At 58.2% G+C, this 115,343-nt stretch carries 105 protein-coding genes, 1 tRNA gene and 2 pseudogenes (1 of these 108 running past the window's edge); 47 read left to right on the forward strand and 61 right to left on the reverse strand.

Features of this window, described 5'->3' with window-relative positions:
• The 4 genes in view from JOE33_RS13165 to JOE33_RS13180 are tightly spaced (at most 13 nt apart) and all read right to left on the reverse strand, a layout consistent with a single transcriptional unit that may run on beyond the window.
• A protein-coding gene (locus JOE33_RS13165; protein ID WP_010438621.1) for a DUF484 family protein crosses the window boundary here: on the reverse strand, positions 1-90 show its 5' portion. It extends 645 nt beyond the left edge of the window; only the first 90 of its 735 coding nucleotides appear in the window; it begins with the start codon at positions 88-90; its stop codon lies off the left edge, out of view.
• Between the two features lie 13 nt (positions 91-103).
• Positions 104-934: a diaminopimelate epimerase gene (dapF, locus tag JOE33_RS13170; protein ID WP_122529307.1), complete on the reverse strand. Its 831-nt coding sequence runs from the start codon at positions 932-934 to the stop codon at positions 104-106.
• A 5-nt stretch (positions 935-939) separates the two neighbouring features.
• Positions 940-2,187: a diaminopimelate decarboxylase gene (lysA, locus tag JOE33_RS13175; RefSeq protein WP_010438626.1), complete on the reverse strand. Its 1,248-nt coding sequence runs from the start codon at positions 2,185-2,187 to the stop codon at positions 940-942.
• Between the two features lie 9 nt (positions 2,188-2,196).
• Positions 2,197-2,343: a lipoprotein gene (locus JOE33_RS13180; protein ID WP_003377923.1), complete on the reverse strand. Its 147-nt coding sequence runs from the start codon at positions 2,341-2,343 to the stop codon at positions 2,197-2,199.
• 238 nt (positions 2,344-2,581) lie between these two features.
• On the opposite strand from JOE33_RS13180, the gene cyaY reads away from it, so the two are divergent.
• The 3 genes from cyaY to rnk all read left to right on the forward strand — a co-directional run bounded on the left by cyaY (position 2,582) and on the right by rnk (position 3,695).
• Positions 2,582-2,914: an iron donor protein CyaY gene (cyaY, locus tag JOE33_RS13185; protein WP_010438629.1), complete on the forward strand. Its 333-nt coding sequence runs from the start codon at positions 2,582-2,584 to the stop codon at positions 2,912-2,914.
• Between the two features lie 2 nt (positions 2,915-2,916).
• Positions 2,917-3,153: a DUF1289 domain-containing protein gene (locus JOE33_RS13190; RefSeq protein ID WP_003318094.1), complete on the forward strand. Its 237-nt coding sequence runs from the start codon at positions 2,917-2,919 to the stop codon at positions 3,151-3,153.
• A gap of 134 nt (positions 3,154-3,287) precedes the next feature.
• Entirely contained in the window at positions 3,288-3,695 is a 408-nt protein-coding gene (rnk, locus tag JOE33_RS13195; protein ID WP_003344485.1) for a nucleoside diphosphate kinase regulator, read from the forward strand.
• A gap of 262 nt (positions 3,696-3,957) precedes the next feature.
• On the opposite strand, the gene JOE33_RS13200 is transcribed toward rnk, so the two are convergent.
• The 3 genes from JOE33_RS13200 to JOE33_RS13210 all read right to left on the reverse strand — a co-directional run bounded on the left by JOE33_RS13200 (position 3,958) and on the right by JOE33_RS13210 (position 7,728).
• The gene (locus JOE33_RS13200; protein WP_187626092.1) at positions 3,958-6,804 is read right to left on the reverse strand and encodes a class I adenylate cyclase; all 2,847 of its coding nucleotides are present in this window, start codon (positions 6,802-6,804) and stop codon (positions 3,958-3,960) included.
• A gap of 182 nt (positions 6,805-6,986) precedes the next feature.
• Positions 6,987-7,235: a TIGR02647 family protein gene (locus JOE33_RS13205; protein ID WP_003344490.1), complete on the reverse strand. Its 249-nt coding sequence runs from the start codon at positions 7,233-7,235 to the stop codon at positions 6,987-6,989.
• Between the two features lie 217 nt (positions 7,236-7,452).
• Positions 7,453-7,728, reverse strand: a complete 276-nt coding sequence (locus JOE33_RS13210; protein WP_003344493.1) for a hypothetical protein — start codon at positions 7,726-7,728, stop codon at positions 7,453-7,455.
• Positions 7,729-7,916: 188 nt separating this feature from the next.
• Between JOE33_RS13210 and JOE33_RS13215 the strand changes: the two genes are divergently transcribed.
• Positions 7,917-8,582 carry a glutathione S-transferase gene (locus JOE33_RS13215; RefSeq protein ID WP_187626091.1) on the forward strand — a complete coding sequence of 222 codons (666 nt, stop codon included), beginning with the start codon at positions 7,917-7,919 and terminating at the stop codon, positions 8,580-8,582.
• A gap of 43 nt (positions 8,583-8,625) precedes the next feature.
• On the opposite strand, the gene gltP is transcribed toward JOE33_RS13215, so the two are convergent.
• The 4 genes from gltP to JOE33_RS13235 all read right to left on the reverse strand — a co-directional run bounded on the left by gltP (position 8,626) and on the right by JOE33_RS13235 (position 12,593).
• On the reverse strand, positions 8,626-9,957 hold the full coding sequence (gene gltP, locus JOE33_RS13220; protein ID WP_010436307.1) for a glutamate/aspartate:proton symporter GltP: 1,332 nt from the start codon (positions 9,955-9,957) through the stop codon (positions 8,626-8,628).
• Between the two features lie 458 nt (positions 9,958-10,415).
• Positions 10,416-11,321 (reverse strand): 30S ribosomal protein S6--L-glutamate ligase, encoded by a 906-nt coding sequence (gene rimK, locus JOE33_RS13225; RefSeq protein WP_003318100.1) that lies wholly within the window; start codon positions 11,319-11,321, stop codon positions 10,416-10,418.
• Positions 11,318-11,761 (reverse strand): ATP-dependent zinc protease, encoded by a 444-nt coding sequence (locus tag JOE33_RS13230; RefSeq protein WP_187626100.1) that lies wholly within the window; start codon positions 11,759-11,761, stop codon positions 11,318-11,320. Before JOE33_RS13230 ends, rimK begins: the two co-directional genes overlap by 4 nt.
• A 49-nt stretch (positions 11,762-11,810) precedes the next feature.
• Entirely contained in the window at positions 11,811-12,593 is a 783-nt protein-coding gene (locus tag JOE33_RS13235; protein WP_010436302.1) for an EAL domain-containing protein, read from the reverse strand.
• A 167-nt stretch (positions 12,594-12,760) separates the two neighbouring features.
• On the opposite strand from JOE33_RS13235, the gene JOE33_RS13240 reads away from it, so the two are divergent.
• From JOE33_RS13240 to JOE33_RS13250, 3 genes are all read left to right on the forward strand, one after another.
• Positions 12,761-13,168, forward strand: coding sequence for a S4 domain-containing protein (locus tag JOE33_RS13240; protein ID WP_096102955.1), 408 nt, complete (start codon positions 12,761-12,763; stop codon positions 13,166-13,168).
• 176 nt (positions 13,169-13,344) lie between these two features.
• The gene (hslO, locus tag JOE33_RS13245) at positions 13,345-14,247 is read left to right on the forward strand and encodes an Hsp33 family molecular chaperone HslO (protein WP_096140137.1); all 903 of its coding nucleotides are present in this window, start codon (positions 13,345-13,347) and stop codon (positions 14,245-14,247) included.
• Between the two features lie 179 nt (positions 14,248-14,426).
• Positions 14,427-15,971, forward strand: coding sequence for a phosphoenolpyruvate carboxykinase (locus JOE33_RS13250; RefSeq protein WP_187626090.1), 1,545 nt, complete (start codon positions 14,427-14,429; stop codon positions 15,969-15,971).
• A gap of 44 nt (positions 15,972-16,015) precedes the next feature.
• Here JOE33_RS13250 and JOE33_RS13255 read toward each other — a convergent pair whose 3' ends face one another.
• The 3 genes from JOE33_RS13255 to JOE33_RS25805 all read right to left on the reverse strand — a co-directional run bounded on the left by JOE33_RS13255 (position 16,016) and on the right by JOE33_RS25805 (position 18,424).
• Positions 16,016-17,383, reverse strand: a complete 1,368-nt coding sequence (locus JOE33_RS13255; protein ID WP_187626089.1) for a hypothetical protein — start codon at positions 17,381-17,383, stop codon at positions 16,016-16,018.
• Complete coding sequence (locus JOE33_RS25800) at positions 17,370-17,792, reverse strand: hypothetical protein (protein WP_240009418.1); 423 nt, start codon at positions 17,790-17,792, stop codon at positions 17,370-17,372. Before JOE33_RS25800 ends, JOE33_RS13255 begins: the two co-directional genes overlap by 14 nt.
• A gap of 131 nt (positions 17,793-17,923) precedes the next feature.
• Positions 17,924-18,424, reverse strand: coding sequence for a nucleoid-associated protein (locus JOE33_RS25805; protein ID WP_240009417.1), 501 nt, complete (start codon positions 18,422-18,424; stop codon positions 17,924-17,926).
• Between the two features lie 506 nt (positions 18,425-18,930).
• Between JOE33_RS25805 and JOE33_RS13265 the strand changes: the two genes are divergently transcribed.
• Together JOE33_RS13265 and JOE33_RS13270 are read left to right on the forward strand one after the other, a co-directional pair.
• Positions 18,931-19,182 (forward strand): hypothetical protein, encoded by a 252-nt coding sequence (locus tag JOE33_RS13265; protein ID WP_187626088.1) that lies wholly within the window; start codon positions 18,931-18,933, stop codon positions 19,180-19,182.
• Positions 19,183-19,338: 156 nt separating this feature from the next.
• A complete protein-coding gene (locus tag JOE33_RS13270) occupies positions 19,339-19,839 on the forward strand; it encodes a GNAT family N-acetyltransferase (protein WP_187626087.1) in 501 nt (166 codons plus the stop codon).
• Between the two features lie 140 nt (positions 19,840-19,979).
• Here JOE33_RS13270 and JOE33_RS13275 read toward each other — a convergent pair whose 3' ends face one another.
• Complete coding sequence (locus JOE33_RS13275) at positions 19,980-20,693, reverse strand: cupin domain-containing protein (RefSeq protein WP_187626086.1); 714 nt, start codon at positions 20,691-20,693, stop codon at positions 19,980-19,982.
• Between the two features lie 132 nt (positions 20,694-20,825).
• A complete protein-coding gene (locus tag JOE33_RS13280; RefSeq protein WP_010436279.1) occupies positions 20,826-21,683 on the reverse strand; it encodes a GNAT family N-acetyltransferase in 858 nt (285 codons plus the stop codon).
• A 534-nt stretch (positions 21,684-22,217) separates the two neighbouring features.
• Here JOE33_RS13280 and JOE33_RS13285 point away from each other — a divergent pair.
• The 11 genes from JOE33_RS13285 (at position 22,218) to JOE33_RS13335 (ending at position 35,252) form a co-directional block, all read left to right on the forward strand.
• Positions 22,218-22,886, forward strand: a complete 669-nt coding sequence (locus JOE33_RS13285) for a haloacid dehalogenase type II (protein ID WP_003344523.1) — start codon at positions 22,218-22,220, stop codon at positions 22,884-22,886.
• 66 nt (positions 22,887-22,952) lie between these two features.
• The gene (locus JOE33_RS13290) at positions 22,953-24,227 is read left to right on the forward strand and encodes an FAD-binding oxidoreductase (RefSeq protein ID WP_010436274.1); all 1,275 of its coding nucleotides are present in this window, start codon (positions 22,953-22,955) and stop codon (positions 24,225-24,227) included.
• A 93-nt stretch (positions 24,228-24,320) separates the two neighbouring features.
• Entirely contained in the window at positions 24,321-25,958 is a 1,638-nt protein-coding gene (locus tag JOE33_RS13295) for an ABC transporter substrate-binding protein (protein ID WP_032614198.1), read from the forward strand.
• Between the two features lie 31 nt (positions 25,959-25,989).
• A complete protein-coding gene (locus tag JOE33_RS13300; protein ID WP_010436270.1) occupies positions 25,990-26,946 on the forward strand; it encodes an ABC transporter permease in 957 nt (318 codons plus the stop codon).
• The gene (locus JOE33_RS13305) at positions 26,943-27,821 is read left to right on the forward strand and encodes an ABC transporter permease (RefSeq protein ID WP_010436269.1); all 879 of its coding nucleotides are present in this window, start codon (positions 26,943-26,945) and stop codon (positions 27,819-27,821) included. Before JOE33_RS13300 ends, JOE33_RS13305 begins: the two co-directional genes overlap by 4 nt.
• Position 27,822: 1 nt before the next feature.
• The gene (locus JOE33_RS13310) at positions 27,823-29,664 is read left to right on the forward strand and encodes an ABC transporter ATP-binding protein (RefSeq protein WP_010436266.1); all 1,842 of its coding nucleotides are present in this window, start codon (positions 27,823-27,825) and stop codon (positions 29,662-29,664) included.
• On the forward strand, positions 29,661-29,972 hold the full coding sequence (locus JOE33_RS13315; RefSeq protein ID WP_010436264.1) for a (2Fe-2S)-binding protein: 312 nt from the start codon (positions 29,661-29,663) through the stop codon (positions 29,970-29,972). Before JOE33_RS13310 ends, JOE33_RS13315 begins: the two co-directional genes overlap by 4 nt.
• Positions 29,951-31,360 (forward strand): FAD-dependent oxidoreductase, encoded by a 1,410-nt coding sequence (locus JOE33_RS13320; RefSeq protein ID WP_010436261.1) that lies wholly within the window; start codon positions 29,951-29,953, stop codon positions 31,358-31,360. Before JOE33_RS13315 ends, JOE33_RS13320 begins: the two co-directional genes overlap by 22 nt.
• Positions 31,357-32,526: an FAD-binding oxidoreductase gene (locus JOE33_RS13325; RefSeq protein WP_032614204.1), complete on the forward strand. Its 1,170-nt coding sequence runs from the start codon at positions 31,357-31,359 to the stop codon at positions 32,524-32,526. Before JOE33_RS13320 ends, JOE33_RS13325 begins: the two co-directional genes overlap by 4 nt.
• Positions 32,523-33,680 carry an acetylornithine deacetylase gene (argE, locus tag JOE33_RS13330; RefSeq protein WP_032614206.1) on the forward strand — a complete coding sequence of 386 codons (1,158 nt, stop codon included), beginning with the start codon at positions 32,523-32,525 and terminating at the stop codon, positions 33,678-33,680. The genes JOE33_RS13325 and argE overlap by 4 nt, the downstream gene beginning before the upstream one ends.
• A gap of 114 nt (positions 33,681-33,794) precedes the next feature.
• A complete protein-coding gene (locus JOE33_RS13335) occupies positions 33,795-35,252 on the forward strand; it encodes an NAD-dependent succinate-semialdehyde dehydrogenase (protein WP_032614208.1) in 1,458 nt (485 codons plus the stop codon).
• A gap of 186 nt (positions 35,253-35,438) precedes the next feature.
• Here the strand turns inward: JOE33_RS13335 and JOE33_RS13340 are convergent, their stop codons facing one another.
• A complete protein-coding gene (locus JOE33_RS13340; RefSeq protein ID WP_187626119.1) occupies positions 35,439-36,368 on the reverse strand; it encodes a glyoxylate/hydroxypyruvate reductase A in 930 nt (309 codons plus the stop codon).
• Between the two features lie 284 nt (positions 36,369-36,652).
• On the opposite strand from JOE33_RS13340, the gene gabT (JOE33_RS13345) reads away from it, so the two are divergent.
• From gabT (JOE33_RS13345) to JOE33_RS13360, 4 genes are all read left to right on the forward strand, one after another.
• Positions 36,653-37,957, forward strand: coding sequence for a 4-aminobutyrate--2-oxoglutarate transaminase (gabT, locus tag JOE33_RS13345; RefSeq protein ID WP_187626120.1), 1,305 nt, complete (start codon positions 36,653-36,655; stop codon positions 37,955-37,957).
• A gap of 81 nt (positions 37,958-38,038) precedes the next feature.
• On the forward strand, positions 38,039-38,695 hold the full coding sequence (locus JOE33_RS13350) for a 2-haloalkanoic acid dehalogenase (protein ID WP_032614213.1): 657 nt from the start codon (positions 38,039-38,041) through the stop codon (positions 38,693-38,695).
• Between the two features lie 47 nt (positions 38,696-38,742).
• On the forward strand, positions 38,743-39,231 hold the full coding sequence (locus JOE33_RS13355; RefSeq protein WP_002555947.1) for an Lrp/AsnC family transcriptional regulator: 489 nt from the start codon (positions 38,743-38,745) through the stop codon (positions 39,229-39,231).
• A 945-nt stretch (positions 39,232-40,176) separates the two neighbouring features.
• Entirely contained in the window at positions 40,177-41,673 is a 1,497-nt protein-coding gene (locus JOE33_RS13360; RefSeq protein WP_010427907.1) for a methyl-accepting chemotaxis protein, read from the forward strand.
• 9 nt (positions 41,674-41,682) lie between these two features.
• Here JOE33_RS13360 and JOE33_RS13365 read toward each other — a convergent pair whose 3' ends face one another.
• The 10 genes from JOE33_RS13365 to JOE33_RS13410 all read right to left on the reverse strand — a co-directional run bounded on the left by JOE33_RS13365 (position 41,683) and on the right by JOE33_RS13410 (position 55,563).
• Positions 41,683-43,266, reverse strand: coding sequence for an ABC transporter ATP-binding protein (locus tag JOE33_RS13365; protein WP_054994309.1), 1,584 nt, complete (start codon positions 43,264-43,266; stop codon positions 41,683-41,685).
• A 1-nt stretch (position 43,267) separates the two neighbouring features.
• Positions 43,268-44,290 (reverse strand): ABC transporter permease, encoded by a 1,023-nt coding sequence (locus tag JOE33_RS13370; protein WP_054994310.1) that lies wholly within the window; start codon positions 44,288-44,290, stop codon positions 43,268-43,270.
• Positions 44,290-45,357, reverse strand: coding sequence for a microcin C ABC transporter permease YejB (yejB, locus tag JOE33_RS13375; protein WP_054994311.1), 1,068 nt, complete (start codon positions 45,355-45,357; stop codon positions 44,290-44,292). The genes JOE33_RS13370 and yejB overlap by 1 nt, the downstream gene beginning before the upstream one ends.
• Position 45,358: 1 nt before the next feature.
• A complete protein-coding gene (locus JOE33_RS13380; protein WP_187626121.1) occupies positions 45,359-47,242 on the reverse strand; it encodes an extracellular solute-binding protein in 1,884 nt (627 codons plus the stop codon).
• 144 nt (positions 47,243-47,386) lie between these two features.
• Positions 47,387-50,212 (reverse strand): TonB-dependent receptor, encoded by a 2,826-nt coding sequence (locus tag JOE33_RS13385; RefSeq protein WP_032613447.1) that lies wholly within the window; start codon positions 50,210-50,212, stop codon positions 47,387-47,389.
• A 99-nt stretch (positions 50,213-50,311) separates the two neighbouring features.
• Positions 50,312-50,713, reverse strand: coding sequence for a biopolymer transporter ExbD (locus tag JOE33_RS13390; protein WP_002555939.1), 402 nt, complete (start codon positions 50,711-50,713; stop codon positions 50,312-50,314).
• Positions 50,713-51,420 carry a MotA/TolQ/ExbB proton channel family protein gene (locus JOE33_RS13395; protein ID WP_074595111.1) on the reverse strand — a complete coding sequence of 236 codons (708 nt, stop codon included), beginning with the start codon at positions 51,418-51,420 and terminating at the stop codon, positions 50,713-50,715. Before JOE33_RS13395 ends, JOE33_RS13390 begins: the two co-directional genes overlap by 1 nt.
• A gap of 53 nt (positions 51,421-51,473) precedes the next feature.
• Positions 51,474-52,280, reverse strand: a complete 807-nt coding sequence (locus JOE33_RS13400; RefSeq protein ID WP_240009421.1) for an energy transducer TonB — start codon at positions 52,278-52,280, stop codon at positions 51,474-51,476.
• A 1,233-nt stretch (positions 52,281-53,513) separates the two neighbouring features.
• Entirely contained in the window at positions 53,514-54,293 is a 780-nt protein-coding gene (locus JOE33_RS13405) for a hypothetical protein (protein WP_187626123.1), read from the reverse strand.
• Between the two features lie 115 nt (positions 54,294-54,408).
• A complete protein-coding gene (locus JOE33_RS13410) occupies positions 54,409-55,563 on the reverse strand; it encodes an aminotransferase class V-fold PLP-dependent enzyme (protein ID WP_187626124.1) in 1,155 nt (384 codons plus the stop codon).
• Between the two features lie 701 nt (positions 55,564-56,264).
• Between JOE33_RS13410 and JOE33_RS13415 the strand changes: the two genes are divergently transcribed.
• Positions 56,265-56,735 (forward strand): Lrp/AsnC family transcriptional regulator, encoded by a 471-nt coding sequence (locus tag JOE33_RS13415; RefSeq protein WP_072365229.1) that lies wholly within the window; start codon positions 56,265-56,267, stop codon positions 56,733-56,735.
• An 83-nt stretch (positions 56,736-56,818) separates the two neighbouring features.
• Positions 56,819-57,067 carry a hypothetical protein gene (locus tag JOE33_RS13420; protein WP_010428521.1) on the forward strand — a complete coding sequence of 83 codons (249 nt, stop codon included), beginning with the start codon at positions 56,819-56,821 and terminating at the stop codon, positions 57,065-57,067.
• 98 nt (positions 57,068-57,165) lie between these two features.
• Here the strand turns inward: JOE33_RS13420 and JOE33_RS13425 are convergent, their stop codons facing one another.
• Together JOE33_RS13425 and JOE33_RS13430 are read right to left on the reverse strand one after the other, a co-directional pair.
• The gene (locus JOE33_RS13425) at positions 57,166-57,840 is read right to left on the reverse strand and encodes an HAD family hydrolase (RefSeq protein WP_010428522.1); all 675 of its coding nucleotides are present in this window, start codon (positions 57,838-57,840) and stop codon (positions 57,166-57,168) included.
• A gap of 227 nt (positions 57,841-58,067) precedes the next feature.
• Positions 58,068-58,889, reverse strand: a complete 822-nt coding sequence (locus JOE33_RS13430) for a helix-turn-helix transcriptional regulator (protein WP_096139196.1) — start codon at positions 58,887-58,889, stop codon at positions 58,068-58,070.
• A gap of 97 nt (positions 58,890-58,986) precedes the next feature.
• Between JOE33_RS13430 and JOE33_RS13435 the strand changes: the two genes are divergently transcribed.
• Together JOE33_RS13435 and JOE33_RS13440 are read left to right on the forward strand one after the other, a co-directional pair.
• Positions 58,987-59,874: an SDR family oxidoreductase gene (locus JOE33_RS13435; protein WP_187626125.1), complete on the forward strand. Its 888-nt coding sequence runs from the start codon at positions 58,987-58,989 to the stop codon at positions 59,872-59,874.
• Between the two features lie 155 nt (positions 59,875-60,029).
• Complete coding sequence (locus JOE33_RS13440; protein WP_187626126.1) at positions 60,030-60,920, forward strand: hypothetical protein; 891 nt, start codon at positions 60,030-60,032, stop codon at positions 60,918-60,920.
• Positions 60,921-61,048: 128 nt separating this feature from the next.
• Here the strand turns inward: JOE33_RS13440 and JOE33_RS13445 are convergent, their stop codons facing one another.
• The 7 genes from JOE33_RS13445 to JOE33_RS13475 all read right to left on the reverse strand — a co-directional run bounded on the left by JOE33_RS13445 (position 61,049) and on the right by JOE33_RS13475 (position 66,527).
• Entirely contained in the window at positions 61,049-61,348 is a 300-nt protein-coding gene (locus tag JOE33_RS13445; RefSeq protein WP_010428528.1) for a hypothetical protein, read from the reverse strand.
• Positions 61,349-61,477: 129 nt separating this feature from the next.
• The gene (locus JOE33_RS13450) at positions 61,478-61,843 is read right to left on the reverse strand and encodes a histone-like nucleoid-structuring protein, MvaT/MvaU family (protein WP_010428530.1); all 366 of its coding nucleotides are present in this window, start codon (positions 61,841-61,843) and stop codon (positions 61,478-61,480) included.
• Between the two features lie 225 nt (positions 61,844-62,068).
• The gene (locus JOE33_RS13455) at positions 62,069-62,506 is read right to left on the reverse strand and encodes a GFA family protein (RefSeq protein ID WP_010428533.1); all 438 of its coding nucleotides are present in this window, start codon (positions 62,504-62,506) and stop codon (positions 62,069-62,071) included.
• An 85-nt stretch (positions 62,507-62,591) separates the two neighbouring features.
• Complete coding sequence (locus tag JOE33_RS13460) at positions 62,592-63,032, reverse strand: DUF805 domain-containing protein (protein WP_025990847.1); 441 nt, start codon at positions 63,030-63,032, stop codon at positions 62,592-62,594.
• A gap of 16 nt (positions 63,033-63,048) precedes the next feature.
• On the reverse strand, positions 63,049-63,405 hold the full coding sequence (locus tag JOE33_RS13465; protein WP_003318145.1) for a DUF4190 domain-containing protein: 357 nt from the start codon (positions 63,403-63,405) through the stop codon (positions 63,049-63,051).
• Between the two features lie 271 nt (positions 63,406-63,676).
• The gene (locus tag JOE33_RS13470) at positions 63,677-65,224 is read right to left on the reverse strand and encodes a M10 family metallopeptidase C-terminal domain-containing protein (protein WP_187626127.1); all 1,548 of its coding nucleotides are present in this window, start codon (positions 65,222-65,224) and stop codon (positions 63,677-63,679) included.
• A gap of 445 nt (positions 65,225-65,669) precedes the next feature.
• The gene (locus JOE33_RS13475) at positions 65,670-66,527 is read right to left on the reverse strand and encodes a sugar phosphate isomerase/epimerase family protein (protein WP_187626128.1); all 858 of its coding nucleotides are present in this window, start codon (positions 66,525-66,527) and stop codon (positions 65,670-65,672) included.
• A gap of 111 nt (positions 66,528-66,638) precedes the next feature.
• Between JOE33_RS13475 and JOE33_RS13480 the strand changes: the two genes are divergently transcribed.
• Complete coding sequence (locus JOE33_RS13480; RefSeq protein WP_187626129.1) at positions 66,639-67,553, forward strand: LysR family transcriptional regulator; 915 nt, start codon at positions 66,639-66,641, stop codon at positions 67,551-67,553.
• Positions 67,554-67,581: 28 nt separating this feature from the next.
• Here JOE33_RS13480 and JOE33_RS25810 read toward each other — a convergent pair.
• A pseudogene (locus JOE33_RS25810) lies at positions 67,582-67,713 on the reverse strand (GNAT family N-acetyltransferase); the annotation flags it as partial.
• A gap of 31 nt (positions 67,714-67,744) precedes the next feature.
• A complete protein-coding gene (locus JOE33_RS13485; RefSeq protein WP_187626130.1) occupies positions 67,745-68,515 on the reverse strand; it encodes an SDR family NAD(P)-dependent oxidoreductase in 771 nt (256 codons plus the stop codon).
• Between the two features lie 364 nt (positions 68,516-68,879).
• Between JOE33_RS13485 and JOE33_RS13490 the strand changes: the two genes are divergently transcribed.
• Together JOE33_RS13490 and JOE33_RS13495 are read left to right on the forward strand one after the other, a co-directional pair.
• Complete coding sequence (locus JOE33_RS13490) at positions 68,880-69,293, forward strand: hypothetical protein (protein ID WP_096243419.1); 414 nt, start codon at positions 68,880-68,882, stop codon at positions 69,291-69,293.
• 249 nt (positions 69,294-69,542) lie between these two features.
• Positions 69,543-70,037, forward strand: coding sequence for a hypothetical protein (locus tag JOE33_RS13495; protein ID WP_187626131.1), 495 nt, complete (start codon positions 69,543-69,545; stop codon positions 70,035-70,037).
• Positions 70,038-70,131: 94 nt separating this feature from the next.
• Here the strand turns inward: JOE33_RS13495 and JOE33_RS13500 are convergent, their stop codons facing one another.
• The 4 genes from JOE33_RS13500 to JOE33_RS13515 form a co-directional block, all read right to left on the reverse strand.
• Complete coding sequence (locus tag JOE33_RS13500) at positions 70,132-70,896, reverse strand: hypothetical protein (protein WP_032613466.1); 765 nt, start codon at positions 70,894-70,896, stop codon at positions 70,132-70,134.
• 154 nt (positions 70,897-71,050) lie between these two features.
• The gene (locus JOE33_RS13505) at positions 71,051-71,386 is read right to left on the reverse strand and encodes a hypothetical protein (protein ID WP_187626132.1); all 336 of its coding nucleotides are present in this window, start codon (positions 71,384-71,386) and stop codon (positions 71,051-71,053) included.
• A 197-nt stretch (positions 71,387-71,583) separates the two neighbouring features.
• Positions 71,584-72,738, reverse strand: coding sequence for an epoxide hydrolase (locus tag JOE33_RS13510; RefSeq protein WP_187626133.1), 1,155 nt, complete (start codon positions 72,736-72,738; stop codon positions 71,584-71,586).
• Entirely contained in the window at positions 72,735-73,604 is an 870-nt protein-coding gene (locus JOE33_RS13515) for an NmrA family NAD(P)-binding protein (RefSeq protein WP_222943779.1), read from the reverse strand. The genes JOE33_RS13510 and JOE33_RS13515 overlap by 4 nt, the downstream gene beginning before the upstream one ends.
• Before the next feature lie 164 nt (positions 73,605-73,768).
• Here JOE33_RS13515 and JOE33_RS13520 point away from each other — a divergent pair, with 164 nt between their 5' ends.
• Both JOE33_RS13520 and JOE33_RS13525 read left to right on the forward strand, forming a co-directional pair.
• Entirely contained in the window at positions 73,769-74,395 is a 627-nt protein-coding gene (locus tag JOE33_RS13520) for a TetR/AcrR family transcriptional regulator (RefSeq protein ID WP_187626137.1), read from the forward strand.
• 522 nt (positions 74,396-74,917) lie between these two features.
• Positions 74,918-75,490, forward strand: a complete 573-nt coding sequence (locus JOE33_RS13525; RefSeq protein WP_187626135.1) for a hypothetical protein — start codon at positions 74,918-74,920, stop codon at positions 75,488-75,490.
• Between the two features lie 413 nt (positions 75,491-75,903).
• Here the strand turns inward: JOE33_RS13525 and JOE33_RS13530 are convergent, their stop codons facing one another.
• The 3 genes from JOE33_RS13530 to JOE33_RS13540 form a co-directional block, all read right to left on the reverse strand.
• Positions 75,904-76,620, reverse strand: coding sequence for a tyrosine-type recombinase/integrase (locus tag JOE33_RS13530; protein WP_240009422.1), 717 nt, complete (start codon positions 76,618-76,620; stop codon positions 75,904-75,906).
• Between the two features lie 110 nt (positions 76,621-76,730).
• Complete coding sequence (locus JOE33_RS13535) at positions 76,731-78,089, reverse strand: MFS transporter (protein WP_024661156.1); 1,359 nt, start codon at positions 78,087-78,089, stop codon at positions 76,731-76,733.
• Between the two features lie 210 nt (positions 78,090-78,299).
• Positions 78,300-78,644: a hypothetical protein gene (locus JOE33_RS13540; protein ID WP_209924081.1), complete on the reverse strand. Its 345-nt coding sequence runs from the start codon at positions 78,642-78,644 to the stop codon at positions 78,300-78,302.
• A 427-nt stretch (positions 78,645-79,071) separates the two neighbouring features.
• Between JOE33_RS13540 and JOE33_RS13545 the strand changes: the two genes are divergently transcribed.
• On the forward strand, positions 79,072-79,620 hold the full coding sequence (locus tag JOE33_RS13545) for a hypothetical protein (protein ID WP_054992720.1): 549 nt from the start codon (positions 79,072-79,074) through the stop codon (positions 79,618-79,620).
• Between the two features lie 1,118 nt (positions 79,621-80,738).
• Here JOE33_RS13545 and JOE33_RS13550 read toward each other — a convergent pair.
• Positions 80,739-82,598, reverse strand: coding sequence for an ATP-binding protein (locus JOE33_RS13550; RefSeq protein ID WP_209924082.1), 1,860 nt, complete (start codon positions 82,596-82,598; stop codon positions 80,739-80,741).
• Positions 82,599-83,859: 1,261 nt separating this feature from the next.
• Between JOE33_RS13550 and JOE33_RS13555 the strand changes: the two genes are divergently transcribed.
• Complete coding sequence (locus JOE33_RS13555) at positions 83,860-84,951, forward strand: AAA family ATPase (protein ID WP_209924083.1); 1,092 nt, start codon at positions 83,860-83,862, stop codon at positions 84,949-84,951.
• Complete coding sequence (locus tag JOE33_RS13560; protein ID WP_209924084.1) at positions 84,944-87,145, forward strand: S8 family peptidase; 2,202 nt, start codon at positions 84,944-84,946, stop codon at positions 87,143-87,145. The genes JOE33_RS13555 and JOE33_RS13560 overlap by 8 nt, the downstream gene beginning before the upstream one ends.
• A 125-nt stretch (positions 87,146-87,270) precedes the next feature.
• Here the strand turns inward: JOE33_RS13560 and JOE33_RS13565 are convergent, their stop codons facing one another.
• From JOE33_RS13565 to JOE33_RS13610, 10 genes are all read right to left on the reverse strand, one after another.
• Complete coding sequence (locus tag JOE33_RS13565) at positions 87,271-88,224, reverse strand: chromosome segregation protein SMC (protein ID WP_209924085.1); 954 nt, start codon at positions 88,222-88,224, stop codon at positions 87,271-87,273.
• Between the two features lie 93 nt (positions 88,225-88,317).
• Positions 88,318-91,218 carry a DUF927 domain-containing protein gene (locus tag JOE33_RS13570; RefSeq protein WP_209924086.1) on the reverse strand — a complete coding sequence of 967 codons (2,901 nt, stop codon included), beginning with the start codon at positions 91,216-91,218 and terminating at the stop codon, positions 88,318-88,320.
• Positions 91,215-91,496, reverse strand: a complete 282-nt coding sequence (locus tag JOE33_RS13575) for a DUF3077 domain-containing protein (RefSeq protein WP_005771372.1) — start codon at positions 91,494-91,496, stop codon at positions 91,215-91,217. Before JOE33_RS13575 ends, JOE33_RS13570 begins: the two co-directional genes overlap by 4 nt.
• Positions 91,493-91,774: a hypothetical protein gene (locus JOE33_RS13580; RefSeq protein WP_122409367.1), complete on the reverse strand. Its 282-nt coding sequence runs from the start codon at positions 91,772-91,774 to the stop codon at positions 91,493-91,495. The genes JOE33_RS13575 and JOE33_RS13580 overlap by 4 nt, the downstream gene beginning before the upstream one ends.
• Positions 91,771-91,929 carry a hypothetical protein gene (locus tag JOE33_RS13585; RefSeq protein ID WP_209924087.1) on the reverse strand — a complete coding sequence of 53 codons (159 nt, stop codon included), beginning with the start codon at positions 91,927-91,929 and terminating at the stop codon, positions 91,771-91,773. The genes JOE33_RS13580 and JOE33_RS13585 overlap by 4 nt, the downstream gene beginning before the upstream one ends.
• Positions 91,930-92,384: 455 nt before the next feature.
• On the reverse strand, positions 92,385-92,993 hold the full coding sequence (locus JOE33_RS13590) for a hypothetical protein (RefSeq protein WP_209924088.1): 609 nt from the start codon (positions 92,991-92,993) through the stop codon (positions 92,385-92,387).
• Entirely contained in the window at positions 92,990-93,256 is a 267-nt protein-coding gene (locus JOE33_RS13595; protein ID WP_046463814.1) for an AlpA family phage regulatory protein, read from the reverse strand. The genes JOE33_RS13590 and JOE33_RS13595 overlap by 4 nt, the downstream gene beginning before the upstream one ends.
• 77 nt (positions 93,257-93,333) lie before the next feature.
• Positions 93,334-94,263, reverse strand: a complete 930-nt coding sequence (locus JOE33_RS13600) for a hypothetical protein (RefSeq protein WP_209924089.1) — start codon at positions 94,261-94,263, stop codon at positions 93,334-93,336.
• A gap of 243 nt (positions 94,264-94,506) precedes the next feature.
• Positions 94,507-95,742 carry a tyrosine-type recombinase/integrase gene (locus JOE33_RS13605; RefSeq protein WP_209924090.1) on the reverse strand — a complete coding sequence of 412 codons (1,236 nt, stop codon included), beginning with the start codon at positions 95,740-95,742 and terminating at the stop codon, positions 94,507-94,509.
• A gap of 167 nt (positions 95,743-95,909) precedes the next feature.
• Positions 95,910-95,986: transfer RNA gene (locus JOE33_RS13610), tRNA-Arg, on the reverse strand.
• 168 nt (positions 95,987-96,154) lie between these two features.
• Here JOE33_RS13610 and JOE33_RS13615 point away from each other — a divergent pair.
• The 5 genes and pseudogenes from JOE33_RS13615 to JOE33_RS13635 all read left to right on the forward strand — a co-directional run bounded on the left by JOE33_RS13615 (position 96,155) and on the right by JOE33_RS13635 (position 102,851).
• A pseudogene (locus JOE33_RS13615) lies at positions 96,155-97,431 on the forward strand (FAD-dependent monooxygenase).
• 44 nt (positions 97,432-97,475) lie between these two features.
• Positions 97,476-98,111 (forward strand): LysE family translocator, encoded by a 636-nt coding sequence (locus tag JOE33_RS13620; protein ID WP_187626242.1) that lies wholly within the window; start codon positions 97,476-97,478, stop codon positions 98,109-98,111.
• Positions 98,112-98,397: 286 nt separating this feature from the next.
• Positions 98,398-99,840, forward strand: coding sequence for an NADP-dependent succinate-semialdehyde dehydrogenase (gene gabD, locus JOE33_RS13625; RefSeq protein ID WP_003367662.1), 1,443 nt, complete (start codon positions 98,398-98,400; stop codon positions 99,838-99,840).
• Positions 99,841-100,019: 179 nt separating this feature from the next.
• A complete protein-coding gene (gabT, locus tag JOE33_RS13630) occupies positions 100,020-101,300 on the forward strand; it encodes a 4-aminobutyrate--2-oxoglutarate transaminase (protein WP_187626243.1) in 1,281 nt (426 codons plus the stop codon).
• 159 nt (positions 101,301-101,459) lie between these two features.
• A complete protein-coding gene (locus JOE33_RS13635; RefSeq protein ID WP_187626244.1) occupies positions 101,460-102,851 on the forward strand; it encodes an HDOD domain-containing protein in 1,392 nt (463 codons plus the stop codon).
• 467 nt (positions 102,852-103,318) lie between these two features.
• Here the strand turns inward: JOE33_RS13635 and JOE33_RS13640 are convergent, their stop codons facing one another.
• Positions 103,319-104,317, reverse strand: a complete 999-nt coding sequence (locus JOE33_RS13640) for a sensor domain-containing diguanylate cyclase (protein ID WP_032613485.1) — start codon at positions 104,315-104,317, stop codon at positions 103,319-103,321.
• Positions 104,318-104,446: 129 nt separating this feature from the next.
• Positions 104,447-105,631, reverse strand: coding sequence for a delta-9 fatty acid desaturase DesA (gene desA / locus JOE33_RS13645; RefSeq protein WP_010431143.1), 1,185 nt, complete (start codon positions 105,629-105,631; stop codon positions 104,447-104,449).
• 153 nt (positions 105,632-105,784) lie between these two features.
• Here desA and dibA point away from each other — a divergent pair, with 153 nt between their 5' ends.
• The 6 genes from dibA (at position 105,785) to JOE33_RS13675 (ending at position 112,033) form a co-directional block, all read left to right on the forward strand.
• Entirely contained in the window at positions 105,785-107,704 is a 1,920-nt protein-coding gene (dibA, locus tag JOE33_RS13650) for a phosphodiesterase DibA (RefSeq protein WP_187625332.1), read from the forward strand.
• Between the two features lie 201 nt (positions 107,705-107,905).
• Positions 107,906-108,085, forward strand: a complete 180-nt coding sequence (gene oscA, locus JOE33_RS13655) for a sulfur starvation response protein OscA (RefSeq protein WP_003367675.1) — start codon at positions 107,906-107,908, stop codon at positions 108,083-108,085.
• A 152-nt stretch (positions 108,086-108,237) separates the two neighbouring features.
• Positions 108,238-109,248, forward strand: coding sequence for a sulfate ABC transporter substrate-binding protein (locus JOE33_RS13660; protein ID WP_003413883.1), 1,011 nt, complete (start codon positions 108,238-108,240; stop codon positions 109,246-109,248).
• Positions 109,249-109,342: 94 nt separating this feature from the next.
• The gene (gene cysT, locus JOE33_RS13665) at positions 109,343-110,164 is read left to right on the forward strand and encodes a sulfate ABC transporter permease subunit CysT (protein ID WP_003401602.1); all 822 of its coding nucleotides are present in this window, start codon (positions 109,343-109,345) and stop codon (positions 110,162-110,164) included.
• 13 nt (positions 110,165-110,177) lie between these two features.
• Entirely contained in the window at positions 110,178-111,050 is an 873-nt protein-coding gene (cysW, locus tag JOE33_RS13670; protein WP_002551394.1) for a sulfate ABC transporter permease subunit CysW, read from the forward strand.
• Between the two features lie 2 nt (positions 111,051-111,052).
• Complete coding sequence (locus tag JOE33_RS13675) at positions 111,053-112,033, forward strand: sulfate ABC transporter ATP-binding protein (RefSeq protein ID WP_010431131.1); 981 nt, start codon at positions 111,053-111,055, stop codon at positions 112,031-112,033.
• A gap of 118 nt (positions 112,034-112,151) precedes the next feature.
• Here JOE33_RS13675 and JOE33_RS13680 read toward each other — a convergent pair whose 3' ends face one another.
• The 3 genes from JOE33_RS13680 to JOE33_RS13690 are packed head-to-tail and all read right to left on the reverse strand — an operon-like array spanning position 112,152 to position 115,122.
• Entirely contained in the window at positions 112,152-112,964 is an 813-nt protein-coding gene (locus tag JOE33_RS13680; RefSeq protein WP_096244053.1) for a sulfite exporter TauE/SafE family protein, read from the reverse strand.
• Positions 112,957-114,210, reverse strand: coding sequence for an FAD/NAD(P)-binding oxidoreductase (locus JOE33_RS13685; RefSeq protein WP_122694657.1), 1,254 nt, complete (start codon positions 114,208-114,210; stop codon positions 112,957-112,959). Before JOE33_RS13685 ends, JOE33_RS13680 begins: the two co-directional genes overlap by 8 nt.
• A gap of 27 nt (positions 114,211-114,237) precedes the next feature.
• Positions 114,238-115,122, reverse strand: coding sequence for an MBL fold metallo-hydrolase (locus JOE33_RS13690; RefSeq protein WP_096244055.1), 885 nt, complete (start codon positions 115,120-115,122; stop codon positions 114,238-114,240).
• Positions 115,123-115,343 lie beyond the last annotated feature (221 nt).

Here is a 115,343-nt window from a genome sequence, read left to right on the forward strand (position 1 = left end):
GATGACCGCCTCTGCTTCAAGGTCTGGCGCTGCGCTATCGACAGGCGATTCGCAGGGGGTGCCTGTTGAAGCGGGAGGTTTATCGGTCATGGTACTTACTCACTCAAAGACGAACTTGGCCTTCATAAACCCTGACTGCGGGGCCGGTCATCATGACAGAATGTCCCGGCCCAGCCCATTCGATGGACAAGCGACCGCCGGGCAGGTCGATCAGCAACGGCGAATCCATCCAGCCCTGACTGATGGCAGCCACAGCCGCCGCACAGGCACCGGTACCGCACGCCTGGGTTTCCCCGGCACCGCGTTCCCAGACACGCAACTGCGCACGCTGGCGGTCCACAACGTGGAGAAAGCCGACGTTGACCCGGGCCGGAAAGCGCGGGTGATGCTCGATCTTCCGCCCCAGTGCATGCACCGGTGCGTTATTGATGTCATCGACCCGCAGCACGGCATGCGGATTGCCCATGGACACAGCGGCCATTTCGATATTCTGCCCGTCGACGTCAACGGTGTAACAGGTGGCCTGTTCCGCTGCTTCGAAGGGTATCTCTTCGGGTACAAACCTTGGCGGCCCCATATCGACGCTGATCTGCCCGTCGCTGCGGATATCCAGTTCGATGATGCCGCTCTTGGTCTCGACGCGTATCTGCTTCTTGGCGGTCAGGCGCTTGTCGAGCACGAAACGGGCAAAGCAGCGTGCGCCGTTGCCGCATTGTTCGACTTCGGATCCGTCGGAATTGAAGATTCGATAGCGAAAGTCCACATCCGGGTTGTTCGGCGCCTCGACCAGCAAAAGCTGATCGAAACCGATACCGGTGTGGCGGTCGCCCCATTGTTTGGCGTGCTTGGGCAAGATATGCGCGTGCTGACTGACAAGGTCCAGGACCATGAAGTCGTTACCCAGCCCGTGCATCTTGGTAAAACGCAGCAGCATGGGGATTACTCCGGCAGCAGGCTTTCGCCAGCGAACAGCTCGGCCACGGTTTCGCGACGACGCACTTCAAAAGCCTGGGAACCGTCGACCAGTACCTCGGCGGCACGGCCACGGGTGTTGTAGTTCGAGCTCATGACGAAACCATAGGCACCGGCTGAATGGACGGCCAGCAGATCGCCCTCGGCCAGCGCCAGTTCGCGACCCTTGGCGAGGAAATCGCCGGTCTCGCAGATCGGCCCGACGATATCGTAAGCACGAGGTTCGCTGTCACGCGGACGCACCGCGGTGACCTCCATCCAGGCCTGATAAAGCGCAGGCCGGATCAGATCGTTCATCGCCGCATCGACGATGGCGAAATCCTTGTGCTCGGTGTGCTTGAGGTATTCGACACGGGTCAGCAGCGTGCCCGCGTTGGCGACGATGAAGCGTCCCGGTTCGAACAGCAGCCCCAGGTCGCGACCGGCCAGGCGCTCGCGCACGGCCTTGATGTAGTCGGCCGCCAGCGGAGGCTCTTCGTCGCGATAACGCACGCCAAGACCGCCACCCAGGTCGATGTGGTGCAGGTGAATGCCGCAGTCGCCCAGACGATCGACCAGGTCCAGCAGGCGATCCAGCGCATCGATGAACGGTTCGAGCGTGGTCAGTTGCGAGCCGATATGGCAGTCGACCCCGATCACTTCCAGGTTCGGCAACTGCGAGGCGCGAATGTATACGTCTTCCGCTGCGGCAATGGCGATGCCGAACTTGTTTTCCTTGAGGCCCGTGGAGATGTAGGGGTGAGTGCCTGCATCCACGTCCGGATTGACCCGCAGCGATATCGGCGCACGAACATTGAGTTCGGCAGCGACTTCCTGCAGGCGCTCCAGCTCGTCGGTGGATTCTACGTTGAAGCAGTGCACGCCGACTTCAAGGGCGCGACGCATGTCTTCGCGGGTCTTGCCGACACCGGAAAAGACGATTCTTTCGGCTTTGCCGCCCGCTGCCAGCACACGCTCCAGCTCGCCACGCGAAACGATGTCGAAACCGGCGCCAAGGCGCGCCAGGACATTGAGTACACCCAGGTTGGAGTTGGCTTTTACGGCGAAGCAGACCATGTGCGGCATGCCGCTCAGCGCATCGGCGTAGGCACGGTATTGCGCTTCGATATGAGCGCGCGAGTAGACATAGGTCGGCGTACCGAAGCGCTCGGCAATGGCAGACAATGCTACCCCTTCCGCGAACAGCTCACCGTCGCGGTAGTTGAAGGCGTCCATTGGAGTCCCTTAAAGGTGCTTGTGCGATTGCGATTTGGCTTGTTCTTCCGGAGTTTTGGTGTCATCCGGCAGATACAGCGGGCCTTTCTGGCCACAAGCTGTAACAAGACAAGCGACCGCGACAAGCGCAGCAAGCGAAGAGATCAGGCGCTTCATGGCGAAATCCTTTGTAAAAGCATTAATTGCGCCCGAGTATACCGACCACCCGGCACCTTGCCTATGCGAGCGGCGTCCCGTCTGGCGGGCCTTTGGCGCGAAAGCCGCAGCAGAGCTATGGTTGATCGGGATTAAAGTGCTCGTGCATCGCCAATGTTGGGTAAGCTTTGCATTTGCCTGCCTGCGTCCGTATCTTGCCCGTCTGCGCCATCAGCAGGCAATTATCGAGGTTTCCGTAATGAGTTTGACCGAAGCGCGCTTTCACGATCTGGTCGATGCGACTCAGCAGAATATCGAAGACGTATTCGACGAGAGTGGTCTGGATGTGGACCTGGAAAACTCGGCCGGTGTACTGACCGTCAAGTTTGAAGGCGGCACGCAGCTTATCTTCAGCCGTCAGGAGCCCCTGCGCCAGCTGTGGCTGGCCGCCAAATCAGGTGGTTTTCACTTCGACTACGACGAAGAGAATCAGTGCTGGGCCTGCGATTCCAGTGATGAGCTGCTGAGCGAGATGCTGGAGCGCTTTACCGTCGAGCAGGCTGGTGTTGAACTGGATTTCGACGAGATCTGATCGTGAGCCAGTCCCCCGTTCGACCGCCCAAGCCGCTTTTCAGCAACGTCAGCCCGGCAGTAGCCTCTCCGTGTATCAGCCTGTGTCGGCTCGATGAGCAGAAGGTTTGCCTGGGGTGCTTCCGCCATGTCGAAGACATCCGCGAATGGCGCTCGGCCGATGACGACCGGCGCCGCCAGATTCGCCATGAGGCCGATCAGCGTCGAGCCCGCGCCGAGGTTGACCAGGCCGCTGGCTGAAACCGCGTCGGGTTGTGTATTTATTGCGCTGTGTTAGTGTCAGACCTTGCCTCTGCAGACAAGAGGCTCGTCAAACCCCGCCTATTGGTGGGGTTTTGTTTTATTCATGGAGAATAAAGGAGTCTGCCCAGACCATGACCACAGCACCTTCGATCATCCTTACCCGACTCGACGTACAGCGTCTTGAGAGTTTTATCGCCAGCCAGGACGAAGACGCGCCGGGTATCCAGGCGTTGCAAGCCGAACTGGACCGCGCCGACCAGGTGGTTGGCCACGACGAAGTGCCTGCGGGCGTTGTGACCATGAATTCGCGTGTGCATTGCCGCGAAGAAGTCAGTGGCAAGGACTACCACCTCAAACTGGTTTATCCACAGGATGCGGGCGCGGACGGCACCGTCTCGGTCCTGGCGCCAATGGGTTCGGCGCTGCTGGGTCTGCAAATCGGCCAACACATCGACTGGCCTGCACCGGGCGGCAAGACCCTGAAACTGACCTTGCTGGCGGTTGAATATCAGCCGGAAGCGGCGGGCGAGTACGAGTAATCAAAGGCGCTGCATCCGTAGAACGCCTCCGGATTCAGGAGCGGACGCAGAGCGTCCAGAACTGCATTCCCACGCGGAGCGTGAGGAACGAGAGGCGCCCCGCAGAATACCTGTCGTGCCAATGCTCCGCGTTGGCATGCAGTGCGTGACGCTCCGGCGTCACAGCTCCGGAAGTGGACCCAGAGCGTCCAGAACTGCATTCCCACGCTGGAGCGTGCGGAACGGGCGCTTCGCAGAAAACCTATCGTGCCAATGCTGTACGTCAGGCCTGACCCATCGCCTCGTTCAGCAGTTTTTCCAGCTCGGCCTTGTGGCGCAGGAAGAGGATGCTTTGCCCGTGCTTGCCGTCCAGCAGCCCGGACAGGTCCAGGTCGGTGATGTAACAGCGATAGCGCTGGAGCTCCAGGCGTTTGCCGAGGATTTGTTGCGCGACGGCGGCGTACAGTCGATCGCCGTATTCCAGTTCGGAAAACTCGTTGTTGTCGCAGTACAGGGTGGCGTTCAGTTGCCCTGGCGAGGTTTCTTCGATGATTGCCTGCACGTCGTAGAACGCCTTGTCCGCCGCGGTCGGCGCCGGTCGATGCTCGACACGTCGGGCAGGCCCCGCGCCGGAGGGCAGCATCTGATAGTAGAGGGCTTCCAGCGTCACCGGCGCGGACGGATCATCCAGTGGCAATGAAGCGCCCCGGCGATAAACCAGCGCGTGAAGAAAGCGCTGCAGCGGCACCAGCAGGCTCTGTTCATCGTGATACGGCAGACGCTGGTGCCAGAGCGAATTGTGTTCGTCGAGCACGTACAGATCAGCATCCGGCTCGTTGACCCGATAGAACACCTGAATGCACTCAGGCTGGCCAAGCGGCAGGATCAGGGCCAGATCGTGGTCATCGAGTGCCTGCGGGTCCAGGTGCAGCGGGCTGTATGACGACAGCTGTTCACCCAGGTACTTGAACAGCCCGGGCAGGCTGTTGATCACCACATGACCGATCTGACCCGGCTTCATCTCCAGCACGTGATACTGCTGCTGCACCTGAATCAGGTAACGGTGATTGAGCCGCCTCTCCAGTAACAACCGCGCCGTGCCGATCAGCTCTTCGACACGCTGGGCAATAGCGGGTGCGCGGTTATGGCAGAAGCAACGCACGTGAATCTGCGGCTGTTTACCGCTCTGCGGCAGGCTGCCGAGCAGCTCGCTCATGCAGTCGAGCAGAGCGTGCGGGCCGTCGTAACGGCTGACCAGGGTTTCGTTCCAGGTATTGAGGGTGATCTGGTCCAGCGTCAGCACCAGATTTTCCCGGACACCCGCGTAACTGAGCGAGTCGGTGCGCTCGGTGGTCATCAGAATATTGAGGTCGCGGTGATGCCTGAGCGGATCGACGCCGACATTGATCAACAGCAGTATTTCACTGGGCGTGCAGGGCATCAGCAACGCCTCATCGCTGACCTCGGGCAGTGGCAGTTGAATGCTCTGCTGCAAGGCGCCCATCAGGTTGAACAGCTCGAACTCGCTCAGGTCACTGGTGCCCGGGTGCAATGCCACGCGGGTGGTGCTGTCGATCACGGTATTGCGGTGGCACCAGGTCAGCAGCTCAAGCAATTCCCGGCTGCGTTTGAGTGGCGAGTAATTCGGCCACTCGTGAATGCCCAGATTGCCGTTATACAAGGCCCACTGGTGCTTGCCTGGCTCGCGCTTGTCGGGCGAATGCACCAGCGTCAGCGTATCTTCGGCAAGGTCAGGGGCGATGCCCGGGTTGATGAACTCGACCTTGCCCGCCTTGCGTTCAAAAGCTGCATACAGACGCCGCCCCAGAATGGTCAGGTCGCGGGCATTGAGCGCATCGGCAGTGCTTTGCGTTTTGGCGAATCGGCTCTGAAAGCGATAGCTGTAATTAAGCTCGTTGACCAGTGCGCGGCGTTCGCCGGCCACCTGGCGGACTTTCCACTGGCTGCGGCTGTCGAGCAGCGCCAGTTGTCGCTCGTCCCAACCCCATTCCGTTGCCAGGCGTTCCAGCAACTGGCGCTGCCAGCCTACGTTGCGCAAACGCGTCGACCCGGTGAGCTTCTTGTTGACCTTCAGGTACAGGCTGCGCCGCACCAGCTCCAGGCGCTCCGGCTCGTTGCGTGCCTGCAGATGCTCCTCGATGCGCCGGTATACGACCACGTAAGGGTCCAGTTCATCCAGGTCCAGCTGGTTAGCGAACACCGCTTGCTTGAAACGCAGGCTCAGGCACTGAACGCGAGGATGCTCGCTGGAATAGACCTCGATCAACAACAGCTTGAGCACAGACTTGTAGGGCGACTCGATGCCTTTGAACAACTGCCACAATCCGGCACCGATGAACTCGCCCGGGGGAATGTGCGACATCGGGCCGAGATCGAGCACCTCGCTGGCGCGGATGAAGCGTTTGCTCAGCAGGGTGTGGGTGTAATCCTCGTAATTCTGCTCTTCATAGACCGGCACCAGCCACCACATCGGGGTGCGCCCGGCGAGCCAGATCGCGGTGCGGTAAAACTCGTCAAGCAACAGGTAATGCTGGGTCGTCCCGCAGTCGTCCGAGCTGAGCTGCGAATCGCGCTCGCCGCTCTTGAAACGCTGTGGGTCGATCAGAAAGAAATGCGCCTCTGCGCCCATCGTCGCAGCCCAGGCCTCGAGTGCCTGGCACTTCTTGCGCAGTTCGGCGATGGCCTCCGGCTCCAGCTCACTGTCGTGGCAGACCCAGACATCCATATCGCTTTGTTCGGCCTGGGCCAGCGTGCCGAGGCTGCCCATCAGAAACAGGCCATGAATCGGCTGGGGCGGGTTGCCGTGCCGGGTCTTGTAGGAAAAAGAGCGCGTCAGCCGCTGTGCCTCGGCCAGGGCCAGCGTGTCCGGCTCGTAGTGCGAGACACCGGCAGGCGTGCTGCCGGAAACATAACCGGGCAACAGCGGATGGTTGACGTGAAAGAACAGCGGCAGCAGGGTCAGAACGCTTTGCTGGCGGGTCGACATGCCTTCCAGCGCACGCGCGTACCGCCCGTCGTTGAGCGACAGGAAACGGTTACGCAGCTGGCTGAGAACCTTGCGGTCGATGCCCTCATCCAGGTCGGGGCGAATTTCAGGATTACGCGTCATCGCAACTCAAGGCATCTGGCCTGGGCAGGCGTGGAATTACCTAGAAAGATGGCGGAGAAGGTGTGCAGCCGAGAGAAGCGGATTCGGTCGGATGGTTATTCTGGCGCCAACGTCCTGTATCGACTGGCGCTCGGATAAGTGAAGGGCCTGCCACGCTTTTTTGTGCGCAGGCCCTGCGACATTCAGGCGGCTTGCCTGGAGACGTTGAGGATGGTCAGCAATGATTGGGCATGTTGCGCGGCCTCGAGCCCGAGGCTGGTCAGATAACCGCCATCGACCTGGGTCGTCAGCCCTTTGTCGAAGAGTCTTTGTGCTGCCGCGACGGCCGTGGGCGCCGCAACATGATGGACTTTGAGGCCTTCCTGGGTGTTTCCCAGATTGAACAGTGCAAGGATTTCCAGTTCGGCAACCAACTCAGGGGTATACGACATAGGTACTCCAGACTTTTTTGTAGTAGTACGACCTCGCCGGCTGGCGGGTGTGCTCTGGAATCGACGTGTCCGATCTGCGCTCGTCGGTTCTGGGTGACCGTTAAAGCCGGTTTGGCGTGTGGCCCCGGAGGATCAAGCGGCAGCGGGGCATTTGCAGTGTAGTCAGCGTCTGAAGTGTTTGCAGCATATATCTTGCTGTCACGCTCTGACCGCAGGGTTACTTTTCCGGTGGCAGGTCAGGCAGGGCGCGCAGTGCTGCTTCATACCATTGCGTGTCGAACGGGCGGTCCTGCTCCAGCAAAGCATCGATCTCGATGGCCAGCACATGGGCCATCATTTCAAGAATATCTTCACGCTCATAGTTCACCAGGGTCAGCATGTTGAAGACCGCTCTGGCTGCTGGCGGATTACCGGCTTCGATCTGGTTCTCGATGGCTTCGATCAGGGTCGAGGCAGCAAAGTCTTCTTCGTCATTATCGATGTCGTCGGTCATGGTCACTCCTCAGGTAAGGCAGGCAGTTTAACCGGAATCCTCAGCCCGGCCAGTCCCGCAAGCCCGAATGATCATGTGTAGGACGTTTCTCGAAACGGCCGGAAAATGATCCAGGTCACTGAAAGACAGAGTCAGCCCGGTAGCGTGCAGCCCGTCAATTACCAGGATGGAGGCTAAGGAGGCCGACGATGCTGACGCTTTATGGATTCGCCGCAAGCAACTACTTCAATATGGTCAAGCTGGCGCTGCTGGAGAAGCGACTGCCCTTTCAGGTGGTGCCGCTGTTTGGCTGTCAGAGCCCTGAGGTGCTGGCTGTCAGCGCCCGCGGCAAGGTGCCCGTCCTCGGAACGGCGGAGGGCTTCATCAGTGAGACCGACGTGATTCTGCGCTATATAGAGGAAACCTCCCCGGACCGGCCACTGCTGCCCGACAGCGCTTTCGAGCGCGCTCAGGTATGGACCATCGCCAAGGAAATCGAGTTGTACATCGAGCTGCCGGCACGCATGTGCTATGCGGAGGTGATTTTTGGTGGCAGACCGACGCCGCCCGACCTCAAGGCCAAGGCACGTCGCGATCTGATCAAGGGTTTCGCCGCCCTGACTCAGCGCGGTCTGTTTGCCCCCTATGTGGCGGGCGAGCATTTCACCGTTGCCGATATCTACTTTCTGTACAGCGTCGATCTGGCGCAACAGGTCGGCGAGCGACTGCTCGGGCTGGACCTGCTTGAGAACATGCCCGCTGCGCGAGCCCTGCAGGAGCATCTGGTCTTGAACCCGAACGTTCAGCAAGTAGCCGCTGACAGAGAGGCTGACTGGCCGGCGTTCATGGCTCGCGTGCAGCGGGCAGACCGCTGAGGCAGCTCGTTCCTCACGCCCGGGCGTGAGGAACGGATGGGCGTTACTCTGCGGCAGGCTGGCGCAGTGGCACAGGCTCTTTGCTGCGCCAGTGCGGAAGGGATTCCCAGTAGCGCTCGCCCTTTTCATCGTCGTACATGCCTTCCCAGCGCGAGATGACCAGCACTGCCAGCGCGTTGCCGATCACGTTCAAGGCGGTACGCGCCATGTCCATGATCCGGTCGACACCGGCGATGAAAGCCAGGCCTTCCAGTGGAATGCCGGCGCTGCCCAGTGTCGCCAGCAGCACGACGAAGGAAACCCCCGGTACACCCGCGATGCCTTTGGAGGTGACCATCAGGGTGAGTACCAGCATCAATTGCGCGCCAATCGACAGGTCGATGCCGTACAACTGAGCGATGAAGATTGCTGCGATGCTCTGATAGAGCGTCGAACCGTCAAGGTTGAACGAGTAGCCCGTAGGCACCACGAAGCTACAGATCGCCTTCGGTGCGCCATAGGCTTCCATCTTCTGGATCACGCGTGGCAGTACGGTTTCGGAGCTAGCGGTGGAGTAGGACAGAATCAGCTCGTCCTTGAAGATGCGCATCAGCCTGATGACCGAAAAACCGAATGCACGGGCGATCAGCCCAAGCACCACAAAGGCGAAGAAGGCGATGGCCACGTAAACCAGAATCACCAGCTTGGCGAGCGGCAGCAGAGAGGCGAAGCCGAAGTTCGCTACGGTCACCGCAATCAGGGCAAACACGCCGATCGGCGCATAGTTCATGATCATGTGAGTGACCTTGAACATGGTTTCCGAAACGCCCTGAAACAGTTTCACCAGCGGCTCACGGACCTCGGCCTGCAGACTGGAAAGCCCCAGACCGAACAGCACTGAAAAGAAGATGATCGGCAGCATCTCGCCACGCGCCATGGCAGCGAAGATGTTGGACGGGATCAGGTTGAGAATAGTCGCGATAAACGCGTGATCGTGCTGAACTTCGGCAGTCGTCTGCTGATACTTGGAGATATCGACTGTGCCCAGCGTACTCATGTCGATGCCAGTGCCCGGATGGAACACGTTGGCCAGGACCAGGCCCACCAGAATCGCGATAGTGGTCACGACTTCGAAATAGAGAATGGTCTTGAGACCGATACGCCCCAGCTTCTTGGCATCGCCCACGCCGGCGATGCCGACGATCAGAGAGGCGACAACGATAGGGATAACGATCATCTTGATAAGACGGATGAAGATATCGCCCGCTGGTTGCAGGATGTTAGTGATCCACCAGGCCTTTTCTGCGCTGAAATGATTGAGTAGCGCCCCCACAGCGATACCCAGTACCAGTCCGATCAGAATCTGCCAGGCCAGACTCAGCTTTGCCTTCTTCATATTATTACCCTTGTTCAAAGTGGCTTGGGCAAGTCCAAAACCCGCGAGCCGAACATGCTTTTTCACAGCAGTTTCGGGGCAGGAGCTCCCTTTGGAAATGTCCCGAGAAGGTCACCGCAGACGAGCATCCCGGCTCTGTAGCAGGCGAAAAAAGTCGCAACTATTCCCATGGCGCGCGTATACGTCTAATGCCGTAAACGACTACCTCATGCATGATCGGCATACAAATACGGGAAAAATGTGTTGATTTATGTAACACAGGAGGATGGCTATTCGGCGCGAAGCTGGCTATTACGTCGCCTTAGGCTGAACAGGGAGATACGGGATAGAAGACGGGATGCTGCGGCCCGGGATCGACTGCCAGACCTATTTACCTGATGTACGGTAGCTGAATGCCCAGGCCGGTCTGTCCGCAGACAGAACGCCAGCCTGAGCAATCTAAACGAGGGGCAGAACCGTCAGCCTTTTCCTTTGGTACGGGTCATGTGCGGGCCGCTGTTCTTCTCGAGGTACTCGATGATCATCCCGGCCACGTCCTTGCTGGTGGTCACTTCAATGCCTTCCAGACCAGGCGAGGAGTTGACCTCCATCACCAAAGGACCGTGATTGGAACGCAGGATATCCACACCCGCCACGCTCAGCCCCATGACCTTGGCTGCACGCAACGCAGTCATGCGCTCCTCTGGCGTGATCTTGATCAGACTGGCGCTGCCGCCGCGGTGCAGGTTGGAGCGGAACTCGCCCGGTTTGGCCTGGCGTTTCATCGAGGCGATAACCTTGTCACCGACCACGAAGCAGCGGATATCGGCGCCGCCCGCTTCCTTGATGTATTCCTGAACCATGATGTCCTGCTTGAGGCCCATGAAGGCTTCGATCACCGATTCGGCCGCCGTGGCCGTTTCGCACAGGACCACGCCGATCCCCTGAGTACCTTCGAGCACCTTGATGACCAGCGGCGCGCCATTGACCATCTGGATCAGGTCGGGAATATCGTCGGGCGAGTGAGCGAAACCGGTGACCGGCAAACCGATCCCCCGGCGTGACAGGAGTTGCAGCGAGCGCAGCTTGTCCCGCGAACGGGCAATGGCGACCGATTCATTGAGCGGAAACACGCCCATCATTTCAAACTGACGCAACACCGCACAGCCATAGAAAGTCACCGAAGCACCGATGCGCGGGATCACCGCATCGAAGCCCTCCAGAGGTTTGCCGCGATAGTGGATCTGCGGCTTGTGGCTGGCGATGTTCATATAGGCGCGCAGGGTGTCGATCACCACCATCTCATGGCCACGCTCAATGCCAGCTTCGACCAGACGACGGGTGGAATACAGACGCGGATTACGCGAAAGCACAGCGATCTTCATGCAACACCTGAGGAAGTAGAGGCCGGGAACACCGGCTTGTCTTGTACGTAAGTTATGCCCGGATTGACCACCAGCTGGCCGTCGATCAGAGCCTTGGAGCCGAGCAGCAGCCGATAACGCATCGACTTGCGGCAGGCCAGTGTGAATTCCACCGGCCAGATAAGATCACCCAGGGCCAGCGTGGTGCGAATGACATAGCGCACCTGCGCCTGACCGTTGGAACTTTTAATGGTTTTCATGGCGACCAGTTGCGCTTCGCAGCGACGATGCCGCAACTGAACCACAGTGCCCAGATGCGCGTTGAAGCGCACCCATTTCTGGCCATTGCGTTCAAAAGGTTCGATTTCCGTGGCGTGCAGACTTGACGTGCTCGCACCGGTATCGATTTTTGCCCGCAGGCCAGCCACCCCCAGATCGGGAAGCGCCACCCACTCGCGCAGGCCGATGACTGTCAGATGATCGAATGTCTTCAATGCGATTCCGTACTGTTCAAGACTTCTGCCAGGCCTCGGGTGCTACCTGAGCCAGGGCTTTGAATGCAGGTTTGGCGAACAAATAGCCTTGCATCAGGGAGATGCCGCAATCAGCCAGAAAATCCCGCTCTTCAATGTGTTCGATACCTTCGGCGATGAGCTTAATCCCCAAGTCCGTACACATTGTGACAACGCCACGAACAATCGCCTGACGTGCGCGATCACGATGAATGTCGCGAATCAGGTGCATGTCGAGTTTTATCAGATCGGGTTGGAAATCAGCCAGCAGCGTCAGGCCGGAATAGCCGGCACCGAAATCGTCGATGGCGGTCATGAAACCGAACTCCCGGTATTCGCGCAGGATGTTGCTCAAATGGCCGTTGTTGCAGACATGTTCGCTTTCGATGGTTTCGAAAATCAACCGCTCGATAGGAAAGTCATGCAGCTTGGCCGCTTCCAGCGTGCTGCGGATACATAGCTCGGGACGATACACGGCATTTGGCAAAAAGTTGATCGATAAACGTTCGGTCATGCCCAGTCTCGCAGCGCCGGCGATGGCTGTAGTCCGGCAGGTCTGATCAAAGCGGTAGCGGTTCTGGTCGGTGACCTGTTTCAGCACCGACATCGCGCCTTCACCATTCGGGCCCCGGACCAGCGCTTCATGGGCAAAGATCGACTGGTCATGCAGGTTGACGATGGGTTGATAGGCATAATCAAACGAAAAGCCCAGTTCCGGACTGCCGGTGCAGCCCTCACACCCCTTTTTGGGGGAGGTCAACGAAGTTGGAAAATCTGTCACATCGCACTCCATGTGAGGTCGGGGCCATAAAATGATGAATAGCGGATTTTGACAAGCAAGGATCGGTTACTTCATGTTCTTGATAGCTATAGATCAGCAACTGCAGGCCGTCATGTTTCCTGATCAGCCGGATAACGTTAAGACTGCCACACGCATGAGGAATTCAAATGGCACAAAAGATGGAAGAAGACGATAAGGTCCGCCTGGATAAATGGCTGTGGGCAGCGCGCTTTTTCAAAACTCGTGCGCTGGCCAAAGCGGCGATCGAAAGCGGCAAGGTGCACTGTCGCGGCGAGCGTTGCAAGCCCGGCAAGGAGCCTCGTATCGGTGACGAGTTTCAGATTCGCATGGGTTTCGACGACCGCACCGTAGTGGTCGAGGCTCTGTCCATCGTTCGGCGTGGCGCACCGGAGGCTCAGACGCTGTATCACGAGACACCCGAGAGCATCGCCAGGCGCGAGAATGCTGTCGCTCAGCGCAAGGCCGGCAACCTGGGTGTGACCACCGACGGAAAGCCGACCAAGAAGCAACGCCGGGAGCTTTTCGGCTTCCGCGCCAGCCAGAACAACGACTGAAACACAGCACCGGGCAGCTCCGGCTATCAGTCCGAAGTGCCATCCAGCTTGGAAGCGCACCGCATAGCTCCTAAAATGCGGTCAATCCGCATGGCCCACGGCGCTTTCGAGTGCCGGGCGGCGCTTCCTCAGCCGCGTGCCATCCATTGTCATTACTTCAGATACCTTCCCTACCTATGCATGATTTCCCGGACATCGATTTCACCCAGCGCTTCATCTTCGACGAAAACGACGTTCGCGGAGAACTGGTCGCCCTGGAGCGCAGCTACGCCGAAGTGCTCGCCAAGCATCCCTACCCGGAACCGGTCGCGCAGTTGCTTGGCGAACTGATGGCGGCTGCCGCGCTGCTCGTCGGCACCCTCAAATTCGACGGCCTGTTGATCCTCCAGGCGCGCTCCAGCGGCGCTGTACCGCTGCTGATGGTCGAGTGCTCCAGCGAGCGTGAACTGCGTGGCATCGCCCGTTATGACGAAGCGCTGGTTACAGCAGGCGCGGGTCTGCAGGACCTGATGCCCGATGGCTCGCTGGCATTGACCATCGACCCGAGCAAGGGCAAGCGCTATCAGGGCATCGTTGCCCTCGACGGCGTCGACCTGTCGGAAAGCCTCTCCAACTATTTCGTGATGTCCGAACAGCTCGGCACGCGTTTCTGGCTCAAGGCCGACGGCCATCGCGCCCGCGGTCTGTTGCTGCAACAGCTGCCCATCGCACAGATCACCGATCCGGAAGAGCGCGACGCCAGCTGGGAGCACGTCATCACCCTGGCCAATACCCTCACTGCCGAGGAAATGCTCGGGCTGGACAACCAGACCATCCTGCATCGCCTGTATCACGAAGACCCGGTTCGCCTGTTCGACGTGCAGCCCATCTGCTTTCGCTGCAGTTGCTCGCGTGAGCGCTCGGCCAATGCGCTGGCCAGCCTGGGGCTGGAGGACGCGCAGCAACTGGTTATCGAGCACAACGGCACTGTCGAGATCGACTGCCAGTTCTGCAACGAACGCTATCTGTTCGATGCCACTGACGTCGCGCAGCTGTTTGCTGGCGGCGGTGTCGATTCGCCATCTGCCACGCGCCATTAATCATCGCGTAAAGGGCCTCAGAATACGGTGTGGGCCCCTGTAATGCTGTTCTGACAGGAGGGTCCTACCATTTCCGGGCATTTCTGGCATAATCCGGCCCACTTTTACGCTGTAGTAGTGGTTGTTTTTTTACTACAAAACCGTTTGGAGCACTCGGCCACAGGCCGACGGGGAACCTCATGACGCAAACCAACAACGCTGTGTACACCGATCTGAGCACCGACGAACTGGTCAAGGAAGCCCTTGCCCGCAAAGAAGGCGTACTTTCCGATACTGGCGCACTGGTTGTGGAGACAGGCCATCGTACTGGCCGTTCGCCGGTCGATCGTTTCATCGTTGAAGAGCCGAGCACTCAGGACGCCATCGCCTGGGGCCCGATCAACCGCAAGTTCCCGGAGGAGAAATTCAACGCACTGTGGAACCGTGTCGGCGCGTACCTCGCCGAGCACGAGCGCTTCGTTTCCCATGTTCATGTAGGCTCCGATCCTGCGCACTACCTGCCAGTCAAGATGACCACCGAGACTGCGTGGCACAATCTGTTCGGCCGCTGCCTGTTCATCAACCCTGAACAGTACAACCCGGCTGGCAAGGACGAGTGGGAAATCCAGAACGCGCCATGGTTCGTCTGCGACCCTGATCGTGACGGCACCAACTCCGACGGCACCGTCATCATCAACTTCAAAGCCCGCAAGGTGCTGATCGCAGGCATGCGTTATGCCGGCGAAATGAAGAAAGCCATGTTCTCGGTGCAGAACTTCCTGCTCCCGGCGTCGGACGTTTTGCCGATGCACTGCGCGGCCAACATGGGCGAAGAGGGCGATGTCACCCTGTTCTTCGGTCTGTCCGGCACCGGCAAGACCACCCTGTCCGCCGACGAAAGCCGTTACCTGATCGGTGACGACGAGCACGGCTGGGGCGAAGGCGTGGTGTTCAACATCGAAGGCGGTTGCTATGCCAAGTGCATCGACCTGTCCGAGAAGAACGAGCCGGTCATCTGGAAAGCCATCCAGCACGGCGCCGTACTGGAAAACGTCGTACTCGACCCGGTCACCAAAAAAGCCGACTACGCCGACAGCAGCCTGACCCAGAACAGCCGCGCCGCCTACCCGCGCGAACTGATCGAAAAACGCGCGCCGAAAAACCTCGGTGGCGAGCCGAACGCCGTTATCTTCCTGACCTGCGACCTGACCGGCGTACTGCCGCCTGTGTCGATCCTCAGCGAAGAACAGGCCGCCTACCACTTCCTGTCGGGTTACACCGCACTGGTCGGATCGACTGAAATGGGTTCGGGTTCGGGCATCAAGTCCACCTTCTCCACCTGCTTCGGCGCACCGTTCTTCCCGCGTCCGGCCGGCGAATACGCAGAGCTGCTGATCAAGCGCATCCGCGGCTTCAAATCCAAGGTCTATCTGGTCAACACCGGCTGGACCGGCGGTGGCTACGGCGTCGGCAAGCGCTTCAACATCCCGACCACCCGTGGCGTGATCGCAGCGATCCAGAGCGGCGCACTGATCGGTGCCGAAACCGAGCACCTCGATACCATCAACCTCGACGTACCGAAGTCGGTACCCGGCGTCGATACCGGCCTGCTCAACCCACGCAACACCTGGGCTGACAAGGCTGCCTACGACGAAGCCGCCAAGGCCCTGGCTGGCCTGTTCGTGGAGAACTTCAAGAAGTTCGACGTGAGCGACGCCATCAAGGCTGCGGGTCCGAAGTTGTAATAGAAAATACCGTAAATAAAACCGCCCAATGAGGCGGTTTTATTTTATTTGAAAAAATTAGTTAAAAATTCTTTTGTAACGTGAACGACCCTTGATTGAGAAATAGCCATTAAAATCATAATAGCCATCGTCGACGTATAAATGGTAACTGCATAAGACTTCGAGCGATTATATGCCTTAACCGCATCTTTAAATGGACGCGTTGACAAATCCTTAAACTCAGAAAGTGGAATTAAAGAATTAACCTTCTTATTCCATAAAAATCTAGATCTTGTCAGGGATATTATGTAAGCGCGATTTGTACTTATCGTGATTGATAGACTCGCCGCCAGCCACAAAGCACTAAAAAATAATAAAAAGCTAGATTCGATTGACGCTTCCTTTACAGCAAGTATTTTTATACTTACAGTTCCAATGGCAATAGCTATATCCCTGAATAACGTCGACGTGAGAGCATGTGTTCGATCAATTATCTTCGAAGACTCTTCAGCAATAATTTTTCTTAAATCCGCAATAGCTTTTAGTGTCTCGGATGATTTGCTATGCAAATGAGCCTTATAATCATTTTTTGAATTTTCCAGCACCCTAGATGCCACTCGGTTAAAAAACTCAGGCCAAGTTTCAAAAGTTCTACGCCTCTCGCTGGCAATCCTGGAAGAAAAAAAATTATGGCGTATATCTACTTCTCGATCAACATCTAGTATCCAACTTGTACTTTCCACCACTTTTAAAGTATCAAACAAAATCTTGTCTGTTTTTTGATCGTATTCTATTTCTAGCTTTTGAGGACCAGAAAAAATCAAGTTCAAAGCTAGATTTTTTTTCCAAACCTCAGTGCAAAAAATTAAACTTGAGCATGGAATAGCTATTTCCTCCCAAACGCGAAAAGCTTCACTTAACACATCAGGCCTAGTACGAAGAGTCCAGAATTTTAGATGCTCAACTAATGCACCTCCTGTGGAGTCGCGAATAAAATTTCTAGGATCGAGAAGCGTATGACTTATGTCATCGGCACTTTCATCTTTACTCCATATTTTAAAATTGCAGCTTTGCGAGGAAAACTCTGAAAATCTAAAAAACAAATAAATAATATTGCTTCTTTGAACCGTGTCATTTTTTAGCGATCCTCGAAGACCACTAATTGTAAAGAAAACTGTAGAAGTACCCCTCGGCAGCTTTGATATCTTGAGGTTGGCAGTAGAGCCAACGAGTTGTCCGCCAGCGTCGGGCAGAGGGAATTTTTCACCTTCCTCGGTTCTGCATTCAAGCGTAAAAAACTTTTTATACGTGTTAGCAAAATCGTTTAATGTACAGATATCACTTGCAGATAGTGCTGGAAGCTTAAATATAACTTGCTCGTGGCTTTCAGTCGACGAGAAAGAACGCCCTGTTACTAAGTTAAAACTTTCCATTAAATTCATCATCTACAATATATTGCAGGGTTGAAACAATTATTTTCTTTGTACTGTCTGAATCATCAAATTTGATGTCACCGCTATCGATATGTTCTTGGGTGTATATAACCTTTACACCTTCATACGTTTCTCTTATCTTTTTTGTGGATTTAGGATAATGGTTCTCCGGTATCTTTATTATTGAGGCATTAATTTTCTGCTTTTTAAGCTCCTTTGCGAAGCTGGATAATATTTTTTCGTCTGAATGAAGCTCTCCAAACATGGCAGTTAATAGGTTTTCCGGATGCTCGGGGTTGAATACTTTTATCGAGGATATAGCTTCTTTAGCTGCTATTTTTAAGCTACTAAGTATTGCCAATGGAACTATACCCTTGTTAGACTTGGCAGTATTTGAAAGCGCAGTCAATAGCCGATCCGTCAATGTCTCATGTGTAAACTCTCTTGACACATCAAGAAATGCTTTAAACTTTTCCGTAATATCACCATTCTTCTCACTTCGATCAATACATATCAGCTTCCCGCCAGCCCCATCTATCTTTATAAGTGCAGATTTTTGTAATGCTTTTTGTCCTGCACAAAAGTGTTAAGAATTAAATCCAAGATTGGCTTTGTTTTTCCGTCTTCAGTTTGAAGAGTCTTATACGAAATAACTTTGATGTCATCATATTTTATAATTGCTGCATACCGCCCTGTATCGCTTTTTATCTGAAGCAACATTAGAACCCCAGGTATAAGACGCTTATCACTCTCGTAAAGCTTTTGAAAGCGCTCGGCAAGAATCTGCGAACAATCTACGAACGCATGAGGACTATTAAGCGCCTGTTGAATTTGAGCTTGCACACCAGATGCGGGATTGAAGTTATAACTCGTGCCTTGCGATGTCTCGATTAGTCTAGAAATAAAAAACTCAGAGTGCACGCTAGGGTCTTCAACTTCTGTAAGGATTTTGGGAGCTTTTAAATCAGGCCCAATTATGTGAAAAATCACTCGCTCTACAGTCGAGAGCTGACTGATATTAATTTCTTCGGTAGTACTCATTGTTTAACCTTCGTGGATATTTTTGAACAGCGCCTCGTTTGAAGCGATTCATTACGCTTCACAAGCGAGAGTTGGATCCAATAGTAATCCTAAAAGGCAGCTAATCGCCACTACACATTGATGTCGCTGTTTTCGTCAAAGACGGGCTCTTTTCATTGGCAATGATAGGCCTCTGAAAATGTCACAAATCCGAAAGACATATCCCTACCCACTGTGCGAAATTTCCTAGATTATCCAGCCTGCTTGCGCTTGTTTTCTCCTGGATCTAGCCTGCGTCTCGTCACTGCACATTCAGTGACCGGGCGTGAGAACCCGATCTTGAGTAGGCGCATCACTCTGCCAGCTAATGTCGATTTTTATTGGCGCATGCTTCATGGCGGCTGTGTGCAGGCAGACCCCGGTCTGGCCGAATGCCTACTGTTCGGTTTCTCACCCTGCACATAGCTGCCACCTTTTGTTGTGTGAGAACAGCGAAAGACGGCTTTCAGTACAGTAGGAGCAAAGCCATGGTCAAACTCACTCCAGATCCGCCCTCTAGTCTTGAAGAAACGCTGATACGCGTATCCGACTTAATGCGTTGCGCTTCGGCCACGGCACATGAGGCCAGTGATCAGCTCAATGGGCAGGGACGAGACCTCACGCTAACTGTCATCTATCTACTTGATATGGCTCAGACATTGCTCGAGCAGTCGATCGCGGGTATCGGAAGCTGCTCACTGCCTGGTTTGGAAGGGCAAGCTCGAAGGCAACTGTCGTAACAGTCAGGTCACCGGAGCCGTGTTGTAATTAAACATCTTTAAATCCGCACCTGCACGCGCCCCTCGAAAATGCTCAAGCAGATGCCTCGACTTGTCGGGGCGTTTGCTTGTCTGGAATACTGATTTTCATTGAGGACGATGACCAGGAGGTGTGTTGTGGGCGTAAACGGGATTCAGATACGGCGTTTCGTGCCGAGCGACGAGTCAGGTGTATCGGCGATGATCCTGCCGATCCAGCGTGAAGAGTTCGGTATTCCCATCACCGCCGAAGACCAGCCTGACCTGAAAGCGATTCCGGACTTTTACCAGACCGGCACAGGGGATTTCTGGGTCGCGGTACAAGACGACCAGGTCATCGGGAGCATCGGCCTCAGGGATATCGGCGCAGGGCAGGCAGCACTGCGCAAGATGTTTGTCGCCGCGCCGTTTCGCGGCCGGGAATTCTCCGTTGCAGCCAGACTGCTCGAGCGCCTGATCGAGGAATCAACTCGCAAGGGCGTTAGCGAAGTATTTCTGGGCACGACCAACAAGTTTCACGCTGCGCATCGCTTCTATGAAAAGCACGGCTTCAGAGAAATCACGAAGGAAGACCTGCCTGCGAGCTTTCCGTTGATCGCGGTGGACAGCAAGTTCTATGTGCTGGGTCTGAAAGAATAATGTAGCGGGCGAGAAGCATCACCAGTGTTTGGGTGCTTCTGCCGATTTCGTTGTATTCATCGACATAGCGTTTGCCCACCGTTCTATTTCAGACTCCCTGCTGAATAGAGTCCTCGGGCGAAGCCGCACGTCGTTCTACTTCACGTCACCGCATAAAACTTGCGCACATACGCAGTGCTGGTCCACTTGCAGGGCGCGCCTTGGGCGACGAATACGGTGTCGCCGGTGTTCACGGTCAGGCTCGGGCCGTTTTCCAGGCTCAGCTCGACGCTGCCTTCGATCAGGTTCATCAGTTCATGGATCTTGTGCGGCCGCGAGATGCGCTCGTAGGGTGTCGAGTCCCACACGCCGATACGCAGGGTGCTGGCGGTGTCTTCGAAGAGGTTGTTGCTGCGGCATTGCGGCAGCGCGCTAATCATAATCGCCGGATCTGGCGGTGAAGACGGCGTGAGCATGGCGAGGCGGTCGAGCGCGGTAATGCCCGGTTTGTCTGGCCCGCTGGCCTGGGTGGACGCGCAGAACGCCCAGAGGCTGTCCGGTTGCGCTTCGATACGAACTTCAGTGCCACGACCGATCACTGCACTTTCGCCGGTCTTGATCGTGATGCTTTCGGTACCGGAGGTCAGGGTAACGGACCCGCGATGCATCACCAGCATTTCGGTGTAGGGGTAAGCGGCCACTGACAGTGACGTGCCGAAGAGAACGAGGCCGGCCGCAATGCCCTGATCATCGATGAACGCTGTGTGGCGGTCATTATCGAACGAGTCATGCGCATCGATGGGGCCAGTGGTGAATTCGGTGTCTACCGGGCTGAGGTCAGCGCGGGCCAATAGCAGGACAGTGGGTTGGGGCATTGAGGCGGCTCCTGAAGTTGAAGCGTTGATGATCGTTCCCACGCTCCGCGTGGTAATGCATTTCGTGACGCTCTGCGTCACATGTTCGAGACCGGACGCGGAGCATTGGCACGATGATGTTGTTCCGGGCGATCAGCCGATCGCCTGGGTAATCAGCGCAAACTGGCGCACGCCCTGAGTGGCTTGCGGGACCGCGCCCATGCTCATGCAGGTCACGCTGTCGACGCGCTTGAGGCCGGCGTCCTCCAGCCAGTCGGCAAGCCCGCAATCGGTGGGGATGTCGATGCGTACGAAGGCATAAGGCACGCGGGCCAGCAGTTCTCCGATCATGTGCCTGGCCTGGTCAACGCTCTGGGCGACGACAGGGCCGATGCACAGACCACGGCCGAACGGGCGCAACAGGGCAAAGGCCTGCAACTGGCCGTCGCGCTCGATGCCGACGGCGTGCTCAAGGTTGTTCAGCACATCGCCCAGCGTCACCGAGCGGTCCATCCCTGAACCGGCGTTAGCCAGTTCCAGCACGCGAGGGTGGTCAGCCTCGCTCAGCCCACGGCAACGTTCCTGTGCCTTCAATTCGGTCGGGCCGGGCGGTTGCGCCTGCCCCTGACGCTGCTGGATCTCGCCAAAGCTGACAAACCCCATCTTCGCGTAGAGCGGCGCACCCGCCAGCGTGGCGTTGAGGATCGCCGTGCGGGGTGCAACGCTGCCGACAGCCAACTCCATCAACTTGCGGCCAATGCCCTTACCTTGATAGTCGTCGCTGACAATCACCAGGCCGATGGTAGAGAACTCGCCCTGATGGCAGGCAAACGCGCTGCCGATCAAACGCCCGTTGTGTAGCGCGACGAAGCCCTGAGCGACACGTTGCAGCATGGCCCAGTCTTCAAGCCGGTGCGGCCATTTCAGGGCGAGGGACAGTTCATGTGCGTTGCCGACATCGGCTGCAGTCATGGGGCGATATTCAAAGTCGAGGCGTTGCTGAGCGAGCATGACGTGTCTCCGTCCAGAAGGATGCACAGGCAATAAAAGGTTGCTGCAGATGCTCTGTATCCCACCTGTGGCGAGAGGAGACAAGAGCCTGGCGAGCATTCGGCAGATTCCACAAAGTGCCGTTCGCCAGACCACAGTTACTGCTTAAATCAGCCGGGCCTCCGGCAGCAAATGCTTAGGGTTTTTACCCCGCGTTCAGGCTCTTTATATAGCTGCCGGCATTTGTCACTTGCCAACCGCCGGCGCGGCGCAGTTTCTGCGGCGCAAACCCGCGTGTTTGAGCCCGAGCGCCCTGAAAAGGGTCACAAAAGCGCCGAAAACCGGGCCCTGCCCAAGGCTGGAGCGCCCCGCAAAGTCTGCTGAGCGCGCACCTCAAAACGGTGGTTTCTATCAAGCAACCATCACTTTTAACGCCATCTGCTGATTTCACGGTGTTGTAATGAGGTTGTGCTGCAGCGTGCATCACCGCCCGTGGACATCAGGCCGGAATGCTCGTCATGCCATGACCTCAACGAACTTTCAGGACCGCACACAATGAGCTTTCTTCGACCAAAATTCATTACGTTCGACTGCTACGGCACGTTGACCAATTTCCATATGGGCACCATGACGCGCGAGCTGTTTGCCGACCGCGTTCCGGCTGAACAGATGGATCAGTTCGTCAGGGATTTTTCGGCGTATCGTCTGGATCAGGTCATGGGTGACTGGATGCCGTACGACGAAATCCTCAAGGTTGCACTGGCGCGTACCTGCAAGCGCTGGAACGTTGAATACCGCGAAGAAGGCCAACTGTATTACGACGCCGTGCCGACTTGGGGCCCGCATGCCGATGTGCCCGCCGGTCTGGCGAAAATCGCCGACAAGATCCCGCTGGTGATTTACTCCAACGCCAGCGACAGCCAGATCATGTCCAACGTCGAAAAGCTCGGTGCACCGTTTCACAAGGTGTTCACCGCCGACCAGGCCAAGGTCTACAAGCCGCGTCTGGCAGCCTTCGAGTTCATGCTCGACAACCTGGGTTGCGGTCCGGAAGACATCTTGCATGTGTCCTCGAGCTTCCGATATGACCTGTTCTCGGCCCACGACATGAAAATCAAAAACAAGGCCTTTGTGGCTCGCGGTCATGAACAGCCCGCCAACAGCTTCTACGAATACCACCAGATCCCGGATATCGGCGGACTGGCCGGGCTGGTCGGCCTCTAGGCTGGGCAACCCGCGCAAAACCGGCATTTTTCAAGGTGCTCTTCGATGAGTGACAAGGGGAACGATATGCGCAGTGAGTCTTACTGGCTCGATACGGCTCCAGACTTTACCGGCGCGCAAGATGGCGCAGTGGAGGGGCAGGCTGACGTGGTGGTGGTCGGTGGCGGTTTCACCGGCCTTGCGGCGGCGCGTGCATTGGCCTTGAAAGGTGCCAGCGTGGTGGTTCTGGAAGCAGGCCGGGTGATCGGCGAAGCGTCGGGCCGCAATGGCGGACAGTGCAATACGGGCGTGGCCCAGGACTACGCGTCGTTGAGCGCAACCCTGGGTGCCGATCAGGCACGCGAGTATTACAAGGCTTACGAAAGCGCGGTGCAGAGCGTCGTGACCGTGATCGACGAAGAAAACATCGCCTGCAACATCAAGCGTAACGGCAAGCTCAAGCTGGCGGCCAAGCCAGGGCATTACGAAGGCCTGGCGCGCACCTGCGAGCTGATCCGCCGTGAAGTCGATGCTGACGTCGAGCTGCTGTCCGCTCAGGACGTGCGTGCCGAAATCGATTCGCACGAGTTTCACGGTGGCCTGCTGCAGCGCAACGGCATACAGATGCATGTCGGACGTTTCGGTCTGGGTCTCGCCGACGCGGCAGTGCGGCATGGCGCAAGGGTGTATCAGGCCGCGACGGTAAAGGACTGGAAAGCCAACCGTGGCGGCTTTGTGGTCAACACCTCGAAAGGCTCTATCCAGGCCGGCCAGCTGCTGTTGGCGACCGGTGCCTGCCAGCATGGCGGACTGGGCTGGTATCGCCGGCGCATAGTGCCGGTCGGCAGCTTCGTCATCGTCACTGAAGTGTTGCCGCAAGCGCTGATCGACCAACTGTTCCCCAACCAGCGCGCTTACGTGACCAGCCGTTTGATCGGCAACTATTTCCGCCTCACGCCGGACAACCGCCTGCTGTTCGGCGGGCGCGCGCGCTTCGCCATGTCCAACAGCAGCTCCGACGCCAAGAGTGGCAAGGTGCTGCAGGCGGCCATGGTGCAGATGTTTCCGCAACTGGCACAGGTCAAGGTCGACTACTGCTGGGGCGGCCTGGTGGACATGACCTCCGACCGTCTGCCGCGGGCAGGCGAACACAACGGGGTCTTCTACTCGATGGGTTACAGCGGCCACGGTGTACAGATGTCGGTGCACATGGGGCGGATGATGGCCGAAGTCATGGAAGGCAAAGCGCAGGCCAACCCCTGGAAGGACCTGAGCTGGCCAGCCATTCCCGGCCACTTCGGCAAGCCGTGGTTTCTGCCGCTGGTGGGTGCGTATTACCGCTACCAGGACAGTCGCCACTGAGTGTTTGTCTGACCGTCGTCGTGTGTGCTTGAAGGACGCTCCGGCCAACCGTGAGCAATTCGGAATTTTCCCTTTTCGACAGGTAGAACTGATATGGCTGATAACAAAACCGACTCCGCGTTGATCACAGGCCAAGACAGCCTGCGGGTTTTCGAAGGTCTCAATCGTGGCCTGTCGCGGCGCGATGCGTTGCGCATGCTGGGTGTTGCAGGTGTGGTTGCGGCAGGCTCCACCAGCCTGTTCGGCGCGGCCGGCAAGGTCTTTGCCGACGACGCGGATGCCCCTGTCAAAGGCAAGCCGGGCGGCCGTATCCGGGTCGCCGGCATGTCCAGTTCTACCGCCGATACGCTGGATCCGGCCAAGGGCGCACTGTCTACCGACTACGTGCGTCATTTCATGTTCTACAACGGCCTGACGCGTTTCGACAGCCATCTGGTGCCGCACATGGAGCTGGCCGAGAAGATCGAAAGCGACAACGCTACGGTCTGGACCGTGACCCTGCGCCAGGGCGTGACCTTCCACAACGGCAAGGCACTGACCGCTGGCGACGTGGTGTTCTCCCTGTCGCGCCACAAGGACCCGGCCACCGGCTCGAAAGTCCTGCCCCTGATGGCGCAGTTTTCCGAGATCAAGGCCACCGGCCCGCTGGAAGTGCAGATCACCCTCAGTTCGCCAAACGCCGAACTGCCGTCGATCCTCGCGGTTTCGCATCTGCTGATCGTGCCCGAAGGCACCACCGACTTCAGCAAAGGTATCGGCACCGGGCCGTTCACCGTCAAGGAATTCAACCCTGGCGTGCGCTCGGTCAGTGCGCGCAACCCCAACTACTGGAAGCCGGGCCTGCCTTACCTGGACGAAATCGAATTCATCGCCATCGCCGACGAGCCATCGCGGGTCAACGCGCTGCTGTCCGGCGATGTGCACATGATCAACGAGGTCAATCCACGCTCGACCACGCGCATTGCCGCCAGCGCCACGCACCGTGTAGTGGATGCGCCGTCCGGCAACTACACCGACCTGATCATTCGTCAGGACCAGATGCCCGGCAAGAGCCCGGACTTCACCGAGGCCATGAAGTACCTGCTGGACCGTGAACAGGTCAAATCGGCGGTGTTCCGCGGCTACGCTCGCGTGGGTAACGACCATCCGATCTCGCCGGGCTCGCGCTACTTCAACGCCGACCTGCCGCAGCGCGCCTACGATCCGGAAAAAGCCAAATTCCTGCTCAAGAAAGCCGGCATGGAAAAGATCACCATGGCCGTGGCGGCATCGCCTGCTGCCACCGGCTCGGTGGACATCGCCGTGTTGCTGCAACAGTCCGCCAAACAGGCCGGGCTGACGCTCAACGTCAACCGCCTGCCGAGCGATGGCTACTGGTCCAACCACTGGATGAAGCACCCGCTGAGCTTCGGCAACATCAACCCGCGCCCGAACGCCGACGTGATCTTCTCGCAGTTCTTCCAGTCCACAGCGCCATGGAACGAATCCGGCTGGAAAAACGATCAGTTCGACCAGTTGCTGTTGCTGGCCCGTGGCGAAACCGACGACGCCAAGCGCGGCAAAATGTATGGCGACATGCAGGCTCTGGTCAGCCAGAACTGCGGCATCGGCATCCCTGTGTTCATCAGCAACATCGACGGTGTGGACAAGCGTATCCAGGGCTACTCCAGCAACCCGCTGGGCGGCTTCATGGGCTACATGTTCAGCGAGCAGGTGTGGCTGGACGCGTAATTGCAACGCTGAACCGAGCAGGAGGACGCAGATGAATAGCAACACACTCTGGTTGATCGTGCAGCGCTTCGGCGCGGCGATCGTGACGTTGTTGATCGTTTCCATCGTGGTCTTCGCCATTACCGCGGTGTTGCCTGGAGACGCAGCGCAACAGGCCCTCGGGCAATTCGCGACGCCTGAACAGGTCGCGGCATTGCGTACCCAACTGGGCCTGGATCAGCCAGGTGTAGTGCGTTATCTGCGCTGGTTGACCAACCTGCTCGGCGGCAATCTCGGCGAGTCTGTCTCCAACGCGATGCCGGTCTCCGAGCTGATTGCCGGCCGCTTCCCGAAAACCCTGATGCTGTCGGCCACCACCGCGCTGGTATCGGTGCCGGTAGCGCTGGCACTGGGAATTGGCGCAGCGATGTACCGCGGCAGTCGTCTTGATGGCGCGCTGAATTTCATCACCCTGTCACTGGTCGCCGTGCCCGAGTTTCTGGTGGCGACGCTGGCGGTGCTGATTTTCGCCGTCAATCTGGGCTGGCTGTCCGCGCTGTCCTATGGCGCCGATGTCAGCTCGCCGTGGCAGTTCATGCGCACTTATGCGTTGCCGGTAATGACCCTGTGCTGCGTGATCGTGGCGCAGATGGCGCGTATGACGCGCGCTGCGGTCATCGACCAGCTGGACAGCCCATATGTGGAAATGGCGCGCCTCAAGGGCGTCAGCCCGGTGCGTATCGTATTGCGCCATGCGTTGCCGAACGCCATCGGGCCGATCGTCAACGCCGTGGCACTGAGCCTGTCGTACCTGCTCGGCGGCGTCGTCATCGTCGAGACCATCTTCAACTATCCCGGCATCGCCAGCCTGATGGTCGATGCGGTGACCAACCGTGACATGGCCCTGGTGCAGGGCTGCACGATGCTGTTCTGTTCCGCTTACCTTGGGTTGGTGCTGATGGCCGACCTGTGTGCAATTCTTTCCAATCCGAGGCTGAGAAACCAATGACTCAATTCATTGCGAAATCGACGCCTGAGGCGCCGCAACCGGTGCTTCGCAAGAAGGTGTCCCGTCCGACCTCATGGCTTGGCCTGCTGGGCGCTACGGTGTGCTTCATCTGGTTGATGGTCGCCCTGTTCGGCCCCTGGCTCGCACCACATCCGGTGGGCGAAGTGGTCTCCGACAACATGTTCGAAAACCTGAGCGCAGCCTATCCGTTCGGTACTGACTACCTGGGCCGCGACATGCTCAGCCGCGTGCTGGTCGGTGCGCGCTTCACCGTCGGCCTGGCATTGATTTCTGCCGTGCTGGCCAGCGGCATCGGCACCCTGTGCGCGTTACTGTCGGCGGTCGCGCCAAAATGGCTGGACGAAATCATCAGCCGCCTGATGGACGCGTTCATCTCGATCCCCAGCAAAATGCTGGCGCTGATCATGGTCTCGGCATTCGGCTCGTCCGAAGTGCTGCTCATCTGCACGGCGGTACTCAGCTACACGCCAGGCGCGTTTCGGATCGCGCGCAGCCTGGCGGTGAACATCGAGGCGCTGGAATATGTGCAAGTGGCGCGCACACGCGGCGAGGGCCGTATCTACATTGCCTGCCGGGAAATCCTGCCGAACATGCTCAACCCGGTCATGACCGACCTGGGTCTGCGCTTCGGCTTCATCGTGTTGCTGCTCAGCGGCATGAGCTTTCTGGGGCTCGGTGTACAGCCGCCTGACGCCGACCTTGGCTCGCTGGTACGCGAGAACATCGGTGGGCTCAGCCAGGGCGCACCGGCCATTGTGATCCCGGCACTGGCCATCGGCACCCTGACCATCGGCGTGAACCTGTTCATCGACCGGCTGGCCTCGCGGCGCGGTCGTCGTTCGGGAGGGCATTGAGATGAGCCAGTTGATTCGTGTGCAAGACCTGCGCGTGGTTGCCGATGGCGAGCATGGCGAGCTGGAGATCGTCAAAGGCGTCAGTTTTTCGCTGGAAAAAGGTGAAGTGCTGGCACTGATCGGCGAGTCGGGCTCCGGCAAGACCACCATCGCGCTGGCCCTGCTGGGTTACGCCCGACGCGGTTGCAAGCTGGCAGGCGGAGTGGTTCAGGTGGGCGAACACGACATGCTCAGCCTGCCAGAAAGCCAATTGCAGGGCCTGCGTGGCAACCGCGTTTCCTACATTGCGCAAAGTGCCGCAGCCGCCTTCAACCCGGCGAAAAAGCTGATCGATCAGGTGATCGAAGGCGCGCTGATTCACGGTCTGGGCAGCCGCACGGAGCTGGAAGCCAAGGCCGTCGAACTGTTCCGCGACCTGGCCCTGCCCAATCCGGAAAGCATCGGTCGGCGTTATCCGCATCAGGTCTCGGGCGGTCAGTTGCAGCGCGTCATGGCGGCCATGGCGCTGATCAGTGACCCGTTGCTGGTGATCCTCGACGAGCCGACCACCGCACTGGACGTCACCACGCAGATCGACGTGCTGCGTGCGTTCAAGCGGGTAGTCCGCGACCGGGGTGCCACCGCAGTCTATGTCTCCCACGACCTTGCGGTCGTGGCGCAGATGGCCGATCAGATCGTGGTGCTCAATGGCGGGCGGATCATCGAACAGAGCAGCACCGCGGCGCTGCTCAAAGGCCCGGCCGACGCCTACAGCCGCAGCCTGCTGGCGGCAGCGCGTCCGGATAAAGTGCTGAGCCCAGCCAGCGAAGTGGTCAAGGACAGCACGCTGTTGACCATCAAGGGCCTGACGGCAGGCTACGGCAAAAAGAACCTGCAAGGCATGCCGATGATTCGCGTGCTGGAAGACATCGACCTGACCATCCGCCGTGGTCAGGCCATCGGCGTGATCGGCGAGTCCGGCTCGGGTAAATCGACGCTGGCCCGTGTGGTCGCCGGCCTCCTGGACCCGGCGCAGGGCAGCCTGACGTTCGACGGTGCCGAGTTGTCCGGCACTCTGGCGGGTCGTACCAAAGAGCAATTCCGGCGCATTCAGATGGTGTTCCAGAACGCCGACACCGCGCTCAACCCGATGCACAGCATCAGCGCAATTCTGGCGCGCCCGCTGAAGATGTATTTCGGCCTGAAGGGCAAAGCGTTGCGTGAGCGCATCGACGAGCTGATGGACCTGGTGCGCCTGCCCCGCGAGCTGGCCGAGCGACGTCCCAACGAACTCTCGGGGGGGCAGAAACAACGCGTCAACCTGGCCCGTGCGCTGGCCGCCAAGCCCGACCTGATCCTTTGTGATGAAGTGACCTCGGCGCTGGATACCGTGGTGGGTGCCTGCATCCTTGAACTGCTCGGCGAACTGCGCCGCAAGCTTGGGGTTTCCTATTTGTTCATCAGCCACGACATTTCCACCGTTCGCGCGCTGTGCGACGACATCGTGGTGATGTACAGCGGTCACAAGGTCGAGGAGGGCAGCCGCGAAGCCTTCAGCCGGGTGCCGTTCCACCCCTACACCGATCTGCTGGTGCATTCGGTGCCGGAACTGCGCCAGGGCTGGCTGGAAACCTGCGGTGTGACCAGCGGCAACTTGCCGCCCATCAGCGAATCGGCCAGTAATACGGAGCTGTGCACGTTCCTCAATCGCTGCCCGGCCCGCGTCGAGGGCCTGTGCAACAAGACCGCGCCGAGCCGTCGCCTGATCGCAGGTGGCAGCGAGATCCTTTGCCACCGCGACAGCGACGAACTGCAGGCCGTGCAAGAAAACCTGAATCCTGAAACCGTGGGAGCTTACGCATGAATGGCCGTTTTGTGAGACTGGGCGAGCGTGATCGCCCGGTCGTGAGCCTGATGGTCGATGGCGCGCCCATCGAGGCATTGCAGGGCGATACCCTGATGGTGGCGTTGCTGACTCGCAAGCCCACGTTGCGCCAGTCCGAGTTCGACCCGGGACGCCGTGCAGGTTTCTGTCTGATGGGCGCCTGTCAGGATTGCTGGGTCTGGACCCGCAGCGGCGAGCGGCTGCGTGCCTGCTCCAATGAAGCCCGCGACGGACTCGACATCGTCACCACTCAACCGGAGGCGAAATGGCCACTTCTTCACGGTTAGACGTTCGCAACCCCGGCAGCCCGAGAGTCGTCATCATCGGCGCTGGCCCGGCAGGCACCCGCTGCGCCGAAACCTTGCTGGCTGCGGGCATCAAACCGATCCTGATCGACGAAAACCGGCGTGACGGCGGGCAGATCTATCGCCGTCAGCCAGAGGGCTTCAAGCGCGATTATTCGGCGCTGTATGGCACCGAAGCGGCCAAGGCGCGTGACCTGCATGAAAGCTTCGATCGCTTGCGCACACAGATCGACTACCGCCCCGACACCCTGGCCTGGAACCTGACTCAAGGCGAGCTTTGCTGCGCCAGTCAGGGCGTGCATACCGTGGTCGAATACGACGCACTGATCCTGTGTGCCGGTGCCACCGACCGCCTGATGCCGATCAAGGGCTGGCAACTGGCAGGCACCTACAGCCTGGGCGGCTCGCAGATTGCGCTCAAGTCGCAATCGGTCTCGATTGGCAGTCGCGTGGTGTTCATGGGCAGCGGCCCGCTGCTGTACCTGGTCGCCAGCCAGTATGTCAAAGCCGGTGCCGATGTCGCTGCAGTGCTCGACACGTCGCCGTTCGGCAAACGTGTCAGCGCGATGCCCAAACTGCTGGCGCGTCCCGGTCTGCTGTTCAACGGCATGAAGCTGCTGGGCCAGCTTTACAGCGCCGGGGTGCCGGTGCATCTTGGCGTGCAGCCCGAGGAAATCCTCGGCAGCGAACAGGACGGCGTGACCGGCGTGCGCGTGAAACTGGCCAACGGCACCGCGCTGAGCATTGATTGCGATGCCCTGGCGCTGGGTTATCACCTGCGTCCGGAAACCCAGCTGGCTGATCTGGCCGGCTGCCAGTTACGCTTCGACGAGGCATCCGGGCAATGGGTGCTGGCAGTCGATGAAGAGGGGCGCACATCGGTCAAAGGTTTTTACGCGGCGGGCGACGGCGCGAAGATTCGTGGTGCCGATGCCGCTGAACAGGCCGGGCGACTGGCGGCAATGGCACTGCTGGAAGACCTCGGTCGACCTGTGGATAACTCGCGCCAGGAAGAAGTGCGCAAGAGTCTGGTGGCAATGGATCGTTTTCGGGTCGGGCTGGCCGAAGCGTTTCCGTGGCCTGCTGCCCAGGCGGCTGCCTTGCCCGATGAGGCCATCGTCTGCCGCTGCGAGATGATCAGCGCAGGTGAACTGCGCGGTGTCGTACGTGAAAAAGGCGCCTGCGAAGTCAACCGCGCCAAAGCCTTCAGTCGCGTTGGCATGGGCCGCTGCCAGGGTCGTTACTGCTCGCAGGCCGGCGCCGAGGTGATCGCCGCCGAGGCCGGAGTGCCGGTCGAACAGGTCGGTCGCCAGCGCGGTCAGGCACCGGTCAAACCGTTGTCGATGCTGCTGGACGAGGTGCCATCATGAAGCAGCCAAAAGTGGACGTACTGATTGTCGGCGGCGGTTTCATGGGCTCGGCATCAGCGTTCTTTCTGCGCCAGCGCGGCAAGTCGGTGACGCTGCTGGAGCGCGACGTGATCGGTCAGTACGCCAGCGGCGTGAACTTCGGCAACGTGCGCCGCCAGGGTCGGCATCTCGGTCAGCTGGAACTCGCCAACCGCTCCAGAGCCCTTTGGCAGCGGTTGCCGGAGCTGATCGGTGAAGACCTGGAGTTCCTGCCCAGCGGCCACATGCGCGTCTGCTATCGCGAGGACGAAATCGCCGAGCTGGAAGCCTACGCAGCGGCCCCCGAAGCCCGTGAGCTGGACCTCAAAATATACAGTGGCCGTGCGCTGCACGAGCGCTTCCCGTTTCTCGGGCCGGACGTGAAAGGCGGCTCCTACGCACCGCACGACGGTCACGCCAACCCGCGCCTGGCGGCACCTGCCTTCGCCCGCGCGGCGATTCGTGCCGGGGCGCGGATCGAAGAGCGTACCGAAGTGGCTCATGTGGAAAAGGTCGGTAACGAATTCGCAGTCACCACCACTGACGGGCGCATTTTCACCGCCGATCAGTTGCTGATCACCGCTGGCGCCTGGGGACAGAAACTCTCTACGCAGTTTCGCGAACCCGTGCCGCTGGAAACCCATGGTCCGCAGATGGCCGTGACCGAGCCGGTGCCGTATGCACTGCCGACGGTGATCGGCGTGTTCACCAAAATCCCGCACGAAGTGATCTATTTTCGGCAAATCGCCCGCGGCAACATCGTCATCGGCGGGGGCTTTCGCAGCAAGCCGGACATGATCAACCGCCGCGCTTATGTCGAACCGCGCAGCATCATCAATCAGGTGCAGCAGATGCGTCGCCTGTTGCCCGGCGTCGGCAATCTGAACATCATCCGTGTGTGGAGCGGCATCGAAGGCTACACGCCGGACTCGCTGCCGGTGATGGGCCGCAGCGGCAAGGTCGACGGCCTGTTCTATGCGTTCGGCTTTTGCGGCCACGGCTTCCAGCTCGGCCCGGGCGTGGGCGACGTAATGGCCGAACTGATCAGCACTGGCGCTACCAGCACCTCGATCAGCCCGTTCGACATTCGCCGTTTTGACATCAGCCTTGCGGACAACCTCAACGAACAGACGAGTAAAGCCTCATGAGCCCCCGCGCACTGGAAATCCTCAAGCGTCTGATCGCCTTCGACACCGTTTCGTCGGAGCCGAACATGGCGCTGATCGAATACGTCCGCGAACTGCTGGCCAGCAAAGGCATCGAGTCGCTGATCGTCAAGGACGAGACCGGCAAGAAAGCCAACCTGTTCGCCAGCACCGGCCCGCGCGATGTACCCGGCGTGCTGCTGTCCGGCCACACCGACGTGGTCCCTGCGGCCGGTCAGGCGTGGACCATGCCACCGTTTCAGGCCACCCTGCGTGACGGGCGCATCTACGGCCGTGGCACCTGCGACATGAAGGGCTTTATCGCCCTGGCTATCGACGCGATGCTCGATGCCGCAGACATGACCCTGATGCGCCCGCTGCAGCTGGCGCTGTCCCACGACGAAGAGATCGGCTGTGTCGGCGTGCGGCGCCTGCTGGATGTCCTGCATCTGGCACCGGTACGCCCGTTCCTGTGCGTGGTGGGCGAGCCGACCCTGATGCAGTTCGCCGTCGGGCACAAGGGCAAGGCGTCCTATCGCACCTTCTGTCGAGGCCAGGAGGCGCATTCCTCGCTGGCCCCGCGGGCGGTCAACGCGATTCACCTGGCCAGCGACTTCATTGCCGAGCTGCGCAACAGTCAGCGGCAGATCGAGCAGCAGGGCGCGCGTGACGAAGGCTATGACATTCCTTACAGCACCGTGCACATCGGCCGTATCGATGGTGGCAAGGCGCTGAACATTGTGCCCAATCTGTGCACCATGGAATTCGAGTACCGCAACCTGCCGGGCGACAACCCCGATGCGTTGCTGGAGCAATTGCGCGAGCGTGCCGAAGTGCTGGTACGTGAAGCGCGACAGCTGTCGGGGGTGGCGGACATCGAGATCGAGGTCATGAACGAATACCCGGCGCTGGAGACCCATCCAAGCGTTGAGGCGGTGCGCATGCTGCATGCGTTTGCCGAGCCGGGCACACAGCACATCAAGGTCTCCTATGGCACCGAGGGCGGCCTGTTCGCCGGGCGCCTGAACGTGCCGGTGGTGGTCTGCGGGCCAGGCTCAATCGAGCAGGCACACAAGCCGGACGAGTTTATCGACGAGAGCCAGATGAACGCAGGCGAACGCTTTTTGCAGAGCCTGCTGGGGTCGCTGAAGCAGTAGAGGCTGCCGTCCGCAGGCAAATTTCAGCATCGGACGCTGCCGTTATCGCGCTTTCAGCATCCTGGACTGTGGCGTCTGCCTAGACTGGCAGTCATCCCGGAACAGGACTTGATCATGCTCAAGAATCAGTTGAAAGACCCCAGCCTGCTGGTAGACCGCGCCTACGTCGATGGGCAATGGATCAGCGCTGACGATGGCGCAACCCTGACCATCAGCAACCCGGCCACCGGCGAGGCGCTGGCGCAGGTGCCGGCCCTGCAGGGCGTTGAAACCCTGCGTGCCATCGAAGCGGCTGATCGCGCCTGGCCTGCCTGGCGCGCACGTCCCGCGGCCGAACGCGCGGCGCTGCTGGAGCGCTGGCATCAGGCGATGCTCGACAACGTCGAAGACCTGGCGCTGATCATGACCCTTGAGCAGGGCAAGCCCCTGAACGAGTCGCGCGGCGAGATTCGCTACGGTGCCAGCTTCGTCAAATGGTTCGCCGAGGAAGCGCGCCGCTCGTACGGTGAAACCATTCCCGCGCCCAGTGCAGACCGTCGTTTGATGACCCTCAAGCAACCGGTGGGTGTCTGCGCCGCGATCACCCCGTGGAACTTCCCCAACGCAATGATCACCCGCAAGTGCGCCCCGGCCCTGGCTGCCGGATGCCCGATCATCGTCAAGCCCTCGGACCTCACACCCTTGTCAGCCCTGGCGCTGGCGGTGCTGGCCGAGCGGGTGGGCATTCCTGCCGGGGTGTTCAACGTCATCACCGGCATGCCCACCGGGATTGGCGAAGAGCTGACCAGCAACCCGGTAGTGCGCAAGATTTCCTTCACCGGTTCGACGCCGGTCGGCCGCCTGCTGATGCGCCAGAGCGCCGAACACATCAAGCGTCTGAGCCTGGAGCTGGGCGGCAACGCGCCCTTCATCGTGTTCGACGACGCAGACCTGGAACAGGCGGTGACGGGCATCATGCTCAGCAAATTCCGCAACGCCGGGCAGACCTGTGTGTGTGCCAACCGGATTCTGGTGCAAAACGGCATCTACGACCGCTTCGCTGCACGGCTGGTGGAAGAAGTGAGCAAGCTCAAGGTCGGCAACGGCCTGGAAGAGGGCGTGACCATCGGTCCGCTGATCAACCCGGCCGCGGTCAGCAAAGTCGCCCGGCATATCGACGATGCGCTGAGCCAGGGGGCGAAACTGCTGCATGGTGGTTCTCCCGACGGCACCAGCCAGTTCGTCCAGCCCACGGTATTGGGCGACACCCACGCGGGCATGCTGCTGGCCAACGAAGAAACCTTCGGCCCGGTCGCGCCGCTGATGCGCTTCAGCGACGAAGCCGAAGCGCTGGCACTGGCCAACGCCACGCCTTATGGCCTTGGCGCGTATTACTTCACTCAGGACCTGCGCCGCTCATGGCGTTTCGGCGAGGCGCTGGAGTTCGGCATGGTCGGCCTCAACACCGGCATCATCTCCATGGAAGTCGCCCCGTTCGGCGGCATCAAACAATCCGGCCTGGGCCGCGAAGGCTCCAGCTACGGACTGGATGAATACCTGGAAGTGAAGGCGTTTCATGTGGGCGGGTTGTAGCGTTCAGAACGGCATACCAACGCGGAGCGTCGGCACGATAGTTGAGATTATCGTTCCTCACGCTCCAGCGTGGGAATGCAGTTCGTGACGCTCCGCGTCAAAAATCCACAGAGCACCGCACGTTCAAGATCGGACGCGGAGCGTCCAGAACTGCATTCCCACGCGGAGCGTGGGAACGATCATCCGTCAGTAACCCTGGCCGCGATTCACCTGTCCTTGCATCGCTTCACCGCGTTCAAAGCGGCGAATGTTATCGAGCAGGCCGGGAAATGCGCTTTCCGGCTGGGTCATGGCCGCCACATGCGGGGTCAGCAGGATCTTCGGGTGTGTCCAGAATGGATGGTCGGCTGCTGCCGGTTCCTGCTGCAGCACATCCAGTACCGCAGCGCTGAGTTGGTCGCTGTCCAGCGCTTCAAGCAGATCCGCCTCCACCAGATGCCCGCCACGGCCCATATTGATCAGCGCGGCACCCTTGGGCAATTGCTCGAAAAGCCGGCGATTGAGGATGCCTTCGGTCTGCCCGGTCAGCGGCAGGACACACAGCAATATGTCGCACTGCCCCAGAAATGCTTCCAGTTGCTCTTCCCCGGCGTAGCACTCGACAGCGTCGATTCGATGTTCGCTGCGCGCCCAGCCCGACAGTTCGAAACCGAACGGCTTGAGGCTCGACAGAATATGTTGCGCCTGCAACCCCAGCCCCATCACACCCACTCGACGCTGGTGCGCGGGGATCAGTGGATGAGCTTTCCAGACACCCTCCACCTGCTGCTGCCGATAACGCAGCATTTCCCGGTGCAGGCTCAGCACGGCGAAGGTCGCGTATTCACACATCGCGTGACTGATGCCGGGGTCCAGCAAACGCACCACCGGCAGCGATTGCGGAATACGGCTCAGGTCCAGCTGGTCCACACCCGCCGAAAGGGCGAACAGCACTTTCAGGTTGGGCAGCAGTTCCTGCAAATCATCGGGCGCCAGCCAGGCGCCCAGGTAGTGGATGTCGGCCGGGTCGCCGATGTCCGGCCATACCCGCCATTCGATGTCCGGCGCGTGCTCGGCAAACAGGACGCGCCAGCGTTCGGCACGTGCGGGATCGGCTTTGTAGAGCAGGGCGGGCATGGGCATTTCCTGAGCATGAAAGAGGAGCCCCATCATGCCGCAAACGCAAAGCATGTTCTGTTGAAACGCCTGCTTCAAGGCCTCTGCAATGTCCGAAAAGCGCCGCTGCCCGGCAGATTGCATGGTGGTTTGCGGGCATGAAGGAATCTGCCGTTTGCAAGGCGAAAAACAGTCGATATGGACTTTTGAGGGGCGAAGTTCGGCGTAGATCATTTCGCTGAACGCTTAACCTGAACAGCATCGCAGCCACCCCGCCGGCTGCCTGGCCCACGACAGGTATAACCATGAACAGCAAAGTCGACGAAACTCCTCATCTGCTCCGCCAGCGCGATCAATTCGTACCGCGCGGGATTGTCACGGCTCACCCGCTGGTCATCGACCGCGCCCAGGGTTCTGAATTGTGGGACGTCGATGGCAAACGCTATCTGGATTTCGTCGGCGGTATCGGCGTGTTGAACATCGGTCACAACCACCCGAACGTGGTCGCGGCGATTCAGGCGCAGCTGACCAAAGTCACCCACGCTTGCTTTCAGGTGGCGTCGTATCAGCCCTATCTGGATCTGGCCAAGCGCCTGAGCCATCTCATCGCAGGCCAGAGCGGCATCGATCACAAGGCAGTGCTTTTCACCTCCGGCGCCGAAGCGGTCGAAAACGCGGTGAAAATAGCCCGCGCCCATACCAATCGCCCGGCAATCATCTCGTTCCGGGGCGGCTTTCATGGCCGCACGCTGCTTGGCACCACGCTGACCGGCATGAGCCAGCCGTACAAACAGAATTTCGGCCCGATGGCGCCTGAGGTGTTCCACACGCCGTACCCGAATGAATACCGCGGCGTGACCACCGAAGTGGCGCTGGCGGCGCTGCACGAGCTGTTGGCCACTCAGGTCGCACCGGAGCGTGTGGCGGCGATTCTGATCGAGCCGATGCAAGGCGATGGCGGCTTCCTGACTGCGCCAGTCGAGTTCATGAAGGCCTTGCGTGACCTGACCGAACAACACGGCATCGTGCTGATTGCCGATGAAATCCAGTCCGGTTTCGGGCGTACCGGCAAATGGTTCGGCTTCGAGCATTCGGGCATCCAGCCTGATCTGGTGACCGTGGCCAAGAGCCTCGCGGGCGGCATGCCGCTGTCGGGCGTGGTCGGGCGTGCCGAGATCATGGATGCACCGCTTCCGGGCGGTCTGGGCGGCACCTACGGCGGTAATGCGCTGTCCTGCGCCGCAGCACTGGCAGTGATCGACACGTATGAGCAAGAAAACCTGCTGGCGCGTGGCGAACAGCTGGGTAAACACCTGCGTGCGGGTCTGCTCGCGCTCAAAGAGCGTTACAGCTGCATCGGTGATGTGCGCGGTACGGGTTTCATGCTCGCCATGGAGATGGTCAAGAATGACGCCGCGCGTAGCCCGGACGCCGACCTCAACCAGAAGATCATCGATCAGGCGCGCATCGGCGGCCTGCTGGTGATCAAGTGCGGCGTGTATCGCAACGTACTGCGTTTCCTGGCGCCGCTGGTGACCACCGAGCAGCAGATCGATGAAGCGCTGGGCATTCTCGACGCGGCCTTGGCACGAGTATTGAAGTCCAGCTGAGCGCAAGCGTGGTCGCGGCTGTCGTGAGACGCCGCGATCACCCGCGCTGGGGATCATTGTTGAATGGAGACGTTGCCTGCCATGGGGCTTATTGATTACCGCGCACTGCTGATCGATTGCGATGAAGTTCTGGTGGACCGTGACTCAGGCGTCTGGACGGCGTTGCAGCCGTTGCTGAGTAACGGACTGAACACGCCCGGCAAAGACCAGGTACTCACTGAATTCAATGATGTCATTCGCACGTTGTACCCGCGCTTTGACGAATTGGGTTTCAGCGGGCTGCTGTGCTTTGCGCATCGACAGCTGGCCGAGCGCCTTGGCATCAAGGCCAGTTGGGAAGAGGGCATGACCTTCGCCCGCTCGGTGCCGAACTGGACGCTGTTCGAGGATGCGCCCGGCGCGATGCTCTACCTGCGCAAGTTCTATCGATTGCTGGTGTACGCCGACCGCGACCTGCAGGATCGCGGTCTGCTGTGCGAGCGACTGGGGCTCGAGCCCGACAGCCTGCTGTCACTGACCACCCATCCGCTGCACGACACGGCCTGGCTTGCCGAGATGGGTCTGGAGCCGCGTGACACCCTGCTCGTGTCACGCCCACCGGCCTCGGCACTGAGCAGCGGCGGGCTGTGCCTGATCCGCCGCAGCCGGGAGCAACACTGCCAGCCATGCACTGCCGACCTGTGCATCAACAGCATGGCCGATCTGGTCGCTCAGCATCAGCTGTCTTTACGGCGCTGATTTTGCTAGAAGGTAGGCACCGTGAATGGCAATACAAGAGGTAGGTAATGGAAGGCTTGGTCAAACTGGATCGGATTGATATCAATATTTTGGTAGAACTCCAGAAAGACGGGCGCATGACCAACGTCAGCCTGGCCGATGCCGTCGGACTTTCCGCGAGCCCTTGCCTGCAACGCGTCAAACGCCTGGAGTCGGCAGGTTACATTTCCAGCTACAAGGCGCACCTTAATCTGGCCAAGATCACCGAATCGGTCACCGTGTTCACGGAAATCTCCCTCAGCGACCACAAGCGCGAAGACTTCGCCAAATTCGAAGCCAACATCCGCCACGTAGACGAAGTGCTGGAATGCCACCTGATCAGCGGCGGCTACGATTACCTGGTGCGCTTCATGACCCGCAGCATTCAGCATTACCAGGAGGTGATCGAAGAGCTGCTGGACAAGAACATCGGCATCTCCAAGTACTTCAGCTACATCGTCATCAAATCCCCGGTCATGAAAGACGGCGTGCCGCTGCGCAAACTGTTGCGCCATTGAAGCTCTAGCCCGGAGAGGACGCAGAGCGTCCGGAACGGCATGCCCACGCGGAGCATGGGCACGATAGTGATCTGCCTGACGACTATCGTTCCTCACGCTCCAGCGTGGGAATGCCTTGCGTGACGCTCCGCGTCACAGATCCGCGCAACGCCACACAATCAGGAGAGGACGCAGAGCGTCCAGAACGGCATGCCCACGCGGAGCATGGGCACGATAGTGATCTGCCTGACGACTATCGTTCCTCACGCTCCAGCGTGGGAATGCCCTTGCGTGACGCTCCGCGTCACAGATCGGCGCAACGCCACACAAATCAGGAGAGGACGCAGAGCGTCCAGAACGGCATGCCCACGCTGGAGCATGGGCACGATAGTGATCTAACTGACGACTATCGTTCCTCACGCTCCAGCGTGGGAATGCCTTGCGTGACGCTCCGCGTCACAGATCCGCGCAACGCCACACAATCAGGAGAGGACGCAGAGCGTCCGGAACGGCATGCCCACGCGGAGCATGGGCACGATAGTGATCTGCCTGACGACTATCGTTCCTCACGCTCCTGCGTGGGAATGCCTTGCGTGACGCTCCGCGTCACAGATCCGCGCAACGCCACACAATCAGGAGAGGACGCGGAGCGTCCAGAACGGCATGCCCACGCGGAGCATGGGCACGATAGTGTTCGCCCGGACACCGCGCACTTCACCCGTTCCGCGATCTCCCGAACACCTATCGTTCCTCACGCTCCAGCGTGGGAATGCCGTGCGTGACGCTCCGCGTCACAGGTTTGCGCCGCTCTGCATTGGCAGGCCTGAATACCGGGCCAAAGAATGTATGTCTGAAATTCTGGCATAGGGCTACTATCCGCACGGCACTTTGGCCGGGCTTTTGCTCGTGCAGATCTGTAAACCGGCAGGGCCCCCTGTCGCCATGGATTTCAAAAGGATGTGTTCGATGCCCGTAGCCCCTCGTTTCCTTGACCATTACCGCAAGGCCGACCGGATCATGCTGGGTCTGATCTGGCTGTTGTTCGTCTACGCGCTCGGGTTGGCGTTCTGGTTCGACACCTTCACCCAGGCAGTCGTCGTCGGTGGTGGCACCGCGCTGGTGCTGACCGGGCTGTATCGGGCCATCGGCGGCACCCGATTGATGCGTTGCTGTTTCGGCGTCGGCCTGATGGTCATGACCGCGCTGCATATCAATCAGACCCACGGGCAGGTCGAGATACACTTCGGCATCTTTGTATTGCTGGCGGTGCTGACCTTCTACCGCGACTGGCTGCCGATTCTGGTCGCTGCCGTCACCATCGCCCTCCACCACATCGGTTTCCATGCCTTGCAGCATTCCGGCTTCCCGGTGTACGTCATGCACCACGGCTTCGGCTGGAGCATGGTGCTTGTGCATGCGGTGTATGTGGTTGTTGAAAGCGCGATTCTGGTTTACCTGGCCGTGCAGAATCAGGCCGAGGCGGTCGAGAATCAGGACATGCTCGATCGCATGCTGGCCACCACCAACAAGTTCTCCCCGGATAGCCAGACCAGTGAGCGTTCGGCCAAACGCGTGCCGCTGGCGCAGCGTTTCGAGCAGTTTCTGGCGCAGATCACCGGCCTGGTCGACGGTGTGGTGCGTGACACTCGCGGGCTTGGCGAACTGGGGCATGACCTCGCCAAGGCCAGCAGTACGCTGGAAACCGGTGCGCAGCATCAGCTCAGTGAAATCGCTCGCATGACCGGCGCGATGCAGCGCATGGGCGATGCCATGAACGATATCTCCAGCCACGTCGCGCAAGCCGTACAGCGGGCCGGTGACGCCAGCGATCAGGTCGCTCACGGGCGCGACAGCGTCGACCGTGCGCAGAGCGAAATCACCCAGCTTGCCGCACGCATCACGACCACCGATGAAACCGTGCAGGCCCTGGCCAATCAGTCAGAACAGATCGGCAAGGTGCTGGACGTGATCGGCAGTATTGCCGAGCAGACCAACCTGCTGGCCCTCAACGCCGCGATCGAAGCCGCCCGCGCCGGTGAGCAGGGCCGAGGCTTTGCGGTGGTGGCCGATGAAGTGCGCAACCTGGCCCAGCGCACAGCGTCGTCGACCAAGGAAATCCAGACCATCATCGAAGACCTGCAAAGAGGCAGTCGTCAGGCCGCTACGGCCATGAACGACAGCCTGCAGGGCGTCGGGCGTTGTGTCGAGGACAGCCAGCGAGCCTCGGAATCCTTGCGCGCAGTCGGCGAAGGCATCGGCCATATCACCCAGCTCAACGGTCTGATCGCCACGACCACCGAACAGCAGTCCGCCGTCAGCCGGGAAATTGCCGATCAGTTGCGCTCGGTGCAGACCATCGCCGAACACACCGCCGCCAATATCGGTGTGCTGGCGACCAGCAGCCAGAGCCTGTCACCGCTGGCCATACGCCTAGAAGCGCTGGGCCAGAGCTTTCACGCGTAGTTTTCGCGTTCAGGCAAACACCAGCCCCGACGAGCGCAGCAGTTCCTGAGTGTAGGCCTGCTGCGGTGCGGCGAAGATCTCGCGCGACGGGCCCTGCTCGACCACCTTGCCGTCCTTGATGACGATCAGGTCATGGGCCAGCGCGTGAACCACCGCCAGGTCGTGACTGATGAACAGGTACGTCAGGCCATGACGGATTTGCAGGGCGCGCAGCAGGGCGACGATCTGCTTCTGCACGGTCCGGTCGAGCGCCGAGGTCGGTTCGTCGAGCAGGATCAGATCCGGTTCCAGCACCAGCGCCCGTGCGATGGAAATACGCTGGCGCTGCCCGCCGGAAAACTCGTGCGGGTAACGATGCCGGGTGGCCGGGTCCAGGCCGACTTCCTGCAACACGCGGATCACCGTCTGTTCGCGCTCTTTCGGCGTACCGATGTTGTGCGTCACCAGGCCCTCGGCAATGATCTGTTCCACGGTCATGCGCGGGCTGAGACTGCCGAACGGGTCCTGAAACACCACCTGCAGCTGACGGCGCAACGGGCGCATCAGGTGCTGGCTGTGCAGGCTCAGTTCCTTGGTACCGAAGCGGATGCTGCCCTCTGAATCGACCAGGCGCAAAATCGCCTGGCCCAGGGTCGATTTGCCCGAACCCGACTCGCCGACAATGCCCAGCGTTTTGCCCTTGAGCAGCTCGAAACTCACCCCGTCCACCGCCTTCACATATTGCGGTTCACGCTTGAACCAGGCTTTGCCCAGCGGGAACCAGACCTTCAGGTCCTGCACCGACAGCAGTGTGTTGCTGTGCGTGGACGGCACCGGTTCGCCATCCGGCTCGGCATTGATCAGCAGGCGGCTGTAAGGGTGCTGCGGGCTGTCGAACAGTGTCTGGCAATCAGCCTGCTCGACGATCTCGCCCTCCCGCATCACGCAGACCCGCTGGGCAATGCGCCGCACCAGATTGAGGTCGTGGCTGATCAGCAACAGCGACATGTTCAGCCGCTGTTGCAGGGACTTGAGCAACTCCAGAATCTTCACCTGCACGGTCACATCCAGCGCGGTGGTCGGCTCGTCGGCGATCAGCAGATCCGGCTCGTTGGCCAGCGCCATGGCAATCATGATGCGCTGCCGCTGCCCGCCCGACAGTTGATGCGGATACGCCTTGAGACGTGACAGCGGATCGCGGATACCGACCAGCTCCAGCAACTCCAGGGTGCGGCTCAGCGCGGCCTTGCCCTTGAGGCCCTTGTGGGTCACGAGGATTTCGCCGATCTGTTTTTCGACCGTGTGCAGCGGGTTCAGCGAGCTCATGGGCTCCTGAAAAATCATCGCCACCCGGTTGCCACGCAGGCTGCGCAATTGCTTGTCACTGGCGCTGACCAGATCCAGCCCGTCATAACAAATCGAGCCCTGGGTGCTGACGGTTTTGGCCGGCAACAAGCGCAGAATCGAATGCGCCGTGACCGATTTGCCCGAGCCGGACTCACCCACCAGCGCCAGGCACTCGCCACGGCGGATGTCGAGACTGACGCCATGCACCACTTCGTGGCCGTTGAAGGCGACCCGCAGGTCGCGAATTTCAATCAGGTTGTCTTGCATGTCAGCTCCGAGGATCGAACGCGTCGCGGCAGGCTTCGCCGATAAACACCAGCAGAGAAAGAATCAGGGCCAGCACCACGAACGCGGTCAGCCCCAGCCAGGGCGCTTGCAGATTGCGCTTGGCCTCGCCGATCAGCTCGCCCAGCGACGCACTGCCCGCCGGCATGCCGAAGCCGAGAAAATCCAGCGCAGTGAGGGTGGCGATGGCGCCGGTAATGATGAACGGCAGGTAGGTCAGGGTGCTGGTCATCGCGTTGGGCAGGATGTGCCGCCACATCAGCGCGGCATCGGTCAGGCCCAGCGCGCGGGCAGCTTTGACGTACTCCAGGTTGCGTCCGCGCAGGAACTCGGCACGCACCACGTCCACCAGCGACAGCCAGGAGAACAGCGCCATGATCCCCAGCAGCCACCAGAAACTGGGCGACACAAAGCCGGACAGAATGATCAGCAGGTACAGCACCGGCAGCCCCGACCAGATCTCCTGAATGCGCTGGCCGATCAGGTCGGTCATGCCGCCGTAGTAACCCTGAATCGCCCCGGCACATACGCCGATCACCGTGCTGATCGCGGTCAGCAGCAGCGCGAACAGAATGGAAATCCGCGCGCCGAACAGCACCCGCGCCAGCACATCACGGGCCTGCTCGTCAGTGCCCAGCCAGTTGATGTGGTCCGGCGGGCTGGGCGATGGCGCATCCAGGTCGTAGTTGATGGTGTCGTAGCTGAACGGTATCGGCGCGAACAGCATCCAGCCGTTTTTCGCCGCGATCAGCTTGCGCACGTAGTCGCTGGAATAGTCCGGTTCGAAAGGCAGCTCGCCGCCGAAATCGGTTTCCATGTAGGTGTGCAACACCGGGTAATACAGCTGACCGTCGTAGCGGATCAGCAGCGGCTTGTCGTTGGCGATCAGTTCGCCGCACAGGCACACCAGCATCAAACCGATGAAGATCCACAGCGACCACCAACCGCGACGGTTGGCCTTGAACAGGTCGAAACGGCGCCGGGTCTGGGGAGAGAACTCGAACATCAGGCGCTCCTCGCGGAAAAGTCGATGCGTGGGTCGACCAGCGTGTAACACAGGTCACCGATCAGTTTGATCAGCAGGCCGAACAGCGTGAACAGAAACAGCGTGCCGAACACGATGGGGTAGTCGCGCGAGACGGCTGCCTCATAACTCATGCGCCCCAAACCATCGAGGCCGAAGATGGTTTCGATCAGCAGCGAGCCTGCGAAAAACACTTCGATCAGGGCCTGTGGAATGCCGGCGATCACCAGCAACATGGCGTTGCGAAACACATGGCCGTACAGCACGCGGTGCTCGGTCAGGCCCTTGGCGCGCGCCGTGACCACGTACTGGCGGCTGATCTCGTTGAGAAAGCTGTTCTTGGTGAGGATGGTCAGCGTGGCGAACCCGCCGATCACCAGCGAACTGACCGGCAGCACCAGGTGCCACAGGTAGTCCTTCAACTTGCCCCAGGTGCTCAGGCTGTCGAAGTTGTCCGAGAACAGCCCTTGCGCCGGAAACCAGCTCAGGTAACTGCCTCCGGAGAACACCACGATCAGCAGAATGGCGAACAGAAACGCGGGCGTGGCGTAACCGATGATCACCAGCGTGCTGCTCCAGACATCGAACGCACTGCCATGCCGCACCGCCTTGCGAATGCCCAGCGGGATGGAAATCAGATACGTGATCAGCGTCGCCCAGAGCCCGAGGGACAGTGACACCGGAAGTTTTTGCGCAATCAGTTCAGTGACCGGCGCACCACGGAAGAAGCTGGTGCCGAAGTCCAGTTGCGCGTAGTTCTTGAGCATCAGCCACAGCCGTTCGTGCATCGGCTTGTCGAAACCGTAGTGTTGCTTGATCTGCTCGATCAGCGCCGGGTCCAGCCCGCGTGTGCTGCGGCTGGCGGTGCCGGAGGCAGCCACTTCACCCCCACCGCCGCCCACACCATTGGGGCTGAAGCCCTGAATGCGGGCGATGGCCTGCTCGACCGGACCACCGGGGGCGGCCTGCACGATCAGGAAGTTCACAATCAGAATGGCCAGCAGCGTGGGAATGATCAGCAGCAGGCGTCGAATCACATAAGCCAGCATCTCAGTACTCCTTGGCGGCGGCAGGCTTGCCGGTCAGCGCAGCGGCTTGAGCATTGGTCAGCGGCGTCGGGCTGATCTGCCACCAGGTTTCCAGGCCCACGTCGTAGATCGGTGCCATATCCGGCATGCCGAAACGGTTGGCGAACACCAGTGGCGTGCCCTTGGAGTAGTAGTTGGGGATCATGTAGTAACCCCACTGCAGGACCCGATCCAGTGCCCGCGCGTAGAGCACCATGTCGTTGCGCGTATTGGCGCTGACCAGACCGTCGATCAGCGTGTCCACCGCAGGATTGCGCAGCACCATGGCGTTGGAGCTGCCCACTTCGGTGGCGCTCTGCGAGCCGTACAGGTTGTACAGCTCACGGCCGGGGGAAATGATCGGATTGCCGTTTTTCGGCAGGCTGACCACGATCATGTCGTAGTCCCGCGCGTTGAGCCGGTTGATGTACTGCGCCGAATCGATACGCAGGAAATCCAGCGTGATGCCGATCTGCGCCAGGGTGCGTTTGAAGGGCAGAATCAGCCGGTCGAAGCCGCCTTGGCCGTCGAGGAAACTGAACACCATCGGCTCGCCCGCCGCATTGACCAGCTTGTTGTCTTTCGGATGCCAGCCGGCTTCGGCCAGCAGCTTGAGGGCCTGCAACTGCTTGTCACGGATATAGCCGCTGCCGTCGGTTTTCGGTGGCTGATAGACCTTGCTGAACACCTCGTCCGGCACCTGGCCGCGCAAGGGTTCGAGGATCTTCAGCTCGGCCGGGGTCGGTAGCTCGGTGGCGGCCATGTCGCTTTTCGGGAAGTAGCTTTGTTCGCGCACGTAGAAATTGCGCATGACCCGGCGGTTGATCCAGTCAAAATCCCACAGCAACGACAGCGCCTCGCGCACGCGGCGGTCCTTGAACATGGGTTTGTCCAGATTGAACACAAAGCCCTGCGTGGCGACCGGACGTTGCCGGGCGAGGATGCGCTTTTGCAAACGCCCGTCGTCAATCGCCGGGCCGCTGTAGCCGACCACGAAGCCGGAAGAGGAGAACTCGCGGTTGTAGTCGAACGTCCCGGCCTGCAGCAGCTGGCGGGCGATTTCGGTGTCGCCGTAGTAGTTCACGGTGAGCGTGTCGAAGTTGTAAAGGCCACGGCTGACCGGCAGGTCCTTGCCCCACCAGTCCTTGACCCGTTCGAAGGTGACGCTGCGTCCGGCGTCGACCCTGGCCACTCGGTACGGCCCGTTGCCCAGTGGCGGCTCGAAACCGCCTCCGTTGGCGAAGTCGCGGGTCTTCCACCAGTGTTCGGGGAGGATGTGCAGGCTGGCGATGTCCAGCGCCAGCATGCGGTTGAGATTGTTTTTGAAGTCGAAGCGAATCTGCAGCGGGCCTTCGACGGTGACCGCCTTGACGTCGGCGAACATCGGTCGATAGCTGAAGCTGCCCTTGGTGGTCATCAGCTCGAAGGTGTAGCGCACGTCTTCGGCGGTAACGGGCTTGCCGTCCTCGAAACGCGCCTTGGGGTTGAGAAAAAAACGAATCCACAGACCGTCGGGGTCCATCTCCATCCTTTCCGCGATCAGGCCATACACCGTGTACGGCTCGTCCAGCGAGCGGTAGGCCAATGGCGAATACACCCAGCTGTCGACCTCGCGCACATTGATGCCCTGATCGACGTAAGGGTTGAGGTAATTGAACTGGCCGATTTCTTCCGCCGAACGGGTCAGCGAACCACCCTTGGGGGCGTTCGGGTTGACGTAATCGAAGTGCTGGAAGCCGGCCGGGTATTTCGGGGCCTCGCCATAGACGGTCAAGGCGTGGGTCGGCGTCGCCAGCACTGTCTGCCAGCCACTGCACAGCGCAACACCCAGAAGCAGGCGCCGCAGAAAACGGTTAAGACGCGACATGGTGGGGCTTTCCTCGTACGCACTGAATGACGGAACACTGCGAAAAAGCCCCCGGCCGGGGAAGGCGGATGAAACCTGGGCCGGAGGGGGCGAGCTCGCAATCTGACGTGGCCCACGGAGCGTGTATGGGCCACATCGTCACACTCAGAAGTGGTAAGTCGCGCGGGCGAACAGAGTGCGGCCCAGCGGGTCTGCGTAACGAGGGTCGTAGCCGGACTGGAAGTTGTAGGCCTGGTTGGAGAACGGCGGGTTGCGGTCGAACATATTGCGCACACCAGCGTCGATATCCAGCACCTTGTCGAAGGTATGACCCACCGACATGTCCCACAGCGCATACGACGCGACCCGCGCATTGGTGGTGCGGTCGTAGTCGTTGTAGCCGCTGGTGAAGCGGTTGGTGATGGAGGCGCGGGTATCGCCCAGTGCCCAGGTACCGGTCAGCACATGTTTCCAGCGCGAGATCACGCCATCGCCCTGGAAGTCGCCGACCTTGTCGGTGTACGGGCCGTCGATGATGTTCTGGAAGTCATAACGGGTGACGTAGGTGCCGGTCATGCCCAGACCGAACTGGCCGTAAGGCGTGTTCGGGAAGCGATAGTCGAGGGTTACGTCGACACCGCTGGTCTTGACGATACCCAGGTTGGCGTTGCCGGTGACGATGTTGGCAATCGAACCGTCGGCAGCGCGCACGTAGCGGTCGGCGTAGGTGTTCGGGTCATCGAACACGGTCGACTCGGGGAACGCCTGGATCTGGTTGGAAATGTGAATCCACCAGAAATCCAGACCCATCGACAGGTTGCTGACCGGCTGATAGACGAAGCCCAGGGTCATGTTGCGGGCTTTTTCCGGGGCCAGCTCGGTGTTGCCTCCGCCATTGTTGAGGAACTGCTGCTGGCAATCACGACCGGCGTTACCCCCAGGCTGGACGACACCTCCGGCACACAGAACCGGGTCGTTGTAATAGCCCTGGGTAAAGGTCGTGCTGCGCGGGGCATACAGTTCATAAAGCGACGGTGCGCGGAAGCCTTCGCTGTAGGCACCCCGGACCACCAGTTGCTTGAACGGCTGGTAGCGGAAGGAGTATTTCGGGTTGGTGGTGCTGCCGAAGTCGCTGTATTTGTCGTGACGAACGGCGGCGGTCAGCTCCAGGCTGTCCAGCACGGGGACGTTCAGTTCGGCGTATTCCGCCTTGACGCTCCTGTCACCTTCGACACTGCCTGCGGCATCGGCGCCCAGACTGCTGACGTCGTTGACGTAAGCTTCGTACGCCTGATGCATTTTCTCTTTGCGGTATTCGCCACCTAGCGCAATGCCGGCAGGGCCTGCACCGAACCAGTCACCGATTTCCCGGCTTATGCGCGCATCCAGTCCGGCGACCCGGCCCACAGCGCTGGAGTACTGGCCATGGTATTGATTGGCGTCAATCAGTGCCTGACCGGCAGCGGTCTGCGGACCAAACGGATTAAGGGTGCCGTTGGCGAGGCCATTGAGCATTGCAGCATCGCTGATATAGCCATCGGTGAGTGATGACAACACTTTGTTCTGGTTGTAGGACGCGCCAACGTTGTAGTCCCAGCCGCCCACCAGACCGTCGAAATTCAGCAGAAAACGCTGACTGGTGTTTTGATCGCTCGATCCGCGCGGCCCTGCTGCGGTTTCTCGCCAGGCGGTGCTGACGGGTTGCGTCGGGTCGAGGGTGAAATCGGTGGGAGCCGGAGTGATGCCGTTACCGGGATAGAAGGGTGACGACGAGTCCAGCGACAGCCCGGTGAGAGGTGCCGGCCCGATATCGGTATGGTTGTTGTTGCGGGCCCAGAAGTATTCGAGACTGACGTTATGATCGTCGGCCAGCTTGCCGGTGGCCCTGCCGAAAAACGAGGTCTTTTCGGTTTGCGGGATCAGGTCGATGTATTCGCGGGTACTGAAGCGGCAGATGCCGTTGCTGGCGATCAGGCTGGGGCCGCCGCAGTTTCTGCCCAGCGGGTTTGCGGAGTTGTCGCCCTGAAAATAATTGCCCGGGTATGCCGTACCGGAGGTCTGGTTGAGACCACGTCCCGGTACGTAATCCTTGGCAAACGAACGGTCATTGGCGTCCAGATTTTGCTGTTTGTTGTAGTTGAAGACGCCCATGACGTTAAAGCGGTCTTCTTCCAGATCACCGAAGCCCCAGCTGGCACTCATGTCCTTGGTAGCACCGCCGCCACTGGCGGTCGGCGTCTCTCCGCCCAGGGTCAGGCTGCCGTCGGTCAGAGATTTTTTGGTGATGAAGTTGATCACGCCACCGATGGCGTCGGTGCCGTACAGCGCCGACGCACCGTCACGCAGTACTTCGACGCGGTCGATGGCAGCGAACGGGATCATGTTCAGGTCGATGGCGCTGCCGTTGGGCGTACCTACACCGGACAACGCATTGTTGGCCAGACGTCGGCCGTTGAGCAGCACCAGCGTCTTGTTCGCACCGATGCCGCGCATGTCGGCAAAGGAGGCGCCTCCTGTTCCGGCTCCGACCGAGCCTGCACTGTTGTTGATCGACTGGCTGCCGGTGATGCGCTGGACCATTTCCTGGGTGGTGGTCACGCCCTGCTTCTTCAGGTCGTCGGCGCGCAGGATGGTAATCGGCACGGCGGTTTCGGCATCGACCCGGCGGATCGCCGAACCGGTGACTTCTACACGTTGCAGCTGGGTCGTAGCAGGCACAACCGCTGCACTGGTGGACACAGCCGAGCCGCTGGTGTCCGCATCGACGGCGTCTGCCGCCTGGGCACCGCTCATGCCCATGGCCAATGCGCAGAGCAGGGCACGTGGATGACGCCGGACCGCGAGGGCCAGTGGTTTGAGGGTGCAACCGGGAAGATTCATCAGCATGGTTAGTTCCGACTTGATCCAGACATTATTGAAATGGCCTTGTGAGCCCTCTGTTCCCGACGCGGTTGTGCCGAGCGGGAGTTCCACTTCTTCGTTTTCCAGCAAGCCGCTCCCCTCCAGGGGCTTTTCAGCCCACGGACAACCGCATTCACGGGGGTCGGGTCAGACGGCTCCGCGAGGCGAAGCCACCCGGTCAGTCGAGCGTCATTTCGCTGTCATGACGGATATCTTGGTAATGCCGGAGCGTTCGATGGAGGCCATGGCCTTGGCCACCTGGCCATAATTCACGGCGGTGTCGGCCTGCAGCTGGACGCGGATTTCCGGGTCCTTGGCCTTTTCGTCCTGCAGGCTTTTCTCCAGCAGTTCCGGGGCGATTTCCGATTTGGCGAGGTAGAACTTGCCGTCCTGATCGACGCTGACCACCACCGGATTTTTCTTCTCGGCGGGGGCGACTGCGTCGGTCTTGGGCAAGTTGACCTTGATCGCGTTGGTCATCAGCGGCGTGGTGACGATGAACACCACCAGCAGCACGAGCATCACGTCGACCAGCGGCGTGACATTCATTTCGCTGAGTACTTCATCACTGTCCTGAGTGGAGAAAGACATTAGCTGGCCTCCCGAACGCCATGGCCATTCTTGCTGGCGATGGGCTGACGCGTGACGGCAAAGGCGCTGCGCTGGGCGAGGGCGTCGAAGTCATGGGCGAAGTCGTCCATGTCGGCCACGGCGAGCTTGAGGCGGCGCAGGAAGAAGTTGTAGATCAGCACCGCAGGCACCGCGACGGCGATACCCACGCCAGTGGCGACCAGCGCGTGACCGATGGGACCTGCGACCGCTTCGAGGCTGGCCGAGCCGGTCACGCCGATGCTTTGCAGCGCTTCCATGATCCCCCAGACCGTACCGAACAGACCGATGAAGGGCGCGGTGCTGCCGATACTGGCGAGAATCGCCTGGCCACTTTCCAGCGCGCGACGCTCTTTTTGTATCTGCTGGCGCAGGTTGCGCTCCAGACGATCCGAGCGGTTGATGGTGTGCGCCAGTTGTTGCGTGGTGCGCGGCGACTCATCGACCGCCATGGCTTCGAAGCCGCTGTTGGCGATGCGCGCCAGCGCGCCGGGGTATTGCGCAGAGTGCTCGGCAGCGGTGAGCAGGTCCGGTGCGCTCCAGAAGGCTTTGGTGAATTGCTTGTTCTGCGACTTCTGGCGGACGTACTGCGCCGACTTGATCAGCAACAGTGCCCAACTCAATACGGAAAACAGAATCAGTGCCCAGAGCACAGCCGGGACGATCATGGAAGAGAGCGATGCGTTCATGGTTTAAACCTCACCAGCTTTGATAATTGAATAGTCGGTTGTCATGCGCCGGATCATTCCGGCAACTTGAAGTCGATGGTCTGCGTCGCGAAGCCTTCTATCGGCGTGTCACCGCGTTTGGCCGGTATGAACTTCCAGTTGCGCACAGCCTCCACGGCCGCTTCGTCCAGTACCGGTTTGCCGCTGGATTTGGTCACCTCGACAGCCCCCGCGCGGCCGTTGGGCAGCACCTTGATGCGCAGAATCACGCGACCTTCCCAACTGCGTCGCAAGGCCAGCCCCGGGTATTCCGGCGGTGGATTGCCAAGGCTGGCGAGCCCGGATACCGCAGCGCTTTCCTTGACCGGAGCCGGCGGCGCAGCAGGTGCCGGTGGCGCGGGCGCAGGTGTTGGCGGCGCGGGCGGACTGGGTGCGGCGGCAGGCTTGGGCGCAGGCGGAGTCGGTTTTTTCACCGGCTCGACCTTCTTGACCGGCTTGGGCTTCTCGACCTTTGGCTTTTCCACCGGTTTGGGCGGCGGTTCGACCGCGTCCGGGTCCTCGACCGGTTGTTCCGGTTCGGGGGGAGGCGGTGGAGGCGGCGGCGGAGGTGGTGGCTCGGGCGGCGGCGGTTCCGGTGCGGGCGGTGTCGGGCTGGTCAGTTCAATGGTCATTTCCGGAACTTGTGGTGCAACTTCCGGTACCGCTGGCTGAGCCGTTTGCATGTACCACCAGATCACACCATGGATAAGTACCGACGCAGCAATCAACACCATTACTTGCGGCTTGTTAAGGCCGCCCGGGCGTGACGTATTGGCGCTGAAAGGAATACCCTGCCACGCCGTCGAAGTGTCATCGGGCGAGGGAGAGGGGACCGCTTTCATTATTACCGCATCCTTCATTAACGCTCCCTCGGGTAGTTAAAGGGCAATAAAAATCCGCTCGAACAATGGGTAATTGTTCGACTGATAAAGGCCTGCCCACTGTTGATAGGCAGGGCAACGCGGTGGGTGCGCACACGGCGAACTCAAACGGTTAACAGACGTCTTTAATCAGGGCACTGGCATTGCTGATCCTTGCTTTCTTATCGTCATGTACGGGGACGTACAGCGGTGTTCCTGAAAGCTTACATTGCAACCGCTGTGCCAGAACGCTTCGGCTGGAACCGCTGATACAGAGCGCGCGTCGCATTCGTATAACTATTTATCGATTTCCCGTTTCATTGACTTAAAAACGGCAGATATGAATAACACCTCGAACAAAAAAACAGGCAAACAATAACCCTCTGCTTTAGCAGACGCGTTCGAAAATCATGACCTGCAAGTCACTTTCTTTGATGCACCAATACTGTGTCACGAGGATCACGTTGGTGCGCTAGTTGATCAGTGCCTCATAAAACAATGCTCCGTGTTGGTACCGCGGTTGTGTGGACAGTTAGCGCTGTTGAAATAAATGCCACTTCTGAATGGTGGCAAAATGAAACCACTTAAAACAAAGTGTCGGACACTCTTTATAGGTCGACTATCTTTTAATTAAAAACAGTCGCCCTGTACTTATTACGCGCACGGTCGCGCCAGGTCCTGACTCATGATCAGAACACTCAAAGGCACAGGCGAAATGTCTTAAGTCCAAACGTGCAGGGCTGTCGAATAACAACGCGCAGATCGGGACAAGGGTGAAGCGGCCGCGCAGGCATCGCTTGGTGCAGGTGCTGCCCAAGGTGTGGATTGCCAGCGTAACGGCGGTCTGACGCAAGACTGATAAGGCACAGCTAGATTCCTTTCCTGGCGGGAAGCAAGACTTGTGGTCTGCCACCCTGCACTGTTTGTGGACGCTCTGACGTCCGTTAACTGCACTTTGGTGCGTGTAGGCACCCCATGAATGCAGCGTGCGCCATTGGTTTATGGCACGACCGTTCCACCTGAAAGAACTGTGCCAATTTGTGTCTTTTTGTATCTGGAGGGGTACATTTTCATGTAGTCGAAGCTAAAGGCCCCGGCCGGGTGGTGTTCGGGGCCCTGACTTGAATGAATACACAGGGCGAAGCTGACAGCCAGCGGTGGCTGGCTGTGGGGAAGGGCACTACTTTTTCCGAGCGCCAGGGACTGCTTCGGTACTCAGAGTTGCTCCAGCGCCTGTATCCGGATCTTGAACCCGTTGGGTGCCAGGATTTTTTGCCAGCCGACGTATCTGAATTGGGCGTCGGGGTTGATCCAGTCACCGCTGTTCACGCCGCGGGTTCCTCTGATCGCGAATTTTTTCACTGACCCACATGGGCCGTTGAATCTGGGGGCCGTCGTATAAATGACGTATGGCTCCACGTACTGCGTCGCCCGGAGATACTTTCCGCATTGCTGGTCGACGTTGATCAGCGTTGACTTCAGCTCAGCATCGCCGACCATGTCGTCGTACATTTTCAGAAATGTGATATTGCCTACGTCCTTGAACCCCAACCCCCTCGCCTGTTTGTATTCAGGCAAATTCTGGTGAGCGATCAGGTCGGCTTTCTTTTGCTTCTTGTCTTCAATGGCCTGAGCGGCCGCCAGAGTGGCTTTGGCCTGCTTCCATAACTTATCCGCTTTAGCGTAAGTGGCATTGCATCGCGCAAGCTCTTCTGCGCTCACCCCCATTTCGGCGGGTGTGTAATCGTCAGCGCTGAGTGAGTAGGACGTGATAGTGAGCGATTTGACAACTTGCTGAGGGTCCAGCGGGCCTTTTTGAGCCTCCAGAAAATCCACTTGCTCTTGCGTTTTGTTGCAGTGCTGCATGTAGAGGGTGTAGGGGGAATACGCGTCATTTTTGTCGGAGTCGGTATACATCTTGGCAAAACCAAGGGGGCTGATAACGGTCGTCACAAACGCTAAGAAAATACATCTGATTGGAAGAGCGACGGGCATGACTTATTCCTTTAGAGCTAAAACCTGGTCCGTAAGCATCACCTGGCTATCGCCGGGTGATGCCACTATAACGACATCGCTCCGTTTTTGCTTTTTCTGATCGCAAACGTGCTGGTTACCAGAACGCAGCAGGTGCGCTGAGCGCCTTACTGAACACCTCGATGGCGCGCTCGACGTCCGCCTGCGTGGTGTAGCGGCCAAGGCTGACGCGCACGCAGGCCAGGGCCTTGGCGGAGTCCATGCCCAGAGCAAGCAGCACATGCGAGGGGGCATTGCTGGCCGAGTTGCACGCGGACGTCGAGGACAACGCCAGGCTGTGGGACAACTGCGAGCTGGTGAAGCCACTGCGGGTGATGCACAGGTTCAGGGTGTGCGGGATGCGTTGTTGCGGACAGCCATTGAGTTGCACATCCGGCAGGCTCAGCAGGCCTTCGCGCAGGTGACGACTCAGCCCTTCGATACGACGGTTTTCAGTTTCGGCCTGGCTGATCGCCAACGCGAAGGCGGTACCCATGCCGACGATCTGATGGGTTGCCAATGTGCCCGAACGAAAGCCGCCTTCATGTCCGCCGCCGTGAATCTGCGCTTTCAACAACGAATGGGCACGCGGGCCCACGTACAGCGCGCCGATGCCCTTGGGGCCGTAAGCCTTGTGCGCCGAGAACGACATCAGATCGACGGCCAGACTCGCCAGATCGACCTTCACCTTGCCGACGCCCTGCGCAGCGTCCACATGAAACAGTGCACCGTGCTCGCGCACCAAGGCGCCAATGCTGGCGATATCGGTCAACGTACCCAGCTCGTTGTTCACCAGCATCAGCGACACCAGCAGTGTGTCTTCGCGCAATGCAGCCTGTACGGCATGAGGCTGGATCAAGCCCTGAGCGTCCGGTTTCAGCCAAGTGACGGGAAAGCCCTGGCGCTCCAGCGTGCTGACGGTGTCGAGCACTGCCTTGTGTTCCAGAACGCTGGTGATGATGTGCCGGCGTTGCGCGCTGACATCATGGGCGATGCCCTTGATCGCCAGGTTGTTGGACTCGGTAGCGCCGGAGGTCCAGACGATGGTGTCGACAGGTGCGCCCACCGCATCGGCCACCTGTGCGCGCGCCTGTTCAACAGCCTGCCGCGCCACCTGCCCATAACCATGCCCGCTGGAAGCCGGATTACCGAAATGACCTTCACGCCCCATACAGGCAACCATGGCTTCGATGACCTGTTCGTCGACAGGTGTGGTGGCGGCGTAATCCAGATAGAGCGCAGAGGTGGTCATGGGCAATTCACTTTGTAATCGAGTCAAAATCAAGGGCTGGCATTACCAGCCCGACTGTTTGAAAGATTACTGATCCGCACGCGAAAATTTATTGATATTTGCACGGGCATGGGCAGCCAATGCGAAAAATTATTCGCTTCTGCTTGGATTTCTTCGATTGAAAATTCTAGGATGCTGCTTCACGCGCCGAATCGTACTCAGGCACCCATCGCTCCGCGTTCAATCCGGAGATGCAAGGCGCTGCACCGTTGGGTGACGCAGAGCGTCACGAAAGGCATGCCAACGCGGAGCATTGGCACGATAGTCAAACGCTGAATCGGGTTCAGACACCTATCGTTCCTCACGCTCCGCGTGGGAATGCAGTTCTGGACGCCCCGCGTCCAATCCGGGGATGCAAGGTGCTGCACCGTTGGGTGACGCAGAACGTCACGAAAGGCATGCCAACGCGGAGCACTGGCACGATAGTCAAACGCTGAATCGGGTTCAGACACCTATCGTTCCTCACGCTCCGCGTGGGAATGCAGTTCTGGACGCTCCGCGTCCAATCCGGGGATGCAAGGTGCTGCACCGTTGGGTGACGCGAAGGGTCACGAAAGGCATGCCAACGCGGAGCATTGGCACGATAGTCAAACGCTGAATCGCAGTCAGACACCCATTGTTCCGCACGCTCAGTGCAGGGCGACTTACGCAGGAAACCGCTAATGGACAAATTCGACCGGGCAATTCTCGACATCCTGCAAACCGACTGCACCCGCTCGGTGGCAGACATCGCCGAGCGTATCGGCCTGGGCAGCACCGCGTGCTGGCGGCGTATCCAGAAGCTGGAAGAAGCCGGCATCATTGATCGCCGGGTTGCGCTGCTCAATCCGCAGCGGCTGAACGTGTCAGTCAGCGTCTTCGCCGCCATTCGCACCAACCAGCACAATGCCGCCTGGCTCGAACAGTTTCACGCTACTGTCGGCGAACTGCCTGAAGTGGTCGAGTGCTACCGCATGGCAGGCGACACTGACTACATGCTACGCATCGTCGTGGCCGACATCGCAGGGTACGACGCGGTGTACAAGCAACTGATCAGCATCCCCGGTATCAGCGACGTGAGCTCCAGCTTCGCCATGGAACAGATCAAATTCACCACCGGCCTGCCCTTGCAATACGCCTCGTTTGGCGGTTGAACGCAGCCACGCTCATCGATTGAATCGAACCCTCGGCCCGATGCCACGTCCACATTCTTTGGCAAACGAAAAAGGTGGCTGACATGACAACCGATCACATACTCACAGACAGCGTACCCAAAGAAGACCCCGCCAGCCCGCAACTCGGCCAGTACGACCGTGAAGCCGACCCGGTCCTGGCCATGAATGCGAACAGACCCGGTGTCGGCCCGAAAAAAGGCGATGAGGTGAAGAAGCGTACGGAACACGACGAGACTTACGATGAAGGCGAGCCTGAAGTGGACGAAGCCGATAGCGTATCGGACGAGGGCGGCGGTACGTTGCCGGGCTGAAGCAGCACAGCCCTCGCATGGAGGGGCTGCAACAGCTCAAACGTGTTCCTGCAGGGACGTTGAGCTGCTCACATGGATGCAATGATGAATCCGCCGACTCAAGGGCGGGAAGCAATCTCGTCCAGATGATTCAGCAGATCCAGCGGGTCTTCGTACACCCTCAACGCGCCAGCACGCTCAAGCTCGCCGATGTCATAGCCGCCCGACAACAGGCCGACGCCGGTTGCCTTGCAGCGACGGGCCGCCAGCATGTCCCAGATTGCATCACCGATCACCAGACACTCGTCGATAGGTGCGTTTATCTTCTTTGCAGCTGCCAGAAACAGGTCGGGGTCAGGCTTACCGTAGCTCACGTCATCGCGCGTAACGATGTTGATCTTATTGATGTCCAGTTTCAGCGCTTTCAGGTTGATCGTCGCCGTATCGATCCCGCCGCTGGTGGCGATGCACCACTTGAGGTTTTCCTTGTCGAGCGTCTCCAGCAACTCGACAGCGCCGGGCAGTGCGATGATCTGTCCTTGCAGACGCTCGTAAGCCTGAGCATGTTTCTCGCTAAGCCGTTCAGCTTGTTCTTCGTTGATGTTCAAGCCGGTTTCACGCGACAGTGATTTCAACATCAGTCCGCCGCTCATGCCGATCTTGCGATGAATACGCCACATCGCGAGCGGGATATTTTCTGCATCCAGCGCCTCTTTCCAGGCAGCGACGTTTTGATAAACGCTGTCGGTCAGCGTGCCGTCCAGGTCGAAGATGAAGGAAGTCTGGGGTCTCATAGCATTACTCTTTTGAATTCGGATTGACCATCTGGCGAGGTCCGGAGCGTTGTGGTCGACACCTGTTCGGCGGTATCGGAATGCGGCGATCGTCAATGAAGCGAGGGCCGTACCGGGGCTTCAAATACGGCATTGCCAGATGGAGGGAAAAGGCTGGTTTTTTTAGCTCACACACTTTCGAGTACGTGATGGGATGGCGGTTCGATCTTTCGCACTCTCCAGCCGTGCTAACGCTGCAAGTAACCCTCCACCAGCGCCTGAACCCGCTCCGCGTCATCGGCGCTGACCGGGTTATAAACAATCATCGACAGATCCGGCCGACCATCCACGGCGAAACCCGAATACTCCAGCTCGATCAGGCCATGAACCGGATGCCGCAGGCGCTTGGTGCCTTCGCCCTGTAAACGCACATCGTTGTCACGCCACAACGCAGCGAAATCCGCGCTGAGCGTGCACAGTTCGTCAGCGAGTTCGCGGAGTTCGGAGGCGGCACCGGCACGGGTGGCGTCGGCTCTGAATGCGGCGACGATAAAGCGCGCGACGGCCTGCCAGTCGTCCTGCTTTGCCCGCGTGCCGGCGTTGCAAAACATCAGGCGCAGAATGTTGCGCTGCTCTACGGGCAGCAGGCTGTAGTCAGTAAATACGGCCGCCGCCGCGTTGTTCCAGGCCAGAACATCCCAAGTGGCGGTCTTGATAAAGGCAGGGCTGAACGCGAGGGTATCCAGAATGCGCTGCAAGCGCGGCGATACGCCTTCGGGCGCGCTGTAGACCACTTCGGGCAGATGACCAAAAGCGAGCATGAACAAGTGTTCCCGCTCGGGCTCGGTCATCAAGAGACTTTGCGCGATCCGGTCCAGAACCTGGGCGGAGGGCGCGCCACCGCGCCCTTGTTCCAGCCACGTGTACCACGTCGCGCTGATATTGGCGCGCTGGGCAACTTCTTCCCGACGCAAGCCCGGCGTGCGCCGACGCGTGGTGGAAAGCCCCAGACTCGCAGGGTCCAGACGAGCCCGACAGTCTTTCAAATACGTTCCCAGCGGGTTGGCCATGATGATCCTGTTGGTGTTTATACCCTGATAACGTCACGTCTTTTACGGGATAAACGTTACGCGCACTCTGCCGTCTTCAGCAAAGAGAGATTTGAATATGCGCGTCTTTATAACCGGCTCCACAGGCTTTATTGGTACTCGGGTGGCCTGGGAACTGATCAACGCAGGCCATCAGGTAGTAGGGCTGACACGCTCTGAAGAGGGGGCTCAAGCTCTGCTTGCCATGGGCGCCGAACCCCATCGCGGCGATATCGAAGACCTGTCCGGCCTTCAGCGTGGTGTGGAGAAGTGCGACGCGGTCATTCACACTGCGTTTGATCACAACTTCGCGCACTTCGTCGCCAATTGCCAGAAGGACGCTCGCGTTATCGACGCGTTGGGTTCTGCACTGGCAGGCTCCGAGCGCCCGCTGGTTATCACCTCCAGCACGGCGCTGGGCTCTTCATCACCCGGGCAGGCCGCAGACGAAGATCATTTCGACCCGGCGCACCCCAACCCTCGAGTCGCCTCGGAACTCGCCGGGCAGACGCTGTTGCAACGCGGCGTCAACGTAGTCGTCATGCGCCTCTCGCAAATTCACAACCCGGTCAAACAGGGCCTGGTCAGCGAAGTCATCAAACAGGCGCAGGCAAAAGGCTGCTCGGCCTATATCGACCAAGGCCTCAATCAGTGGTCCGCAGCGCACCTTGAAGACACGGCGCGCCTGTATCGCCTGGCGCTGGAGAAACATCAGCCGGGGGCTCGTTATCATGCGACTGCCGAATCAGGCATTACTTTTCGCCTGATTGCCGAAGCCATCGGAGAACACCTCGGCCTGCCCACGTTGGCCGTACCCGCCCATGAAGCTGCCGCACACTTTGGCTGGCTGTCGACATTTGTGGCCAAGGACATGAGCAGCCTGAATGACAAGACACGCGAACGCTTGGGATGGCAGCCACGGGGGCCAGGTTTGATTGAGGATTTGGGAGGTTGTTCGAAGGGGTGAGTGTGGCGCCCGGGCTCAGGTTGAGTTCTGGCCTGACTGCCCGGGGACTTGCGAAAAAGTGCGCGCAGGCACACTGCTTTTTTTACAATTTGTTTAATTACGTTACCGGACAGGCTGCTTAAAATCGTGCGTTTGCCAAGCAAGGAAAGCAAACGATGAGCATCCATCAGTTGCGTAAGGATGTAGAAGAACACTTTGAGCGATTTGAGCGTGCGCCTTTCAAAGAGGCCTGGCGTCGGCGTGATGCTCGTATCTGTCTGATCTGGATGGCGGCATTGATATTGGCATTTTCAGGGGCGCTTATATTTCTACCTGCGCCTACCCTGACTGACTACATTCCCGCTTTGCTGCCCGTCCTGCTGATTTCCCTGATATGCACCGTGCATCTTGCAGAGGTATATGCACGAATCAGAGCAGAACAAATGGGGGCCGCTTCGATTACCACGCCCTCCGAACGGTTAAAGCTGAAACAGGACTGGCTATGTGCACGCTATCACTGCGAGCCGGACGATCTTGTCGATAAGGCAAGGGCGCTGAGGCAGCTGTGGGAGGAGCGTCAGGAGCTCAAGCAACTGGCCAGCCACGACACGATGGGGCCACGTATTGCTGCGTTCTTCCGGCTACCTGACCCTGGCAGATTCATCGCGGCACTCTTCACCATCGCCGCGATCTTTACAACGATGGTGACATTGGGCAGCAGCATCGATGCCATCTTCGATGCCTTGCAAGACTGGCGAACGATAGGTGCCAATATCGTAATCGTCACTTTCCTGTGCACCGAAATCATATTGCTCTGGATCATGGTCACCGGCATGGCCCGCGAGATCGGCCCTTCGGTACTTGAGCAGATCGGGTTGCTGCCTATGAGTAGCCGTCGGGTTTATCGATATCTGCTTGCCGTTCATGATGCGAGTGAGCCTGTTACGCCGGTTCGCAGGAATGTGCCCGGATTGTTGAGGTTGATTTCGGTGTGTTTTATGCCGATTGGCGAAGTGTGGGCGAAAGTGCGGGCACGTTTTTTAGCGCGCTCGGCGGTCGGGGCTTGAATGGGATGTGGAGGTAACTGCCTTGCCAATGCTCTACATTGGCCTGCAGTGCGTGACGCTCTGCGTCACACATCTACCGTCCGGCAAAACAGCCCAGAGCCTGGGGAGTCGCGGGTAATCAGAATGATTTACTGGTGAGTGTCCGCATTCTCTGCCGGATAAAACTCGCCCTGGCTCCCCATTCTTTCCAACCTATCGCGAACGAGCGCCTCGACGCTGGCTACTGCAGCCTTATCGTCAGGGTTGACCAGCTGCAGGCACAGGCGCCGGGCGTTCTGATCATGAGTGCCTTCGCTGAGCATGTCGTGAGTAGGGACTTGTTCACCACGCCATAGGCACAGCTGGGTATGGGTACCGCCGAGCCATATTTCGTTGACTGATCTGAGGTCAGTGGTCGCCAGTTGGTCCACGGTGATCGTCTTGTCCATTGCGCTGTACCTTTTCAGTGAGTCGATACGGGTCAGACGAACAGCCGCCGCGGATCGTTCCCGGCGTCGGCTATTCAACAGCGCCAACGGTGACAAGCCGGCGCCCTTGATCAATCGACAGGCAAGGCTTTATTTCTTCAGCCAACCCTCAACCACATCGGAACCATGCTCCGCCTTCCACTCCTTCAGAATCTTGTGATTCCCGCCCTTGGTCTCGATCACTTCACCGGTTTTCGGATTTTTATAAACCTTGAGTTCGCGCGGTTTGCGCTTGCCCGCAGGCTTGTCAGCGATCTGTCCACGGGACGAGGCCTGTGGGTCCAGCAGATTGATGATGTGCTTCAGGCTGAAGCCATAGTGCTCAAGCAGCTTGCGCAGCTTGGTTTCGAACTCGATTTCCTTCTTGAGACCCTGGTCGCCTTTCATCGACTCCAGTGCCTGAAGTTGCTCGGCAAGGTGTTTTTCCAGCTGGCGGTATTCTGCGAGTTTGGACATGGTATTTTCCTTATAAACAAGTGTGCGTAGTAAGTGAGAGGGATCTCATCCGTTACAAGTTCAGCCTAATTTTTCCGCAGAGGCGCGATGGCTTCCAATGCGCTGTAGTAACGCGATAAGCCGGATTATCCGGGCTTCCGGTTATTAAATGCGAATTCCCTGGTACAGAGTCAGCAGCTTTCGGCCAGAGCGATCATTGAGGTCGCTTGAGCGATTTACCTTATCTCAGGGATTGGTATTAGGAAGATAGCGTAGGTATCCAGCGATGTTCGACCCGCTTCCAGCACTTCTATCCTTCGGATGAGTTCGCCCTTCGTTGACTGGAACCTCCTCAAAATCAAATGGACTGACGCCTTCAAGGCAGGCCACATTAACACCGTATTGAGCCGGGTCGGAGCGTCGTTGGTGATGTGTATATATCCCGCATTGTGAGCAAAAATAATGCTTCGCCTGCAGGGTGTTGAACTGATAGAGCTTGAGCATCGCCTCGCCAGAAGTGATTTCTATATCCTCCAGGGCTGCTGACACCGCGATCGCACCGCGCATGCGGCAATAGGAGCAGTTGCAGCGCCGGACGGTCTTGAATCCGTCAGTAAGCCGAACTTGAAATCGTACAGCGCCGCAATGGCATGTGCCTTGTAACGTTCCGTCAGAGGTGTCCATATAAACCGGTGACTCCGTCTATTGGCTGCGCGGCAGCGAAAAGCCTGTGAAGATGTGGCCAGACGACCACATCTTCACACCGTCTTTATTTAGGACTTGGCCCAAATCGGTTAGGTCCTGGATGGCCTTCCTGAATCAGGAAGACGAGGTTGGCAATCGGTACCAGCAGCCACCAGCCGCTGCGGTCCGTGTCGTGCAACCTGCGAACACCCACCGCGACACCTGGGACCAACACGGCCAGGGAATAAAGGTTAGCGATAATGCCGCCATCACCTATCAGCCCGCCGATAAAGCCGAGGACAATCGAGATCAAGATGTTGAACAGAAAGAACATCCAGTATTCTTTTCTGCGTGCCCTGCCCGTGAATACTGCATATTTTTTCAGAACGTCTGAATACCAGCTCCACGCAGGCGGGTTATCGGTGTTCGCACCGGCTGGCGAAACAACCAGTTGCGGAGCCCCGCAGTGCGGACACGTACCAGCGTCATCACTGATTTCCTTTGCACAACCACGACAAAATGCCATCTCATTCTTCCCTAAATCAGTTAGCTATTAATCCAAAAAATATCAGCAGCGATACCGCTGACAAGACAGTGCCTGCTATCGCTATTCCGTTTCCAGGCAACTTTTTGTTGATGCTGATGACGCCCAGAACCAGTCCGGCTATCGAGCACATGCCGAGCCCCACGACGGTATCCAGATCCCATTCACCATCGTCGAACAGCGCCAGAGAGCATAGGATGCCCAGCACCAGAGAGACGATAGCCATCCACGGAGAGCCAGTTTGTTGTAGCTGTTTCGCGGGAGTTGCGGAGACCTGACTGGCGCCACATTGCGGGCAGTTGAGTGCCGTTTCATGTATTTCCTTTGCGCAGCCACGACAGAAGACCATCGCCATTTTTATTTCCTTATATCGAGTAGCTTTCAGACCACCAGCCAGCGATTTAATGCCTGCAAATTCTGGGTTAAAAGGTTTGTATTGCCAAGAATTAGTTAGTTTTATTTACAGTTTTGGCGACTGCGCAACGTTTTGAGGCGTTTTGCAGCCAGTTATTTACGTTGACTTGTTGCATCAGCCGAAACGGGAGCGCCTGTTCCAGGTTTCAGTGGGCTTTCGTGTCTGGCACGAAAGCAGGCAACTAAAGGTAGGGCGAGCTGTTCAGGCGATGTCAGCTCACGAGGTCGACGGCGGTTTGTCCAACGAGCGCCACGTCTGCCGTATCGGCAACTACCAGGTCGGCGTTGGTGAGCTCTCGCGTGTAGTCGAACCCTATTAGCGTGACCTGGAAAGCATGCCCATCGGCGCCTGGCTCGCTACTGCGCAGGTAGGTGCGCTCGGTGTTTTCATCGTAGGTCATGCTCAAGGTGCCGTCGCGGCCGTTGCCAAAACCGGTCACGCCGAGCGCAGCGACGTCGAGCTTGTCCTCGCCCCAGATGAAATCAGTGATCAGGTCGCTGCTGCCGGCATGGCTGTCGGCGCTGCTGGTAAACACGAAACGGTCGTTGCCTGTGCCGCCAGTGAGCTTGTCCGCGCCCAACCCACCGGTCAGCACGTCGTCACCGGCGTTACCCTCGAGGATGTCGTTTCCGGCGCCACCGGCCAGGGTATCGTTGCCCCAGTAACCGTAAAGGGCCTCGGACTTGTCGCCGCCGGCCAGATTCACCGGAGTGATCGGCTGCGGGGTGGTCACAACCTTCGCATCACTGGGCGGGGCAAACAGCACAGTGCTGGCGTTGAGCTCATTGACATGGTTGCCACTGAGCAGAATTTCAAAGCGATTGCCGTTGGCATCGGCTTCTAATGATTTAAGTGCGGTGGCATCACCGGCGAGGTTGAGTACCACCTTCAGCGTACCGTTGTAGCCGTTACCCAGCCCGGTGAAGCCCAACGCGGACACATCGATCATGTCATGGCCGCTGCCATTGAAGTCGGTGACCAGGTCGCGGCGGCTGTAGCTGCCACTGGCATCGTTGCGGTAGCTGTCGCTGAGTTGCGTATACACGAAGGAGTCGGCACCCGCGCCGCCGCTCAGGGTATCCCCCCCGGCACCGCCGAATAGCCGATCATTGCCCGCACCCGCTTCGACTGTGTCGCGGCCAGCGCCGGCCCTGAGCGTTTCGCTGCCGTCGGTGCCCACCAGCAGGTTGCTCTGCGAGGTACCGTTGATCAGCGGTTGCAGGTTGGCATCGGTAATAACGCCGCTGTTGGAGAGGAACTGCAAGGCAAAACGCTGGCCGTTATGGTCCCGCTCGTAGCTTTCCAAAAAGTAAATGCCGCGCAAGGGCTCGCCACGAATGTGCAGGGTATCGCCATAGCCATTGCCCAAATGGCTATAGCCCAGGGCCGAGACGTCGAGGGTATCGTGAGCGGGGTCAAAATAGCTGATGGAATCGGTGGACTCGCCTGCGCGATCGATATAGCTGTCGCTGATGCGCTCGAAGCGAAATACATCATTACCGGCGCCGCCGCTCAAGGAGTCGATTCCGGCACCAGGGACCATCACATCGTTGCCACCCCCGCCGCCTATATAGTCGTTACCGTCCCCGCCCATCAGCAGTTCATTGGCCAGCCCACCGCGTAGGGAGTCGTTGGCTGGAGTGCCTTGCACGATGAGTTCGACCGGGTTGTCGCTGACCCGGCTACCTGCGCCTTTGACCTGCAAATCCCCAAGGGCCGTAGGGTTGGTGACGTCCTTGATGTCGAAAACCTGGGTCATGCCGTGCTCCTTACCTGCGGTTTGTCCACTGAATGTGTGGTGTGACGCCAGTAATGGCGTCTCGTTGATAGCAGTGGGCCTTATCCGACGAAGGTGCAATAAGCGGCGGGTTTGAAGTAGGTCGTTACGCGGCAGCCGTTAGTGTTGAGGAAGAATACGGCTGGGATCAGGCATCACTCCAACCGTAATCGAGCTACTTGCCCATGGCAAAGGCTGCGTGAGTGGCCAAAGATTCCTGGATTCGCGCAATCAGTGCTTCTTCATCTGGATAGAAGAACCATTGTCGGGATTTTGTGTAGTGCCCTGATCTTTATTCGATGTGTCAAAACACCCTGAGAGACCTGCCGACAGGAAAGCGGCAAGGCAAATTATCTGGAGATGGCTCATGACGTGCTCCATGGTTGATGATCGAAGTGAGGAGACGAAGACTGGGACGTCGCGCCTATCACTGACTGAACAGGCACACAGTGCTTTCAAACGCTCGATTGGCCATGGCCTCAAGGGGAAGCTTGCGGTGGGTGTCTGACAGCACTTCCAACCCCCACGGGCCCTCATAACCTGCAGCTTGAACCGCGTTGATAAAAGCCGGGATGTCGAAGGTCCCATCGCCCGGCAGGACACGTTTATGAATGGTGTCCATCCACAGCGGCTCGATGGGGTACTTGTGCGCATCGTTCAGCTCGACCGACTTGATGAACCGGGCCGGGATTCGGGCGATTTCACTGAAGTCGATACCGCCACGCTGCAGGTGCCAGATATCGAGTAGCAGACCTCCATTGGGCTGATCAGCGCCTTCCACAATCGCCAAAGCAGTGTCGATGGTGCGCACGTTACTGAACGGCATGATTTCCAGGACTATATTGGAACCGACCGCGGCAGCTTCCTGGCAGAGCAAAGTGAACTCCTTGACCATGAGATCAATGTCCGTCAGGTCTTCTCCTATCCCAGGGCCGATTTTGATTGAGCGAACGCCCAAGGCTTCAGCTGCTTTGAGCAGTTCATGGCGAACTTTGTCTGACTGGCGTCGACGCTCGCCTGAGTGGTACCAGTCCACCAGGAATTCCAGTTCAATATGCTCGATACCGTTCTGCTTCAGGATGGTTTTCATCGCCGGGTAACCGATCTCATCCATCGTCGCCATCATGCCGTTGTGCACCAATCCGATACCCTTGAAGCCAGCCTGGCCCGCCGCCTCCATACGATCTCTGAAGGAAAAAGGGCTCACTTCTGTAGGGCCCATCGGGTAAACGTCACCGGCAATAGTCCAGTAGGCTGCGAGAAGTTCTACGTGTTGATGGGTCATTGCTTTTTCTGCCTCTCAATCTGTTCTGAATAACTTGGCAACCAGACTAAGGTAGAGCTTTGCTACGATAAACCCGTAATCAGTCGTCACAGAGTAGAGCTGGAGTTGACAATGCCTCAGGTTGAACAGGCTTTGAGCGGAGTTGTTATTTTCGTTACAGCGGCAAGAGCCGGAAGCTTTACTTCAGCCGCCGACCGGCTGGGCATAACCAAATCAGCAGTGGGCAAGAGCATCGCCAAGCTGGAAGAAAGGCTGGGTTGCAAACTTTTTCATCGATCCACTCGCAGCTTGGGGCTCACCGTTGACGGAGAGGCTTATTTCGCAAGCTGCTCATTAGCCGTGGATGAAGTTCTCGCTGCTGAAGCATTTCTGACGAGCAACCAGAAGACGCCTGGCGGGCGCCTGCGAATCGATCTGCCCGCCGCCTATGGACGTAGCGTCGTTCTTCCGGTGTTACTGGATATCCTTGAAGCCAATCCCGGCCTCAAGTTGACGGTGACGTTTAACGATAGCGTGATCGATCTGATCGAAGAGGGTGTCGATCTCAGTATTCGATTCGGGGCGCTCAAAGACACAAGCGGCCTGGTCGCGAGGCGCCTGGCTGTACAGAAGCAGATCATCTGCGCTGCGCCTCGTTACATTCAAAAACACGGCTACCCGGAGTCTCCCGAAGACCTTCAGCAGCACCGCTGTATCGTCAACTATCGTAGAGGCCAGCGGGTAAGCTGGACGGTCCTGGATGAAAGCGGTGAGCTCGCGCGGATCACTCCACCGGGTACCCATGAGGTCGGCGACGGGGATGCGATCATTGCCATGGCCGCGGCCGGCCAGGGGATCTGTCAGATGCCGAACTCTTTAATCCGCGATCATCTCAGGGACAGCAGGCTTGTTCCTGTCCTGGAGAAATACGCCCCGGATGACGTGGCCATCCACGCAGTCTGGCCTCAAACGCGGCACCTGCAGCCGAAGGTAAGACGTGTGGTGGACGAGCTTATTGCCCGGGCCGAGAGGGGGGATCTGAGCTGATCGAGCAGACGCGTACATCCTCGATAACCTGAGTTGCCCCGGAGTGCCACTCGGCAATCAGGCGGGTAACAAACCTGAAACCCTCTCCAATCGCCTCTTTCTCTAGCGCGAGAATTTGCGGGGGGAGATGGGTGATGTGTCGAATTTCCACTGGGCTCATGCATTGTCCTGGATTTGGTGAATGACATAAGTCACCAGACAATAGGCTTATCGTCCCAGGCCCAGAAGGTCCCGCTGTCGGCCGGTCCATGTGCGCCTACCACCTCAATGATGCGATCCGCCGAGAACGCCGGTTCGAACAGTTGGCCTTCAGGTACGTTCGCCTGGAAGGGCTGAGACAGCTCTGTGTCAGTTGTGCCTGGGTGTATTGCCAGGACAGTAGAGGCCGGGTTGAAGCGTTTCAATTCGATACTGGCCGTGTGCAGCAACTGGTTGAGCGCCGCTTTGCTGGCTCTGTAGCTGTACCAGCCACCCAATCGGTTATCGCCAATAGAGCCAACCCGCGCGGAGAGCGCCGCGAAGGTAGAAGGTTGTTTGCGCAATAACGGGAGCAGGTGTTTGAGCAGCAGGATCGGTGCGAAGGTGTTGGTCGCGAAGCTCGCTTGCAAGCTCTCAAGCGTCAGTTGCGCCAGACCCTTTTCTGCTTTTGCACCGCCCTGATGAAGAATGCCTAGCGTGCTGATGACGAGGTGCAGATGATCGCATCCTTCAAGCGTCTCGCTCGCGAGTGCTTCGAGGGATTGTTCATTGCGCGCGTCGCAGTCGACGCGTTTGATGCGTTGGCCATATTGCTCTGCAAGCGTTGCCAGTTCTGTGGAAGTGCTGGCTTTTCGCGCGACCGCCCATACCTGAGCCACATCATCGCGAGCAAGCAACGCCGCACACAGTGCCAGGCCGATACCTCGGCTGGCTCCGCATATCAGCACGTTAGCCTCGTTGTTCAGTTCGGGTATCAAACTCATAAGGCACCTTGTTGAGCATGGCTGAAGTGTTTTTGACTTCGGGGCCAGACATTACGTTCAGGCGGACGGTTGCTTACCCATAGGGAGCTCAACGAAAGGGGGCTTATGCTGGTGTGTCGGCCAAGCGCCACAGTAGGAAATTCAAGAGCTGTATTCATGCGATATATGCTCAATGCTTCATGGTAGAAAATCATGAGAAAAGGGGAGGTCGTTATCGCAGAATCCTCCCAGCACGATCGCTATCCGGCCGAGTTCTGCTACGGGATAATCCACTCATCAACCAACTCAGGTTCCACGCAGCTGGAGACGACTGGATCTGGCAGGAGATGGAAATTGCGATGAATGGACTTTCAGGGAGAACGTCATGATAGGGGGGTATTTGCTGTACGCGGTCTTGGGTATTTACGCGTTGCCCGTTGGCTTTACCATGCTCTATGCCTGGTTGATGAGCAGCAAAACCGGTGTGCGATTCGAATTAAGCTTTGCCGAGGTGTCCAAGAACTTCCGGCACGTGATCCTGTTCGGCACACTCTTCGGGGTTGTGCTTTGCCCTGTCGATTATTTTCTTCCAGCAACTCCAGCTTTCAACCTCTACGTGTGCGCGCAGTTGGTGCTGCTCGTCGTATTCACTATACGGATGAGTTGCTCGGCGGTGGTCTTGCCTTCGGGAGCACATTCGACAGGTACCAGGCTTGCCTACGGCACGATGCTCGCGACAGTCATCCTGATCTGCCAGCCCGCTCTCTACATTGCGTGGGCAATCTTGCGAGTCGGTTGAGTGCTCGTTTACACAGATTGCTGCCTGTCGCGAGGGGCCGCAAACAGCCAAGAGCGGACGCCTACGACCGATCTCCCCGTGCGCTGCTTGTGTTACCAGGCATTGAAGCTCAATGCGAATCATCAACCCGCAAAATCCTGCTGGGCATCGTGAAAGTAAACCGACCGTCAAACATTCATCTAATGTTATGCGAGGTTGGCGAAGCAGCCGGATTCACGCCGTGCTCATCATGTTCCAGGAAGGGCTTTGATGCGAAAACGTTATTTGATCGTGATTTTTGTGATATTTGCCATTGAGTGCCTGGTCGTGGTCGATAAGCTGATTTCGTCTACGTGGCCCGAACAGTTGGAGGTGGCTGTCGGGACGTTTTCCGTCAAAACAGGTGGGCGAGACGAGTACTTGTCAATCGCCAATGAGCAGGGGGCTGTTGTTCTCAGTTGCTCTCTGGGTATGAGCGGCTCGACGCGATGTTTTTCGCAAGAGCAGCTTCAAGCTTTGACCGGTAGGCGCGTAACAGCTCATTGGTATCGTCAGTCAGTTTATGGCGGGATTAGGAGGAACAAGCTGGTTGCACTTGATGACAGCGAAAAAATCATACGTGATCCAGAAAGAACCAAATCTTTGGATCGATCTAAAATAAAAAATTCGGCCATTGTTGGCGGTGTGGTTGTAGGTGTTATGTTTATCGTGTGGGGCGTATTTGTACTACGAGTGCGAAGTCGGCATGACGTCGCCCATAGCTGAGGATGTAGTGACTGACGCGACCGCTTCTGGCCAACAGCCGCCTGTCATTCGCGGGCGCAGAACTACACATCGTTCAGCGGAGCAACTATAAACCCTACCGCCTCGCCAACAACCGCGCCAACCCAGCCGTCACCACGACAGCCAGCAAAACGGCAGCCGCGATAGACAGCAGTGCGCCCCATTGCAATATGGAATACCGGAGGGTCAGGTAGAAACTCACCACTCCGACGGCGCCAATCGCATTGCCCCTGATTATCGCCGCCAGTTCATAACGCCCGCCTTGAACATGGACGAACACTGCAAGCGGCCAGGCGATCACCGGGATTGGCGCGAGCAGCCCACTGACCACCGGACCGAGCCAGGTGGCGCTTGCGGTAATCGCCAGCAGCAGAAGGGTGGCTGTCAGCATTCGCATCGGAATGACCCAGCGCGGCAGTGCCACGTATGACGCTACGTCCGGCGGTGTCTGTTTCGAGGTGGCAACGATGATCAGCGCAACCATCAGCAGCGTGAAAATGATCGACAGCGCCAGTAAGCCCGACAGGTTCATCAGAAAGGCCGTTGCGCCGTACACCGCGAGCGCCAGGACACATCCCGTCAGCGCTGAAACGCGTCGAGTGATCAGGAAATAAAACAGGTAAGTCGCCTGAATCGCCGCCAGTCCGGCCAGGGCGCCTGGCACCGCCCTCGAGGCGAATTCGGTGCCTTGCTCAAGGCTGAGAAACAGCATGACCAGCGCCGAAGTCATCGGCAGCCCGGAAAGCAGCCCCGCCACGCCGGTGCCCCAGCGCCTGGCCGCCAGTGAAATGGCCAGCATGAGCGCGGGGGTGATGAGTAACTTGAGGTAGAAGGCCGTCATGCAGAAAACTTCACATCTGAAGGTGGGCTGAATGCTAAACCTTTTGGCGGTTGGCAACGATGCATGTCAGCGCTTACTCCATCGCCCGACAGCACATCCGATAGCCAGAAACAGAAAAGCCCGGCGAACCGGGCTTTCTGAAAACGGGCAGTACTTATTTAGCGGTTTTCAGCTTGATCACGTCACCCGAAACGGTGGTGGTATAGCCGTTCAGAACCCAGGCCCAGAACCACTTTTCCTGCACTTGGGTATTGATCAGCGCATCGCCACCCTTGGCCTGGATGGCGCTTTTCTGCGCGCGAACAAAACGGTCGTTCTGACGAATCGGGATCAGACCGAACAGCATCAGGCCGGTGGCGCTTGCTTCACTGTGACCTACGACGGTGTATTGGCTGCTGTCGTATTGCGGGGTTTTCATAGGGGTGCCGGTGCAACCTGCCAGAACCAGACCACATACTGCTGCGGCGACAACTTTACTCACTGACTTCACGATAAAACTCCATGGAAAACGCCCGGATCCAAATCTCGGGCGGCGGTACTTTACTCGCTGGGCTGGTGCTTGAGGCATTTTTCTACGATTGCCTCACAGCACTCTCCCAACAGCGCGTCCGCCAACTCCGAGAGCGGCTGTTTCCGGTTGTAGCGAAGCGCTCCACATCCGAGATATTCAGCACGCCTGCAAAAGTATCAACGCAGCAGGCGGAAGGTCTCACGCACATGCTCGGTGAGCGTTGCCGGGTTTTCCATGGCCGCGAAGTGACCGCCGTGCTCGGCTTCCGCGAAGAACCGTAGATCGTCGAAACGCGCCTGTGCCCAGCGCCATGACAGGCGCAGCAGCTCGCCCGGGAACATGCTCACGCCGGCAGGGATTGGCATCGCGGGGGCAGGGCCGTGCTGTTGCATTTCGCGCATCCCTTCCCAATAGAAACGGACCGAGCTGGGCCCAGCATTGGGCAGCCAGTACAGCATGATGTCGTCGATCAGTGCATCGAGCTCGATTACCCGCTCAGGCTCACCGCCGCTGTCGGAGGCATCCTGAAACAGCGCATACACCCACGCCGCCAGGCCAACGGGCGAATCCGACAGGGCGAAGCCGACTGACTGCGGCCGGGTGCTGTGCACTTTCATGTAGCCGGAAAGCTCTCGGTCGTAGCGTTGCGCGTCGGCCAACATGCGCTGCTCTTCAGGCGTGGCCTGCGCTATTTCCGCCTCGGTGGCTTGGTACATCACCATGTTCAGGTGAATGCCGATCAGGCCAGGCGGGCGCATGTGCCCAAGAGCGGTGGTCACGGCCGCGCCCCAATCCCCACCCTGAGCGGCCCAGCGCTGGCCATAGCCCAAACGGTCCATCAACTGCGCCCAGGCCGCCGCCGTTTTGCCCACGCCCCAGCCTGTAGAGCGCGGCTTATCACTGAAACCAAAGCCCGGTAGCGCCGGGATCACCAGATGGAACGCATCGCTAGCTTGGCCACCGTGGGCGACAGGGTCGGTAAGTGGCCCGATCATCGCCCGGAACTCAAGAATCGAGCCCGGCCAACCGTGGGTCATCAGCAAGGGCAAGGCGCCAGGGTGAGGCGAGCGGATGTGCAGAAAGTGAATACCAAGGCCGTCGATCTCGACCCGGCTGCTGTTCCACTGGTTGAGTTGTGCTTCGGTGGCCCGCCAGTCATAGCCATTACGCCAGCGCTCGACCAGCGCGCGCAGACGCTCAAGCCGTGGCCCCTGGCTGTTGTCGGACACGGTTTCGGGGTCAGGCCAGCGGGTTTGCGCCAGGCGCTGAGCCAGATCGTCGAGTTGCGCCTGGGGAACTTGAAGAAGAAAGGGTTCGATAAGGTCGGTCATTGTTTACTCCCTTGCACATGGGTACGGGCCAGCGTGTCACGAACGGACGCCCATTCACGTTGGCCATAGCGGTCGTTATCCAGATTGAGCAGCTTGCCGCGCCCACTCATCATGTCGCGCAGGTATTGCATGCCCTGCCAGGCCGGGAACGGCTTGTCACTGGCAGGCGTGAGCGCGCGCACCACACCGATAAGGGTGGACAGCGTGCCGATATTGCCGGGGCGCAGCGTGCGGTAGAGATGCCCGGTCAGTTCGGTGAGGACGCTGGCGATCTGCGCAGGCGACAGGCTGTTACCGGCAATGCGCAGAAAACGCGGCGTGTGGGGATCCAGCGCGGCATCGGCGGTGAAGGCGGCTACGTCGTCCTTGGCAGTGAAGTCCAGCGGCTGTTGTGCATCACCGAAATGCAGCACCCGGCGCCCAGGCAGCACGATCGGCGCGTCGCCTTCGAGCAGCTCCAGAAAGCCACCGTTGAGGATCGAGGTCACGCTGATGTCGGCCGCATCGAGCTGGGTGACGAAGCGTCGGCGAAGGTCCAGGTTGCGGTTATCGCCAGGTCGGGTACGGGTGTAGTCGAGCGAGTAATCCGAGGGAATAAACCTGGGCACGCCAGCCGCCACCGCAGCCTCCAACAGTCTGCCCTGCTGCCCGATGATCACCTCTTCCAGGCCGTTGAGCGTAGACACCACACAACCCGAACCGGCAATGGCACGGCGCAGGCCCTGAGCGTCATCCAGTGAAACAGGCGTGATCGTCGTGCTGCTGATGCGCAGGCCATTCAGCCGGGCTGACTCAGTGCCCGGACGAACCAGCGCTATGACATGGGCACCGCGCTCTGCCGAGGCCCGCACGACGCGTTGGCCCAAATCTCCCGTAGCGCCAGCAACCGCAATTGGTAAAGCAGTCGCGTGATTCACAAAGCGCTTCCTTGGTCGTTATGAATAGGTAGAAACGGCGTTTACCTGCTTCCATTTAACTGAACGTTACCGTTTAGTTGACGAACAAACAAGCGGGCTGTAAGTTGCCGGCCATGACAGCGATCAAGACCAAATCCAAAGGCGGCAGGCCCAGGCAAGACCAGGCGGGCGAGGCCGAACGTCGATTGCTGGATGCCGCGCTGCAGCGCTTTCTGGCCTGTGGTTTCGAAGGCACCTCATGCGAAGACATCGCCCGCGCGGCCGGTGCCAGCAAAGCCACCCTTTATGCGCGTTACGCCAACAAAGAAGCGCTGTTCGAAGCCGTGGTGCGACGCCACGTAGCCACCTTGCTGGTGCCCGCCGAAACAATCCCCGCGCTCCCCCTAGCAGACCGCCTGCGGCACGTGGGCCACGGCATCCTCGAACATGCGCTGCAAGCCGATACCCTGGCAATGATGCGCCTGGTGATAGCCACCTCTAACCGCACCCCGCTGCTGGCGGCTGAAGTCAACCGAATCGGGTGGGAAGGCGGTTTCACCAGAGTACGCTCGGCGATATTGGCAGGCGCGGACCAACCCACCGACCCTGACGCACTGGCCCGTCAATTCATCGACCTGGTGTTCGCTCCCCATCAGCTTAGAGCGCTGCTGGGGGAGGATCGGGGGGTGCTGATTCAGGGTATTCCGGAGCGGGTGGAGTGGGGGGTGAAGATGGTTGGGGTGGCTGGGTTGTTGGGGTGAGGGGATTGGGGTAGACGGTGAATGCCTCGTGGGGCTTTGATGAATGAGGCCTGCTAATGGCCACTGCATGCACAACAGGTTCGAGCGATCAGCTCACATTGGCAACTGCGACACACAACCTCTAGCGCCTGGCAAAACCTATATCTGAAGGGCCACCGCAACGAGATTGGTAGGCGTGTTTCAAAAGCAAACTCTCAAATCAACCCACTGACAAAGTAGCAATGGCCAGCGAAGGACCGAAAAGCCACTTAACAATCGTGAATAGGCCCTATGATGGGCCAACCCCAGCCTAATGTTTCCTGAGAAATCGATTGTTTTTAATAGCGTCGGCCTCAAGAAGTCGTTGGGCAACTCGCTTGCAAGCCAATTTGCGCAGGATTCATGCTGCCTTTGCTCTTCGCTATATTCTGCACCCAGCAGTACAGCACTAAGCTCAACCAAGGAGCTACGTATGGTAGAATGAAAACTTAGTGCAGGCGATTTAAATTGTGCCGCGTAATAAAACCTAAGTAAGGAGTGCATATGAGAGCTTATGTAATCGCCATAATATTCGTTGGAGCATGGCATATATATCTAAGTATTATCGAGGGTAAAACTCCACTTTCGATGTTATTTATTATTTTGATAATGAGCCCGTTTCTGCCTTATGTGTGGAAGGAAATATCAAATGTTAAACTTAGTAAAGATGGTATCTCACTCGAGAAGCTGAAAGCTGATGTGGACAATACGATCAAGAAAGCAACCCACAGAAAGGCCATTGATCCAAAAGCTCTTGATGATCTATTTAAAACAGTAGAGCTAAACGAGTGGATGACCCTGGTTTTAGCTCGAATGCTAATGAGGCAAGGTTTGGTCTGTCTTGTACCAGCCCATGGACTCGGCCCTTCTCCCAGTCTGATTAAACTAATCCCTTTATGCTTGCAGGAAAATCTGATTTCATCAGAGGAAGCGGATAATTTAGACAAGTTAAGGGAGATTACTTTCTATGCAGAGTGGTGGAATGGCAGAGCACCGAGTCATGGACAGTGGCGTTGGGCTCTTGATAATTGCAAACTAATTGTGCATGCGCTATTTGAAAGGCAGCCCATCGCCTGACACTACGCTTAATGTTTTTATTGCTTTGCTAATATTAACTAGTTCCGTGCTCTTGGTTCATGGGCGGGGCCGGCAGGTTAAGCAAATCTAATGTCTCGAGTTGGCTCACTCACCTCAGACACGCGCATTCAGATAGTACGCTTAAGGAGGGTGTAATTGAACCGGTTTTTTAATTTGACTAGTCGTATTGATTTTGGTGCTAGCTCTTCGGCCGTAATATTGTAATACCGCTTCAGCATGTTCACCTCCCTACTTCCCGTCACGCTTGCAAGCTCGATCAAATTCTGCAGTCTGGTCGCAAGCCGACAGGTCGCTTCATGACGCAGGTCGTGAAAGCGTAGGTTGATCCGGAAGTCTTCCTGAGGCGTGACCTGCGTTACGTCGTAATCTGACCCATGTATTTGCTCTAGCCCTCACACAAACGCGTTCTTGAGAGCATCAGCCGTGGTGGGTAAGACTCGTCCCCATAGCAAGCGCGGCAAATACTTCAACAACTGGATAGCAATGGGCGAAAGCGGGGCGGTTCTAGGCAGGCCGTTCTTCGTCGCTGGCAGGTGCGCGGTTCTACGATCCAGGTTCACATGCTTCCAGCGCAGCTCGAAAATCTCGCCGCGGCGCATCGCTGTCTCAATCGCCAGTTGAACGATGGGCCGTATCCAGGGATTGCGTGATGCATCGGCGTAGGTCCCACCAGCACGTCGCTCACGAAGCTCTAACGCGCCGAGCATGTATTGCTCTTCAATTGGGTCGAGACGTCGCGAGCGCTCGTCGTTGTAGCCGGGGCGGCTGACCATCCTGACTGGATTCTCGGCCAGATGAATGCCCCATTCGCGCCGAGCGACCTCGATCACGCATTGGAACAACGCCAGCTCACGCTTGACCGTATTGCCCGTGCGGATCTTCAGGCGCTCGTCACGGTAGCGTGCAAAATCTGAAGAGGTGAGGGTGGCAACGATGTGTGTCGCCAGCGCGATGACGCTTGAGCGCTTCCAGGCGTTTGATTTCCGAGTACGCGGCTTGTGCTTCGGCGCGATCTCGGAGATGTAGCGATCGATGAGTTGATGAAAGGCGGTGCGTTCGGCCTCGACGCGAGAGACAAAAATCCCACGGTCGATTTCGCTTTTGATCATTCCCGCCACAATAGGGTGCCCAGGCATGAATCACGCAAATAAAACCAAGCCGCCGCAGAGTGCGTGTGCAGTCTGCGGCGGCTCTTTCCTGCAAAGCTTGGGGCTCTGAATCAGCTTTGCCCTTGCTTCGGATCCTCAGCGTGAGCCCAACGATAATCCAGACGCGGCGCGAACACTTTGATCCGACGCTTGATCTTGATCAGAATCGGGTCATGCACCGGCTCCGGATCTTTCAGGAATACGGTCAGCACAGCACTCAGTGCGTACAACCCGGAGAACGCCCAGACCACGCCTTCAATGCCATAACTTTCATTGAAGATCGCAACAACAGCCGGGCCAACCCACGTCGACGCGCCTGCACCCAGGCTCAACACCGACAAGGCAGCCGCTTTGTTGTTCGGTGCCAAAGCAGGTGCAAGCGCCGACAGCGGCACGAAGCACGCCAGGGTCAGGCCGTAGAAGGCGCCGAAGATCGAGGCGATCAGGAAGTCGTTCGGAAACGCCTGTGGCATGAAGAAGAACAGCGGCGTACTGATCGTGCTGCCCACTGCGCCAAACCAGAGGATCGTGTTGCGATAACCGATCTTGGTGCTGATGACGCTGGAGCCCAGGTTGCCGATGATGTTGAACACAAACACGATGGTCAGCAGGCGCAACCACTCTTCCAGGGTGAAGCCAACGGTTTGCATGAAGAACCCTGGCATGACCACCAGAAAGCCAAACATCGACGAGGTGTTGATGACGCGAACGATACCGGCCAACGACACTTTAGGACGTGTCCACATGATGGTGATGTTCTTGGCCATCGACACCAGCGGGCGCTCGCCTTCCGGCGCCAGTCGCCGCATGCCATGAGCTTCGCGCATTCCGACCAAACCAATCACGCCACCGATGACCACCAGGGCGAAAGACAACCAGAAGGTCAGCAATGCGCCAATCAGCGGAATAGCGATGCTCGCCACCAGAGAGCCCAGCATTGGCAGGCCCGCGGCGTAAGCCACCCAGAACCAGCCCACGGCCATGCCCATCTTGCGGGACGGCGTGGAAGCCGCGATCCAGACCAGGAAACCGTAGGCGAAGAGCGGATAACCGAAACCGCGCAAACCGTAGGTCAGCAGAATCATGGAATAGCTCAATTCCTGCAGCCCGTAGACCAGGAAGAGCACTTCGAACACGCTCCAGATGATCAATCCCAGGAACATCACCCGTTTCGGGCCCCAGATATTGGAGAGCGCGCCGGCGAGCCACGATGAAATACCGACCGTGACGCCATAGATGGTGAAGATCATGGCGACTTCATCGCCGGGCATGCCGCGTTCACTGAGGAAGGGCGAGAGGTATCCGAGTTCTACGCCATCGCCGATCATGAAGATCAACAGGCCGACAAAACCCCAGAACATGGGATAGGGAATACCAACTTTGTCGCAGAATCTAACGAGTGGAGTGTTCGGAGTTGATTGATCGCTCAATTTTCCGGTCCTTTTTGTTGCACGACGTTTGGGCGCGCCGTATGAATGGCCTCGATGAGGTTGAAAGACAGATTGGATAGCACAGGCATCCGCTTCGGGCAGCGAGCAAAACTGGCTTGATTATTTGACGCGCGGGGTCAGACATTGGAGCAGCTATCGTCGGCCCATTAATCTATGTTTTCCTAGATTTTCGAGCCCGAAGCCGACCTTTTATGCCAGATGAAACGATTCATCACAACCGCGATCCATTTTTTTGGGTGCGACAATATGTCCGGTTGTATTGTCTGAGGGGTTCGGATTTAGGGGGATGAGGTGTTTCGAATTGTGTATGAAAATAAATACATCTTTTTCCTGGGGCTGTGAGAAAGGCGGTGAGCGGGGTGCCGGTGCTACCGCATCTTCGAAACCGTTCAGGGCGTCGAACATACCGAGGCCTTTGCTGACATCGGTTGGGGGGGCGAGCATGCGCACCTCGATGCCCACTTTCAGTTCCTTGTTCGCTTGGGCCATTTGCTGGACCAATATCTTCTCGCCGATGACGTGCGGGGCGCACATAACGAGCTCATCCAGCACCAAAAGCCAGAAACAACAAAGCCCGCTCAAGGCGGGCTTTCGGAGTTCTTTGTAGACTGTCCACTATCCAAGACACATCTAGATTTCACCAGGTGTCGTTTGAACCGGTTAGTAAGAGCCCCGTATTTAAAGGGTTTGTTTGGTGGTGACTCGGTTAGGCATACACGTGGGCATACACGGCGCTACCTTCTGCCGCCAGTGAGGCGAGAGCAAGGGTGATGAATCTGCATCCATCCAGGGTATCCAGTGCTACTCAAATGTTCTGTGCCACTTCTGTAGACCCTCTGTGTTCAACCCAGATTGACAGCTCCTCGATAGCTGCCCCACCTTTGGAAGGTCACGCCTCTGTAACGGAGGGGCAGGTAGTGTCATGATTCGACTGAAATAAACTCCGCAGCCGGGCAAATTTATGACCGATACGCCGCATCATCAGCTTCTTCCTGGGCTGCCAGGTGATGGCCCTCTTCCTCTCCAGTTCAGTGCAACCGGCCAAGGGCAGCATAGTGAGGGGATCGTTATCAGGTTCTTGCCTGAAGGGATGCCTTCTTGGGTGGGAAACTTCCAACCCGGGTTTTGCCGCTTCAACTGCGTGTTGGAAGTGGAATCAACTTTTCATGTGATCGTAGTTGCCGGTGGTCAGGGTTACATCGTGGACGTTCGTAACGGACTGCTCGTAAAGCACTTCGGTGGCGATATTGAGAATTTGATCAGCATCCCAGAGCTGGGTAGCACCCTCGTTTCAAATGGGTTGTGGCTTAGGCTTTTCAAAGGAGAGGCTGAGGTCTGGTGCACTGAGCGTTTGTCTTTAGATGGAATTAGGGATATCCAAGTCTCCCTCGCGGATGGATTCATCACGGGGGAGGGATGGTACTTGGAGGACTCTTGGTACCCGTTCAAAGTTTGTATTTCCTCCGGAGAGGCTACAGGAGGAGCTTTCGAGTCACTTGACGTCAGCTAGTCAGCCTCGCCATTCCCAGAGGATTAACGCCGGGGACCCTGGCGGCATTCGAGGAACACGGGGCATGAAACCCGCGTGGATTTGGTAGCTGCTGATCGGTTGACGTTGGTTGACAGTTGACAGGTTGACGGCAGCAGATCAGTAGCTGAAGGAATGAACATTCGGGTTCACCACCTGATTGGGTGAGTTCACCGGGTTCACCAGTTCACTAAGCTGTGAAAACGTCGGCTACTCAAGATGCGCGGGTTCCCTGCCCCGTATGCAGCGGAAGTCCCCAGGGTCCCCCGGCTTATGACGGATTCCATTCGCTGATGGGGTTCACTTCATAGGGGGACGGGGATAGACCCTTCATATGCGGTGTAATTGGTGTTTCAGGTGTAGCGGTAGAGCCTAAGTGCATGAAAAATAAGTATAAAAAAGCTGTAACACTTTGCCGGAAGTTTCTGTGTACGTGATGTAACAATACGGGACGTGTAACGCTGCCGCTGCCGCTGCCGCTGCCGCTGCCGCTGCCTTAGTGCCGCATGGGCAACCGTGTACGATGGCCGCTAACGGCCGATTCTGTTAGAAAAGTCGGTTCTCTCAAACTGCCCGAATATTGATCGGTGAAAGCGTCTTTTTTATGCACTGCGAAATGAAGCCTTAGTCGGAAGACCTCAGTTCAGATTCTAGATTTTAAGCTCACGCGCGTACTTTTCCGCTGTGAAAACCACCCCCGACTTTCTCAACAGAATCGGCCAATAGCAGCCCTTGATATCAACGTTTCAACTGTAAGAGACATCCCCATGCGGTGCCGACATGTATGGGCGTCGCTCTACCCAACGGATTTGCGCCACAAGAGCAGCTCCTCAATTGCAGCAAAGATTGCTGGGGCGCAGTAGAAATGTCAGCACATCTGCATTTACGATATTAGTATTTCAACAACAAGAACGCCTTGAGTATTGGAATCAACATTGCGCAGTCAGTTATCTGCTTCTACATGGTCATAGTTGAAATTTTTTGTATGCTAGAGAGCGGCTATCTTTGATGTGTCTGTTTCGTCCGCTAATATTTATGGGGTATGGCGAAGGAGAAAAATCGAACGGGGTGTTGAGAGCACCCCGCAGGATTTTTTTTGGTCAGTTGCTAGATTTGCTAATCGCGGGACTTAATACAAGTTTTCGTCCAGCAAAGGTTAGCTCGCCTCCGGTATCAAGTAGGTCTTGCGTACTGCTGGCATCCTCGAACTCGATGAAGCCATAGCCTTTTGTCGATCCATTATTCATCGGGATTACGAGTTTTGCTATAGAACCGTACCCGCTAAACAAATCATAAAGATCAGTCTTCCTTACTTTTGAAGGGAGATTTCCTATGTGTATAGTTGGGCCTGGATCTGTGGAGGCGCCATGAGTGATGGACCTGTCTTTCTCTGTTTTAGCCTGCGTTGCCTTGATGGCTGTTGCTCTATCAACAAGATTTGGGGAAGAAGGTATTTCAATTTTTAGTCTTGGGTACTCTTTAAAGGGGATCTTCTTCTGTTTCGCAATGTTCCTTGCTTTTTCCCTTTCTATCGCATTAACCAGAATTCCTTTGCGATTTAAAGAGTCAACTAATTTTCGATAATCTTCGGTGTCGACGATACCGACGGCATCCCAAATTTGGATAGCTGAGAATATACGGCCGTCTTGCCCAAGCAAAATAACCGATTTTTCTTCTCTGCTTAAATCTACTTTGTCAAACTGACTAAGCCAAAGAGCATCTTTGGCAGAGTACATAGCCTTGTTTGTCAGCGTTATACTAAAGCCTTCGAACCTGCTTTCCAGCTTTGGAGGGGCTAATTCATTTTTATTCATTAAGTCGTATATTCGTCGCATTCCTTCGCCGAGTTCGCGCATATAGCCAAGCTCACGTAGTACACGGGAAACATACGTATTTCTGGATTGGTGCACTCCCTTTTGGTGCATTATGTCTTCTATGCGAATTGAGGTTAACAAAGCCCCAGGATTTCGGATTTCTAAGTGATCATCAAAAATATAAACTTCCGTCCCTCTGCCCTCGTCCGAATAATCTCTATGGGCGATAGCGTTCAATAACGCCTCTCGACACGCCAGTTCAGGGTAAATAGAACGTTGCTCAAATCGAGCATCCTTATCCATTCTAGTTTGAACAAGATGCGGGCGAAGTGCTTCCCAAGCTTGGTTGATTAACGTCAAGATATTGCCAGATGTGATTTGGTCGGCAATGACATTATACGCTTCGCCTGATCCTACCTCATTTCCATCAATTTTTAATATTCTGATTTGAAGTCTTGGATGCCATTTACTTGCATTTTTTGCAAACAAAAGCAAAGCCGCACGACGATACCGCAAATGAGACATCCCGTACTCGGCTAGCTCTAAATATTGCAGGCATCTTTCAACAGACATACCTTTCAATACTTGATCTGCAACAGTTTTAACTAGATCAAGGTCTAAATCGTCAGCAGTTACCCCGTCTATAAAGATCCGATCATATTCTCGCGATGAAACCTCTCGGCGATTAAACTGAATTGCTTCGGCAGCTACGGGAACAGACTCCAAGTCACGACGTTGCATGCAGCGCCCATCTGCTGTTACGTGAACGTATTCTATACTCTTGGGTACTGAGAAATACATGACGTCTTTGTTGTCGATTTTAAGTCTATACTTTCTTACAGAGGGAAGGGGGGTGTCCTTATGTATACGTGTATATGGAGCGTTTTCAAGTGCGTCGAATTCACCGGCAGTAAACCCGGGCAGCCCCGTAACTTCTCCGTTATCTTCTACACCTATCAGTAACTCTCCACCATCCGCATTTGCAAACGCGACCAATGTTTGGGCGATATTTATTGCAATATCTTTTACAGGCCTTTTTGTTTTACTGCCTGGAGCTCCCTCTAGTGCGCTTTTGAACTCTCTAAAGTGGCTTTCACCTAATTCGATTGCTGTTTTGGCACGTTCCAATACTGCGATAGCACTCATTGCCACTCCCTCTCCTGCGTAGACAAAATGTCTAAAAAACGAGATATATCAGATTTTTCTTTTTCTAGCAAGTGCGGGGTACTTTGCAATGTATATTTAAATGAATATTAAGTTACGCATGATCTGGCATAAAACTTATTTCTTGCCTTTTTAAGGGGGCTGAAAGTCCTGCTGACGTCTTCCAGTAACCAAATGAATTTATACAAAACCAGTTCTTTGTTTGCAATCTTGATCTTGCTCTTGTTTGTTAGTAAAAAATAGATATGGACGTCTTCGGTACTCGCTCTTCAGTTGGCGCTGACAGTTGTAAGCCTTACCTTTGGTGTAGCAGATCAAGAGCAAGATCGTGGATGTGCAATGAGTTCGTCTGAAAAGTCTTGTTATATGCCCTGTAGCTCCTTTTTAGCGCTTTACAGGTGCGTAAAATTAATAGGTAGAGAGCGTCTCAGACTATTTTTGACGGCGATCTAGTACTTTTCAGACACATCTTAGTGAGTTGGTGTGCTGAGTCAGAAGCTGGACGATTTAGGGAAATGTTAGTTTACAGTGTGTAACTGTGAACCATTATGTACTGCTGAGTGGTGGCCAGACCCAATCTACAGAGTCAGTCAAATTACCAGCATTTCCGCTTCTAAAATTTCTCGCTGGTACAAGTGAATTGCCTACGGTTTGATGAATACCGCTGAGAAACAGCTTCTGGCCGGTCTCCGTCGGTCATCTTCACGAACCGTGTTGGTCAAATCTGATGTGATCGCCGGTCAGGTCGAATGCAAATGGATCGACAAGTGAAGCGCAATTCCGCAAAGGAAACCTGAGCGGGTCCCGCAAGAAAATCGCCGGATCAACGCTCCCCAGCGATTTTCTCCTGGCGCGCACTGTTGTCACCCCACCACACCTGCGGTCTAAATAGGTGGTTTTTTCTGCGTCCCCCTGCACTTGACGCTATCCCACGTGGAGTGGGATAGCGCTGGCTCAAGCTGGTGAAATTTGTTCTACAAATTCCTGTACCCGTAAGGCATAGACAGATCGCGCTCGGTCATTGAGAGAGGCTGTTTCGCTGCGGTAAGGCAAAAAGGAAACTTCGACAAGTCTTGGGACCGCTTCCGCGAGCTTGACGAGGCTACCCGTGCTGCTTTGCCATCCATGCGCGGGTAACCTAAACAAACATGGCGTGCCACTATGGAAAAAGTGGTAATCACATGGTAATTTTGATAAAAATTATTTACCGAAAAGCCTAAAGACAAGGGATTACGCGACTAAAATGGTAACCATAGCCGAAAAAGACCTTGAAAATCTTTACCAGCAGGGGGTCCGTGGTAACGCTGCTGGCTTTGCTTTGATAGGCCGCCAAATCGCAAGCAAGCTCAAAAAAACGCAACCTGACCTAGCGACCAAATTGGCTGAACTGCTAGCCAGCGACGCGGGCATGCGGGGCGCTCCTAGAATGGCGGCGCCGGTCGATGCCGACAGCCGTCGAAGTCTTTTGAGAGAGGGTGCGCCTTTTGTTCTTGAATCGGAGCCTAGGTGGGAAATCTCTATTGAGAATCAGCTCCAAGACATTCTGATTGAGCGCAGAAGCTACAAGGAACTTATAACCGCAGGCCTAGAGCCAGTTCGGTCAATGATCTTTACCGGCCCGCCGGGTGTGGGTAAAACTTTGGCAGCGGGCTGGCTTGCTAACGAGCTTAACCTTCCCTTATACACACTTGATTTGGCTTCCGTTATGTCAAGCCTTTTGGGAAAAACTGGTACGAATATCAAAGCCGTGATTGATCATGCAAAGAGTGCCCCCTGCGTGCTCCTTCTTGATGAGTTTGACGCAATTGCCAAACGACGTGATGACGACAAAGATGTTGGTGAGCTTAAGCGTTTAGTAAACGTTCTTCTCCAATCTATTGATGAATGGCCATCGTCATCAGTTCTAATCGCCGCCACCAACCATCCGGATATGCTGGACCCTGCGGTATGGCGTCGTTTTGAGGTGATAATTAACTTCAAAAACCCGCCAGAAAATTTAATTGAGAAATTACTTATCGAGGTTGAGACCTCGCCCAAGGTAGCTAGAGAGCTAGCATCTTTTTTATCAGGCAACTCCTTTGCCGAAATAAACCGAATCATTGTGTCCGCAAAAAAGAAAGCCGTACTAAGCGGCAAGGACTTTAATGAGGCAATCATCGAGTCGAGCCTGAGCCTACGAAACTTAGAAAGCTCACCTCAAAGAACCCGAGATATAAAAATTATACAATTATCGCTTCAAGGGCTATCGCAGCGGAAGATTGCAAGCGAGCTCAATGTATCGCATCCAACCGTCGGAAAAATTATAAAAGAATTCAAGGAGAATGTTAATGGCTGATCGTAACCTGCTACTCGGTAAAGGGGAAGCCTTAACTACTGCGAGGGAAATTAAACGCGGCTCGGGGCCCAAAAACTTTCCGTACACAGTGGAAGAAGTGAAGGAGGCCATTTCTTCTTCGCTGGAACATGTACAGCAGTCATTGTCAAAACTTCCTAAAGGAGCAAAGCCTAGAGGAGAGGGAGTTTTCGAGCTTACACTTCATCCAGCTTTTTTAGCGCGATCTTACTTCCCCAAAAGCATTCTTAAGAAAAGCGGCTTACGCGACGTTGGTAGCAAAGAGACATCTATTGTCCCAAGACATGTAACTGACGCCCGTGACGCAGGAAAAAAGCAGGCGACAGCGACAATCTACCTCGCCGGTAAAGAAAGCGCCGTCGCTGCATTGAGAAGTATCCTGCACGCCACAACTCACACAAAGCAAATTGAAAAAGAACTTAAGGAGATTGAGTCAGTTCGATGGATCGACAATGAGGACAAGATAAGGGGCGAGCTGCCAGACGATTATGAACAGCATGCTTTTGAGGTAGCGCTGCATGCGGGTGCTGACGAAGAAGATGTAGTAGCATCATTCGCCCAATTTGTGCGGGCTCATTCGGGAAAAGCCGATCTGAAAAGGAAGATAAAGGTTGGGGGACTGACATTTATACCGGTATATGCAACCTCTGCGGCCATGGTGGAAATCGCAAGCCATTCGTTTCTTAGGGTCGCCAGGCCAATGCCTGAACTTCGGATCGCGCATCCCACGATGGCCCGGACTACAATGAGCAGCTATGCAACTAGCCTACCGGCGCAGGCTGCATACATGCCCAATAAATATGCGGCGATTTTCGATGGTGGTCTCGGCACATCCGATCTGAATCCATGGGCAACAGAGTGTTACTACGAGGATACTAACGAAACCCATGGGCAGCTCTTGATGCATGGCAATGAGGTTACCTCGACTTTTCTCTTCGGCCGACTAGATTCGGAAGCCGACCAACTGAAACGACCTTACATGAATGTGCATCATTACAGAGTTTTGTCACCAGTTTCTGGTAAAGACCCTGACCTTTTTGACGTGCTTCTGAAGATAAAAGCGGCATTAGAGTCTGGCGAGTACAAGTTCGCAAACCTTAGCTTAGGTCCAAGAATGCCTATCAACGATGAAGAGGTGCATGCGTGGACGGCAACTCTTGATCAGCTGTGCGCTAGATACGGCATACTCGCGACAGTTGCTGTAGGGAATGATGGTGATATCGATGGAGCTAATAGAATTCAGCCACCAGGAGATATGGTTAACGCATTGGCGATTGGCTCCGCAGATCTAAGTACTGCCAAATGGAAACGAGCTGGATACAGCTGTATTGGACCAGGCAGAAGCCCAGGATATGTCAAACCCGACGGGGTAGCTTTTGGCGGCAGCGATGCAGAGCCATTCAAAGTTTTCAACCCCCTTTTAGGCAACACGGTAGGCGTACAAGGTACAAGCTATGCGGCGCCTTTAACGTTAAGGACAGCTGCAGGGATAGCATGCTCTACATCCTATGAGATGACAGCAATTGCCATAAAAGCTTTGCTGGTTCACCACGCAGAGCATAAGACCAAAATCAAACGCGAAGAAGTTGGTTGGGGCCGCTTTCAAGAAGAAGCTTTTACAATGCTTGAATGTAAGAACGGAGTTGCGACGATAATCTTTCAAGGGCAGCTCGAAAAAGGACAATATTTGCGATGTCCGATACCCTTTCCCGACATCCCCCTCACAGGTAATGCGTGCATAACTGCCACGTTTTGCATACAAGCGCATACAGATCCCGAGCACGCAATCAACTATACACGCTCGGGAATGGGCGTCGTGTTCCGGCCGAAGGTAGGAGCGAACATCGAAACCAGCAAGGATTTTTTTGGTAGAAACTCTCAATATAAAATGACCGAACGTCAATTTAGAGATGACGCACATAAATGGGAAACTTGCCTTCATAGAGTTAGGAAGTTTGAAGGGGAAGACTCACTAATTGGGCCCGTTTTTGATATCGAATATCATGCGCGTGAAAGCAGTCGGGGGGTGTCCCCTAGCTCTGCGCCAGATGTAAATTATGCATTGATAGTAAGTGTTCAAGCCGATGATATTCCGGATATTTACAACCTGATTCGACAGAAATATACGATTCTTCAACCAGTAGACATCAACATTGAAACTACAATTTCCGTGTAGGTGAGGCTCCAGCCGAGGGGGATGGGGAGCATTATCTTGATGCGATGGGCTAGAAATACTGTGTATTTCCAATAAATCATTTACACAAACAGGGCCCATCTGGGCCCTTTTCAGGTGAAGTGGCTTTATTTCTTCAGCCACCCCTCCACGACATCAGCGCCGTGTTGTTCACTGCTTTCATCCGTTCGTTCCTCCAGTTGGCTCACGAGTGCAGCATGTTGAGGTGTCGAGATATTGTGGAGCTGAAGCAGATCCTGCGCGCTGTAGCTGCGCGCTCGGTCGGATAATTCATGCCACGTCCAGTTCCCGACGGTTTCGCCTTCCTGCGGAATCGCCAGTTTCAACAGGCTTACCTGATCAAGTCCAAGCAGGTTGTAATTCGCCCAGAGCTTTCCACCGACTTCAAACAATGCCTTCGCGGCCTCGTTCCATTTCTCCTCAAGGACCGTCTGAGAGAGCCACAGTGCGTCGCGTTCGATGCCCTTGTGCTTTTCCTGTGCTTCGACGATGTATTGATCTACGGTCGCCAGCTCCTGGTTGAGCGCGGATATGATCAGGCCCTGCCGACGATCATGTTCGGCGGCGGTTGCCAGGTTTTTTGCGGCTTTTTGTGCATCGGCATTGGCGGTTTTTTCGGCTTCGGTGTCGCCCCATGCGACAGCCTGTGCATACGCAGTAGCTGCGTCCGTTTCAGCCTGCCGGGCTTTGGCCATGTCCTCTACGGCCTGCTGTTGAATCTGTTCCAGGCGACTGCTGAGGCTCTGACGTTTCGCATTCAACTCCTGCTCATCCGTCTTCCAGTTATTCATTGCCTCGATGTAACCCGCCATCAGGGAATCGCTATTGGCGAGGGTTTCGCGGCGATTGATTTTTTGATCCAACAGGTCAGCGTTGTGTTTGCGTGCATCGAAACGCCTTTTCAGCTCGTTGTACTTCTCTCGCAGTTCACGCTCTTGAGCGGCCTCGATGCCCTGCTCATTGTCCAGAGCGGCTTCAAGGGGTTGCAGCTGGATATGCAGTTGGTTGGCCTCGTTCAGCAGTTGATCGCGGCGGTCTTTCAGTTCTTGGATCTCGTTCATGAGTCTGGTCTCTGTTCAATTCGATGGGGAGTTGGTTGAGCGGCTGGCGAGGCCGGGAATCAGCCGGCGCTACCTCGATCAGCAGGCACGCCCTTAGGCGGCCCGAGCCTCGCTTTCAGCCAATCCCGGAATCGTCTTCACGACGTAACAGCGTTGCGTGCCCAAGCCGGGTAGTCGGACCAGAGTCGATGCTTTGCCGTCGTTTCCAGGCTCAATGACGCCGCGCTGCAGCAGTTCCTTGTTCACTGCGTTGATGTTCATGCCCCGGAATATCTCCGAGCGCCATGACTCGGGCAGCACGTAGTAGGTGTTGGTGGTGTGCAGCGCATCGCCCAGGCCGTGTTCCATCGTCTTGCGAAAGCCAAGCCTATCGATGGTGCGCGGACCGTGTTCGTCGACCTTCGCCGCCGCTGATTCCCAGCGTGTAAAACGGCTCTCGCCGAAGCGCTCAATGACCTGGCGCAGTCGCGCCAAGATCGCATCACCTTCGAAGTTACCGGCACCCCCACGCTCGTTCATCCACGCGTTGAGGCACACCCGAGCAGCGGTTGTCGCGGTGCCGTCGGGCCAGCCTGTTATGCCCATTGCCGTGGCCAATTCACCCGCTGCAGCGGCGAGGCCAAAGCGAGCGGCGGCACGGTGAGCTTGTCCGCTCGCCGACGCGGGCAAGGATTTGGCGATAAAGCCTTCCAGCGTGCGGCGCAGGATGGCGGACCAGGCGTGACGTTTATCAGGCTCGCACAAGGCTGTGAGAAAGGCGGTAAGCGGTGTGCCGTAGTATTTGGCGACCCGCGCTTTGAGCGCGTCCGACAGCGCCGCTGCATCATCAAAACCGTTCAGCGCGTCGAACATGCCCAAGCCTTTGCTGGCATCGGCGGGGACCGCGAGCATGCGCACCTCCATGCCCGCCTTGAGTTCCTTGTTCGCTTCGGCCATGTGTTGGGCGAGCGTCTTCTCGCCGGTGGAGAGGAACAGCAAACGCCACTCCTGCACCTGTCGGCCTGCCTGGCCTCGATCATTGGCCCGTGCCTTGCCGGTGCCGTTGCCGAGCATGTACACCGTCTCGCCGATGATGCGCGGATCGCACATGCCAATCTCGTCCAGCACCAGCATGCCGTCGGAGTGCGCGGCGGCGATGGATTCCAGTGCGTTGTCGGTCGAGCGCCACGAACGCACTAGGCGCGGTCCGCCGTAAATCGATGCGGCGACCTGCAGGTGAGTTGTCTTGCCGCCTGAGCTATCGCCGTACAGATGAAAGCCGCCCGACTCATGACCCAGCATGTGCAGCAACGGGCCCGCGAAAGCCACGCCGACCACAAACGCCAGGCGATGGTTGCCCACGCATAATGCGCCGATCTGCTCCTGCCATTGCTCAAGCGTTCCCGCTTCGCTGATCGGCGGCAGTTGAGATCCGGCTTCGTAGAAGTGCAAGTGTTCGCTGTGGATGCCGACCTGTTGTTCCGGTAGGAGAAAGGCGCTGTCGTGCCAGCCCAGGCGAGTGACCAGTCGTGCCCGCTGCGCGCTGTCGAAACCGCCGAGGTAGCTCTGCAGGTCGTTGCGTGCGTTGCGGCCTGATCGGCTGCCAGCCAGGCGCAGGCCCATGTCTACCAGCGGGCCAAGTACGTCCTTTCCGAAATCGCCGGTCATGGTGCGCGCCGGAATGTTCCAGCGCTTCTTGGCCCCGTCGGGGTCGTCGAACTCCACGAGCAGGCCCCAGTTGTGGCCTTTGTCATCGCGGGTGCGGGCGAGGATCTGCAGAGGCGAACACACCGGGCGCGCTTCGCCGTCGTCGCCCGCGTAGAACACACCTTCGGGTGTCAGACGAAACCCGCCAGGCATCAGGTCGTTTTTCGGTTTCGCAGGGCGCTTGGCCGTTGGCTTCGTCTTCGCTTTCGGAGCGGGTTCGGGCTCCTCCGGTGCGGACGGTTCTTCTACCGAAACAAACAGCTCGCCACTGCGCTCTAGCTCCGCGAAATGGGCAGCTCTCCAGCCTTTGGCAGGAGCGTCGGCGGCATCATCGCCGTTGTCCCATTGGCCACCTTTGGCGAAAGCAGCGCGTTCGTTTTTCATCGTGGGCTTGCGCTTGAACACTTCCAACGCGATGAACCTAACCGAGCCTGCGCCGATCTCGCGCAGCTTGTGGGCGACGGCGTCCATGCAGGCTTCTCCGCTGTCGTCGTTGTCTGGCCACAACAGCACGTCGCGGCCTTTGAGCGGTGTCAGGTCTGCTTTATGCCAAGAGTTCGAACCGTTCGGCCAGCAGGTGGCCACGTGGCTCGGCATCAAATCAGCCGCTGCGTCAGCTGCCTTTTCGCCCTCGCACAAGACCACCGGCGCATCGGCACGAAGCGCCAATTCATCCAGGCGCAGAAGCGGTCGGGGCTCGGGCAGTCCTTGCCAGCGCCATTGGGTTGTTTCGCCATCGCTGCGTTTGCACCAGGTCAGCGGCGCAAAGACCTTCTTCGGTTTGCCGTCCTCATCGGGGCCGAGGTCGAACCGGTACAACGCCATGAGAGGCTGACCCTTGTCATCGCGATAAATCCAGACCTTGGACGGTGCCCCGTGCTGCCGGTGTTTAACCGGGCATTTGTTCATCGCCTCGGCCGGGATCGGCGCAATGGCGATCCACTCAGGGGCTTTGCTTTTGGCAGGTGCGGGTTTGGCTGGCTCGGAGTCAGCAGTTACGCCAAGCAGATCCGCCAGTTTGTTGCAGGCCTCGACGTCAGTGCCGCCGTCGATGTAGCGCACCAGGTCGATCAAATCGCCGCCCTTGTCGCCGGTCGCGAAGTCAGACCAGGTGCCTTTGCTGACACTGATTTTCAGAGAGCCCGCACGCTTGTCCGTCCGGGTGGGGTTGGGTGCGGTGTACTCTTTGCCGCCGTCCACTCGCTTCCCGTTCGGGAGCCAGTGCGCCAGGACCTTGTCGATGTTGCGCAGGGCAGCAGATTTCACTTGTGCGAACGAAGGACGCTTTTTCGTGCTGGAGGCGCTCATGGGCGATCCTCCGTTGGGAACTGCAGGCTGGTGGTCACGTCATCAATGATGGCCTTGACCATATCGCCCAAGTAATGGGCAGCCCATGCCGCGCTGCTGTCGTCGTTCATGCCCGCTTGAAGCGTCAGTTTGTTGATGCAGTCAGTCAGCACGGAGGCGTGTTCTAAAGCCTCTTCGCAGGAAACGCCCGCGTTGACGCTAAACAGTGGTTGGTTTCGGGCGTTGTATTTGGCAAAGGCAGTGTGCCCGGTGGTGTTGCCTTGGAAGGATGCGCTCACAGGCCACCTCCTTGCGCTGGACCGCGGACCAACTCGTCTGCGTGAAGCGCCAGGGTTCGTATCAAACCCAACGTGCCGCGCACGTCCCAGAGGGCGGCGGCAATGACGTGGTTGGCCAAGCTCGGCCCGTCATTTTCAAACTGGTCTTCAAGCAGTAACAGCACCGAACTGGCGCGGTCAACGGCGCAGGTAATGGCGTCGATGGGTATCCCGGCGTCCGCTGTCGGATTAACGCAGAGCAGATCTTCGGGCAGGGAAAAACTCAGGGCGTTGTTCATTGGGCACCCCCTGCTGTTTCCAGGGCGCGTGCTTTGGTCATGTGAGCGTTGTAGCGGGTAAGGCGTGTAGCGAGGCTGGAGTTGGCGTGTAAAGCGGCGAGAGCCATTGCGCGATGCGCAGCGGCGCGATTTTTGAACGGATTTAGGGCGTGCATGGGTGGAGCTCCTTCTTAAGTAGGAACTGCCACGGTTCGTCGCCAAACGAATTGGGGTGGCAGCTGTGCGCAGGTTGGCGAACCGGGTAAGAAGGAACCCGGCAGACCCGAAGGTCTCCCACGCACAGCCACCATAAAACGGGAATGCGGGCACAAAAAAAGCGCCTGCAATCGTAATAGGGGCGCCTGTGCGCCTTCTTAAACTCGGGTCGCCAAACCCGGTCGCTGAATTTGCAGCGACGGCCAGAGAATAACGTCCGGTTTTGGGATGTGCAACTGTTTGAGCGACTTGCACTCGCGCTCGATGCGAAATACATTTGACGTGCATGTAGATTTACCTCAACGCCTCCGGTTGCCCCCGGAGGCGTTTTTGTTGGTGCGTGCGTCGAGTCGGTGACGCGATGGCCTTGGGCTCTGGTGCCGAACAAAGGCGAGCAGATCGGGCAGGGGGGGCGTCACGCCGCCCGCACTTCGGTGTCGAATAGCGGTGCGGGGACCTCGCCTTTCAGCCATGCGAGAATTTTCTGATCCTCGTTGCATCGATCTCGGTGCATGATCGTCAAGCGCTCGCGGCGCTCGGCGATGCTTTGCTCGACGTACGCAGCCAGGTCGTCTTTCAGGCGCATTTCGGTGTGTAGCTTTTTGCTGTCGGCTTGCTCAGTGGCGAGATCAGCAGCCAGATAGGCTTGCCAAAACTTCGCTTCATTGGCAAAACCGCCGGACTGGTCGACTAGCCAGTAAGTCACCCAGTCATTGAGGCCGACCGTGCGCAACGCCCTACGGCGTCCTTCTTTCATCGCGAAATGGCCTGTGCCATGCACGCAGGCAAACTCACGACGGATTTCGTGCGCACGAATCCACTCGGGTACATTCCACGGGTTCGGTTTGATAGGCAGTGCCATGCCATCCGGATTGAAAAAGATCGCTTCCTGCTCCAGGCCATTCCAACTGACGCCCGCGATGGTGCGACTTTTCCAGTTGAGTTCGCCCGGCTTGTAGAGCTGAAAACCGATGCTGTAGGCGTCGATGAAAGGGCCGTTGCTCTTTGGGAAACGATTGCTCATGCGGCCACCTGATCGCGAGCAGCGATGCGCGCTCGCGTCCATGCCTGAACTTCCCCCAAGACCCATGCAACGGGCGCACCTCGGGCGTTGCTGTTGCTCAGTTTTACTGGGAGCGGAAAGCCGCTGTCTTGTTGCTGCATCAGCTTGTAAATCGTGGGTCGGGCGAGGCCGACTATCGCAATGACTTCGCTGATGCGAATGAGCGTGGTAGCTGGATCACGAGCTGGGGGCGTGGTGCTGATTGCTTGCAGAGGGGATGACATAGCCGTGCCTATATGGTGAGAGACAGGCACAGACTAGGGAGGCGGAAAAAAGCAAACACGGTTTGCTTTTAAGAAATTTACCGAGGTAAATAGCCACAGGTGACCAGGTATTTTTTGATGGTTGGCTCAGACGCTATACCCTGTTCCACCAATGCTCGTTTTAGTGTTCGCTCTGAAATAGCCGGGTTGCCAAGAATGAGACGGTCGGCAGCTTTGCAAATGCGCTTGCGCAGGTCCGCTGCGTTCTGCTGCTTTACCGAGTCCGGGTGGCTGTTGGCCCTACCAGCCGCCGCGCCTCTTTGCGAAGCTTGAGCGGAAAACGCATTGGTCAGCGCCTTATTCAGCGCTTTCCTTAAAAAGTTGGCCACATTGAAATTACCCTTCGCTACGTCGACCTCTTCAACCTGCTTGAAGATGCTCGCAAGCATGAGCGCTTTGTCGGCCTCGCCCATGAAGATGCGAAAGGATTCACGAGCGTCAATCTCCGCACCCGGATGCTTTAGCCGCTCCTTACCTACCAGTGCGCAGTACCTATCAGGATCTGTGGCTTGCATTTGGGCGATGAGATCGACATCGAGCTCGAAGACGTAAAGTTCCGTTTCAAAGAGCCAGTTAGCGAGTACCTGGACAGCTTGAACGCTCTGCACCAGAGCGTAAGTTGCTACGAGTTGCGAGTCAGCATCGTTGCGGTCAACGCCAAGAAATCCTCTCATGACACTCGGCAGCGCCCCGGAATCTCTATAACTGGCCTGGTCCTCAATCTCATCGCGAAGTCGGAACATCGTGGCCACTACCGATCCTGCTCGGTCAGGGTAGCTGCCATCCTCAAGCCAGAATGACGTGGCGTAATTGGCCACGTCTAGAGCCTCTTTGAAATGCTCACGAAATTGCGGATACAGCGCTAACTCATGCACGGCCTGTTCGATGTCGTCGAGTTCCTCAAGCAAATTGCTGACATCGCATCCAGCAATTTCAAGGCAACCAACCGGCATATTCTCATTGTCCATCGACCGCCCCTTGGCCCCGGCTCGTGTCACATTTACAGCGGTTCGGCAGTACCACAGGTCGGGCCAGCAGCGGGGTTGCTGGAGCAGTGTTGTTACACGATTCGGCCTCGTAACACGTCGCAATGTGTCGGCCACCGCGTCGTGTAACTTTAGATAATCCTATTATAATCAAAGGTTTAAATATGTTCGCTACACCTGTAACACGAGTAACACCGCTTTTGGAGGGGGTATGGAATTGAGATCTCATACGGCCTTTCCAAATTGGCCTTGGACAACGTTGCCAGATGCTAGCTCGTCAAGATGATCGGCATACCACTGCATCATGACTTTACGTTGAGGTAAATAAACCGCCTTGTTGTACACCCCTGCGATTCCTTCCTTCGCATGGGAAAGCTGCGCTTCAATATGATTTTCATCAAAACCCTGCTCGTTAAGGATCGTGCTTGCGATATGACGGAAGCCATGACCTGTTTGGCGTCCGCCATAACCGAGTCTCCGTAACGCCATCAGAAAAACGGTATTGCTGCGGGGTATAGTCCTATCTTTCCTGCCTGGAAACAGCAGTGGGTATGCTCCTGTAAGCGAGCGCAATTCATTGATTGCTTCAACAGCTTGGCGGGATAGGGGAACCACGTGTTCACGCCGACGCTTCATGCGTTCGGCCGGGATCGTCCAGAGCTTTTTATTGAGATCAATCTCTGACCAGCGTGCTTCTCGAATTTCACTCGGGCGTGCGGCCAGCAGCGCAAGCAAGCGGAGCCCCAAACGAACATCCTTTGCATGAGGGTAAGAATTGATCGCACGGAGCAGTGCGGGTAGCTCTTCTACTGACACGTGCGCGTAGTTTTCGGCGCTACGGGTCTGAAGGAATTTGTTGAGACCTTCGAGAGGATTGTGGATGGCTCGCCCGGTTACACGAGCCAGGTCATAGATCTCTTTGCAAGTGGCTCGGACTCTGCCCATTTGGTCAATGATCCCTTTCTGCTCCATGCTGCGCAGGAACTCCATCCATTCAAGAGGCAGTATCTCGGTATAAACCCGCTTCCCAAATATTGGAAACGCATGCAGCTCCAGAGCACCAATGATTCTCCGGGCGGTGCCTGCTTCCCAGCTCGACCGTCTGGAATCGAACCATTCCCGTGCTAGCGCTTCGAAAGTGTTATTGGCTGCCTCCAGGTCAGCAGCTCTCCTCGCCTGTTTGCTGACTAGCGGATTTTTTCCATTGGATGAGTCTTCGCGCAGTTGTGCAGCCTTCTGTCTAGCTAGAGAGCCGCTGACTTCCGGATAGCCGCCTAGCCCTAGCCAAGACCATTTTCCGTCTGGTTTCTTGTAACGCAATTCCCAAGACTTCTGGCCATTTGCTTTGACTCGAAAGTACAAGCCGTTGCCATCTTGCTCCCGATAGGTTGCATCCTCTGGTTCCAGCCCGGAGAGGGTTGTGTCAGCTAGCGGGCGACGTTTGATGTCAGTACGTTTCACGGCTTGTATGCCTCCTGTTCAAGGAATTGCAAAGCATACACGTGGGCATACACGGCGTGAAGGTATAGGGGTGGATCGCTATGGATAGCCAGAGACAACAAAGCCCGCACAGGGCGGGCTTCTTAGGGGGATTCGTAGACTGTATGAGACAGGTCTAGATTGCTATATGGTGCACCAGGCGGGATTCGAACCCACGACCCCTGCCTTCGGAGGGCAGTACTCTATCCAGCTGAGCTACTGGTGCGACGCGGGCGCCATGATACTCACATGGGTACGGGGCGTCCAGTTGCGGGCGGTGTGCGACACAAATGATCCAACGCGCCCTGCATTTCGCCATCAATGAGCCTTTCATCACCCCACACTCACTGCCGTCCACAAAGGAACAGACCTGCGCTTCCGGCACGGCTGTGTGGTGGTGCATGATGCTCCCCATACCACTCCGTCAGTTCGTGCTCACCGAGGGCCTCTTATCAATCAGTTCAAAAGCATCGAGTGCAGCCCGTGCCGCGTTCTTATTACCGGGGCCAGTATCGCGGGTTGTGCCGCGGCCTGGTGGCTGACGCAGCGCGATTGCGATGTCACGGTTGTCGAGCAGGCGCCTGCCTTTCGCGATGGCGGGCAGAATGTGGATGTGCGGGGCGCGGCTCGGGAGGTCTTGCGCCTGATGGGGCTTGAGCAGGCGGTGAAGGATCTCAACACCGGCGAGACGGGGCTTGCGTGGGTCGATGAGGATAACCGTACGGCGGCGCGCATTGATCTGGCTGGTCTGGACGGAGACGGCCCGACGGCCCGACGGCCGAGCTTGAGGTGTTGCGCGGTGATCTTGCGCGTCTGCTATATGAGGCGTCGTCTGCCGATGCGTTCTACCGCTTTGGTGATCGCATCGTCTCGGTCGAGCACGATGCGGAGGGCGTGTCAGTCACGTTCGAGGGCGGTGGCGAGGAGCGTTTTGATCTGCTGATCATTGCAGAAGGTGTCGGTTCGCGCACGCGGGAGCTGGTGTTCCCCGGCGAGAATCAACCGCGCCGGATGGACCTGGCCAGCGCGTTCTTTACTGTGCCTCGTGCGCCGACCGATAGCCAGACCGCGCGCTGGTATAACGCGGTGGGCGGTCGCAGTGCGGGCGTTCGTCCGGACAATCGCGGTACGACGCGTGCGTTCTTTAATGTGCACGGCCGAAGCCACCTGACGGTTGGCAACAGTGTTGCCGAGCAGAAGGCGTTTCTTCGGGCGTCGTTTGCAGGCGCGGGCTGGGAGGTGCCTCGTCTGCTGGAGGGGATGGAGGCTGCGGAGGACTTCTGGTTCGATGACTTGCGTCAGGTGAAGATCGATCGCTGGTCGAATGGCCCGGTGGTACTGCTGGGCGATGCCGCTTGGTGTGTCACGCCGCTGGGTGGGGTCGGTGCTTCGTTGTCGCTGATTGGCGCGTATGTGCTGGCGGGTGAACTCACCAGAACCGATACGATTGCAGAGGCGCTTGCCTCGTACGAATATGTCCTGCGCCCTGTGGTGAAAAAGTCGCAGAGCGTGCCGAAACTTGTTCCGCGTCTGGTCCATCCTCGCAGTCAGACCGGGGTGAAGATCCTACGCGCCGTGCAGCGGTTGGTGGCAACGCCCTTTATCAGCAAGCGTGCTGCCAGGGCGCTGACCCCGGCGGTGCAGGCTTTCACGCTTCCGGATTATCGATAGCGCTACAGGCGTGGGTTAATGCCTGCGCCACAGGGAGAATAAAAATGGAATCGCTACAACAGTGGCTCAGCTTCGCGATGATCGCTTTGTTCGTCACCCTCACACCGGGGCCAGCGGTGATCATGGCGCTGTCGAACTCAATCACCCACGGCCCGGCGAGGGCGATGGTCGGTTCGCTCGGCAACGCATTGGGGTTGATCGTGGTCGCCACGGCGGTAACGGCCGGGCTGGGCGCGGTTCTGGTAGCGTCCGCCAGTGCCTTTCTGGTGCTGAAAATCGCAGGCGCGGGGTATCTGGTTTATCTGGGGATCAAGCAGTGGCGTAGCGCGCGCAGTGCTTTTGATGCACTGGCCAACGTGCCCAAGGCGGTGTCCACAGGCAGCCTGTTTATCAAAGGCATCTCGGTGGCGCTGACCAACCCCAAGGCGATCCTGTTTTTCATCGCGTTTCTGCCGCAGTTCATCCAGCCCGGCACCTTTCAGGTGGAGCAGACGGGGGTTCTGATCGTGACCTTCGCCGGCTGCTCTGTGGTTGCTCACATCTTTTATGTGCTGCTGGCACAGAGGCTCAAGCGCCACCTCAATTCGGCCCGCAGGCGCCAGAACGTCAATCGGGTGTTTGGCGCGTCGTTCATTGGTCTGGGGTTGAGCCTGTTCACGTTGAAGGGCAGGGCAGCCTGACTCTACTGCAGCGGGAAAATCCCTCCGCACCTTGGCTCGACGCTGATCGAAAAACCACACATCTCCCTGCGCCCGTTCTTTTTTTCGAACGGGCTATTGTCCTTTCCCCCCGCAATGCCTAGGATTCGTTTGAGATTTCAAACGCTCTTGTTCGGTCTTCCTGCCTTCATGCGTTGCGCAGCGCTGGAACCCGATGGAATGTTTTCCTGACGATGGCTTCCAACTGGGGTGCATCGATATCAATTGTTCGCGTCGCCTGTCGGGCGATGCTGTTTAGGAGGCCGACATGCAGCTCAAAGATTCCACACTGTTCCGCCAGCAAGCCTACATCAACGGCCAATGGCTGGACGCGGACGGTGGTCAGTCGATCAAGGTCAACAACCCCGCCAACAACGAGATCCTCGGCACGGTGCCAAAAATGGGCGCAGCCGAGACGCGTCGGGCGATTGAGGCGGCTGACAAGGCGCTGCCGGCCTGGCGTGCGCTGACTGCCAAGGAGCGTGGCAACAAGCTGCGCCGCTGGTTCGAGCTGATGATCGAGAATCAGGACGATCTGGGTCTGCTGATGACGCTGGAGCAGGGCAAGCCGCTGGCAGAAGCCAAGGGCGAGATCACCTACGCCGCGTCGTTCATCGAGTGGTTCGCCGAAGAGGCCAAGCGCGTCTATGGCGATGTGATTCCTGGTCACCAGCCGGACAAGCGCCTGATCGTGCTCAAGCAGCCGATTGGTGTGACTGCTGCGATCACCCCGTGGAACTTCCCGGCGGCGATGATCACCCGCAAGGCCGGTCCGGCACTGGCGGCGGGCTGCACCATGGTGCTCAAGCCTGCGTCGCAAACGCCGTTCTCGGCACTGGCTCTGGCTGAACTGGCCGAGCGTGCGGGTATCCCCGCGGGCGTGTTCAGCGTGGTGACCGGCAGCGCAGGCGATATCGGTGCCGAGCTGACTGGTAACCCGATCGTGCGCAAACTGTCCTTCACCGGCTCGACCGACATTGGTCGCCAGCTGATGGCCGAGTGCGCCAAGGACATCAAGAAGGTTTCCCTGGAGCTGGGCGGTAACGCGCCTTTCATCGTGTTCGACGATGCTGACCTCGACAAGGCAGTCGAAGGCGCGATGATCTCCAAGTACCGCAACAACGGCCAGACCTGCGTGTGTGCCAACCGCATCTACGTGCAGGACGCGGTGTATGACGCGTTCGCCGAGAAGCTCAAGGCCGCAGTCGGCAAGCTGAAGATCGGTAACGGCCTGGAAGAAGGCGTCACCACCGGCCCGTTGATCGACGACAAGGCGGTGGCCAAGGTCAAGGAACACATTGCCGACGCGGTCAGCAAGGGTGCAACCGTGCTGACCGGTGGCAACAGCCTGGAAGGCTCGTTCTTCGAGCCGACCATTCTGGTCAACGTGTCGAAAGACGCCGCCGTTGCCCGGGAAGAAACCTTTGGTCCGCTGGCCCCGCTGTTCCGCTTCAAGGACGAGGCTGAAGTGATCGCGATGGCCAACGACACCGAGTTCGGTCTGGCGTCGTACTTCTACGCGCAGAACATGAGCCGCGTGTTCCGTGTCGCCGAGGCGCTGGAATATGGCATGGTGGGTATCAACACCGGCCTGATCTCCAACGAGCTGGCACCGTTCGGCGGTATCAAGTCGTCCGGCCTGGGCCGTGAAGGCTCCAAGTACGGCATCGAAGATTATCTGGAAATCAAATACCTCTGCCTGTCGGTCTGACCGACACTTGGGTATTGCAGCCGATGATGCGCGAGAGCGACGTGTCATCGGCTTTTGTTGCACCGCAGTTTCCTGGTGGCCTGAAGGCTGCAGCAGTCGATCATCGTATGCTGCCGCAGTTGATCCGGTCCGCTTGATCCTTGACCCACGCCGACCGATGAGCGGCGAATGAGGAATACATGAGCAAGACTAACGAATCCCTGATGCAACGCCGCCATGCAGCCGTCCCGCGTGGCGTTGGTCAGATCCACCCGATCTTCGCTGCTTCGGCGAAGAACGCGACCGTTACCGACGTGGAAGGTCGTGAATTCATCGACTTCGCGGGCGGTATTGCCGTTCTCAACACCGGTCACCTGCACCCGAAGATCATCGCTGCCGTGCAAGAACAGCTGACCAAGCTGAGCCACACCTGCTTCCAGGTACTGGCCTACGAGCCTTACGTCGAGCTGTGCGAAAAAATCAACGCCAAAGTGCCAGGCGATTTCGACAAGAAAACCCTGCTGGTGACCACTGGTTCCGAAGCAGTAGAAAACGCCGTGAAGATCGCCCGTGCTGCGACGGGCCGTGCGGGCGTTATCGCCTTCACCGGCGCCTACCACGGCCGCACCATGATGACCCTGGGCCTGACCGGCAAGGTTGTGCCGTACTCGGCCGGCATGGGTTTGATGCCGGGCGGAATCTTCCGCGCGCTGTACCCGTGCGAACTGCATGGCGTGAGCGTTGACGATTCCATCGCCAGCATCGAGCGCATCTTCAAGAATGACGCCGAGCCCAAGGACATCGCCGCAATCATCATCGAACCCGTGCAGGGCGAGGGTGGTTTCTACGTGGCACCGAAGGCCTTCATGCTGCGTCTGCGCGAGCTGTGCGACAAGCACGGCATTCTGCTGATCGCTGACGAAGTACAGACCGGCGCTGGCCGTACCGGCACGTTCTTCGCGATGGAGCAGATGGGCGTCGCGGCTGACCTGACTACTTTCGCCAAGTCCATCGCAGGCGGCTTCCCACTGGCGGGCGTGTGCGGCAAGGCTGAATACATGGACGCCATCGCACCCGGCGGTCTGGGCGGCACGTATGCCGGTAGCCCGGTGGCCTGCGCTGCGGCACTGGCGGTGCTGGACATCTTCGAAGAAGAGCACCTGCTGGAGCGCTGCAAGGCAGTTGGCGAGCGTCTGGTGACCTCGCTCAAGGCGATGCAGGCCAAGTACCCGGTTATCGGTGAAGTGCGTGCATTGGGTGCGATGATCGCCGTCGAGCTGTTCGAAGGCGGCGAGTCGCACAAGCCTAACGCCGCGGCAGTGGCTCAGGTGGTTGCCAAGGCACGTGACAAGGGTCTGATTCTGCTGTCCTGCGGTACTTACGGCAACGTGTTGCGTGTGCTGGTGCCGTTGACCGCCGAAGACGAATTGCTGAATCGCGGCCTGGCCATTCTCGACGAATGCTTTGCTGAAATCGCGTGAAAAGTGCGAAGTCATGAATTGATTAATTTATGACCAAACAGACAAAAAAAGCCCGTTTCGACGGGTTTTTTTTGCTCTGGAGCAGGGTATTTCGCTGTTTTGGGTATATCCGGACGTTTGCATTGGCTAAGGTGATCGCATTGACATCGGAGAGTCATGATGACCGCTGTAGTTTTGCCCGCCGTTCCTCGCGTACTGATAGCCGAGTCTGATCCGTGGGTTCGCGAGACGCTCAGCGATCTGGTGCTGGGCGTGCGTGCGGATATCGAGCTGGAGATGTGCACCGATGGCAAACAGGCCGTCGAGTGGATGAAAAAACACCTGCCGGACCTGATCATCGCCGCCCGCGAACTGCCGGGGATCGACGGCCTGAGCCTGCTGCGGGGCGTGCGCAATCTGCGTCGTCAGCCCGCCATCCCGTTCATTCTGATCAGCAATCGCAATGACAGCGCCAGCGTACGCGAGGTCGTGCCGCTGGCTCCGACTGCCTACCTGACCAAACCTCTGAACACCGAAGGACTGCGCCAGCGCCTTGAAGGCCTGTTGCTGGAACACAGTGCCCCGGTTGCAGGTGCGGTGCCCGCGCTGACGCCGGGTCTGACCCTGACCAAGTTTCTCGACAAACGCCGTGACATAGCCGATGGCGCGCCGCTGTTCGTGGATGTCGCCACGGCGGTGAAACTCAGCCAGACCGCCAGCGGCATCGACGTCACCTTGCTGGAGCAGGAGCTGCGCAACGACCCGCACATCACCGCTGTTTTGATCGCAGCCGCCAACACGGCGGCGCAACACCTGGGCAAGCCGATCCAGACCATGGGCGGGGCGCTGGCCATTCTCGGGCCGGTGCAGGGCGCCAATATCGCGTCTGGCCTGGCCAAAAAGCGCATGGCGGTGCTAACCAACGATGCGTTGCTGGCCAAGGCCCATGAACTCTGGACCCTGTCGCAGCGCACGGCTGATTACGCACGCATTCTGGGCGGCATGCTGGAGCTGGATGCGGAGCGCTGTTTCTGTGCCGGACTGTTGCAGTCGCTGGGCGACCTGGCGGTATTGGGTTGCCTGCAGGAGTGGCTGCTGGCTGGCGGCCAGCTGGATGAGCAGGTGATCGGGCAGTTTCTGGAGCAGTATTCCGCTGCCTTCGGTTCTGCTCTGCGCACCCGCTGGCGTTTGCCGCTGGAACTGCGTGAGCTGATCGCTGCGGTGTATCAGTACAACACCGGCATCTACACACGCGAAGTACTGGCAATGAACCTGGCGGGGCAGATGGCGCGTCTGGGCGAGGAAGAAAGTGTCACCACGCTGATCAAGACCAAGTCGGCCAAGCTGTTGAAGCTGAGCGTGGGTGACTTGCAGCGCCTGCGCAAGAAGCTGACCGGGGTGACGGATCCGAGTTTGCTGAGGCCGCTGCCTACCGAGCCTGAAGCTGCTGTTCAGGCGGCAGAAGAGGAAGACGAGCCCGACTTGCTCGACCTGGCACCTGAGGCACCTGCTGAAGAACCTGCTGCGATAGAGGATTCGGACGGCGCTGTTCAGGGTTCGCCCGAAAAGTAAAAACCCACCGACGCCTTCGCGAGCAAGCTCGCTTCCACAAGGTACCGCATACTCCTGTAGGAGCGAACTTGTTCGCGAAGGCTATATTCCAAACGCAGCCAATGCATTGAATGTACCGCCCTCTTCGCGGACAAGTCCGCTCCTACAAGGCCCCGCGTACTCCCGTAGGAGCGAACTTGTTCGCGAAGGCTATATTCCAAACGCAGCCAATGCATTGAATGTACCGCCCTCTTCGCGGACAAGTCCGCTCCTACAGGGCATCGCGCACTCCTGTAGGAGCGAACTTGTTCGCGAAGGCGGTATTCCTGACGCAGAAAATCCATCGACTGCACCGGACTCTTCGCGGACAAGTCCGCTCCTACAGGGCACCGCGCACTCACACAGGTGTATGTACTCCAACTGAAGGGGCAGCAGTACGCCTTGTTCGCGAAGGGGCCAGTTGTGCTTTCTACATTCGAGAAGGCATTTCAGACCAGTACGATCTGATTCTTGCCCTGGCGCTTGGCCTGATACATCGCGGCGTCGGCGCGGCCGTAGAGGGTTTCGAGGCTTGGGTCGTCCGGGCCCAGATTGGTCAGGCCCTGGCTGGCAGTGATGCTGAACGTGGTGCCACCGGACTGGAAGTTCTGGCGCTGGATCTCGCGCTGCAGGCGCTCGGCGATCTGCATGGCCATGTCCGGCGCGCAGCCGGGGAATACCGCGGCGAACTCTTCACCACCGATACGCCCGAACAGGTCACCACGCCTCAATGCCGAACGACCGCTTTCGGCGATGCGTTGCAGCACGGTATCGCCTTCCTGGTGGCCGTAGGTGTCGTTCACCAGCTTGAAGTCATCGATGTCCAGCAGCAGAAACGCCAGCGGCGTGCCATTGAGGCGAGCCAGTTCGAACTCGCGCTGGGCACATTCGAAAAAGTGCCGGCGATTGCTGCTCTGGGTCAACACATCGGTGGTCGCCAGGCGTTGCAGCTCATCCTCGAGGTGCTTCTTCTCGGTGATGTCTTCGGCGATGCCCACCACGATCAGACGCTGGCTGGCGTCGGCGCGATGACTGACGAAACATTTGTCGCTGAGCCAGCGCACTTCGCCATCCGCACGAATGATCCGGTACTCGCGGTCCTCAATCGAGCCTTTCTCGATGACCTCGTTCAGGCTGCGCTCGGCGTAGTTCAGGTCATCAGGGTAGATGCTGTCGCGCCACTCGCTGTAGTCAGCCAGCAGCAAGCCCGCCGAACGACCGAAGATGCGCTCGTAGGCCGGGCTGACATAGATCATCTGCTGGGTTTCCCAGTCGAACGCCCACAGAACAGCGTTCACGCTCACCAGCAACGAGCTGAACAATTGTTCGCGCTCGCTCAGGCGTGCGACTTCTGCCTGAGCGTGCATCAGGGCTAACAGGGTTTCTGCGGCTGCGGGCATATCAGTGATCGGCGTGCCGGGTAGGGAGGTGGGAGGCTGCTTTTCCATAAGAACCATCTCAAGCGTTTACGGCCAGTGAGGCGCCCTATCCCGATTGGCGGGAAAGTTGATGAGATAGACAGGGAGGGGATAAGTTCCGGGACCGGCGCGCCAGGGGATGGCGCGCCGATCAACGGTTCAAGCGTGGGCGGGGCGTAGCGAGTAGGTTTTCAGCTGGTCGGCGAACTCGCGCAACGAGTGAATGCCGCTGGCTTCGGCTTCGTGAATCCACTCTTTCATGGCAGACAGCATGTCGTGACCGTTGCTGCTGGTCTTTACCCAGATCTGCTGCAGGGCCAGACGCTTTTCATAGATCACCTTCAGCGCATGGCTGTGTTCCAGCATGGTCTGGATACGCAGGTGATGCTTGTCATCGAGCAGGCTGGTCTCACGCGACAGCAGGCGCTTGGCACGGCGGAACTGATGACGCACCGACTCGTCGGCCTTGGCCAGCTCTTGGCTTACCAGAGGGGCGATGACCAGCTTGCGGTACTGCGCCATGATCTGGAAACGGTTGTTGAGGATCGCCATCGCGGTGTCCATGTCCAAATGGCCCTTGCCTTCGACCCGATGGGCGATAGGCGCGACCCGCTGGACCTTGGCCAGACCCAGGAAGCTGAACACCTTGATCCACGCCCAGCCCATGTCGAATTCCCAGGGTTTGACCGACAGCTTGGCCGAGTTGGGATAGGTGTGGTGGTTGTTGTGCAGCTCTTCGCCGCCGATCACGATGCCCCACGGCACCAGATTGGTGGCCGCGTCGCGGCATTCGAAGTTGCGATAGCCGACGGCATGACCCAGACCGTTGACCACACCGGCAGCCCAGAAGGGAATCCACATCATCTGCACGGCCCAGACCGTGATACCGAGGGCGCCGAACAGCGCCACGTCGATGACCGCCATCAGGGCGATACCCAGCAGCTTATAGCGCGAATACAGATTGCGCTCGATCCAGTCTTCCGGGCAGTTCTTGCCGTAGATACGCAGGGTGTCCTGGTTCTGCGCTTCCTCGCGGTACAGCTCCGCGCCCTTGCGCAGTACAGTGGACAGACCCTTGACGACCGGGCTGTGCGGGTCGTCGACGGTTTCGCATTTTGCGTGGTGTTTGCGGTGGATGGCTGTCCACTCGCGGGTATTCTGGGCAGTGGTCAGCCACAGCCAGAAGCGGAAGAAGTGTTTCAGACCCGCATTGAGCTCAAGTGAGCGGTGGGCTGAATAGCGGTGCAGATAGACCGTAACGCCGATGATCGTTATATGGGTCATAACCAGCGTGACCGCTATTAACTGCCAGACGGAAAGGTCGAGCAAACCGTTGTACCACATAGGCTGTTTGGCCCTCGTAGAAAAACCTGTGAAGAAAAAAGTCGCAACAGCATTATCACTGACATTGCTCAGAAAACCAGCCACCCTTGCAGATAAGCGTCGCAGGATGTTTCTTGCTTTATAATCCAGACCTTTCGCAAGGCTCGGTTTCTTATGTCCGATTATTCCCGTAACGCGCTGCGAACCGCCGTTCTGTATGGGCTGCTGTCGATTCTGTGGTTCGCGACAGGCAGCGCCCTGCTGTCTTTTTTCGTCAAGGATCCGGCTCGACTGGCCGTCGGACAACAGATGATCGGTTACGGCTGGGCGCTGCTCAGCACCGTCATGATCTTCATTGCACGTGACAGATTGAAGGCCATCGTCGGCGGTGAAGCGCTGTTCGAGCGTCAACAGCAGGACTATGACCGACTGCTGTTGGCGGCGGTGGTGTTCGACAGCACGCGTGAGGGCGTACTGGTCAGTGATGCCGAAGGGCGCATTGTCCATGTAAACCGTGCTTTTGTGGACATCACCGGCTATCAGGCCGACGAGGTGCTGGGTTTCAACCCCAGCAAGTTCAAGTCCGGTCGTCATGGCCCCGAGTTTTATCGGCAGATGTATCACTCGCTGCAGAGTGCCGGGCAGTGGAGCGGCGAGATCTGGAACCGGCGTAAAAGCGGCGAGATCTATCCGCAGTGGCAAACCATCCGCAGCATCAAGGGTGAAGACGGGCAGGCCAGGCATTTTGTCGCGGTGTTTTCCGACATCACGGCCATCAAGCGCTCCGAGCAGGAGCTGGCGCAACTGGCCCATTACGATGCGCTGACCGAGTTGCCCAATCGCCTGCTGCTGACCGATCGTATCAGCCAGGCGCTGACCTCGGCGCGCTCCAGCAAGCGCGGCTGTGCGCTGCTGGTGGTGGACCTGGACAACTTCCGGAACATCAACGACAGCCTTGGCCACAACATCGGCGACGAAGTGCTCAAGGCGGCTGCCGAACGTCTCAATGCGCTGGCCGACAGCGGCATGACAGTCGCACGGCTGGGCGGTGACGAATTCGCGCTGCTGGTCAAAAACTGTACACACATGGTGCATGCCGCAGCGCTCGCGCAGCAGGTGATCAATGCCTTCAAAGCGCCGTACCCCATTGCCGGACATCAGTTGTTTGTCACTGCCAGTATCGGTATCAGCCTGTTTCCCGGTGATGCGCTGACTGCCGAGCAATTGTTGCGCAATGCCGATTCGGCGCTGTTCAAGGCCAAGAACGACGGCCGCGAAGGGTTTGCGCTGTACACCGAAGAGCTGACCGCCCACGCCCAGCAACGGGTGCAACTGGCCAGCGAGTTGCGCCAGGCAATCGAGCAGGACGAATTGCGGGTGTTCTACCAACCGGTTTACGACCTGGTGAGCGGGCGTATTTGCGCGGTCGAAGCGCTGGTGCGTTGGCAACACCCGACCCGTGGCATGGTGTCGCCTGGCGACTTCATCCCTATAGCCGAGCAGAACGGGCTCATCGCCGATATCGATGCCTGGGTATTGAATACCGCCTGTCGGCAGATGCAGGCCTGGCTGGCAGACGGCGTTTCGATTGCGTCTGTCGCGGTCAATGTGTCCAGCCGTCTGTTCAGTCGTGGTGATGTCGATCGGCAAGTGGCCAAGGTCTTGAACGAGACCGGTCTCGATCCGGCATTTCTTGAGCTGGAAGTCACTGAAAGTGCCGTCATGGAGGATCCTGAACAGGCCATCGAGCAATTGCATCGCCTGCGTGAACTGGGCCTGAGCCTGGCCATCGATGATTTCGGCACAGGCTACTCATCGCTTCTGCGGCTCAAGAGCATGCCGGTGCAGAAACTCAAGATCGACCAGGGTTTCGTGGCCGGGCTGCCGGGCGACGTGGATGACATCGCGATTGTAAGGACAGTCATCGCGCTGGCTTCGAGCCTGGGCATGCGTGTACTGGCGGAAGGGATCGAACACGCCAGTCAGGCTTCATTTCTGTTGAGCAACGGTTGCGAGTTGGGCCAGGGCTACTGGTTTGCCCGGCCCATGGCGGCGCAGTCGATTGATTGGACGCACGCGCCTGCATTCAACTAGTTCAGCCCCTCACTGATAACGCGGGTCAGGGTGTGCAATGCACCCTGACAGACTCACGCCGCTCTAAAGTCTTTTTGGTTATATCTGCATTCTTAAATAGTCTTTTTAAGAATATCCGCACCTCACTATTATTGCCTCACCGCCATACGCCAGCGCCCCCAGTCGCGCAGGCAGGCCTCTCACTTCTCAAGGAATAAGACAATGAGCGCATCTCTACGTAGTGTCGACGGTCAGGACGAAGCAGCCATTCTGCGTGAAATTCAGAGTGCGTTGCGTGACCTGCGTTTTGGTGCCGTCGAAATCACTGTGCACAACGCACAGGTGGTGCAGATCGAGCGCAAGGAAAAGTTTCGTTTGCAGAACCCTGCCAAGCAGAACTGAAGCGGCAACCACCCGACTGGTCAACCGGAGGGTTTCATCCTGACTCCTGATACCCCCCTGAAAAAAAGCAGCGCGCCCGTGCGAATGCCGTTCTGACGCGCCAAGAAGAAATCAAAAAAGCCAACACACAGCATTTCCAGGAGCTTCAATCTATGTCCATTCGCCGTTTTGCGCTGGCTGCTCTCGCCAGTGCTGTTTTCGCAGGTTCGGCTGTCGCCAAGGATTACGAACTGCTCAACGTGTCCTACGATCCGACCCGCGAGCTGTATCAGGACTACAACGCAGAATTCGTCAATTTCTGGAAAAAATCCCACCCGGACGACAAAGTCGAGATCAAGCAGTCCCATGGCGGCTCGGGCAAGCAGGCGCGTGGCGTGATCGACGGCCTGCGTGCCGACGTGGTGACCCTGGCACTGGCCGGTGACATCGACGAAATCGCCAAGCTCGGCAAGACCCTGCCCGAAAACTGGCAGACCCGCCTGCCGGACGCGAGCACGCCGTACACCTCGACCATCGTGTTTCTGGTGCGCAAGGGCAACCCGAAAGGCATCAAGGACTGGGGCGATCTGACCAAGGAAGGCGTCTCGGTGATCACCCCCAACCCGAAAACCTCGGGCGGTGCGCGCTGGAACTTCCTGGCAGCCTGGGCCTACGGCCTGAAGGCGGGCGGCGGTGACGAGGCCAAGGCCAAGGAATACGTGCAAACGCTGTTCAAGCACGTGCCGATTCTGGATACCGGCGCACGCGGGTCGACCATCACCTTCGTCAACAACGGTCAGGGTGACGTGCTGCTGGCGTGGGAAAACGAAGCGTTCCTGGCGCTGAAAGAAGACGGCGGCAAGGACAAGTTCGACATCGTCGTACCTTCGCTGTCGATCCTTGCCGAACCTCCGGTCGCCGTGGTCGACAAGAACGCCGAGAGGAAAGGCAACACCGAAATCGCGACTGAATACCTGAAGCACCTGTACAGCAAGGAAGGTCAGGAAATTGCTGCGAAAAACTTCTATCGTCCACGGGATGCCGAAGTGGCCGCCAAGTACGAGAAGCAATTCCCGAAACTTGATCTGGTGACCATCGACAAAGACTTCGGTGGCTGGAAAACTGCGCAGCCGAAGTTTTTCAATGACGGCGGCGTGTTCGACCAGATTTATCAGGCGCAATAAGCCGAATGAGGATGCCGCACGAGCGGCATCGCAGGTTTGGCCAAACAGCCCGGATTGACGTCCGGGCTTCGTGCAAGTGAAACCAGGGACTTTTATGTCGCGTCGTATCTCCCCCGTCATACCCGGCTTCGGGCTGACGCTGGGCTACACCTTGGTGTACCTCAGTCTGATTGTGCTAATACCGCTGGCCGCCATGTTCGTACATGCCGCGCAGCTCACCTGGGATCAGTTCTGGACCATCATCACGGCCCCTCGCGTGATCGCGGCACTCAAGCTGAGCTTCGGCACCGCCTTTTACGCAGCTCTCATCAACGGTGTGATCGGCACACTGCTGGCCTGGGTGCTGGTGCGCTACACCTTCCCCGGCCGCAAGGTCATCGATGCGATGATCGACCTGCCGTTCGCCCTGCCGACCGCTGTGGCCGGTATCGCCCTGACAGCGCTGTACGCGCCCAACGGCTGGGTCGGCCAGTTCGCAGCTGATCTGGGTTTCAAGATCGCCTACACCCCATTGGGTATCACCCTGGCGCTGACCTTCGTCACCCTGCCGTTCGTGGTGCGCACCGTGCAGCCTGTGCTGGCCGACATCCCCCGCGAAGTCGAAGAGGCCGCTGCCTGCCTGGGCGCCCGTCCCCTGCAGGTGTTCCGCCATATCCTCGTGCCGGCGTTGCTGCCTGCCTGGCTGACCGGCTTCGCCCTGGCGTTTGCCCGTGGCGTCGGCGAGTACGGTTCGGTGATTTTCATCGCCGGCAACATGCCGATGAAAACCGAGATCCTGCCGTTGCTGATCATGGTCAAACTCGACCAGTACGACTACACCGGCGCAACCGCTATCGGCGTGATGATGCTGGTGGTGTCCTTCATTCTGCTGCTGCTGATCAACCTGCTGCAGCGGCGCATTGAAACCCCATCCTGAGGAGGCGCAGAACATGTCTTATTCATCTGTTTCAGCCGCCGCCTCTGCCAACGCCGCGCGTCGTGGCAGCGCAGTGTCGCGACGCATCCTGATCGGCCTGTGCTGGCTGGTGTTTGTCCTGTTTCTGGGGCTGCCGCTGTTCATCGTGGTGTCCCAGGGCCTGAAAAACGGTCTGGGCGCGTTCTTTACCGCCATCCTCGAGCCGGACGCGCTGTCGGCGCTGAAGCTGACGGTCATTGCGGTGCTGATCTCGGTACCGCTCAATCTGGTGTTCGGCGTCAGCGCCGCGTGGTGCGTGAGCAAATACTCGTTCCGCGGCAAGAGCATTCTGGTCACGCTGATCGACCTGCCGTTCTCGGTGTCGCCGGTCATCGCCGGTCTGGTCTACGTGCTGATGTTCGGTGCGCAGGGGCTGTTCGGGCCGTGGTTGCAGGATCACGACATCCAGATCGTCTTTGCCCTGCCGGGCATCGTGCTGGCGACCATCTTCGTCACCGTGCCCTTCGTTGCGCGTGAGCTGATCCCACTGATGCAGGAGCAGGGCACTCAGGAAGAAGAGGCCGCGCGGCTGCTGGGCGCCAATGGCTGGCAGATGTTCTGGCACGTCACGGTGCCGAACATCAAATGGGGCCTGATCTATGGCGTGGTGCTGTGTACGGCCCGGGCGATGGGTGAGTTTGGCGCGGTGTCGGTGGTTTCCGGCCACATTCGCGGCGTCACCAACACCCTGCCGCTGCACGTCGAAATCCTCTACAACGAGTACAACCACGTTGCCGCCTTTGCCGTGGCGAGCCTGTTGCTGATCCTGGCGCTGTTCATCCTGCTGCTCAAGCAGTGGAGCGAATCCCGCATTAACCGTCTGCGCCATAACGCGGCGGAGGAATAATCATGTCGATCGAAGTCCGTAACGTCAGCAAGAACTTCAACGCCTTCAAGGCCCTGAACAACATCAGTCTGGACATCCAGAGTGGCGAGCTGGTGGCTTTGCTGGGCCCGTCAGGCTGCGGCAAGACCACCCTGCTGCGCATCATTGCCGGCCTGGAAACCCCGGATGACGGCAGCATCGTGTTCCATGGCGAAGATGTGTCCGGCCACGACGTGCGTGATCGCAACGTCGGGTTCGTGTTCCAGCATTACGCGCTGTTCCGTCACATGACGGTGTTCGACAACGTCGCGTTCGGCCTGCGCATGAAGCCCAAGCGTGAGCGCCCGAACGAAACGCGCATCGCCGAGAAGGTCCATGAGCTGCTGAACATGGTGCAGCTGGATTGGCTGGCCGACCGCTATCCGGAGCAGCTGTCGGGTGGCCAGCGCCAGCGGATTGCCCTGGCCCGCGCCCTGGCGGTCGAGCCCAAGGTGCTGCTGCTGGACGAGCCGTTCGGCGCACTGGACGCCAAGGTCCGCAAGGAGCTGCGTCGCTGGCTGGCGCGCCTGCACGAAGACATCAACCTGACCTCGGTGTTTGTGACTCACGATCAGGAAGAGGCCATGGAAGTGGCCGATCGCATTGTGGTGATGAACAAGGGCGTGATCGAACAGATCGGCTCGCCGGGCGAGGTGTACGAGAACCCGTCCAACGACTTCGTCTACCACTTCCTCGGCGACTCCAATCGCCTGAGCCTGGGCGAAGAGGGTCACCTGCTGTTCCGTCCGCATGAGGTGTCGCTGTCCCGCCAGGAAATCGAAGACCACCACGCCGCCGAAGTCCGCGACATCCGCCCGCTGGGTGCGACAACGCGGGTCACCTTGAAAGTGGAAGGGCAGAACGAACTGATCGAGGCCGAAGTGGTGAAAGACCACGACAGCCTGGTGGGCCTGGCCAAGGGCGAGACGCTGTTCTTCAAACCGAAGGTCTGGCAGAAGCTTTAAGCCCACCCCCCGACTATCGTTCCCATGCTCCGCGTTGGCACGATAGTCGCCTCACGATTTCATCGTTCCCATGCTCCGCGTGGGAATGCCTTTCTGGACGCTCTGCGTCCTCTGGCTGTTATCGCACGGACAACGCCAGCATGAACGCCGCGACGATGCCGCATACGGCGAACAGCTGTTGCAGGCGTGGGCCGGCGAGGTAGCGGGCAACTTGTCTGCCGACGATCAGGCCGATGACTGCACCCAGCGCAAACGGCGCGCCGACTGCCCAGTGCATCACCCCGCTCAGTGAGGCGGTGATGACACTGCCCGTCGAGACCAGGGCGATCACCGCCAATGACGTCGCCACGACACTTTTCATGTCCAGGTCGCTGTAGCGGGTCAACGCCGGAATGATCACGAACCCGCCGCCCACCCCCAACAACCCGGATAGCAGCCCGGAGCCCACGCCGGTCAGCGTCAGTGCGCGCAGGCACGGCATGGTCCAGCGCAGACGGCCCTGCAGCGGATTGAGCACGCAGGGCAGGATTTCTGCGCGCGGCGCCGGCTTGCCGTGGCGCAATTCGCGGCTGGCGCGGATGAACATGCGTCCACAGGCGTAAAGCAGCACGACCGAAAAGACCAACGCCAGCGGCGTATTGGGCAGTCGATGAGCGAGCCACAGGCCCAGAGGCGCCATCAGCACACCAATGGACGCGATGTACCCGGCCGCGCGATAGCGGACGATGCCCTGGCGCAGCCCCAATACCGCGCCGATCCCCGCTGCCAGCCCGACGGCCAACAGACCGACAGGCGCGGCTTCGACAATCGACAGACCCAGGCCGAAGACCAGCAGCGGCACAGCGAGGATGCCGCCGCCTGCGCCGGTCAGCGCCAGCACCATCCCGATGACTGCCCCCAGGACAACGCCCAGTAACTGATGCTCATCCATTCCGGGCGTCAGCCTTTTCCGGTTTGGCCAGCCACTCACGGCCCTTGAGCATGCCATGCCAATACAGGGCGGGCAGCACTCGCGCTTTCAGCCACCAGGCCAGCCGGGTCGGCTGACGACCATCCAGCAGCCAGCGCGGAAAGCTCGGCGCGACCTTGCCGCCATAGGTGAATTCGGCCAGCACGATGCGGCCTTTCTCGACCGTCAACGGGCATGAGCCATAGCCGTCATACACGACGGACTCACCCCGACGACCCAGCGCGACCAGCACGTTGTTGGCCACCACCGGCGCCTGCTTGCGGGCCGCTGCGGCGGTCTTGGCGTTGCTGGTATTGGTGACATCGCCCAAGCCATGCACATTGGCGAACTGCCGGTGCTTCAGCGTGGCAGGGTCGACGTCCACCCAGCCTGCGGCATCGGCCAGCGGGCTGCTGCGGATGAAGTCGGGAGCAATCTGCGGCGGCACTACGTGCAACATTTCGAAGCTTTGCTCGACGGTCTCGCTGCTGCCATCGGCCTGCGTGCGAATGAAGGTCGCGCGCTTGCCAGGCCCGTCGACGGCCACCAGCCGATGGCTGAACCGGAGGTCGATGGCGTAGCGCTCGACGTACTCCATCAGCGCCGGCACATAGTCGGCGACACCGAACAGCACGCCACCGGCGTTGTAGAACTGCGTATTGATCTGCGCGAGACGGCCGCTTTTCAACCAGTGATCGCAGGACAGGTACATGGCCTTCTGTGGCGCCCCGGCGCACTTGATCGGCATGGGCGGCTGAGTGAACAGCGCGCGTCCCTGCTTCAGGTTCTGCACCAGCTTCCAGGTGTAGGGCGCCAGGTCATAGCGATAGTTGGAGGTCACGCCATTGGCGCCGAGCGTTTCCACCAGCCCGTCGATAGCCGACCAGTCCAGCTTCAGGCCGGGGCACACCACCAGCTGCTGATAACCGAGCACGCGGCCGTCGGCCAGCGTCAGCGTATTGTGCTGCGGCTCGAAGGTCGCCACCGCAGCCTTGATCCACTGCACGCCTTTGGGAATCAGCGAGGCCATGCTGCGCGCCGTCGACTGCGGCGTGAAGATCCCCGCACCGACCATGGTCCAGCCGGGCTGGTAATAATGGGTATCGGCGGGGTCGACCAGGGTGATCTGCAGGGTAGCGTCGCGGGCCAGAAGGCTTGCGGCAGTGGCGATACCGGCGGCACCGCCACCGACGATCAGGATCTGACAGGTTGTCGTAGAAGCATTCATCACAGGGTTTCCCAAAGCGGGCAGCGGTCAAAGTGCATTGAGCGGGATCTTCAGGTAGACGACGCCGTTGTCTTCCGGCTCGGGAAAGTGCCCGCAGCGCATGTTGACCTGCACCGAAGGCAGCATCAGCACCGGCATGTCCAGCGTGGCGTCACGGGCTTCGCGCATGCCCACGAACGCGTCTTCATCCACCCCGTCATGCACATGGATATTGCTGGCGCGCTGTTCGGCAACCGTGGTCATGTATTTCAGCTCACGGCCATTGGGCAGGTAGTCGTGGCACATGAACAGCAGGGTGTCCGGCGGCAGCGCCAGCAGCTTCTTGATCGAGCGATACAGCGTGCGCGCATCGGCACCCGGGAAGTCGCACCGAGCGGTGCCGTAATCAGGCATGAACAGCGTATCGCCGACAAATGCGACAGTGGCGTCACCAACCTGCACCAGGTAACTCATGCACGCCGGCGTGTGCCCGGGCGTGTGCATGGCCTTGACCTCAAGCGTGCCGAGGGCGAACGAGGCGTTGTCTTCCAGCAGCACATCGAACTGGCTGCCATTGCGGGCAAAGTCAGGCGGCGCGTTGAACAGCGTGCCGAAGGTTTCCTGCACGGCAGTGATATGGCTGCCGATGACAATCTGTCCACCGAGCCGCTGTTTCAGATACGGCGCTGCCGAGAGGTGATCGGCGTGCACGTGGGTTTCGAAAATCCACTGCACCGACGCGCCCAGCGCCTGCGCCCGTTCGATCATCCGGTCAGCAGACTCGGTCCTGGTGCGGCCGGACTTGGGGTCGTAATCGAGCACGCTGTCGATCAGCGCACATTGCTTGCTGTGCAGGTCCATCACCAGATAGCTGATGGTCCAGGTATGAGTGTCGAAGAGCGCTTCGACATGGAGCTTTTCACCGATGATCATGTGCAATTCCCGTGGCTGTAAATCGCCTCAAGGCCCGTTTGGCCAGGCCGGACGGTTGGCAGTCGTTACCATCCTGTCTCAATAACCATGCCAATCACTTGAAAGCCTGTTAAGCCTCATAAATACAGGGCACTTCGTGATTCTGCAGAACACCCTGATGGACTGTCACAGGTCGCTGACTGCCACATTCTGGCAGTCATTTGGCAGTCAGTGGCACAAGC

It is taken from the genome of Pseudomonas sp. PvP027 (assembly GCF_017833005.1).
Taxonomy (GTDB): Bacteria; Pseudomonadota; Gammaproteobacteria; order Pseudomonadales; family Pseudomonadaceae; genus Aquipseudomonas; species Aquipseudomonas congelans.

Bases quoted from the DNA above. Each gene is read 5' to 3' on its own strand.
- JOE33_RS13595 (WP_046463814.1), bottom strand. From the start codon at position 93,256: ATGTCATCCCCTCTGCAAGCAATCAGCACCACGCCCCCAGCTCGTGAT.
- JOE33_RS13525 (WP_187626135.1), top strand. From the start codon at position 74,918: ATGAGAGCTTATGTAATCGCCATAATATTCGTTGGAGCATGGCATATA.
- JOE33_RS13180 (WP_003377923.1), bottom strand. From the start codon at position 2,343: ATGAAGCGCCTGATCTCTTCGCTTGCTGCGCTTGTCGCGGTCGCTTGT.
- JOE33_RS13565 (WP_209924085.1), bottom strand. From the start codon at position 88,224: ATGAACGAGATCCAAGAACTGAAAGACCGCCGCGATCAACTGCTGAAC.
- JOE33_RS13685 (WP_122694657.1), bottom strand. From the start codon at position 114,210: ATGAATGCTTCTACGACAACCTGTCAGATCCTGATCGTCGGTGGCGGT.
- cyaY (WP_010438629.1), top strand. From the start codon at position 2,582: ATGAGTTTGACCGAAGCGCGCTTTCACGATCTGGTCGATGCGACTCAG.
- JOE33_RS13355 (WP_002555947.1), top strand. From the start codon at position 38,743: ATGGAAGGCTTGGTCAAACTGGATCGGATTGATATCAATATTTTGGTA.
- JOE33_RS13335 (WP_032614208.1), top strand. From the start codon at position 33,795: ATGCTCAAGAATCAGTTGAAAGACCCCAGCCTGCTGGTAGACCGCGCC.
- JOE33_RS13460 (WP_025990847.1), bottom strand. From the start codon at position 63,032: ATGGCATTTTGTCGTGGTTGTGCAAAGGAAATCAGTGATGACGCTGGT.
- gabD (WP_003367662.1), top strand. From the start codon at position 98,398: ATGCAGCTCAAAGATTCCACACTGTTCCGCCAGCAAGCCTACATCAAC.
- JOE33_RS13480 (WP_187626129.1), top strand. From the start codon at position 66,639: ATGCCTCAGGTTGAACAGGCTTTGAGCGGAGTTGTTATTTTCGTTACA.
- hslO (WP_096140137.1), top strand. From the start codon at position 13,345: ATGCATGATTTCCCGGACATCGATTTCACCCAGCGCTTCATCTTCGAC.
- JOE33_RS13350 (WP_032614213.1), top strand. From the start codon at position 38,039: ATGGGGCTTATTGATTACCGCGCACTGCTGATCGATTGCGATGAAGTT.
- dapF (WP_122529307.1), bottom strand. From the start codon at position 934: ATGCTGCTGCGTTTTACCAAGATGCACGGGCTGGGTAACGACTTCATG.
- yejB (WP_054994311.1), bottom strand. From the start codon at position 45,357: ATGCTGGCTTATGTGATTCGACGCCTGCTGCTGATCATTCCCACGCTG.
- JOE33_RS13580 (WP_122409367.1), bottom strand. From the start codon at position 91,774: ATGAACAACGCCCTGAGTTTTTCCCTGCCCGAAGATCTGCTCTGCGTT.
- JOE33_RS13620 (WP_187626242.1), top strand. From the start codon at position 97,476: ATGGAATCGCTACAACAGTGGCTCAGCTTCGCGATGATCGCTTTGTTC.
- JOE33_RS13425 (WP_010428522.1), bottom strand. From the start codon at position 57,840: ATGAGACCCCAGACTTCCTTCATCTTCGACCTGGACGGCACGCTGACC.
- JOE33_RS13300 (WP_010436270.1), top strand. From the start codon at position 25,990: ATGAATAGCAACACACTCTGGTTGATCGTGCAGCGCTTCGGCGCGGCG.
- JOE33_RS13430 (WP_096139196.1), bottom strand. From the start codon at position 58,889: ATGGCCAACCCGCTGGGAACGTATTTGAAAGACTGTCGGGCTCGTCTG.
- JOE33_RS13290 (WP_010436274.1), top strand. From the start codon at position 22,953: ATGCGCAGTGAGTCTTACTGGCTCGATACGGCTCCAGACTTTACCGGC.
- gabT (WP_187626120.1), top strand. From the start codon at position 36,653: ATGAACAGCAAAGTCGACGAAACTCCTCATCTGCTCCGCCAGCGCGAT.
- JOE33_RS13360 (WP_010427907.1), top strand. From the start codon at position 40,177: ATGCCCGTAGCCCCTCGTTTCCTTGACCATTACCGCAAGGCCGACCGG.
- JOE33_RS13660 (WP_003413883.1), top strand. From the start codon at position 108,238: ATGTCCATTCGCCGTTTTGCGCTGGCTGCTCTCGCCAGTGCTGTTTTC.
- JOE33_RS13540 (WP_209924081.1), bottom strand. From the start codon at position 78,644: ATGTGCGCCCCGCACGTCATCGGCGAGAAGATATTGGTCCAGCAAATG.
- JOE33_RS13215 (WP_187626091.1), top strand. From the start codon at position 7,917: ATGCTGACGCTTTATGGATTCGCCGCAAGCAACTACTTCAATATGGTC.
- JOE33_RS13440 (WP_187626126.1), top strand. From the start codon at position 60,030: ATGAGCATCCATCAGTTGCGTAAGGATGTAGAAGAACACTTTGAGCGA.
- oscA (WP_003367675.1), top strand. From the start codon at position 107,906: ATGAGCGCATCTCTACGTAGTGTCGACGGTCAGGACGAAGCAGCCATT.
- JOE33_RS13370 (WP_054994310.1), bottom strand. From the start codon at position 44,290: ATGTTCGAGTTCTCTCCCCAGACCCGGCGCCGTTTCGACCTGTTCAAG.
- JOE33_RS13690 (WP_096244055.1), bottom strand. From the start codon at position 115,122: ATGATCATCGGTGAAAAGCTCCATGTCGAAGCGCTCTTCGACACTCAT.
- JOE33_RS13635 (WP_187626244.1), top strand. From the start codon at position 101,460: ATGACCGCTGTAGTTTTGCCCGCCGTTCCTCGCGTACTGATAGCCGAG.
- JOE33_RS13210 (WP_003344493.1), bottom strand. From the start codon at position 7,728: ATGACCGACGACATCGATAATGACGAAGAAGACTTTGCTGCCTCGACC.
- JOE33_RS13585 (WP_209924087.1), bottom strand. From the start codon at position 91,929: ATGCACGCCCTAAATCCGTTCAAAAATCGCGCCGCTGCGCATCGCGCA.
- JOE33_RS13445 (WP_010428528.1), bottom strand. From the start codon at position 61,348: ATGGACAAGACGATCACCGTGGACCAACTGGCGACCACTGACCTCAGA.
- JOE33_RS13570 (WP_209924086.1), bottom strand. From the start codon at position 91,218: ATGAGCGCCTCCAGCACGAAAAAGCGTCCTTCGTTCGCACAAGTGAAA.
- JOE33_RS13450 (WP_010428530.1), bottom strand. From the start codon at position 61,843: ATGTCCAAACTCGCAGAATACCGCCAGCTGGAAAAACACCTTGCCGAG.
- JOE33_RS13510 (WP_187626133.1), bottom strand. From the start codon at position 72,738: ATGACCGACCTTATCGAACCCTTTCTTCTTCAAGTTCCCCAGGCGCAA.
- JOE33_RS13465 (WP_003318145.1), bottom strand. From the start codon at position 63,405: ATGGCGATGGTCTTCTGTCGTGGCTGCGCAAAGGAAATACATGAAACG.
- JOE33_RS13555 (WP_209924083.1), top strand. From the start codon at position 83,860: ATGGTAACCATAGCCGAAAAAGACCTTGAAAATCTTTACCAGCAGGGG.
- JOE33_RS13470 (WP_187626127.1), bottom strand. From the start codon at position 65,224: ATGACCCAGGTTTTCGACATCAAGGACGTCACCAACCCTACGGCCCTT.
- JOE33_RS13400 (WP_240009421.1), bottom strand. From the start codon at position 52,280: ATGAAAGCGGTCCCCTCTCCCTCGCCCGATGACACTTCGACGGCGTGG.
- lysA (WP_010438626.1), bottom strand. From the start codon at position 2,187: ATGGACGCCTTCAACTACCGCGACGGTGAGCTGTTCGCGGAAGGGGTA.
- JOE33_RS25805 (WP_240009417.1), bottom strand. From the start codon at position 18,424: ATGAGTACTACCGAAGAAATTAATATCAGTCAGCTCTCGACTGTAGAG.
- JOE33_RS13550 (WP_209924082.1), bottom strand. From the start codon at position 82,598: ATGAGTGCTATCGCAGTATTGGAACGTGCCAAAACAGCAATCGAATTA.
- JOE33_RS13395 (WP_074595111.1), bottom strand. From the start codon at position 51,420: ATGAACGCATCGCTCTCTTCCATGATCGTCCCGGCTGTGCTCTGGGCA.
- JOE33_RS13240 (WP_096102955.1), top strand. From the start codon at position 12,761: ATGGCACAAAAGATGGAAGAAGACGATAAGGTCCGCCTGGATAAATGG.
- cysW (WP_002551394.1), top strand. From the start codon at position 110,178: ATGTCTTATTCATCTGTTTCAGCCGCCGCCTCTGCCAACGCCGCGCGT.
- JOE33_RS13310 (WP_010436266.1), top strand. From the start codon at position 27,823: ATGAGCCAGTTGATTCGTGTGCAAGACCTGCGCGTGGTTGCCGATGGC.
- JOE33_RS13405 (WP_187626123.1), bottom strand. From the start codon at position 54,293: ATGCCCGTCGCTCTTCCAATCAGATGTATTTTCTTAGCGTTTGTGACG.
- JOE33_RS13435 (WP_187626125.1), top strand. From the start codon at position 58,987: ATGCGCGTCTTTATAACCGGCTCCACAGGCTTTATTGGTACTCGGGTG.
- JOE33_RS13380 (WP_187626121.1), bottom strand. From the start codon at position 47,242: ATGTCGCGTCTTAACCGTTTTCTGCGGCGCCTGCTTCTGGGTGTTGCG.
- JOE33_RS13455 (WP_010428533.1), bottom strand. From the start codon at position 62,506: ATGGACACCTCTGACGGAACGTTACAAGGCACATGCCATTGCGGCGCT.
- JOE33_RS13485 (WP_187626130.1), bottom strand. From the start codon at position 68,515: ATGAGTTTGATACCCGAACTGAACAACGAGGCTAACGTGCTGATATGC.
- JOE33_RS13315 (WP_010436264.1), top strand. From the start codon at position 29,661: ATGAATGGCCGTTTTGTGAGACTGGGCGAGCGTGATCGCCCGGTCGTG.
- JOE33_RS13640 (WP_032613485.1), bottom strand. From the start codon at position 104,317: ATGGAAAAGCAGCCTCCCACCTCCCTACCCGGCACGCCGATCACTGAT.
- cysT (WP_003401602.1), top strand. From the start codon at position 109,343: ATGTCGCGTCGTATCTCCCCCGTCATACCCGGCTTCGGGCTGACGCTG.
- JOE33_RS13295 (WP_032614198.1), top strand. From the start codon at position 24,321: ATGGCTGATAACAAAACCGACTCCGCGTTGATCACAGGCCAAGACAGC.
- JOE33_RS13365 (WP_054994309.1), bottom strand. From the start codon at position 43,266: ATGCAAGACAACCTGATTGAAATTCGCGACCTGCGGGTCGCCTTCAAC.
- JOE33_RS13255 (WP_187626089.1), bottom strand. From the start codon at position 17,383: ATGGAAAGTTTTAACTTAGTAACAGGGCGTTCTTTCTCGTCGACTGAA.
- JOE33_RS13410 (WP_187626124.1), bottom strand. From the start codon at position 55,563: ATGACCACCTCTGCGCTCTATCTGGATTACGCCGCCACCACACCTGTC.
- JOE33_RS13495 (WP_187626131.1), top strand. From the start codon at position 69,543: ATGCGAAAACGTTATTTGATCGTGATTTTTGTGATATTTGCCATTGAG.
- gabT (WP_187626243.1), top strand. From the start codon at position 100,020: ATGAGCAAGACTAACGAATCCCTGATGCAACGCCGCCATGCAGCCGTC.
- desA (WP_010431143.1), bottom strand. From the start codon at position 105,631: ATGTGGTACAACGGTTTGCTCGACCTTTCCGTCTGGCAGTTAATAGCG.
- JOE33_RS13250 (WP_187626090.1), top strand. From the start codon at position 14,427: ATGACGCAAACCAACAACGCTGTGTACACCGATCTGAGCACCGACGAA.
- dibA (WP_187625332.1), top strand. From the start codon at position 105,785: ATGTCCGATTATTCCCGTAACGCGCTGCGAACCGCCGTTCTGTATGGG.
- JOE33_RS13285 (WP_003344523.1), top strand. From the start codon at position 22,218: ATGAGCTTTCTTCGACCAAAATTCATTACGTTCGACTGCTACGGCACG.
- rnk (WP_003344485.1), top strand. From the start codon at position 3,288: ATGACCACAGCACCTTCGATCATCCTTACCCGACTCGACGTACAGCGT.
- JOE33_RS13265 (WP_187626088.1), top strand. From the start codon at position 18,931: ATGGTCAAACTCACTCCAGATCCGCCCTCTAGTCTTGAAGAAACGCTG.
- JOE33_RS13205 (WP_003344490.1), bottom strand. From the start codon at position 7,235: ATGTCGTATACCCCTGAGTTGGTTGCCGAACTGGAAATCCTTGCACTG.
- JOE33_RS13680 (WP_096244053.1), bottom strand. From the start codon at position 112,964: ATGGATGAGCATCAGTTACTGGGCGTTGTCCTGGGGGCAGTCATCGGG.
- JOE33_RS13340 (WP_187626119.1), bottom strand. From the start codon at position 36,368: ATGCCCGCCCTGCTCTACAAAGCCGATCCCGCACGTGCCGAACGCTGG.
- JOE33_RS13590 (WP_209924088.1), bottom strand. From the start codon at position 92,993: ATGAGCAATCGTTTCCCAAAGAGCAACGGCCCTTTCATCGACGCCTAC.
- JOE33_RS13500 (WP_032613466.1), bottom strand. From the start codon at position 70,896: ATGACGGCCTTCTACCTCAAGTTACTCATCACCCCCGCGCTCATGCTG.
- JOE33_RS13545 (WP_054992720.1), top strand. From the start codon at position 79,072: ATGACCGATACGCCGCATCATCAGCTTCTTCCTGGGCTGCCAGGTGAT.
- JOE33_RS13415 (WP_072365229.1), top strand. From the start codon at position 56,265: ATGGACAAATTCGACCGGGCAATTCTCGACATCCTGCAAACCGACTGC.
- JOE33_RS13560 (WP_209924084.1), top strand. From the start codon at position 84,944: ATGGCTGATCGTAACCTGCTACTCGGTAAAGGGGAAGCCTTAACTACT.
- JOE33_RS13420 (WP_010428521.1), top strand. From the start codon at position 56,819: ATGACAACCGATCACATACTCACAGACAGCGTACCCAAAGAAGACCCC.
- argE (WP_032614206.1), top strand. From the start codon at position 32,523: ATGAGCCCCCGCGCACTGGAAATCCTCAAGCGTCTGATCGCCTTCGAC.
- JOE33_RS13320 (WP_010436261.1), top strand. From the start codon at position 29,951: ATGGCCACTTCTTCACGGTTAGACGTTCGCAACCCCGGCAGCCCGAGA.
- JOE33_RS13490 (WP_096243419.1), top strand. From the start codon at position 68,880: ATGATAGGGGGGTATTTGCTGTACGCGGTCTTGGGTATTTACGCGTTG.
- JOE33_RS13530 (WP_240009422.1), bottom strand. From the start codon at position 76,620: ATGATCAAAAGCGAAATCGACCGTGGGATTTTTGTCTCTCGCGTCGAG.
- JOE33_RS13475 (WP_187626128.1), bottom strand. From the start codon at position 66,527: ATGACCCATCAACACGTAGAACTTCTCGCAGCCTACTGGACTATTGCC.
- rimK (WP_003318100.1), bottom strand. From the start codon at position 11,321: ATGAAGATCGCTGTGCTTTCGCGTAATCCGCGTCTGTATTCCACCCGT.
- JOE33_RS13325 (WP_032614204.1), top strand. From the start codon at position 31,357: ATGAAGCAGCCAAAAGTGGACGTACTGATTGTCGGCGGCGGTTTCATG.
- JOE33_RS13675 (WP_010431131.1), top strand. From the start codon at position 111,053: ATGTCGATCGAAGTCCGTAACGTCAGCAAGAACTTCAACGCCTTCAAG.
- JOE33_RS13305 (WP_010436269.1), top strand. From the start codon at position 26,943: ATGACTCAATTCATTGCGAAATCGACGCCTGAGGCGCCGCAACCGGTG.
- JOE33_RS13280 (WP_010436279.1), bottom strand. From the start codon at position 21,683: ATGCTCGCTCAGCAACGCCTCGACTTTGAATATCGCCCCATGACTGCA.
- JOE33_RS13275 (WP_187626086.1), bottom strand. From the start codon at position 20,693: ATGCCCCAACCCACTGTCCTGCTATTGGCCCGCGCTGACCTCAGCCCG.
- gltP (WP_010436307.1), bottom strand. From the start codon at position 9,957: ATGAAGAAGGCAAAGCTGAGTCTGGCCTGGCAGATTCTGATCGGACTG.
- JOE33_RS13600 (WP_209924089.1), bottom strand. From the start codon at position 94,263: ATGGACAATGAGAATATGCCGGTTGGTTGCCTTGAAATTGCTGGATGC.
- JOE33_RS13520 (WP_187626137.1), top strand. From the start codon at position 73,769: ATGACAGCGATCAAGACCAAATCCAAAGGCGGCAGGCCCAGGCAAGAC.
- JOE33_RS13200 (WP_187626092.1), bottom strand. From the start codon at position 6,804: ATGACGCGTAATCCTGAAATTCGCCCCGACCTGGATGAGGGCATCGAC.
- JOE33_RS13390 (WP_002555939.1), bottom strand. From the start codon at position 50,713: ATGTCTTTCTCCACTCAGGACAGTGATGAAGTACTCAGCGAAATGAAT.